A 115,343-nucleotide genomic window follows, 5' to 3' on the forward strand; every position below is an offset into this window, starting at 1 on the left:
GCTCGTCACCGTCCGCCTACCTTCCTCCGAAGGCCAGCCGGTTTCGGCGTGCGACGGGCACCGAAACCTCTGGGGTGGTGTGCAAACAGCACACCACCCCAGAGGCTTTCATGGAGGCTCATGGTCGCATCAGAAGTTTCGCTATGCGGGGCTGTGCGTTGATTCCGATCCATGCCGTCTGTTCGTCTTCGCCGATCCGGTAGAGGGCGGACTGGCGATCGGGGTTCTCGAACTCCAGACTGACCGGCGCGGCGGGGTGAAGTTCGCCTACGATCTGCACTTTCCGTCCGGCTATCTCGGTCCAGAAGTAGGGCAACGGCGCACGTTGCCGTTCGGCGTAGCAGAAATCTTCGGCCAGTTGCGCCCCGTGCTGGCGGGCCGCCGCCCAGCTTTCGGTGCGGCTGAGGGAACCGTCGGCGCTTCGGCGAGTGACGACATCACCGATAGCGAATACGTCAGCGGCTGGGCTCCCGGATTCGCTGACGACCCGTCCGCTGTCGTCGACGAGGAGAGCACCGTTGACGAGCAGTCCGCTGTCGGCCAGCCATGCCACGGCGGGCCGGGCTCCCACAGCGCTGACCAGCACATCTGCTTCGAGGGGTTGCTCGCCGGTCAATTCGACGCGCCACGTGTCGTTCATAGAGATTCGGGTGATGTCGACGCCCCAGTGGCATTCCACGCCCGCTTGCTCCAGCCACTGCGTCGCCTCGTGAGTGAGGTGGCCGGCGAGGAGTCGTTCCAGTGGCCCCTGGGCGCGGTCGAGCAGCACCACACGAGAGCCACGGGCTGTCAGGGATGAAGCGAGCTCGACTCCGATCGCGCCGGCTCCGATCACGATCACGGATTGACCGTCTTGGGTCTGCTCACGCAGCCGACGTGCATCCGCCGCACTGCGCAGGACGGTCGTTCCAGGTGGTTCGACAGGCAACCGGATGGGTACGGCACCGGTGGCGATCACCAGCGTGCCGTAGAGCACGTCGTGCAGCGCTTCGTCAGCCGTGCGCACGCGGAGGACATGCTCGGTGACGTCGACATCGGTTGCCGTCGCCGGCAGTAGCCGCACGTCCAGGTCGCTCCAGTCAACGGCGATATCCTCCTGCTGCCCCGCGGTCAGATAGTGCTTGGACAGCGGCGGCCGGTCGTAGGGCGCATCGAGGTCATCGTCGACGACGAGGATCGGTTCACTATTGCCCAGTTCACGTAAGCGCTCCACGAACGCCGTCGTCGCGACCGAGGCACCGACGACAACCAGTTGCTCGCTCATGAGGTGACGTCGGCTCCGATGACTTTGATCGCACGTTCCGGACAGTTGCGTATCGCTTTGCGGACGTTCTCCTCCTCGTAGGATCCCTCCCTGCCCTCAATGACGTGCCCGTAGCCCTCGTCGTCGATGAAGAACGTCTCTGGTGCGAGCATGAAGCAGCGGGCGTGTCCTTGGCATCGGGCGGGGTCTACCCAGACTTCGGCCATGTCACTGTGCTCCTGTCAGTCGAAGCCGCAACGGGCCCACTCCGTGCCAAGGCTCGTCGGCGGCGAGTTCGAATTCCGGGATGGTCTGCAGGAAGTGCTCGAGCGAGATCACGAGCTCTTTGCGCCCCAGGTTGGAGCCGAGGCAGCGGTGGATGCCGCCGCCGAACGCGAGGTGCCGGTTGTTTTCCCGGGTGATGTCGATCTCGTGTGGGTTCTCGTATACCTCGGGGTCACGGTTTCCGGCCCCGAAGACGAGGACGACGCGTTCGCCGGCTTTGATCTGCTCGCCACGCACGACGGTGTCCTTCTTGGCGGTGCGGGCCATTGCCTGCACCGGTGACAGGGTACGCAGGATCTCCTCGGCGGCGTCGGGGATGCGTTCCGGGTCATTGCGGAGCAGTGATTGCGCTTCCTTGTTACCGGCGAGATACCACAGCGAGGAACGGATCGCCCACGCGGTGGTGTCCAGCCCGGCCAAGAAAAGCAGGAACCCGTAGGAGATGAGCTCGTCGTCGGTGAGCGGTCTCCCGTCGACGGTGGCGGTGAGCAGATCGCCCATGATGCCGCCCTTGTTGATACCGGCCCGGCCGTCGGCGATCAGCCGCTTCACGTATTCGACCAGGTCGTCGCCGGCGCGGTGGGCGGTCTCCGGATACTTCGTCCGCTGATAGATGATGTCGTCCACCCACTGGTCGAACATCGGCCAGTCTTCCTCGGGGTATCCGGCAAGGCGGCTGAAGATGATCGTCGGGTAGGGTCTGGCGAACAGCGCCGCCGCGTCGACGACGTCATTGCTGGCGAACGCCTCGTTCACCTCGCGCGCCAGTTCCTGCGCGGTGGTGTGCATCCCGGGCTCGAGCTTGTTGATCGCCATCGGGGTGAACATCGGCAACAGGATCTTGCGGAATCCGGCATGGGTGGGCGGGTCGATGTCGATCGGGATGAGCGGCATGTCCGTTCCGAAGGAGGGCAACAGCATGGACGGCCCCACGGACCAGGTGTCTGGATCCTGTTCGGCGTCGAAGATGTCGTCGCTCTTGGCGATGTACCAGAAGCCGCCGTATCGGGAGCTGTGGCCGACTGGCTTGGACTCCAGCATGACCTGGTAGTCGTCGAAGATGGTGTCTAGCGCTTTGCCGTGAAAGTCGAAGTCCACGACCTCGTCACGTTCCGACATGAACGGGTTTCCCTTCCTTGTGTGCGCTGGCTCTTCGGACGAGATCCTCGAAGAGTGCGTGATTGTGGGGTGAGTTGCGGAACAGATGCTCGGGATGCCATTGCACGGCGATCAGATCGTGTACGGGATCTTCGAAGGCTTCGATGACAGGCCCGGCCCAGGCCACGACGTTCAGGTCCGCCCCCAGCTTGTCGATCGACTGGTGGTGGTAGCTGTTGACGCCCATGGCTGTGCCACCGATCGTCGCAGCGAGCCGTGACTCGGGGACGACGGTGATCTCATGGTCGAATTCGTTCGACGGTCTGGTCTGCCAGTGCCCGTCGACGTGCTGGATCAGGGTGCCGCCGCGGAGTACGTTGATCAGCTGCAGACCGCGGCAGATCGCCAGTACCGGCAATCCCCGCCGCTGCGCTTCGTGCACCAGAGCGGTTTCGAACCGGTCTCGGATCGGGCTGATGCCGTACACCCTGTCGTCTGGTTCCTGACCGTACATCTCGGGAGACAGGTCCCCTCCACCGGTTAGCAGCAGTCCCGAGAAGCCGTCCAGCAGATCACCGGGAATGGTCTCGGTGGCGGGAAGGATCGCGGGCCTTCCACCTGCGGAGACGACGGCCTCCGCGTACTCCAGAACTTGCAGCGTGGAGTCGCGGACGCCGAACGCTGAGTCGCGGGGCAGCCGTTCGGCGCTGACGGCGATCAATGGTGTCGGCATCAGTACACGGTCCATCCACCGTCGACGAAGAGCGTGGATCCGGTGATCCAGCTGGCTTCGTCGGAGGCGAGGAAGGCGACTCCGTTCGCAACGTCCTCCGGCTTGCCGATTCGTCCCAGCGGCGTCCGCTCGAGCAACCAGTCGCGGACCTCGTCCTTGGCCAGCGCTTCTGCCGTGAACGGGGTCTCGATGAATCCTGGTGCGACGGCGTTCACGCGGATGCCGGCAGCGGCTGCTTCGACCGCGAGAGCGCGGGTCAGCTGCAGCAGGGCACCCTTGGACGCGTTGTAGTGGATCTGCGGATGCCCGCTGCTGGAGATCACGATGTGGGCTTCGACGGAGGTGATGTTGACGATAGCGCGGGTGTGATCCGCGTCGCCTGCTCGCAGGAGGGGGTAAGCCGCCTGCGAGACGAGGAACGGTCCGGTCGAATTAACCGCGAACACCTGGTCCCACTCAGCCTGCGACAACTCCTCGAAGGTTCCGAATTTCACGATGCCGGCGTTGTTGACCAGGATGTCGAGTCGTCCGAATGCGTCGGCGATCTGCTCGAACCCCGCCTTCACGGATTGCTGGTCGGCGACGTCGGCCTGGACCTGGAGTATCTCGGGCCTGTCTCCGAAGACGCTTTCCAACGCGTCCGGATTCAGGTCGATGGCGGCGAGGGTAGCGCCGTCCGCGAGAAGCTTCTCGGCGATCGCTCGACCGTTGCCTGAGGCGGCTCCGGTGACGGCGGCGAAGCGTCCTTCGAATCGGTTGCTCATAGCGGTGTCCTTGTCTGCTGGTGTGGCTGCGATTAGATTGCTGACTGGAGGGTGTTGGGCAGCCGCAGCGAGGCGTCGGTGTCCTTCTCGTAGGCGTTGCCGACGACCGCTGGCGGTGCGCTCAGCTGCTGCTCGATGCCGTAGAGCCCAGAGGCGATGTTGGCGGCGATCGCCAGGTACGGATTCGCGTCGGCACCGGGGATGCGGTTCTCCACTCGCGCGCCTGGGCCGGTGGAGGGGATGCTGCGGATCGCGACGGTGCGGTTGTCCAGGCCCCAGGTGGAGCTGGAGCCCGCCCACTGGCCGCCTTCCACGCGCTTGTACGAGTTGACGGTGGGCAGATACAGCGCGGTCAGTTCGCGTGCTCCTGCAACCAGCCCGGCGAGGTACGACATGCCCAGTTCGCTCAGTTCTGTTGCGGAGTTCGAGAACAGGGCGGAGCCGTCTGAGGTGCTGCGCAGGCTCTGGTGCACGTGACCGGACGAGCCGGCCTGGTCTGCGTTGATCTTCGCCATGAACGACGCGGTCAGCCCGTGCTGGGCGGCGATCTCCTTGACGGTGTGCTTGAGGAGCAGGGCGCTGTCGGCTGCCGTCATCGCGTCCGAGTAGTGGATATTGACCTCGAACTGCCCGGCTCCGTGCTCGCTGTTGCTCGTCTCGATGAATACGCCGAGTTCGACAAGGCGGTCACGGATGAGACCGATCACATGGTCGGTGCCGCTGTCGCGATACACGCTGTAGGTGTGGTTGCCGGCGTTGATCGGCTCGAGGTCGCGCCAGTGGCGGCGGGCGAGCTCGCGCGGGCTGCCTTCGAAGAGGTAGAACTCGAACTCGTAGGCCGCGATCGGCTGATAACCGAGTCGTTCGGCACGCTCGATCACTCGTCGCAGCACGCCGCGAGGAGACATCTCCAACGGAGTGCCGTCGGGCTCATACATGTCGCAGAGAACCGTGGCTACTCCCGGCTCTCCCGCAGCGACCCGGAGAGTGCTCAGATCCGGCCGCAGGTTCACGTCCGGGTATCCGGTGTGCCATCCGGTGTAGGTGAGATCGGGGATCAGTTCGTCCTGCAGATCCCACCCGAAAAGAATGTTGCAGATGTTGGTTCCGGCCGCGTGGGCGGCGTCGCTGAAGTAGCGCGCTGAGATGCGCTTGCCCCGCCACAGCCCATCGATGTCGGCTCCGCCAATCTTGAAGACCTTGATGTCGTGTTCCTTGATGAACTCGTCGACGAACTGGTGCGGGTCTTCGATGGGAACCTCATTGTTCATTGGATGCGGACCTTTCTGTCAGCGTCATTGCTCCTGATGGTGTGGCGTTCAGCGAGGCTATGCTGTCCGCCGCGGCCGACCTGTGTGCAGGATGCATATGGTTGGTCGGTACTGCGTGCACTGCGCCACGGTGATGTGATCTGGTCGCCGAAACGGGAAGGGGTGCCCGGGAGCTAACGCTCCGTTACAGGCACCCCTCCTGGATTCTGCTCTCAGCTACGGGTGTCGGTTCCGCCCCCTTCCAGCGGGACGGCTAGCGCATCCGGGAGTTCTTCTTCGTCGTAGATCGTGCCGATCCTGGCGTATCGTTCGGGGCGCCGCTTGCGCAAGTAGAACGCGTAACCGGTGCCGCCGGCGGCGATGGCGAGCACATAGATCGGGATCAGATTGACCACGAGCACGCTGTCGCCGGCCAGGAATGGGATGTAGACGATCAGCAGGATCAGCACGACCGCTTGCGCCAGCGCACCCACCAGCGGTGCGACGAGCGTCTTCCACAGCTCGCCCGCACCGGAGCGTCCCACCCGGTTGAAGTAGGCGATCACCGCCAGCGAGACGAGGAACTGCACGAACACCACGCCTGCGGTGCAGAAGATCGGCAACCAGCTGCCGAGTTGCAGCAGCGGATCGGCGCCTGCGAGCGCGAACAGGGAGATCACCACGATCGCCACCAGCGCCTGCACGCCGTTCGCAACGTACGGGGATTTATGGGTGGGGTGGGTGCGACCGAGGCTGCGGGGGAGGATGTGGTCGCGCCCCATGGAGAACAAGTACCGGGAGGCGTTGTTGTGGAACGCGAATGCGCATGCGAAGAAGCTGGTGATGACGAGGAAGTCCAGGAGCACGCGCATGAAGTGCCAGGTGTACATGTCGGTGAGGGCGAAGAAGTAGTCGCCGACGAGGTTTTGCGCTTGCGTGACGGTGTCGTCGCCGAAACCGACGATCCCCGCGTAAGCGACATAGCTGTAGAACACACCGAGTGTGATCACAGCGATGTAGGTGGCGCGCGGCACGGCCTTCTTCGGGTCGGTGGTCTCTTCACCGTAGATCGCGGTCGTCTCGAAGCCGATCCATGACCAGAAGGCGAAGAAGAAGCCGATGCCGATCGCGGGGGCGGCGAGGAATCCGACCGGGTTGAACACCTGCGGCATCTGGCCCTGCGCACCTCCCTGGACGACGATCGAGGTGGCTACGACGAATACGACCAGAATCTCCAGCGTGAGAGCGATCCCGAGAACTCGTCCGGCGACGGTGACCTTGAAGTAGGAGATCAGCCACATGATGGCGACTCCGGCGATGCTGCACACCCACCAGGGGATACTCCATCCCAGGTAGTTCTGCAGCATGAGTGCGGTGAAGTACCCGAATCCTCCACTGATCGCCGGGACGATCATGCTGTACGCGGCCATGACCGTCCAGCCGGCGCCGAGACCGACGGGCTTGCCCAATCCTTGAGCGGTGAAGTTGTAGAACGCGCCTGCCGCGGTGATGCGCTTGGCCATCTGCGCGAAGCCGACGGAGAAGACCAGCAGGATCAGGGTTGCGGCCACATAGGTCAGGGATGTTGCAAACCCTGATCCGAATCCGTATGAGATGGGGATGTACGTGGAGACGACGACCAGCGGCGCCGCTGCTGCCGTGACCATGAGTACGATCGTCAGGAAGCGGATGGAACCTTTGAGGAGGTCGGTCGAGCCCTCCCGTGTTCCCGATGATGGGGTGGTATTCGTCGCCATTCGGGTGTGCCTCTCAGTCAGTGAACCGGGTGTTTTCTGTTCGGTCACCCCGAGGAAGCCGGCAACGGAGCATCGTCGACTCACGTTCGGGATGTCCGGAAACTAGCGACCGGACGCGACGCCGACTGTGTGAGCGGTGACCATCATCCCCGCTCTGCATGTGCATCACGCCCATGCGTCTGCGTGCGCGCATGTATCGGGTGCACTTGCAGGCACTCGGCGCTGCTGCGGATCGTCGCGCCGACCGGACGGTGTCAGCTAGCCCGGACGATATGGGCGAACCTGCGGGCTAGCTGCTGTGAGCCGGCCAGCACCTGATCGTCATTTCGCTCGAAGACGTCACTGTGGGCGTCGTACAAGTCCCGTGCTCCTTCTGGGGCGCCGTCGCGCCAAGAGCGGAATCGAGCCGGTGTGATCTCGGGGTGGAACTGCACACCCCACGCAGCCGAGCCCACCCGGAACATCTGATGAGGGTAAGCGTTGCCGGTGCCGAGGAGAACGGCTTCATCGGGGAGCCGGACGATGCCGTCGAAATGCATCGCCGGCATCGAGAAAGGGTCGCGGAGTTCATGGACCAGCGGGTCGTCGGCTGCTGCGGCCGCCCAGTGGATCGTCACCATCCCGCTCTCGAGCCCGGCATCACCCGGACGCACTTCTCCTCCCAGCGCGTCGGCGAGCAGCTGGGCGCCGAGACAGATTCCCAGCGTGGGCGTGGTGTCCGCAACTGTGCGCCGCAGGAGCGACTTGATATCCGAGAGGAACGGGTACGCGTCAACGTCATGCACCCCCATGCCGCCGCCGAGCACGATCAGTCCGTCTCCGTCGATCGTTGGTGGGACGGGATCGCCATCGAAAGGGCGGATGACGGTCAACTCGACGCTCTCCGCGTGCAACATGGCGGCGAATCGGTCTAGATCTCCTCGGGGGTCCGGCTGGATGGCGGTCACACGTGCACGTGGTTTGTGGTGTGCTGGATCCGGCATGGCCTAAGCCTCGTCTCCCTGTCGGCGTCTCGTTCCCGAGTCAATCAATGTGCGGCCGCGACCGCATGTGGCCCACGCACAGTCGGGCGAGCAACAGGGTGCATCCTGCACGCTCCGCACGGGTGGCGGCCGGGAATCATTCCGGTGATCGCCCGTCACGTCGAAGAGGACACCATGCCACGCATCCCTGTCTGCGCCGCGGTGCTCACAGCCGCCGGTCAGTCGTTGCGGATCGAGACGTTGCTTCTCGATGAACCCAGAACGGGTGAGGTGCTGGTGCGCACCGCTGCTGCCGGCCTGTGTCACAGCGATCTGCACTACCTGACCGGCGTCTTAGATATTCCGACCCCGGCTGTGCTCGGTCATGAAGTGGCGGGAGTCGTCGAGTCTGTCGGCGATGGAGTGCGACGGGTGAAAGCCGGTGACCGCGTGGTGGTGACGATCACCCCTAGTTGCGGTCAATGCGCGTCCTGCGTCAGCGGCTATGCGACGCGGTGCGAACGAGTGTCCGAGTTGCGGAAGCGCTCCGAGCCGCTTCTCACCGACACCGCCGGGAACGCCGTGACATCGCTTGGTGCTATCGGCGCATTCGCAGAGGCGGTCGTCGTCCCCGAATCGGCGCTGGCGGTGGTAGGCGATCTCGATCCGATCGGCGCATGCCTGCTGGGTTGCTGCATCAGCACCGGGGTCGGTGCCGTCATGCACGGCGCTGCTGTCAGTCCCGCCGACACGGTCGCCGTCATCGGCTGCGGCGGGGTGGGGATGGCGATCATTCAGGGCGCACGAATCAGCGGCGCCAGCCGGATCATCGCTCTGGACGTGTCGCCGGGCAAACTCGAACTGGCCCGTGTTCTCGGGGCATCGGATGTGTTGAACCCCACCGTGGACAACGCACGTGACGCAGTGCTCTCCATCGTCCCCGGCGGGGTTACCCGCAGCTTCGAGGCGGTGGGTCGGCCGGAGACGGCGGAACTGGCGTTCTCTCTTCTTGCTCCCGGTGGTGTCGCGACGGTGCTAGGACTGATGCCGCCTGGATCCCGCATCGGTCTCGATGCCGTCGCCCTGATCGAGGGTGATCGACGCATTCAGGGCGCTTACATGGGGTCGAACCGCTTTCTCGCCGACCTCGGCCCGCTGCTCGAGCACTGTCGGCGCGGCTCGTTCGATCTGGACGCCATGGTCACCAGCGTCATCGACCTGGAACGAATCAACGAGGGATTTGCTGCGATGCGCGGACCGTCTTCCATCCGCACTGTCGTCAGCTTCGCCGAAGGGATAGCCGCATGATCGACGTTCAGGTTGTCGCGCAGCGTTCCTTCATCGACGGAGCCTGGCGCATACCCCGTGAACGGCTGGGGGTGCTGTGCGATCCGAATACCGGCGCTGTCCGGGCGCCGCAGCTAGCGGCATCTCTCGCAGATGTCGACGACGTGATCCGTGCCGCCAACGATCTCTACACTTCCGACGGCCTCGACGGCATGGGAGCCGGGCGGCGTGCTTCCGTGCTCAGCGTATGGGCCGATCAACTCGATGCACACGCTGAACAGATCGCGCAACAGGATGCGATCTCGACGGGTAACCCGCTGCAGTCCACACGCACAGTGTCATCGTTCCTGGGGGACCGCGTGCGCTCGCTTGCGCAACACTCGGTTGGTCTGGGGCAAGACAGCACCCTGGAGGCGGGGGGCCGGATCGTGCGCCTGCTGAACCGACCCCTCGGCCCGACACTGGTGCTCGCGCCGTGGAACGCTCCGACATTCGTGGCCGTCGCAAAGGTTGCCGCCGCTATCGGCGCGGCCTCGCCCGTCATCCTCAAACCGTCCGAATGGGCGCCGTCCGGCCCGCAGCTCGCATTCGAGCTGCTGCAGGCGGTGCTCGAAGATGCGGGATTCCCGCCTGCCACCGCGCAGCTCGTCCACGGCGGGGCGGTGGTGGGGGCGGCTTTGACACAAGATCATCGCATTGGTGCCATCACCTTCACTGGTGGGCTGACAGCTGGACGCGCTGTCGCTCATGCCGCCGCAGAGACACTGGCAGTCATCCAACTCGAACTGGGATCCAACAATCCGGTGATCGTTCTGCCCGATGCGGATCTGCGGCACACTGCCCGCGAGTTGCTCGCGGGAGTGACCCGATTGAACGGGCAATGGTGCGAAGCGCCCGGGAAGGTCCTCGTCATGCAGCAGCAGCACGATGACCTCGTTGACGCGCTCCGCGCGGAGATCGTGCGTCTCCGTCTCGGTCACTGCCTGGAAGAGACAACACAGCTGGGTCCGCTCGCATACGAGAGACACCGCACACGTCTGGAATCACAACTGGCGAATTACGCGGCAGCCGGCGCTCAAATCCACAGAGAAGCGACTCTGCCAGCGCTCGACGGCTGGTTCTTCTCACCGGCGATCGTGACCGGTCTTGACGCCTCAGAAGCGGTCGATGAGATGTTCGGCCCAGCGCTCACAGTACATGGCGTCGACTCAGTCGACACAGCGATCGTCGCGGCCAACCAACCAGGCGTCGGACTTGACGGTTACGTCTTCGGACGCGACGAGAGCAACGCTGTGCAGGTCGGTTCCCGCATCCGGGCAGGCGAGATCCGCATCAACGGCACTCACATGGCCGATCTGGCCGATGGCTCCGCGCAGACGTTCTGGGGGACGACCGGAGTGGGCGGTCACGGCCCCGAGCACGGGGTGGCCTTCTCGCAGGGTCGCCGCATCGTGGGTGTCGACTCGGCCGCCCATCCGATCTGACGAGACTTCCGGGGGCGACCACCGCTGCCCCGGGCTGATAAGGAAGCAGGAAACATACATGATCATCGGGGTTCCGACCGAGGTGAAGAACAACGAGAGCCGCGTCGCAGCCACTCCCGCAGGAGTCGCGGAACTCAGCGCGCACGGGCATCGAGTGGTCGTTCAGGCCGGTGCAGGCCTAGGGAGCGCGTTCACCGACGACGAGTACGCGACCGCGGGGGCGTTCATCCTCCCGGATGCCGAGACAGTGTGGGCAGACGCGGACCTGATCCTGAAGGTCAAGGAGCCGATCCGCAGCGAATACCCGCTGATGCGTGAAGACCAGGTGCTGTTCACCTTCCTGCATCTGGCAGCCGACGCACCGCTGACCGAGGCGTTGCTGGCAAGGCGGACAACAGCGATCGCGTACGAGACGGTCCAGCTTGCCGACCGAAGCCTCCCGCTGCTGTCGCCCATGTCGGAGGTCGCGGGGAGACTGTCGGCACAGGTCGGCGCGAACCAGTTGATGAAGACTGCGGGCGGGCGAGGTCTACTGCTCGGCGGGGTTCCCGGCGCCCCCAAGGGCCGGGTCGTGGTGATCGGAGGCGGCGTCGCCGGTGAGCACGCAGCGACGATGGCGTTCGGACTCGGTGCCGAGGTAACGATCCTGGATGTCAACCTGCCGCGGCTGCGGACCCTGGAAGCGCGATTCGACGGGCGGGTAGCGACGCTGCGATCAAACCCGTACACCATTGCCGAGACCCTGCTGGACGCCGACCTCGTCATCGGCTCCGTGCTTATCCCAGGCGCGGCGGCCCCCAAGCTCGTCACGGATGAGATGGTCGCGCGGATGCGCCCGGGATCGGTGCTCGTCGACATCGCGATCGACCAAGGCGGATGCTTCGAGGGCTCGCACCCGACTACCCATGACGATCCGACCTTCCCCGTGCACAATGCGATCTACTACTGCGTCGCGAACATGCCGGGCGCCGTGCCCCGCACCTCGACGATCTCCCTCACCAATGCGACGCTGCCCTACGCGCTCGCCATTGCCGAGAAGGGATGGCAAGCTGCTCTCCGCAGCGACGCAGCGCTGGCGAAGGGCCTGAACGCACATGCCGGCGCGCTCACCAATGAACCGGTCGGTCACGCACATGGGATCACCAGTTCGACCGTGGAAGCCGTGCTGGCAGCATAAGTCAGTGTGCGGGTGGGATGTGATGAGCTTCCCACCCGCACACGGTCGAGTGAGAGTCGAGGAAAGCGACGTGGACGCCTCAGCATTCAGTGGACGTGCCGATCTCGGATTCGCCTGGAGCGTCAAGGACTCGTTTCTCCAGTACATCCGGTCGATGTCCGACGGTGCAATTCGGTGGCGTGGAGGGGTCGCGGTGACCAGCACGGGTGAGTTCTACTTCCCCCTGGCCTCTTTCGAGACCTCCGCCTCGGAACTCGCCATGGATTTTCGTGGTGAGTTGCGCTTCACCGCGCACCGCGGGTTGCTGTCGGTCTCGATTGCGCAGCCACGCATTCGGCTGCGTGAGGGGGTCGCGGAACTGTCCACCCGGTACGACCGTGACGAGGAGTCGATTGCGACGATCGAGCTTCCCCCACTCATCCGCGACGGCGATGTGATGATGTGGCTCAACTGCGCGGTGTCACTGGCGCCTGAAGGATCGGATCTGTTCGGCAGCACCTATCCCTCTGGTGAACTCATGGCTCCCCTCACCCTGCGAGTGCCGGGCACGATCGGCATGCCGGAAGGATGACGACCGGGTCGATGAACGCTCCTGCAGGCTCAAGCGCGCTGCTCAAGCAGAACGCTGATCGCGCCTATCCGATCGTAACACACGGCAAGGGCGTCTACCTTTACGACAGCACTGGAAAGCGATACCTCGATGGCTCAAGCGGTGCGATGACTGCGAGCATCGGCCATGGGTCGACCGACGTGGCCGACGCGATCGCCGCTCAGGCTCGGCAGATCGCCTTCGCGTATCGGACGCAGTTCACGAACGAGCCGGCGGAAGAGCTGGCACGGCGGCTCACACAGATCGCTCCGGGCGATCTCGACTACGCGTTCTTCGTCAACAGCGGCTCGGAAGCGACAGAGTTCGCGATCCGTGCCGCAGTCGGGCATTGGCGGAGCCTGGGTCGCCCCGCCAAGGCCAAGATCCTTGGGGGGCAGATCAGCTACCACGGAATGACGATGGGTGCGCTGTCGCTGTCAGGCCACTCCGCCAGACGCCCCGACTACGGCCCACTGCTTCACCCGTTCGCCATCACCCCACCCGTGTCGTTTCCCCGGTACGCTCGCCAAGGCGAGGCAGAGCAAGAGTATGCGGCCCGCGCTGCTGCAGAGCTCGAATCCGCGATCCTCGCGGAGGACCCTGAGACGGTCGCGGCCGTCATCGTCGAACCGATCGTGGGCGCAGCCGGCGGCGTGCTCGTGCCTCCACCCGGCTACCTCACGTTGCTGCGGAGCGTCTGCGACCGGTTGGACGTGTTGCTCATCGCCGACGAGGTGATCACCGGCGCAGGGCGCACTGGTGAGTGGTACGCCTGCACAACCGAAGGAGTCGTTCCCGATCTTCTCCTCGTCGGCAAAGGGATCAGCGGCGGATTCGCCCCCGTCGCAGGTGTGCTCCTCCGCACACACCTGGTCGACGCCGTTCATCGGAGCGGTGGTGTGGCACCCTTCGGCCATACCTTCTCCGCCAATCCGCTCGGCGCGGCCACGTGCCTTGCTGTGCTCGACGTTCTCGAGCGCGATGGCGTCTTGGAGAACGTTCGCGCGCGGGGCGTCCAGCTCGAGGCGGGTCTGCAGTCTCTCGCGGCCCGACACCGCCACATCGCCGAGATCCGTGGTCGCGGGCTGCTCTGGGGATTCGACCTCGTCGACCCTCTGACCAAGCGGCCTCCCGCTCCGCAGCATTCAGCCGCGACCACGTTCACCGACGAGTGCTTCGCCCAGGGTCTCATCGTCTACCCGGCCGGGATCTCCCCCCTCAACAACGCCGTCATGATCTGCCCGCCACTGGTGATCACCGAACCGGAGACGGCTGAGCTGCTGGACCGCCTCGATGCCGCACTGCAAGCCGCATCCGGCGGCAACCTGCACACGACCTCCGGCGCCTCGACAGCTGTGGTCACTCAGCCGCCGCGTTAGGCAGGTGCGGGTGGGGCAAGCGCCGCAAGAAAGTCGCCGAGCCGGTCGAGTCCTTCACGCAGCTCTTCGCGGGACGCGGCGTACGAGAGCCGCACATGCGTGTCTGCGGTGGCAACACCGAAATCACGGCCCGGGGTCAGGGATACGTGCGCGCTGTCGAGCGCCCGTTCACAGAACGTCCACGAGTCCAAACCGGTGCCGCTGACGTCGAAGTAGACGTAGAACGCCCCGTCCGGGACCACCGGAACGGGCAGCCCGATGCGCGTGAGCCCGTCGAGCACGATCTGACGTCGCGCGAGGAGTTCGATTCGGCGCTCCTCGAGAACCGCCAGCGACGCCGGCGTGAACGCAGCGAGCGCCGCAAGCTGTGCCGGCGCGGATGCGCACAGGAAGTAGTTCACCGCGAGTCGCTCGACAGCCGTTGCCAGCATCTCGGGGATCACGACCCAGCCGAGGCGCCAGCCGGTCATGCCGAAGTATTTCGAGAAGCTGCCGATGACGATCGCGTCCGGGTCGACAGCCAGAACGGTTTGGGCGGGCGCGTCATCTGGGCCATGGTCGGCCAGGTCCAGATAGATCTCATCCACAATCCGCCACGCACCGCGATCGCGGGCCAGTTCGCAGATGGAGGACAGCTCGTCGTAAGGGATCGACGCGCCGGTGGGGTTGGACGGGGTGGCGATCATGACCGTTCTGGTGCGGTCTGTCCATGCCGACACGATTGAGGACGTGTCCAGCTGGTAGCGGCTTCCAGGGCTCGTCGGAACGGAGACGACGATGCCGCCAAAGGATCTCACGAGCTCGCGGTTGCAGGGATAAGAAGGGTCGGCGATGATCACCTCGTCACCCGGATCGGTCGTCGCTGCGACGGCGAGCACGAGCGCAGCCGATGCGCCGGAAGTAATCACGATGCGCGCAGGATCGACGGCCACCTGGTGCTGGTGTGCGTAGAACCGCGCGATCTCCTCCTGCAGGGCAGGAAGGCCAGTGGCCGGGGTGTAGGGCAACGGGCGTCCGTCCATCACCTCTCGCATAGCTTCGCGCACCGCGTCCGGCGCACCGAAGTCTGGCTCGCCGAGCGACAGCTTCACGACGCGGTGACCCTGCGCCTCGAGCAGGCTCGCACGCTGCCCGTACGCCATGGCGTGGAAGGGTTCTGCCTCGAGAGCTCGCTGCGCGATCTTCATTCCACCTTCGATCTTCGTGATGATGTTCGACGATAAACCATATGCCGCAGGAGTTCTTTGCGATAATTGCCCTCGAGGTCCCGATCGCGGAAGGATCAGTTGTGTGGATGACATCGACCGCAAGATCCTTGCGCAACTGCAGGTGGAAGGCAGATTGACTGTGACCGAGCTGGCTGAGCGCGTGAGACTCAGCGTGTCCCGCTGCCATCGCCGGCTCAGGAGTCTGGAAGAAACAGGGGTCATCACGGGCTACCACGCACGCTTGGATCCCACGGCGCTCGGGCTGCACTTCTCGGCAATCGTGTTCGTCACCCTTCGAGAAGGGGATACTCGTGCCGTCGCAGCGATCGAGGAGGCGATCTTCGCGGTGCCGGAAGTCGTGGTCGCCCAGCGCCTCTTCGGCGACCCCGACTATCTCTTGCATGTCGTGTGCGCCGACCTTCCCTCCTTCCAACGCCTTTATGACGACAAGCTTTCGGCACTGCCAGGCGTTCAAAGACTCACATCGACGCTGGTCATGAAGAACGTGGTCGACGGCCGGCCACTGCCGCTCTGATCCGGTCAGCGCTCGTCTCGGGGAGCGAGTTGAAGAATGCGATGCGGGACCAGTTCGCGCATGACCAGCCCGGTCTCGGTGCGCTTCACACCATCGATCGCGAGGATGCTTCCCGCCGTCGCGTAGAGATCCTCAGCATCTCGTGCCACGGCGTGGACGAGCAGGTCGGTAGCGCCTGACAGTCCGTCGACCGCGATCACCTCCGGTATCGTCGCCAGCTTCTCCGCAACGTCGTCGAGGCGGCGCTGACGCACCGTTGTGAGGATCACTGCTCTCAACGGAAACCCCAGGAACGCAGGGTCCACCCGCGAATCGAACGGACGGAGCGCCCCGTTACCGGCGTACGCCCTGAGCCGAGCACGAATCGTGTTCCGGGACAGTCCGGTGCTTTCGGCGATCGCCATGATCGTCGAATCGGGTGAGACCTGAAGTGCCCCCAGGATCAGGAGGTCGATCCGGTCCGCCGTATTGGTCATCATCCCGACCTCCAGCTCCGCGAAGTGGCCCGTTCAGATGATCATAACGATCACCAAAGACTTGCTGTTTGCGCATCCAGAACGACTCTCAGCAGAATCGTGACCGAATGGGCACCTGGCAGAGGGCGCCCAAGGAATGGGGCAGGCTCATGACCGACACGCTTGATGAAGCAATCATGATCGATCGATCTGCTTCCTCCGACCTCGTCACGATCGAGCGCCGAGTCCTGTGGCTGGCCACCTCGATCGTCCATCACGCCAACCACGTCCGCCCCAACCCGACGGGGCTCAAGGTCGGCGGCCACCAGGCATCCAGCGCGTCGATGGTCACGCTTATGACCGACCTGTGGTTTCGGCGCCTCCGCGCTGAGGACCGCGTCTCGGTGAAGCCGCATGCGTCGCCCGTCCTGCACGCACTGAACTACCTGCTGGGGATGCTCGATGAGCGCTATCTCACGACGTTGCGGGAGCTCGGCGGACTCCAGAGCTACCCCAGCCGTACGAAGGATCCGGACCCGGTGGACTATTCGACGGGCTCGGTCGGAATCGGGGCGACCGCCACCATCTGGGGTGCGCTCGCCCGCCGCTACGCCCGCGGCCTCACACCCGACGCGGGCGAGGGCCGCCAGTACTGTCTGCTCGGCGATGCCGAACTGGACGAAGGAGCGATCTGGGAGGCGCTCCTCGATCCCATGGTCCCGTCGCTCGGGGAGCTCGTGTGGATCGTGGACGTCAACCGGCAATCCCTTGACCGGGTCGTGCCCCACAACGACACGGAACGATTCGCGAGCATGTTCGCCGCGGCGGGATGGCAAGTGCTATCGGTCAAGTTCGGGCGGCACCTCGACACCCTCTTCTCGGAACCCGGTGGTGACGCGCTCCAGCGACGCATCGTGTCCATGCAGAACGCCGAGTATCAGCGGCTGCTCCGCTGCGACGTCGCAGAGCTGCGTGACAGACTGCCGGGTGATGGGCCGGAAGCGGGCGCGATCGCGCGTCTCATCGCCCGGCTCGGCGACGATGCACTGATTCGCGTGATCCGCGATCTGGGAGGTCATGACTTCGACGCGATCGCGGCAGCGTTCGAAGCCATCGATGACGATAGGCCGACGGTCATCCTCGCTTACACCATCAAGGGCCGCGGCCTACCGGTGGAGGGTCACCCGCAGAACCACTCCTCGATGCTGACGAGAACTCAGTATGCGCAATTCGCCGACGAGCTGGGCGAATCGACCGACGATCCTTGGCGACGATTTCCTGTCGGCTCCGCGGAGCGAGCCCTGTGCGACGCAGCGACGCAACGATTGCGCCGACCCCTCTCCGCCGCAGCGAAGACCCCGCAGGTGCCTACGGACTTCGGGCGCACCCCGTCGGGCATCGCGACGACCCAGGCTGCACTGGGCCGAACGCTGATGGATCTCTCACGCGGGGCGCCCGACGTCTCGCGACGCGTTGTCACCGTGAGTCCCGATGTGAGCTCGAGCACGAACCTCGCAGGCTGGGTCAACAAGGTCGGTGTGTGGTCTCCCCGTGCCCGCGCCGACTGGTTCGCTGACGACAGGGAGACGTTGCTCCACTGGCGCGAGCAACCGACCGGACAGCATCTCGAACTGGGCATCGCCGAGGTGAACCTTGTCGGTCTGCTCGGCGAGCTCGGAGCTACCTGGAGCAGATGGTCGACACCGCTGTTCCCCATCGGGGTGCTCTACGACCCCTTCATCGAGCGCGCACTCGAACCCTGGTCGTTCGGCATCTATGCCGGTGCGCGCTCCATCCTGGTCGGCACGCCGTCGGGTGTCACGCTCGCCCCGGAGGGGGGCGCGCACCAATCGATCAAGACCCCGTCCATCGGCATCGAGCAGCCCGGCTGCATCGCCTACGAGCCGGCCTTCGCCGTCGAGGCCGAATGGGCGCTGCTCGCATCCATGGCGCAGCTCGGACACGAGAGCGGAAGATCCGCCTACCTTCGGCTCTCGACCCGACCGGTCGACCAGTCGCTCGCCCAGGTGCCCGCAGATCCTGCCGGCCGTGAACGGCGACGGCGTCACGTCGTCGCGGGTGGCTACATCCTCAGACGAGCCGAGCACCCAGCGGCCACGATCGCCACCATGGGCGCAATGGTTCCGGAATCCCTCAACGCCGCCGCCGCTCTCGCAGAGCTCGGGATCGACGTCGACGTCGTGTGCCTCACCAGCCCCGGGCTCATCTTCGAGGCCATGCGAGCACGCGACGGCCTCGCCGACTCACCGGCCTGGATAATCGACCAGCTCTTCCCCGCCGACCGAGCCCGCCCACTCGTCACCGTTCTGGACGGTCACCCCCACACCCTCGCCTTCCTGTCCGGCATACGTGACGTGCGAACTCGCCACCTCGGCGTGACGGGATTCGGCCAATCCGCCGACCTCGACGACACCTACAGGCACCACGGCATCGACGCTGAAGCCCAAACCCGAGCGGTCCTGGATCTCATTCACTGACCAGTTCGGCGTCGATCTCGACAAGATTTAGCAGAATCGGTTGCGACCCTGGCCGAAGCGCGGGACCGCGCCCGAGCGTGTTGAGGTCGAGATACACGGAGGCCGTAGGCGCACGCTGCTGCAGCGCATCCAGCGTGACCGGACTGCCACCCGACGACGCGAGCGACTGCACGGGCCCCGCCCTGGCGGCCAGGGTGACTACCGAGCGCCTCGGCCGTTTGACCGATCCCGCGGCGAGCTCTCGCCCCTAGGCTCGGGCCCTCGGCAGCGTCGGCATCCGCCGGAGGAGCCCGCAGAAGGAGGAGCCCATGAACGCAGACGACGGATCCCCGACCACGACGGAGTACTCCGTGCCGGGCCTCGAGGCGGAGGTCGAGATCGTCGTCGACCGGTGGGGAGTGCCGCACCTCTACGCGCAGAGCACCGACGACGTGTACCTCGCGCAGGGTTTCAACGCCGCGCGCGACCGGCTGTTCCAGATCGACGTGTGGCTGCGGCGCGGCAATGGCCGCCTGGCCGAGGCGCTTGGCAGCGGCTACCTGCAGCAGGATGCCGCGAGTCGCCTGCTGCGCTACCGGGGCGGCCTGGAGTCCGAGTGGGCGGCCTACGGGGTCGACACGCGGCGCATCGTCACGAGCTTCGTGACCGGATACAACGCTTACGTCGACCACGTGCTCGCGCATCCGGAGCTGCTGCCGCCCGAGTTCGAGATCAACGGTTTCCTGCCCCGTATGTGGGAGGCCGAGGACATCGTGCGCTTCCGCACCCACGGCCTGCTGTACAACGCCGAGTACGAGCTCGCCCGCGCGATCACGCTCACCCGTTTCGGGGCGGAGGCCGAGCGCATCGCCCGGGTGCGCGAGCCCGACGACGCGCTCGTGTTCCCGCGGGAGCTCGACCTCGGGGTGCTGAGCGACGAAGTTCTCGCGGTGTACCGGCGCGCCTTCGCTCCCGTCGACTTCGCGGCGGCCAGGTTCGCTCGGCAGCCGGATACGGCGAGAGCTGCAGGCACGGACGCCGCCGACACCGTGGGCGGCAGTAACAGCTGGGTGGTAGGGCCGGAACGCACCGCGACCGGCCGCCCGCTCCTAGCCAACGACCCGCACCGCGGCATCTCGCTGCCCGCCCTGCGATACCTCGCGCACCTGACCGCGCCGGGCCTGGACGTGATCGGCGCGGGCGAGCCGGGCCTGCCCGGCATCTCGATCGGCCACAACGAGAACGTGGGCTTCGGCCTCACGATCTGGGCGGCGGATGTGGAAGACCTCTACATCTACGAGCTCGACCCCGCCGATCCCGAGCGCTACCGAGGCGCCGAGGGCTGGGAACAGTTCCGCACGGTGCAGGAGCGCATCCCGGTGCGCGACGCCGAGGCCGGGCTGGTGGAGCTGAGATACTCCGGGCACGGTCCGGTGCTCTTCCACGACGAGGAGGCCGGAATCGCCGTGGCCCTGCGGGCCGCCTGGCTCGAGCCGGGCATGACGCCCTACCTCGGCAGCCTGCGCTACCTGACCGCGCAGAACGCCGAGGAGTTCTCGCGGGCGTTGCAGCACTGGGGCACACCCGCCGTGAACCAGGTCTTCGCCGATGTGGCGGGCGACTGGGGTTGGCAGGCGAGCGGCCGCATCCCGCACCGCGACGGCTGGGACGGCAGCCTTCCCGTCGCGGGGCACAGCGGCCGCGAGTGGGCAGGCCTCGTGGGCTCGGAGGCCCTGCCGTCGAGCCGCAGGCCGGCCGAGGGCTGGATCGCCACGGCCAACGAGATGAACCTGCCGCACTCCTGGGACAACGGTGCGCTCACCGCCACCTACGACTGGTACCCTGACGGGCGCTACCGCCGGCTACGTGGCTGGCTGAGCGGCGAGGAGCAGGTGTCGGTGGCCGGCAGCTTTGCACGGCAGCTCGACTTCACCAACGGGGTGGCCCTGCGCGCGCTCGACTCGCTCCGGGTGCTCGACCCCGAGGAGCTCGAGCACGGTGCCGAGCTCGCGCGCCTGTTCGCCTGGGACGGTGTGGAGTCCACCGATTCGCGCGAAGCGCTGGTGTTCCAGATATGGTGGCGTCGGCACCTGCGCCCTCGCCTGCTTGAGCGGCACCTTCGCTCGCTCGGGGTGGGGGAGGGGATGCTCGCCGAGGGCGTGCGGCGGCTCAGCCACGACGAGAGCGCGGTGGGCGATCTGCGTGGCGAGCTGCGCATCCTAGAGGCCCTCGATCCTCGCGACACCGAAGCGGTGAGCGCTCTTCGCGCCGACGTCGACGCCGCACTGGGCACTGCACTCGCCGAGATCCGCGCGCTCGTGGGTGACGACGAGTCGGGCTGGCGCTGGGGCGCCGTGCACCACGGCGCCTTCCTCAACACCGCGCTGCTCGGCACGGATGCTCCTGCAGGCTGGCAGCGCCTCGGCCCCGTGGAGCGCGGCGGCGGCCCCGACACGGTGGGACTCACGAGTTACGAGCCGGGCTTCCGTCAGGTTATGGGCTCGAGCTTCAGGATGGTGCTCGACGTGGGCAACTGGGATGCGAGCCTCGTGCTCAACGGTCCCGGTCAGGCCGGCGACCCCCGCTCGCCGCACTACTCCGACCACCTCGACGCCTGGGCAAGCGGCGAGGGCTTTCCCCTGGCCTATTCACGGGGGGCGGTCGAGGCGGCGGCGGAGCAGCGCATCCTGCTCCGCCCGGCCGGCTGAGCGGCTGGCGCACGCGGATGCCCCGCTCACCTCGCGTCATCGGTACGGCGGGTGGGCGGGGCATCCTGCCGTTCAGGCCGCCTTCTGGGCCGCGTCCCAGCGGCGAGCAGCGGCCTCGACGGTCGAAAACTCGGCGCCGTGCTCCTTCGCGCGGTGGATGATGCGGCGCAGGATGCGGATGCGGCTGCCGCGGCCGATCGACTGCGGGTGGAAGGTCTGGGTGAAGATACCGCCCGGCACCTCCTCCACCATGAAGTCGAGGTCGGAGATCCAGCGGTCGGCCAGCCCCGCGACATCTGTGGATCCCGGCAGCGAAACACTGGGGCTGAGCGCGAACTCAATGAAGGGGAAGTCGTCGAGCGTCCAGGTTACCGGCACCTCGATGAGCGAGAGCGGCCGCCCCCACTCGATCGGCTTGTCGGGATGGAACACGTCGCCGGTGCGGCAGCGATAGGGCTCGAAGTCCTGCGCCATCATGCTGCTGTCGTACAGGAAGCCGTACTCCTCGAGCAACCGGGTGGAATTGGGCGACAGGTCAAAGGCGGGCGAACGGTAGCCGACCGGGCGCACCCCGAGCGTGGAGTCGAGGGCCTCGATGCCGCGCTCCAGGATGGCGCGCTCGGCGGGCTCCTCGAGGCTCGTGGGGCCTTCGTGGGCGTAGCCGTGGTGGCCGATCTCGTGCCCCGAGTCGCGGATGCGCTTGCAGACGTCGGGGTAGGTCTCGGCGTCGAGGCCGGGGATGTACCAGGTGCTCGTCACGCCCTCCTGGTCGAGCAGATCCAGAATACGGGGGGCCGCGACGTTCGCCACGAACTCGCCGCGTGAGAGGTACGTCGGCGTGGAGGTGCCGAGCAGTCCGTACCAGACCGAGATCGCGTCGAAGTCGAAGGTGAGGCAGACGGTGGGTGTAGGCATGGGATGTCCCTTCCTCAGGTGGGTGATGGTTCCCTGCACCGTACGATCCGCCATGACCATACGGATCGGTCGAATGACCGAGAGCGCGGGGGCACCACACCGTGCCGTGCCGCACCGCCGCTCAGCCCGCGGCCGCCACGACCCGGTGCCGCCTGCCCTGCACTTGAAACACCAGCTGCGCCTGCGAGGTGGTGGGGTCGGGGACGTCGTCGGGGTAGCAGCGGTTCGTCTGGCCGGCTTGGCCGAAGTAGTAGTTGCCGTTCACCCCGCGGTGCACCACGCTGCGCAGCACCGCCGACACCGTGCTGCGCTCCGCCGGCGAGCCCGTGAACGACCAGGCCTTCGCGAGGAGCCCGACCATGTCGTAGTGGATGCCGGCACTGGACAGCCCGGCATCCATGTGAAAGCGCCGCTCGAAGTCGCGGGCGAAGCGTGCACCCAGCGCATCCGGGTACCGTCCCGTGACGGTGGCCCAGTAGAGCCCCTCAGCATCCGCCCCCGCCACGCCGAGGAAGGAGGGGACCGAGGGCGCGTACACGGCGTACAGAACGGCACCCGTCGGATCGCGGCGGTAAGCCGACACGAACGCCGCGAGTTCCCGGGGCGAGTAACAGCCGAGCAGCACGGCGAAGGGATCGGCCGCACGCACGGTGGCCGCGGCATCCGCCCACGCCACCTCCCCCGCCGCCACCGTGACGGCCTGCACTTCCCAGCCTGCGCGCTGCAGCCGGTTGCGCAGCGCCGGCGAGCAGGTCACGAGGTCGGGATCTGCGCTGTCGAGAAGCAGGAGGCGGCCTGCCCGGCGGCCAGCCGCGACGGGGGTGCGCAGCGACTGGACGGTGCGCAGGAAGCCCTCGCCGTAGCGGTCGGCCGGAGAGCAGGCCTGGAACACACTGCCGAAGCGCTCGGGCTCCTCAGCCACCAGGCGGGAGGCCTGCGCCGAGGTGGAGTGGTGCAGCAAGGGCACGCCCTGCGCCGCCGCCTCGCCGAACTGGATCTCGAAGGCGCCACGGCTGCGGTCGAAGAGGGCGCCGAGGGTGATGGCGTCCACGTCCTGGGCGAGCAGCCTCGCCACAGCCTCGGCCACCATGCCGGCCGAGCTCACGTCGACGTGCTCGGCGCACAATTCGAGCGGCCGGCCGTCGATGCCGCCGCCGTCGTTCAGCTGTTGTACGGCCAGCTCGGCGCCCGCGCGCATGAGCTTGGCGTCGGCCACCCACTCCTCGTTGCGCGGGTAGACCGCGCCGATGCGGATGGGGCGCAGGCGCGGCCGGCGACGTCGAGCGCGCTCGGCGTCAGCGGGTCCAGGCGCGCCGCGCGCCACCGCGGCGCCGAGCGCGAGCACCTCCAGCTCGAGGCCGATCGGGCCGAGGTCTATCCCGGGCACGGGCAGCACGAGCAGGTCGCGGTCGAGCGCGAGCGAGGCCGCGGCCGCCCGTGTGGTGACGCCGAGCTTCGCGAACACCAGCTCCACGTGGGTGGCGACCGTGCGGCGGGCGATCGACAATCGGTGCGCGATGTCGACGTTGCTCAGCCCGCAGGCCAGCAGGGTGAGCACCTCGAGCTCGCGATCGGTGAGCAGGAGGGCGTCGGCCCGGTCGACCCGCTCGAGCTCGGCCCGCCATCCTTCCCGTCCTGCCGCGACGAGCACCACTCGGAGCACCTCCCGGCGCCCGCCCGCACCGCCCGCCACCATGTTCTCGGTGGGCCCCAGCCAGAGGAAGGCCGTGCCGGAGAGGGGCCGCACGCGCGGCACTGCGGCGAGCAGCCGGGCGAGTGCTCCCTCCGGCGCTCCCACGGCCGGTGTCAGCATGCCTGCGGCGTCGATGCGCACTGTGCGGTGCGGTGCCGCCGCCGGGGTGGTCATCCCGCGGCCTGCGGGCGGTCACGGCAGCGCATTGATCCCGCACCGTTCCGCGAGGATTGCCACCTGCGTCCGGTTGCCGAGGCCGATCGCCATCATGCCGGGCAACCGGCGCATGAGCTCCGGCAGGCTCCGTGCGCGCTCCGTGGCCCGTACCGAGGGCACCCGGGTGAGCACATCGGAGACCTGCCCCGTTAGGGCGTCGTTACCCGTCATGCGGTGATCATAGTCCGCCTGCGAACACTGGCGTGTTAAAGGGTCATTACGAAGGGCGCGGGTCGTCAAAGCTCCGTATCTCTGCCGACGCGACCGCCGTCCCATGCTCCTAGCATTCTGACAGCACCCATGAGACGGGTACCCCAAGATGGCGGAGGCTCTTATGTCGAACATCCGCACCATCGTCGGGCTGGGGCGCAGCCCCGTTAGGCGTGTCATCCATGAGGTCGCGGGCAGATGTGCCTCACAGAGACTTGTAGGAGCCCGACGGTCAGCCTCCGATCCGCCGCTGCTGGTCGCGTGCTTGCCGAGCGCAGTGCGGGCAACCGTGACCCTTCGACCGGTTCCCGATCGTCGCGTGCCAGATGTGCCCCATCGCGCATCGCCACGCTGCCTTGTGCTGGGAATGCGCCGTCACGTGAAACGGTGTGATGTCGTTGCTGGGGCTCCACTCGGCGGCAAGGTCGGGCCGGACTTTGGCGAGGTCGGTCTCGCCGGGGACGACGCGTTGGCCCGCACAGCAGGGGCAGCCGGTGCCTGCCGTGCGGTGGGCGACTGGTGCATTCCACGTGTGGCCTCGGCGACACTTCCAACCGGCGCGGTAACCGGATCTTCGCGTGACGTCGGAGGGTGTCCGGTCGTTCGCGCCAGGGGTGGTGTCCCATTCGGCGGCGAGTGCGGGGTCGACCGTGGCGAGGTCGTTGAACCCGGCCAGGACGGCCGAGTTAGTGCAGTACGGGCATCCCGCGTTCCTGCTGGCACGGGTGCCGACAACGGACTGCCAGACGTGACCAGCGCGGCACTCCCAGGTGGCCCGATACGCGGACCCGGCCGTCACGTCTTGGGGTGACTTGGTGTTGCTGTGATTCCATTCGGCGGCAAGCTCGGGGTGGGTCGTCGCCAGGTCGTTGAACCCGACGAGGACAGCCCTGTTCGCGCAGAAGGGGCAACCGCACCCGGCGTCGCTCGTGCGGGTGACGATCGTCGCCTGCCAGCTATGACCGCAGGTCCCTGTCCACCATGCCCGCTTTCCCGAGCCGGGCGACACGGTACTCGGGGTGAGCTTCTCGCCGTTGCGTTCGGCGTCCCACTCGACGGCGAGGTCGGGCCGCAGGGTGGCCAGATCCGTTTCACCGGGTATCGCGAGGCGACCTGAGCAGTAGGGGCAGCCGGAGCCGTGCCGTGATCGGCCCGCGATCGACGCCTCCCAACGGTGGCCCCTACCGCATTTCCAGGCGACCTGACGGTCGGAGCTGGCGCCGACATGGTTAGGGTCGCCGGGGTTGGCTCCGGGTGTGTCGTCCCATTCGGCGGCGAGGTCGGAGTGGGTGGTGCCGAGGTCTGTGTGTCCGGGCCACGCGGCTTGGTTGACGCAGTAGGGGCAACTCGATTCGGCGCGGCCCCGCACCGCGGGGCTCGTCTCCCAGGAGTGTCCGTGGTCGCACACCCACCAGGCCTTCTGCGAGGATCGGCGCGCGTCCCAGGGGTCGCGGGCAGGGTCGTTGCGGCTCCAGTCCCATTCGGCGACGGCTCGCGGATGGCGCTGTATCCACGCCGGGTACGGCGCGGCGGTGTCGATGATCGCGGTCGCATCGACGATGTCGAGCGGTACATTCAACGGGTCGATGCGGGTCGGCCGGATATCGCGGCGCCGAGGCCGCAGCCACAGCACGATTCGCTCCACGAGCACATCGACGGGGCCAGGCATTGGTGGCAGATCATTCGCGATGTCGTCACGGAGTTCGTCGGGATGCCGTGTCCGCCATCGCTCGATGCGGGTTGGGTTGGATAGCAGATGCAGGATGGCGACGGTCATCGGGTACAGCGCAGCACGGCCGAGGATTTCGCGGTCGTCAGGGTGCTGTGCCAGGGCGGGTGTCCAGCCGTCGGGGCGGGTGAGCCAGGCGTTGTCGCGCACCACCTCCCACACCCGGGCGTGCAGCCGAACATCGACGCGACCTCCGGCGACGAGGTGGCGGAACCGACGCTCCGCCTTCACGTGGTCGCGATCGAGCGGGACGACAAATTGCGACTCAGGGGTGGTGCCGGGACCGACCCACACCAGCTGACCGGAATGGCGCAGGCACCAGTTCTCGCGGTCGTGCGGGATCTGCTCCACACGCTCGCCGCCGGCGCAGAGCCGGCACAGGAACCGCTCCGGGTAGGTCAGCGCGGGATCGGGTTGCGCGAGTCGTCGGAGGCGCTCATAGTGGCCTGCGGGGCGTCCGGCAGCAGCTTCCACCACACTTGCAGCGGCCCCTTCGTCGACCCACACGCGGTTGATATACGGCTGAGCGCGCGACGTCAGTCCCCGCTCGGCGAGGTCGAAAGGGATACCGGCGGCTTCGCACTGGCGCACGGTGTATGACCGAGGCGACTCGAATCGGTGCCACTTCGGCCGCTTGGCCCAAGAGAGGTTGCCGGTCACGCTGCCTCGACCAAATCGTCCAGCCTGAGCCGGTGCCGGATCGGAATGGTGTGCCGGAGGCCGTCAAGCACCGCGAACAGCCGCTGCCGGGTGACGTGCTCATCACCGCGCGCGGGATCGTCGAGGATCGTGGCGACCAGGCGCTCGACGATCATGGCGAGGACGGCGAGTTGGCCGTCGGCGGCCCTGTGGAGCACTGCCGCGTTGCGGGTGAGAAAGCCAGGAGTGTGACCGCACAGCGGGAGGTTGCGGTCGAAGATGGCCACCCACCGACGCCACAGGGCGAGCCCGTCGTCGGTGCGGATGTCGACCTTGGGCAGCTCGACCATGTCGCAACGCATCGTGACCTGACGACCGTCACCCGATCCGAACGCCTTGCCGCTTGCCAAGTTGATGCCTACGAGCATCATGGTGGCCGAGGACTCGTTCTGCAGCGCCTTGATGATGCTGGACGGCTCGGCACCACCCAGCTGGTGTGCCTCGTCGATCACCAGCAGCTTCGTGCGATGAGTGTGCAGCAGATCGACGGCGAGTTTCCGCAGCCTGTCGGTCGTGATCTGTTTCGGCAGAGCGACGGTCGGGGCGAGGAACTCGACGATCTGGGCCAGCAGCGCCTTGCCGGTGGAGTGCTCGGTCATCTCGAGCCACACCACGGGTACGTCGCCGTCGTCGAGATACCCGGGGTAGCGGGCGGCGTGCTCATGCTCGACCGAGCGGGACAGCAGCAACGCCAACTCCGTCTTGCCGTAGAACATCGGCGCGGAGATCATCAGGCCGCGGCGGGAATTTTTGCGGCGCGGATTCGAGGCGATCAGCCTGGCGAGGATCCGGGCGCACAGGTCCTGTTCGGGGGTCGGCACCCGCAACGTCAAACGGAGGAAATCGTCACGGGCCTGGTCGTAGGCGGCGCGATCGTGAGCAGGCAGGGCGACGTACTCGGCGAACGACAGCGCGGGAGGCTTGGGCGGGAGTGCGCTGAACGCCTCACGCAGACCAGGCAGGGTGGTCTTTCGATCATGGTGGAGGACGAGCCGTTCGACGATCACGACCGGATCTCCTTCACGGTCACGATGTCGTACTCCGGCGAGTCCCAGTCGATCTCCTCCACGGCACCCGGGTCTGCCCAGCGCCGTAAGTCGATCGGGGCAGGTGGGGTGAGCGGCGCGCCGGGGTCCGGTTCGCCGCTTGAAGTGGTCTTCTGCTGGCGGAGCTGGCGGTTGCGGGCACGCTTGTCGCTGCGGGCGCGCCGTTCGATGTCGTCTAGGAACTCGGCCGTCCTCGCGGCCTCTCCGGGTTCTCCGGTGCCGAAGCGCTCTGCCAGTCTCACCGCGGTCTCTGCAGCCATCCACGCCGCCTTGTCATCCAGCGCCGTGTCCCAGCACTCGATCCACTCCCCGGTCTCGGGGTGCCGTACCCACACCGCGTTGAGGTTGTAGGGGTCGAAGCTGATGCCGAACTTGCGGGCCAGCGTCGAGCCGGCTGCGGCGCCGGTGAGGGAACGGTTGCGCAGATCGGCAAGCAGCGGCGAGTCGTACTTGCGGTTGCGGAACTCGATGCCTTCGCCGCTGATGACGCGCTGCTCGGTAGGCAGCAGCGCGAAGAAGTCCTCCGCGCGGAACGGCAGCTGCACGCCAGGGCCGACCTCGAACAGGGCCGCGTACATCTGGTTCGGCGTCCACTCCCGTCCCGGGAACAGCGGCGACTTCAGGCCGCCGTGCTGCTTGTTCAGGTAGACGGTCGTGATCCACGCGTCGAACGCGACGCGCAGCGAGTCGACGGTGAGGGTCGGAGTGTCTTTCGCGCCGCGGTTGGCGACGGAGTTGCCGGTCGCGCCGGCCAGCCAGGTCGCGAAGTCTGTGGAGGTCGTGCCGAAGTTGCGCTCGACGTGCGGCTTGACGGTCGGGGTTCGGGGCGGGGCCAGGACCAGGGTGATGCCGAACGCTCGGCACGCGGCCTCGAAGGTGGCCGAGCGGTAATCGGCGCCGCCGTCGATGGTGATCGCGTGCGGGAAGATCCACGGCACGGCCAGAGAGTCGTCGTCCAGGTACGGGTTGATCTGTTTCATCAGCGAGACCGGGAGGGTGACCGACCCCGACAGCACCGCCGCGGCGGACCCGGGAATGGCTTTGCGGCCGACGATCGCGCGGGCAAGCAGCAGCGCATGGTCGTAGCCGTTCGGAGCGTCGGCGTGGATCGCCCACGCCAGCGGCACCCGGCTGGCGACATCGAACAGCACGGTCAGGGTGGGTCGGAACACGGCGCCCTTGTCATCCCACACCTGCACGTCCAGCTTGGTCGAGTCGATCTCGCAGACCGCGCCGAGCCGGGGGGAGTTGCCCGAGTAGAACTGGCGGTCGGGGCTGTTCGCGGCGGTGCGGCGGGTCGTGGCCTTGGCGAAGCTGTACCTGCCCGCGTCGCGCTCGTTGATGTACCCCTGAAGAGTGTTGTCCTTGACGGCGCAGACCGCATCGCCGGGATACATGCCCTCCAGCATCCGCCGCACCAGCACGGCACAATGACGGCGGGTACTGGTCGGCATCGTGACCCGGTCATCGAGCACCCGATCGATGACCGCGATCAGACGCGGATCCGCCCTCGCGATCACCAGCCGCTTGCCGACCCTGCGGTGCATCCGTGCGTCCAGCCCCGCCTGCCCGTCAGTCTGGTAGACCTTCCAGAGGTTGAACAGCGCCTTCCGTGACCGGGCCAGCGATGTTCCCGCCATCTCCGCGATCTTCGACGCGATCCGCTGCTCCTGTGTCGTCGCGGCGGGATCGTACTGCGGGCGTGGGCCGGTCGCCGTCGGATCCATGGGGATGCCCCGGAACGCCTCCAGGAGGTGCTTCTCCATGTCCTGCACGTCGGCGGGCCAGTCGCCGCCGGCGGGCCGCAACGGGACATCGGTGCCACGTCGGGCGGTGCCCGCGTGGGCGAGCAGCTCGGGCATCGACACCACCATCCAGTCATCGGCGGACCCCTCATGGCGCAGCTTGGCCTCGGTGCCGCGACGCACCCCCTCCCACACCCAGCTCTCGCCGTCGATCTCGACGACGTCGCCGAGTCTCAGCTTGTGTTCGTCGGACATCAGGCGGCCTCTTCTTGTCCCAGGACGCGCTCCACGGTCGAGTACACGGTGTCGCTGTTGAACGTCGCACCGAGATCGACGTGGAGGAGTCGACGCCAGGCGAGGTTGTCGACCCACGCGCACGCCACGGGCGGACACGCAGGGGACGCGATGCGGCACAACTCGCCGCGCGTCCTGCCGCCGCGGGCTGCGTCCAGGATCACCCTCTCCACCGCCGGAGCCGGCCGGCAGCGGTCGTGGCGGGATGCGGACAGGCAGTCGAGATTCTGCGTCGCCAGCGGGTCGTGGCCGGTGAGCACCTGATAGTGCCAGCCCAGCGTGTTGCAGACCTCCGCGGTCTCGTCGAACTGGACTCGGGCTCGGGCGTCGACCCGCTCTGCCGGCCGGACATCGAACAGCCCGTAGCTGCCGTCAGTGAACTGCGCCAGAAAGTCGGGAACATGCCCGCGCCCTGCCAGCGGCGATCGATGCCCGAACACGATCGCCATCGGCTGCGCCCACAGCCGCTCCACCTGGCCGCCGTAATCAAGCCACAGCACCTCCCAGCGCTCGGCCTGAGACTCGCACCAGACATGGCTGCGGGTGCCCTGCCAGAAATACATGGCGCCCGTGAAGTAGTGCCGGACGCCCTTGGAAGTGCGCACCTGCATCGGATCGATCGCAGCCCAGTCCCACTCGCCCAGGATCCTCCCGGCGATCGCGTACTCCTGGCGCCCCGACCGCCCATCGGCAATGCGCCCGCGGGTGCGCGGAATCCAATGCACCTCCGTATGCGGCGAACGGCGGCGTGCGGCGATCTGCCTGACCACATCGACTGGCTGCACGATGCTTCCCCTTCCGAAAACGCCTCCTATACCAGGTTCAAAGCCGGGACTTACATTTCCGACTCGGCACGCGGAAGATCTCATCGCGAGCTCAGACGGCGAAGAACGCACCGTTCGACGCGGTTGACACCTGGACAGGCGCACGGGGAACGACGTGAGATGTCCCGATGATGGCCTATGGCGGAGCGGGGGATGTCGCCGCCGGTCGATAAGTTGGGAGTCCCACCCGCCGGGAATCGGATGCCGAGGAGAGCTGTGCACTACAACCTCGAACAGCTCGGCCCCACCGGCTTCCAAGACCTCGCCGCGTCCCTCGCGGTCGCCGTGTTCGGTCCGAACGTGCAGGTCCTCGGGGCCGGGCGCGACGGCGGACGGGACATGACTCACACCGGGCGCACGGTCTGGGCCGCCGACGGTGACGAGGCGGCCGAGGTCTGGGATGGCTACACGGTGTTCCAGGTCAAGCACAAGCGGGAGCTTGCTGCCGCGCCCGCGGACAATGCGGCGTGGCTGCGCGCCGAGATCGGCAAGGAGCTGGAGCGCTGGGCAGACCCCACCAGTGATCGCAATCCCGTTCCCGACTACATCGTGATCGTGTCGAACGTGCCGCTGAGCCCCTACCCGGGAAGCGGCGGGTACGACGCGCTGCGCGCCGATATCGAGCAGTTCATCAGCCGCTTCGAAGACAGCTCCCGCGACCCGGACGCGACCGCGCACGACCTACGTGTCGAGAAGCTGGCCCGCCTGCGGAAGATCCGCGCGTGGCAGTTCTGGGACGGATATCAGTTACAGGCTCTCCTGGACGGTCACGCCACGGTGCGGCACGCGTTCCCCGCGTTCCTCACCGCAGCGGACGTGTTCGCGAACCTCGGCCAGTTCACGAACAACCTGCCCCTGGACAAGCTGGAACCCGCCCTCCGGTCGCACGCACGAGCGGCGTTGACCAGTGAGGGACTGATCTACTTCGACGAGGCGGGCGGGAGTGAAGGCACCGGCTTTCCCGTCTATGAGCTGGCCACCGACCTGCCGGTCACGGTCGCCGACGGCACGAAGCAGTCCAGCGCGATCACCTATGTCCTGGAGCGGGCCGAGCACATGCTGAAACCGCGTACAACACCGCACCCCCGACCCCGTCACCTCGTCATCACCGGTGCGCCCGGGAACGGCAAGACCACGCTGTCGAAGTTCCTGGTGCAGGTGTATCGGGCGGCGATGCTCGACGGTGCGAGCTCACTCAGTCTGGATCAGCAGACCGTGATCGATGGCACCAAGACCGCGTTGACACGGCTCGGCCGGGAGCTGCCCCGTCACCGGCGGTGGGCGATGCGCATCGATCTGGCCGAGTACGCGCAGGAGGGCGGCCTGGTCACCGACTCCACGCTGCTGCGGTGGATCGCACAGAAAGTCTCCGCCCGGTCCAACATGGGCGACGTGCAGCCTTCGCTGCTGAAGACCTGGATGACCCGCTGGCCCTGGCTGATCGTGCTCGACGGACTGGACGAAGTCACTGAGCCGCAGACCCGCAAGCGACTCATCCAGCAGGTCACGGAGTTCGTCGACGAATCCGAGGCGGACAACTGCGACACCCTCGTCGTGCTGACCACCCGGCCGGTCGGATACACCGAGCACATCGCACCGAACCACTTCGAACGCATCGACCTGGACTACCTGGCACTGACTGAGGCGGTCCGCTACGGGACGCTCGCGATCAAGGTACGGCTGCGCGGCGACACCGACCGCGCCGAGCGGGCGCTGCGCCGGCTCCGCGAAGCAGCAAACGACGAGGCGCTCCAGAACCTGCTGCGCACCCCGCTGCAAGTGCTGATCCTCACGATCATCGTCGAAGCCTCCGGGCAACTCGCCCCCGACCGGTTCAGTCTGTTCTGGAACTACTACGACACCGTGTTCAAGCGTGAACGCGACAAGGTCAGCGACTTCAGCCATCTGCTGCGTGAACACGCCCCCCAGATCCAGCAACTCCACGAACGCGTCGGATTCGAACTGCAGGTGCGCAGCGAGACAGCCGAAAACTCCTACGCGACCCTGTCGTTCGACGAACTCCGACAGCTGACCTGGTCCGTGCTGCATGCCGACGGATTCGATCCATCGGGCAAGCACTCCGAGCTGCTCACCCGCGTCCTCACCGCCGCCACACACCGCCTCATCCTGATCGCACCCCGCGGCGCCGAAGGATACGGATTCGATGTCCGCTCCCTCCAGGAGCTGATGGCAGCCATGCACCTCACCAACGCGGCGCCCGACGTCGTGCTGCAACGCCTCCGGAGGGCGGCTGCCAGTCCGCACTGGCGGAACACCTGGATCTTCGCCGCCGGCCGCCAGTTCGCCATCCCCCAAGCCCATCAACGGCAAGCCATCGTGGACCTCGTCGACACCGTCGACGACGACGCATCGGAACGTCTTGGCCGGATCGTCCGGCTCGCACCCCGGCTCGCCCTCGAGATCATCGACGACGGCATGGCTCGCGCCCTCCCGAAGTGGCGCAACGCGTTCATCAAGCAGGGGCTGCAGGTGCTGCTCGAACCCTCCCCGGCGGACCTTCCCGCGATCGCGCGCGTGCTCGTGCGGTATGCCGACATCAGCAGCGAACAGGCCACCGAAGTCGCCCACGGGATCCGGCGTGCCCTCGACGCCGACGCCACCGCACGCCACACCGCGCAGCAACTTCAGAAACTGATCCCCCAGATCACCGCAGAACTCGACACGGGACTGCACGCGAAATCTCTCGCCCGCGTCCTTCGCAGCCCGAACGCTTCCCCCCACGGTGCCGCCCCCACCACCGACTGGAACGCATTCGATGAAGAGATCCTCACGGCGCCCCTCCCCGCAGCATCCGATCAGGTGCTTCGCGATGCCGCTGACGCGCTCCACGAGATCAGCACTGCGACTCCAGACGACACCGCGGTCACCGCCGTACTGTCCTCGCTCGATTCACCCGACATCGCCCAGGTGCTGGAATCGGCGACAACACACGTCGCGCAGCACCGGACGACCTTCATGACTCTGCGAGATCTGATCCTCCCGATCGCGTACCGTCAACCCATCGGAGACGCACTCCGAGGCGACGACCCGGCGCAGGACTGACCTCTACATCAAGCGAGCCTGAGCGTCCAGCCGCCCACCTCAATCCGAACAAGTCGACATCAGCGCACGACCGTGGGGAACCAGGTACCGAGCGTCTGCAGTTCGGCCACCTCCATGAGGCCGGCGCCTCCGTCGAGACCTTCAGGCGACTCGGGCAAGACATATACCGCAATCGCAGGGACCAGACGAATTCCGACGGAGAGTCTCGTGACACTTGGTGTCACCACGATTCCCGCCAGTGTCATGTAAAGCCCGTTTGTGTCATCTCAAACCGTTCCCGACAGGGAAAGGCTTGACTTAGAGTCGCGAGAGGTCTAATGTACAACCAAATGGTTGTACAAAGTGATCTCGATGACGCGGCGGTGGACCGGATCTTCCGGGCTCTCGCCGACGCCACGCGGCGCGACATCGTCCGTCGCACCCTGATCGGCGAGCAGTCGGTGTCGGAGCTCGCCGCCGAGTACGCCATGAGCTTCGCGGCGGTCCAGAAGCACGTGAGCGTGCTCGAGGCCGCCGAGCTCGTGGTCAAGAGAGCCGAAGGGAGGGAGCGACTCGTGCGTGCCGATCCGGAGCGGATCGCGCGCGTGCGCGAGCTGCTCGCCCAGTACGAGCAGCTGTGGCGTTCGCGCGTCGATCGCCTCGACGACCTGCTGCGGGACGATCCCGCGACCTGAACGACCGGCCGGATGCTGCGGCATCCGAATTCGAAGGAGAAGCAATGCCCGTCACATCCGTCACCACCGACCCGGAGGCCCTCACCTTCACGATGGTCGCCGAGTTCGCCGCCACGCCCGAGCGGCTGTGGTCGGCGCTGACCGACCCCCGCCAGCTCGAGCGCTGGTGGGGCCCTCCCGGGTACCCCGCGAACTTCGGGCGGTTCGACCTGCAGCCCGGCGGCCTCGTCGACTACGCCATGACCGGTCCACGGGGCGAGGTCTTCCGCGGCCGCTGGGAGGTGCTGGGCGTCGAGGCGCCGCACACGCTGGAGGTGCTGGACTCGTTCGTCGGCGACGACGGCGAGGTCGCGGCCGACATGCCGACCTCTCGCGCCGTGTGGCGCGTCGAGGGCGGCCCGCAGGGCGCGCGGCTCACGAGCACGACGTATTTCCCCTCCGTCGAGGCGCTCGAGCAGATGACGGCCATGGGCATGGTCGAGGGCTCCACCCAGGCCGCCGACCAGCTCGACGTCGTGCTGCAGGACCTCCGCGAGTACGCCGCGGGCAAGGGCACGCGGGTCGAACTGCTCGATGACACGCATGTGCGCATCACGCGACTGATCGACGGTCCGCGCGAGCTCGTCTGGCGGGCGCATCACGAGCCCGAGCTGCTCCGGCAGTGGATGCTCGGCCCCGACGGGTGGACGATGCCGGTGGCGGACACCGGCGACACATACCGCTTCGAGTGGGAGCCCGCGCCGGGCGTCCAAGGGGAGCGCTTCGGCTTCGAGGGCGAGACGCTGTATTCCGAGCCGCCGCAGCGCGAGGTGTCGACCGAGCGCATGATCGGCATGCCGGGTGAGGGCACGGTGAACGACCTGTCGCTGTACGAGGAGGACGGCGTCACTCTGCTGACCCTCCTCATCACCTACCCCGACAAGGAGACGCGCGACATGATCCTGGCCACCGGCATGGCCGACGGCATGGAGGCGTCGTACGCCCGGCTGGAATCGCTCGTCCTGGCCTGACGACCCAGCCCTCGCCCGCGCCATCCGGCCCCTTCGCTCCGTGCGAGGGGGCCGAGTGGCGCGGGCGAAGCGTGAGGAATCGACGCGGCGGCGCACGGATGGCGTCAGGACGCCGGTGCGGGCGGATGCGGCGGCGTAGACCGGTGGCGTGACCCTGACGTCCCTTCTCCCCACGCTCCGCGAGAGCATCCCGACCCCCTTCGACGCCGCCGCGTGGCCCGCTCGCAGCGTGCCCTCGACCGACGACGTGACCGTCGCCGCCGTCTCCCTGCGCCGCTATGCCGAGCTGTGCGGCACGCCGTGCGTGTGCACCGGGCCGGCCATCATCCCGCTCTCGGGCGGCGCGGCCTCGCCGACCGACAGCACCACCGTCGTGCTCATGCGCGTGACGGCGGCGGATGCCGGCGGCATCCGCGTCGACGCGCGCCTGTCGGCGCTGCATCCGGTGTGGCGCGAGGCGCGCCTGCTCGGACGCGTCTCGCACGCGTACGACGAGCCGTTCGCCGTGTACGGCGGCGACTCCGAGGAGGCGACCGCGAGCGTCGTGCTGCCGGGCGATCCGCGCCCGGGTGATCTGATCGCGGTGCCATGCGCCGGGTGCCACTCCGTCGGAGAAGTGCGCTGCGCCCGCGCGGAGGCGTGAGCATGCTGTGATCAGCCCGCGGCCCGTGAGACTGCACCTTCGCCACGAGACAGCGCGCGACGGCTGCTGTCTCGTGGCGGAGATGCTGTCCCGCGCTCGGGCCGGTCAGCGGATACGGCGGGCGTAGAGCACGCTCGCGATGATCCACGCGACGACGAGGATGCCGACGCACCAGGCGAGCGCGATCCACAGCTCGACGCCCACCGGCTGGCCGGACAGCAGGGCGCGGATGCTGTTCACGATCGAGGTGACGGGCTGGTTCTCCGCGAACCAGCGCACCGGGCCGGGCATCGACTCCGTCGGCACGAACGCCGAGCTCAGGAACGGCAGGAAGATCAGCGGATACGAGAACGCGCTCGCCCCGTCGACCGAGCGCGCCGTGAGACCCGGGATGACCGCGAGCCACGTGAGGGCGAGCGTGAACAGCACCAGGATGCCCGCGACCGCGAGCCATCCGCCGATGCCCGCGCCGGTGCGGAAGCCCATGAGGAGCGCCACCCCGATCACGATCGCGAGCGACACGACGTTGGCCACGACCGACGTGAGCACGTGTGCCCACAGCACGCTCGATCGGGCGATCGGCATCGAGCGGAACCGCTCGACCATCCCGCCCCGCTGGTCGAGGAACAGCCGGTAGGCCGTGTACGAGATGCCCGACGCGACCGTGATCAGGAAGATCCCCGGCAGCAGGTAGTTCACGTACGGACCGTCGCCGCCCGTGGAGATCGCCCCGCCGAAGACGTAGACGAACAGCAGCAGGAACGCGATCGGCATGAGCGCGGTCGTGATGATCGTGTCGGGGCTGCGCAGGATGTGGCGCAGCGACCGGCCGGTGAGCACGGCGGTGTCGCCGAGGGCATGAGACATCACAGGTCTCCCTTCGGAATGCCGGCGTCGCCGGCGGTCGGGGGTGCGGCCGGAGCCGCGCCGGTGAGGGCGAGGAAGATCTCCTCGAGCGAGGGCTGCTTCTCGACGTACTCGACGCGCGCCGGCGGCAGCAGGCGCTTCAGCTCCGCGAGCGTGCCGTCGGCGATGATGCGCCCCTCGTGGAGCACCGCGATGCGGTCGGCGAGCTGCTCGGCCTCCTCGAGGTACTGCGTGGTCAGCAGCACGGTGGTGCCGGATGCGGCGAGCTCCCGCACGGCCGCCCAGACCTCGCGGCGCGCCTCGGGGTCCAGCCCCGTGGTCGGCTCGTCGAGGAACACCACGGCCGGCTCGCCGATGAGGCTCATCGCGATGTCGAGCCGTCGGCGCATGCCGCCCGAGTAGGTGCCGGCACGGCGGTCGGCGGCATCCGTCAGCCCGAACCGCTCGAGGAGGCGCGCGGCGACCCCGCGCGGATCGGCGACGTGGCGCAGCTGCGCGACGAGCACGAGGTTCTCGCGGCCGGTGAGCACGTCGTCGACGGCCGCGAACTGGCCCGTGAGGCTGATCGCCGCGCGCACGTCGGCCGGGCGGGCGGCCACGTCGATCCCGGCGACCGACGCCTCGCCGGCGTCGGCGCCGAGCAGCGTCGAGAGGATGCGGATGGTGGTGGTCTTGCCGGCGCCGTTGGAGCCGAGCAGCGCGAAGATGCTGCCGGCGGCGACGTCGAGGTCGACGCCGCGCAGCACGGGAGTGTCGCGGAAGGCCTTCTCGAGGCCCCGCACGCGGATGGCGGTGGACATGGTCTCTCCTTCGAAAGGGTGGTTTTCGGGCGCACTCGATCACCGCTGCGACCGGCGTGGTCGCGCGTTCGGGGTGCGGGGCGCGGATGCGGCGGGGCCGCCGCATCCGGAGTCAGCGGGGGATCAGCTCGGCTGCGGGCCCTCCGCGTCGGCGATCGTGGCGCGCAGGCGAGCGCGCTCCTTGTCGATCCACGTGCGGCTGGCGTACGCCGCAGCGAACTCCTCGGCGAAGCCCACGGGGTCGTCGCCGACGATCTCGTGCACGGGCGTGCCGTCGGCCGCCGCGCGCTCGAACAGGTCGGCGAGGCCCGTGATCATGCGTGTCGCGTCGTCGCCGTCGGTGATGCCGCCGGCATACATCAGGTACCGGTGGACGCCTCTCGCGGCGGTGCGCCACGGATCGGGCAGCGCGTCGATGCGCGCCATGTCCTGCTTGTACTGCTTCTTCTGCTCGAGCACTCCGGTGAGCTTCTCGTACCAGGCCATGATCAGTTCCTTTCGCTGCGGAGCTGCTCGAGCCGGTCGGCGAGCGAGCCCCAGGTGGTCCAGAATTCGGTGAGCTGCTCCCGCCCGGCGGCGTTGAGCGTGTAGACCTTGCGCGGCGGCCCCTTCTCGGACGGGACCTTCTCGACGTCGACGAGGCCGCGCTGCTCGACGCGGACGAGGAGCGCGTAGATCGTGCCCTCGGCGATGTCGGCGAATCCGCGCTCGCGCAGGTTCGCCGTGATCTCGTATCCGTAGGCGGCGCGCTGGTCGAGCACCGCGAGCACGATCCCCTCCAGGACGCCCTTGAGCATCTCGGTGTCGTTCTTGCCCATGTCGCGCCCTCCCATCTATTCAGTGTTGCTGAGTACCGGTACAAAGTAACACTGACTACCGCTACCTAGCAACACCGAATACCCGATTCCCGTCTACGTTCGCCGTATGGACCTGCCGCTCACGTACGCCGAGGTCGGCGCCACCGGCGGAACGATGCCCGACGGCTACCACCACGTCCGGGTGGAGCGTGTCATCGGGCACGGTCCGGAAATCTTCGCCCGTGCCGCCGACGCGCTCCTGGCGGGAGAGGTGCAGCGACGTGCGGGCGCCCGCATCCGAGGAGCGCTTCGCACTCGAGCTGACCGCATCCGGCGCCGTAGTGTTCCGGATCACCGCGTTCTCGAAGCCCGGGCGGTGGTTCACGCGCCTCGGCGCCCCCCTCGCGCGCCTCGTACAGACCCGCATGACGCGCCGCTACCTCGCCGCCCTCTGACCCCGTCCGCGCCGGCCGCGTCGGCACTGGACGGTGCGGCGCGATGCGGCGTTCGTGAGGAGAGCGTGAGGGGGCGGGCGGGGGCCGTATGGATTCCGTGAGGACGGCGGGACGCGGCATCCGGCCGGGGTTGCATCGGAGGCGTGACCGGGGCGTTCCCGGCATCCGCGCCACAGCAGCGCGCGGTCCCTCATCCGTCCAAGGAGCATCTCGTGCTCGATGTGATGTACATCGTCGCGACGATCGCGTTGTTCGCGCTCGTCGGCCTCGTCGCCAAGGGGGCCGAGAAGCTATGACGTTCTTCTCGATCCTCGCGGCCGTTCTGGCCATCGCCGCCGTCGTCTACCTCGTGATCGCGCTCGTGCGCCCGGAGAAGTTCTGACATGGGTGCCGGAGTGATCTGGTCCATCGTTCTCTCGAGCGCGACCCTCGTCCTCGCGCTGGGGCTGGCCTACCGGCCGCTCGGCGACTACATCGCCCACATCTACACGACGACGAAGCACTGGCGTGTCGAGCGTGCCACCTACCGTCTGATCGGCGTCGACGCGTCCGGCGAGCAGACGTGGCAGGCCTACGTGCGCTCGGTGCTGCTCTTCTCGTTCGTGAGCGTCATCTTCGTCTACGCGATCATGCGGCTCCAGCCGCTGCTTCCCGCGTCGCTCGGTCTCCCCGCGCCGGGCGAGGCGCTGTCGTTCAACACGGCCGTCTCGTTCGTCACGAACACCAACTGGCAGTCGTACTCGGGTGAGGTCACGCTCGGCTACACGGTGCAGTTCGCCGCGCTCGCGGTGCAGAACTTCGTCTCGGCCGCCGTCGGCATCGCCATCGCGATCGCCCTGGTGCGCGGCTTCGCGTTCCGTCGCAGCGGCGTCATCGGCAACTTCTGGGTCGACCTCGTGCGCGGCACCTACCGGCTGCTGCTGCCCCTGTCGATCATCGCCGCGGTGATCCTCCTCGCCGGCGGTGCGATCCAGAACCTGTCGGGGTTCACGGATGCGGCGACCGTCGCGGGCACGACGCAGTCGATCCCCGGCGGCCCTGTCGCCTCGCAGGAGGCGATCAAGCTCCTCGGCACCAACGGCGGCGGCATCTTCAACGTCAACGCCGCGCACCCGTTCGAGAACCCCACCCCGTGGACGAACCTGCTCGAGGTGTTCCTCCTGCTCGTGATCCCGTTCGCGATGCCGCGCGCCTTCGGCAAGATCGTCGGCGACAACCGTCAGGGATACGCGATCCTCGGCGTCATGGCCGGCATCTTCGTCGTATCGGCCACGCTCACGACCGTGTTCGAGGCCATCGGCGCGGGCACTGCCCCGCAGCTGGCCGGCGGCGCGATGGAGGGCAAGGAGGTGCGCTTCGGCATCTTCGGCTCGACGATCTACGCGACCGCCACGACACTGACCTCCACCGGCTCGGTGAACTCGATGCACGACAGCTACACGGCCCTGGGCGGCATGATGCCGATGATCAACATGATGCTCGGCGAGATCGCGCCGGGCGGTGTCGGTGCGGGCCTGTACGGCATGCTGATCCTCGCGGTCATCGCGGTGTTCGTCGGCGGGCTGCTCATCGGCCGCACGCCCGAGTACCTCGGCAAGAAGATCGGGCCGCGCGAGATCAAGCTCGCGAGCCTGTACATCCTCGTCACCCCCGCGCTCGTGCTGCTGGGCACCGCGCTCAGCTTCGCGATCCCGGGCATCCGTGACGACGTCGAGTCGACCTCGATCTGGAACCCCGGCGTGCACGGGCTGAGCGAGGTCGTCTACGCGTTCACGTCGGCGGCGAACAACAACGGCTCGGCGTTCGCGGGCCTCACCGCGAACACGCCGTGGATGAACACCGCGCTGGGCGTGGCGATGCTCCTCGGCCGCTTCGTGCCGATCGTGCTCGTGCTGGCGCTGGCGGGCTCGCTCGCCGCGCAGGACAAGGTGCCGGCGACCGTCGGCACGCTGCCCACGCACCGGCCGCAGTTCGCCGGCCTCCTCGCGGGCGTCGCGATCATCGTGACCGCCCTCACCTACTTCCCGGTCCTCACCCTCGGACCCCTCGCTGAAGGACTCGTCTGACCATGTCCACATCGACCACCCTCGACCCGGCGCACGACGCGGGGGAGCACGGCGACGCGGAGACGTCGCGCACCACGCGTGCGTTCAGCCCCGCGCAGATCGCGCAGGCGCTGCCCGGTGCCCTGCGCAAGCTCAATCCCGCCGCGCAGTGGCGCAACCCCGTCATGTTCCTCGTGTGGATCGGCGCGGCCCTCACGACCCTCATCGCGATCGCCGAGCCGTTCCTCGGCGGCCCGGAGAGCTCGGGAGGCACCGCGGTGCCCGCCGGATTCACGTGGGGCATCGCGATCTGGCTGTGGCTCACGGTGTTCTTCGCGAACATCGCCGAGGCCGTCGCAGAGGGCCGCGGCAAGGCGCAGGCGGCGACGCTGCGCAAGACCCGCACCACCACGACCGCGCGGCGTGTGGTCGACTACGACGCGGCGGGCGACCCTGCCGCGCAGTCCGCGCCCCTCGAGGACGTCGCGTCCGGCGACCTGCGCGTCGGCGATGTCGTGGTCGTCGAGGCGGGGCAGCTCATCCCCGGCGACGGCGACATCGTCCAGGGCATCGCCACGGTCGACGAGTCGGCCATCACGGGCGAGTCGGCCCCCGTCGTGCGCGAGTCGGGCGGTGACCGCAGCGCCGTCACGGGCGGCACGCGCGTGCTCTCCGACCGCATCGTCGTGGCCATCACCTCCAAGCCCGGTGAGACCTTCGTCGACCGGATGATCGCGCTCGTCGAGGGTGCGTCGCGTCAGCGCACGCCCAACGAGATCGCGCTGAACATCCTGCTGGCGAGCCTGTCGATCGTGTTCGTGGTGGTCGTGCTCGTCCTCAACCCGATCGCGTCGTACGCGGCGTCGCCGGTGTCGATCCCGGTGCTCGTGGCGCTGCTGGTCTGCCTCATCCCTACCACGATCGGCGCTCTGCTGAGCGCGATCGGCATCGCGGGCATGGACCGCCTGGTGCAGCGTAACGTCCTGGCGATGTCGGGCCGCGCCGTCGAGGCCGCGGGCGATGTCACCACTCTGCTGCTGGACAAGACCGGCACGATCACCTACGGCAACCGTCGGGCGACCGACTTCGTGCCCGCGCCCGGCATGGCCCAGCGCGGGCTCGCCGAAGCCGCCTCGCTGTCGTCACTGGCCGACCCCACGCCCGAGGGCACCTCGGTCGTGGAGCTGGCCGCCGCGCAGGGCGTCGTGGCCGAGATGCCCGCCGGCGCGGTCGCGGTGCCCTTCACGGCGCAGACCCGCATGAGCGGCGTCGACCTGCCCGACGGCACGCAGGTGCGCAAGGGCGCCGCATCCGCGGTGCTCGCGTGGCTCGAATCCGAGGGCGGCGGCGTGCCGACGCACGTGCGCGCGCAGATCACGAGCGACACCGACGCGATCGGCGCGTCCGGCGGCACGCCGCTGGTCGTGGCCACGGTGACGGCGGGTCAGGGCCGCGCGCTCGGCGTGATCCACCTCAAGGACGTCGTGAAGGACGGCCTGCGCGACCGCTTCGGCGAGCTGCGGGCGATGGGCATCCGCACCGTCATGATCACGGGCGACAACCCGCTCACGGCGAAGGCGATCGCCGCCGAGGCGGGCGTGGACGACTTCCTCGCGGAGGCGACGCCGGAAGACAAGCTCGCGCTCATCAAGCGCGAGCAGGAGGGCGGCAACCTCGTCGCGATGACCGGTGACGGCACGAACGACGCGCCCGCCCTCGCGCAGGCCGACGTCGGCGTGGCGATGAACACGGGCACGTCGGCGGCCAAAGAGGCCGGAAACATGGTCGACCTCGACTCCGACCCCACGAAGCTCATCGACATCGTCCGCATCGGCAAGCAGCTGCTCATCACGCGCGGTGCGCTCACCACGTTCTCGCTGGCCAACGACATCGCGAAGTACTTCGCGATCATCCCGGCCATGTTCATGGGCGTGTTCCCGGGGCTGGCGGCGCTGAACATCATGCAGCTGTCCTCGCCCGCGTCGGCGGTGACCAGCGCGATCGTCTTCAACGCGATCGTGATCGTCGTGCTCATCCCGCTCGCGCTGCGCGGTGTGAAGTACCGCGCCGCGAGCGCGTCCCAGATCCTCAGCCGCAACCTCGTGATCTACGGGATCGGCGGAGTGATCGTCCCCTTCATCGGCATCAAGCTCATCGACCTCCTCGTGAGCCTCATCCCCGGCTTCTGAAAGGCCCTGCCATGCGCACCACTCTGCGTACCACCGGTGTCGCCGCGCGAGCGATGGTGTTGTTCACCCTGCTCCTCGGCATCGGCTACATGCTCCTCATCACCGGCATCGGCCAGGCCGCCTTCCCCTTCCAGGCCAACGGCTCGCTCGTCCGCGACGCCGACGGCCAGGTCGTCGGCTCGCAGCTGATCGGGCAGTCGTGGACGGATGCCGACGGCAACGCGCTGCCGGAGTACTTCCAGTCGCGCCCCTCCGCCGCCGGCGACGGCTACGACTCCACGGCATCCAGCGGGTCGAACTGGGGCCCCGAGAACGAAGACCTGATCGCCGCGATCGAGGAGCGCAAGGCCGCGATCGCCGCGCTCGATGGCTCCGGCGCGATCCCCGCCGACGCCGTGACGGCATCCGGATCGGGTCTCGATCCCGACATCTCGGTCGCCAACGCGGAGCTGCAGGCCGCCCGGGTCGCAGAGGCCCGCGGCATCGGCGAGCAGGAGGTGCGCGACCTCGTCGCCCAGCACGTCCAGCCGCGCGACTGGGGCTACCTCGGCGAGCCGCGCGTGAACGTGCTCGAGGTCAACCTCGCGCTCGACGCGCTCGCGCCGGCCTCGCGCTGAGAGAATCCCCTCATGTCCCGCACGAGAACGCGCGTATGCACGCTCTGCAGTCCGCAGAACCGTGAATACGCGCGTTCTCGCGCGGCGGTTGACGGCGGGCGCGCGTGAAGCGGGGCAAGCTGCGCGTGCTCCTCGGGGCGGCGCCGGGCGTCGGCAAGACGTACGAGATGCTCGAGGAGGGGCGGCGACTGCGCGACGAAGGCCGCGACGTCGTCATCGCCATCGTCGAGACGCACGGCCGGGTCGCGACCGCCGCGCAGGCCGAGGGGCTCGAGGTCGTGCCGCGCCGCGTGATCGACCATCGCGGCGTCGTGCTCGACGAGATGGACCTCGACGCGGTGCTCGCCCGTCGCCCCAAGCTCGCCCTCGTCGACGAGCTGGCCCACACGAACGCCCCCGGTTCACGGCATCCGAAGCGCTGGCAGGACGTCGAGGAGCTGCTCGACGCCGGCATCGACGTCATCACGACCGTCAACGTGCAGCACATCGAGTCGCTGAACGACGTCGTCGAGAAGATCACGGGCATCGTGCAGCGTGAGACGGTGCCGGATGCCGTCGTGCGCGGCGCCGATCAAATCGAGGTCGTCGACCTCGCGCCCCAGTCGCTGCGCGACCGGCTCGCGGCGGGCTCGGTGTACCCGGCGGAGCGGATCGACGCCGCCCTGTCGAACTACTTCCGCCTCGGGAACCTCACGGCGCTGCGTGAGCTCGCCCTGCTGTGGCTCGCCGACGAGGTAGACAGCGCTCTGAAGTCGTACCGCACCGAGCACGGCATCGAGGGCGCGTGGCAGGCCCGCGAGCGTGTCGTGGTCGCCCTCACCGGCGGCTCGGAGGGCGAGACGCTGCTGCGCCGCGGCGCGCGGATCGCGGCGCGCTCGGCCGGCGGCGAGCTGCTCGCCCTGCACGTCACGAGCCAGGACGGGCTCCGCTCGGAGGCGCCCGGCGCACTCGCCGCCCAGCGGGCGCTCGTCGAGTCGCTCGGCGGCTCCTACCACCAGGTCGTCGGCGACGACATCGCGCGCTCCCTCGTCGAATTCGCCCGCTCGGTGAACGCGACGCAGCTCGTCATCGGCGTGAGCCGACGCAGCCGCCTCGCCGCCGCGCTCACCGGCCCCGGGATCGGCGCGACGGTCGTCCGCGAGTCCGGCGACATCGACGTGCACATGGTCACGCACGCGGCCGCCGGCGGACGGCTGACCCTGCCGAAGCTCACCGGCGCCGCGCTGAGCCTGCGCCGCCGCATCCTGGGCTTCGTGCTGGCCCTCCTCGGCGGGCCGCTGCTGTCGCTCCTGCTCATCGCGACGAACACCGACTCGTCGATCACCGCCGACGTGCTCGCGTATCAGCTGCTCGTCGTCGTGGTCGCCCTCGTCGGCGGCATCTGGCCGGCCGTGTTCGCGGCCGTGCTCTCGGGGCTCACGCTCGACTTCCTGTTCATCGAGCCGATCTACACGATCACGATCGACCAGTTCGACCACGCGCTCGCCCTCGTGCTCTACGTCATCATCGCGATGCTCGTGAGCTTCGTCGTCGATCAGGCCGCACGGCGCGCGCGAGCGGCGCGGCGCGCGATCGCCGACTCGGAGCTGCTCGCGACGGTTGCCGGCAGCGTCCTGCGCGGCGAGAGCGCATTGCCCGCGCTCGTCAGCCGCACGCGCGAAGCGTTCGGGTTGGCCGGGGTGCGCCTGGTCGCCTCGAACGGCGACGTGCTCGCCTCCGACGGCGAACCGCTGGGGGCAGACACCGGCGGGATCGTTGCCGCCCGGCGCGGCGGCAGCGACGGCGTGCTGCGCGTGAACGTGGGCGAGGGGGCCCACGCCGCCACGCTCGAGCTGCACGGACGTGATCTGGATGCGGCGGAGCGGCGGCTGCTCGATGTCATCGTCGCCCAGCTGTCGGCGGTGCTGGAGCGCACGACGCTCGCCGAGGCGGCCCGTGAGGCGACCCAGCTCGCCGAGACCGACCAGGTGCGCTCCGCCCTCCTCTCGGCGGTGAGCCACGATCTGCGCCGGCCACTGGCCGCCGCGGTGGCCGCGCTGGGCGGCCTGCGCGCCGCCGACGGGCACCTTTCGGAGGACGACCGTCACGAGCTCCTTGCGACCGCCGATGAGAGCCTCGCGACCCTGTCGGCCCTCGTCACCGACCTCCTCGACGTGAGCCGGGTCGAAGCCGGCGTCCTCGCCGTCTCGATCCAGCAGGTCGATGTCGCGGGCGTCGTGCTCGCGGCCGTCGACGAGCTGCACCTCGGGCCCGCCGACGTCGAGCTCGCCCTCGACCCGGATCTGCCGCCGCTCGCGGCCGACCCGGTGCTGCTGCAGCGCGTCGTGGTCAACGTCCTCGCCAATGCGCAGCGTTTCGCGCCGGTGGGCACCCGCGTGCGCGTGGCGACGAGCCGGCTGGGCGGCTGGGCCGAGATCCGCATCGTCGACCACGGCCCGGGGGTCGAGCCCGATCGGCGCGACGAGATGTTCGCGCCGTTCCAGCGCCGTGGCGACACCGACAACACCACGGGCCTGGGCCTGGGCCTCGCGCTCTCACGCGGCTTCGCGGAAGGGATGGGCGGCACGCTCACGCCCGAGGGCACCCCCGGCGGCGGGCTCACGATGGTGATCGGGCTGCCGATCGCCGCCGACGCCGTGACCGACCTCGTTGGCCGAGCGGGAGGAGAGCGGTGAAGATCCTGATCGCCGACGACGATCCGCAGCTGGTGCGGGCGCTGCGCATCACGCTGACGGCCCACGGCTACGAGGTGGTCGCGGCACCCGACGGCGCCGCGGCGATCGCGCTCGCGGCGCAGACCCACCCCGACGTCGTGCTCCTCGATCTGGGCATGCCGAAGCTCGACGGCGTGCAGGTCATCGAGGCCCTCCGCGGCTGGACCGCCGCGCCGATCCTCGTCGTGTCGGGGCGCACCGGATCGGCCGACAAGGTCGAGGCGCTCGACGCGGGCGCCGACGACTATGTGACGAAGCCGTTCCAGATCGACGAGCTGCTCGCGCGGCTGCGCGCGCTCGGGCGACGCAGCGCCGCTGCATCCGCGGAGCCCGTCGTGCGCTTCGGCGACGTGACGGTCGACCTGACGTCGAAGAGCGTCGAGCGCGCGGGTGCGCGCGTGCACCTGACGCCGACGGAGTGGCGGATGCTGGAGTTCCTCGCCCGCAACCCCGGCTCGCTCGTGACGCGGCAGACCCTGCTGAAGGAGATCTGGGGCAGCGAGCAGGTCGCCGACTCGGGCTACTTGCGGTTGTACATGTCGCAGTTGCGCAAGAAGCTCGAGGCCGACCCCGCGCACCCCGCGCACCTCCTCACCGAGCAGGGCATGGGCTACCGCCTCGTGGTGTAGCCCCCCCCACCTCGCTTCTGCTCCCCCGCACCGAACCGCCTCGTGGCGGCGCGGTGGGGCGGAACGGTGGGGGGGCGGGGGCAGGAGGCCGCGCGCCCGCGGGAGGGCGCTAGGAGTTGTCGGGCGGGCCGGAGGGGCGCGTCGCGCGGCGGGCGTGCGGCACGTGCCCGGGGAGCGGGGCCGGCTGGCCGCCGCGCTGCTGGCCGGGCAGCGGGCGCGAGCGACGGCCGTAGATGAGCTCGGAGGAGTCGAGCAGCCACGGCACGAGCGTGATCGACACCCCGTGCACGAGCATGAGCTGCTGCGCGAGGCGCCGCGACCTGCGGTTGTGCAGGATCGTCTCCCACCAGTGCCCCACGATGTACTGCGGCAGGTACACGGTGACCACGGCCGAGCCGTGCTTCTCGCGATACTTCTTGATGAAGCTCACGATCGGGCTCGTGTACGCGCGGTACGGCGACTCGATGATCACGAGCGGGACGGGCACGTTGTGCTCCTCCCACTGCTTCTGCAGCCGATCGGCATCCGCCTCGTCGATCGCGACGTGCACCGCGAGCGTCTTGTCGTGCCGCGCCGCCATCGCGTAGTCGATCGCCTTGACGACGGGCTTCTGCAGCCGGTTGACCAGGACGATCGCGACGTCGCCCTCGGAGCCGAAGTGCACGGTGTCGTCCATCCGGATCTCGTGCTCGACGTCGCGGTAGTACCGGTTCACGCCGATCATCAGGGTCGCGAGGATCGGGATCGCGAGGAACACGAGGTAGGCGCCGTGCGTGAACTTCGTGATCGTGACGATCAGGAGCACGAGCACCGTGAGCGACGCGCCGGCGGAGTTGATCCACAGGCCCGAGATCGCCGAGCGGCGCTCGTAGCGGGCCGCGCTCTGGCGCCGGGCCTCCTCCGGCAGGTCGCGCATGTTGCGCAGCACGCGGCGCCAGTGCCGCACCATGCCGATCTGCCCGAGCGAGAACGACACGAACACGCCGATGATATACAGCTGGATGAGGGTCGTGAGGTTCGCCTGGTAGACGATCAGCACGCCGATGGCGACGATGCCGAGGATGATCATGCCGTTCGAGTACACCAGGCGGTCGCCGCGGGTGTTCAGCGCCTTGGGTGCGTAGCCGTCGCGCGCGAGCACCGCGCCCAGCAGCGGGAAGCCGTTGAACGCGGTGTTGGCCGCCAGCAGCAGCACCGCGGCAGTGGCGGCCTGGATGATGAAGAACGGGATGCTGCCCATCCCGAAGGTCGCGGCGGCCACCTGCGCCATGAGGCTCGGCTGCGGCTGGTTGGCGCAGTCGAAGCCGATCAGGTGGCACGGGTTCTCGGCGTAGTGGACGCCGGCGACCAGCGCGAGGACGGTCAGACCCGAGAACAGCAGGATCGCGATGCCGCCCATGAGGGTGAGCGTCGTCTGCGCGTTGCGGATCTTCGGCTTGCGGAACGCGGGGACGCCGTTGCTCACCGCTTCGACACCGGTCAGGGCGGAGCATCCGCTCGAGAACGCGCGCAGGATGAGGAGGATGACCGCGATCTGCCCGAGGTCTTCGGCCCGCACGGCGTACTGGGCGCTCGAGGCGACGGGCGCGTCGCCGAGCACCGTGCGGCCGAGGCCCACGGCGATCATGACCGCGACCGAGCCGATGAAGAGGTAGGTCGGGACGGCGAACACGGTCGACGCCTCGCGGACGCCCCGCAGGTTGACGATGACGATGAGGATGACGAACCCGACGGCGATCTCGACGCGGAAGGGATTCAACGCCGGGATCGCGGAGATGATGTTGTCCACTCCCGATGCGACCGAGACCGCCACGGTCAGCACGTAGTCCACGAGCAGTGCCGCCGCGACCACGACGCCGGGCACCTCGCCGAGGTTCGTGCGGGCCACCTCGTAGTCGCCGCCGCCCGACGGGTACGCCTTGATGAGCTGCCGGTAGCTGAGCACCACCACGACCAGCAGCACGACGACCGCAGCCGCCACCCACGGGCTGAACGACAGGAACGCGAGTCCTCCGACCAGCAGGATCATGAGCAGTTCCTGCGGCGCGTACGCGACCGACGACAGCGCGTCGGACGCGAAGATCGGCAGCGCCATCTTCTTGGGGAGGAGCTGCTCGTCGAGCTTGCCGGAGGTCAGCGGTTCGCCCAGCAGGATGCGCTTGGCGGCGGGTACTTGAACCGGCTCGACGTCTTCGGCCGGTTCACGACTGGTGTCGGTCACGGCGCGCGACACTACGCCGAAGCGAACCGGTATGCAACGTGACGCACCCGCCGTTGTATTCCCGGTACTTTTCCGGTCACCGTCGGGCGCTTGCGGGGCCCGGCGCCCGGCCGTCGCCGCGGCGCTGGCTCAGCCGAGGAACTCGCGAGCGGCGACGACGAGGTTCTCGACCCCGCGGTCGATCGTCGGCTGGATCACCGGTGCGAAGAACGGGGAGTGGTTCGTCGGGATGTCGCGCTCGACGGTGCCGGCGACCACCGCGTCGGCGAAGGTCTGCGGGTCGATGCCGCCCCAGAACCAGTACACGAGCGGCGCGCCCGACTCCCGCGCGAACCACGACACGTCCTCGCTGCCGGTGAACATGCCCGGGTCGACGACGCTGCCCGCGCCGAACGCGTTCTCGAACGCGGCGACGAGGCGGGCCGTCGCATCCGCGTCGTTGATCGTGGGCGGCAGCGTGTGGTCGGTGGAGATCGTGGGCGGCGTTTCGGCCCCGGATGCGGCGGCCTCGGCCCGCACGATGCGCTCGACCTTCTCCAGCACGCGGTCGCGCGCGGCGTCGTCGGGGTAGCGCAGGCTGAGCTCGAGCTTCGCCTCGGCGGGGATGATGTTGTTCTTCAGCCCCGCGTGGATCGAGCCGACGGTGACGACGGCGACATCGCGCGGGTCGACCTCGCGCGACACGATCGTCTGCAGACGCATGACGGTGGCGGCGGCCATGACGACCGGGTCGATCGTCGAGTGCGGGCGGGAGCCGTGCCCGCCGCGGCCGTGCAGCACGACGGTGAGTCCGTCGGACGCGGCCATCTGCGTGCCGGGGCGCACGCCGATCGTGCCGGCCGGCAGCGGCGTGAGGTGCTGGCCCAGCACGATGTCGGGCGCGGGATAGCGGTCGAGCACGCCGTCGGCGATCATCGCCTGCGCGCCGGCGCCGTACTCCTCGGCGGGCTGGAACACGGCGACGATCGTGCCCGACCACGCGTCCTTCGTCGCGTTCAGGCGCTCGAGCGCGCCGAGCATCGCGGTGATGTGCATGTCGTGGCCGCACGCGTGCATGACGGGCACGTCGGTGCCCGCCGGGTCGACGCCGCGCGCGGTGCTGGCGTAGTCGAGCCCGGTGCGCTCCTCGACGGGGAGCGCGTCGGTGTCGGCGCGCAGCCATACGACCGGTCCGTCGCCGTTGCGGATCGTCGTGACGATGCCGGTGCGGCCCACGCCCTCCTCGAACTCGAGCCCGATGGCGCTCAGCTGCTGTGCGATGACCCCGGCGGTGCGCGTCTCCTGGAAGGAGAGCTCGGGGTGACGGTGCAGGTCGCGGTACAGGGTCTCCAGGTCGATGCTCATCCCCCGAGCCTACGCGCGGCCGGTCCGCGGGCGCTTTCTGCCGAAGCTCCTGAGAAACGAACGGCGGATGCGGCGCTCAGCCCGCCGGCGGGGCCGTCGTCTCGCGCACGACGAGCTCGAACGGCAGCACCCCGGCCCGCCCGCGTCCCGCTCCGCGCTCGCCGTGTCCCACTTCTTGCGACCACGACGCCTCCGAAGCCGCAGAAAGTGGGACATCGTCGGCGGGGGCGGCGGCGGATGCGGTGGGCTCGAGAGCGCGCAGGACCTCGGCCGCCGCGCGCTCGCCCTGGCCGTGCGGGCGCTGGTCGATCGTCGTGAGGTGGAAGAACTCGCCCAGCTCGTGCCCGTCGACACCGACCACCGACAGGTCCTCGGGCACGCGCACGCCCGCGTCGCGCGCGGCGAGCACCGCGCCGATCGCCATCTCGTCGGACGCCGCGAAGATCGCCGTCGGCCGGTCGCGTTCGCGCAGCAGCTGCGTCGCCGCGCGGGCGCCGCCTTCCAGGGTGAAGTCGGCCGGCGCGAACAGCGCGGTCGTGAGCGACACCCCCGCATCCGCGAGGGTCGCCTCGAACCCCTGCCGCCGCTGCGTCGGGATGCGGAACTCCCGGTCGAACTCCGGCGCGGCGCCGATGTGCGCGATGCGGCGGTGGCCGAGGTCGAGCAGGTGGCGCGCCGCGGTGCGCCCGACCGCATCGTCGTCGACCGCGAGCGTCGCCAGCCGCGGGTTCGGGCCGCCGATCGCGATGACGGGGAGGTCGAGCTCGAGGAGGCTCCGCGTCTCGTCGTCGTCGAGCTTGAGCGACACCGCGATCATCGCGTCTACCCGCCGGCGGCGCACCGCGGTCTCGAACACCGCCCGGCGGGCCTCCGCGTCCTCCGGCACCGCGTACAGCGTGATGTCGTAGCCGCGCGGCCCGAGGCCCGCGGCGACCCCGCCGAGCACGGTGCTGAAGAACCAGCGGTCGATGTGCGGCACGACGACGCCGACGTTGCGAGTGCGGCCGGTCGCGAGGCTCGACGCCGCGGCCGACACGACGTAGCCGAGCCGATCGGCGGCGCGCAGCACGCGCTCACGGGTGGCGGCCGAGACGGTGCCGCGGCCGCTGAGGGCACGCGACACGGTCGCGGTCGACACCTGCGCGAGGCGTGCGACGTCGTCGATGCTCACCATGACGGGTGCGGCGTGGTCGTCACGGGCGGATGCGGCGGCCGCCGCTCACTCTGCGGCGATCCACACGGTCGTGTCGGCGGGCAGCAGGTCGCCCTCCAGCGGCCCGCTCGCTGCGAGCAGCGCGCCGGCGGGGAGCGCGACGGGCGCGGCGGCCGAGACGTTCGCGATCACGAGCACGTCGCCGTTGCGGAACGCCACGACCTCCTCGCCGTAGCCCTCGAGCCACTCGAGCGACCCGGCGCCGAGCGCGCGGGCGCGGCGCTCCGCGAGCAGTGTGCGATACAGCTCGAGCGTCGAGTCGGGGTCGCCGACCTGCGCGTCGCGAGCGAGCAGCGCCCACTCCGCCGGCTGCGGCAGCCACGAGGCCCCGGTGGGGCTGAAGCCGTACCCGGGTGCGGCCGCCGTCCACGGCAGCGGGACGCGGCATCCGTCGCGGCCGTAGCGCTCGCCGTTCGTGCGGAACCACGTCGGGTCCTGCCGCGCCTCGTCGGGGAGGTCGATCGCCTCGGGGAGGCCGAGCTCCTCGCCCTGGTAGATGTACGCCGAGCCGGGGAGGCCGAGCATGAGCGTCGTCGCGGCGCGGCCGCGACGCAGCCCGAGGACCGGGTCGGGCTTACCCGGGGTCTTCGGGCCGATCCCGTAGCCCTGCGGGTTGTCGGCGGTGACGGCCAGGCGTGAGGCGTGGCGCACGACGTCGTGGTTCGACAGCACCCACGTGCTGCGCGCGCCGACCGCGGAGTAGGCCCGCAGCGACTCGTCGATCACGCGGCGCAGCTTCGCCGCATCCCACTCGGTCTCGAGGTACTCGAAGTTGAACGCCTGATGCATCTCGTCGGGGCGCACCCACAGGGCGGTCTTCTCGATCGTCGGCAGCCACGCCTCGGCGCACAGGGCGCGGTCGCCGTCGTACTCGGCGAGGAGCTCGTGCCAGTCGCGGTAGATCTCGTGCACGCCGGGCTGACCCCAGTAGGGCACCGACGCCTCATCGCCGCCCATCGACCCGGCGCTCGGGTCGGCCGTGTAGTCGGGGAGGCCGTCCTGCTTGACCAGACCGTGCGCGACGTCGACGCGGAAGCCGTCGACCCCGCGGTCGAGCCAGAAGCGCAGCACGCGACGGAACTCGGCGCGCACCTCCTCGTTCGACCAGTCGAAGTCGGGCTGCGACGCGTCGAACAGGTGCAGGTACCACTGGCCGGGCGTGCCGTCGGGCTCGGTCACGCGGGTCCACGCCGGGCCGCCGAAGACCGATTCCCAGTTGTTGGGCGGCAGCTCGCCGCTCGCGCCGCGGCCGTCGCGGAACATGTACCGGGCGCGCTCGGGGCTGCCGGGCGCCGCGCGCAGCGCCTCCTGGAACCATACGTGCTGGTCGGAGGAGTGGTTGGGCACGAGGTCGACGATGATCCGGATGCCGCGGGCGTGCGCGCCGGCGAGCATCGCGTCGAAGTCGGCGAGCGTGCCGAAGAGCGGGTCGACGTCGCAGTAGTCGGCGACGTCGTAGCCGGCGTCCTTCTGCGGCGAGCGCTGGAACGGGCTCAGCCACAGCGCGTCGACGCCGAGCTGCTGCAGGTCGTCGAGGTGCGCGGTGACGCCGGCGAGGTCGCCCATGCCGTCGCCGTCGCTGTCGGCGAACGAGCGCGGGTAGATCTGGTAGATGACGGCTGTGCGCCACCATTCGGAGCCGCGGCCCGCGGATGCGTCGACGCGGGCGTCCTCCTGCGTGAGAGTCATGGTGCCCACGATAGTGCAAGCGCTTGCACTCGCGGGCATCCGTTCGCGCACCGGTCGTTCCGGAGGAGATCGAGGTTCGGGAGGGCCGATGCGCCGCATCCACCCTCCCGAGGCCGGATCTCCTCCCGAGCCCACCGCGCCTCGCGGGTATCGTGGGCGGGTGCCCGACACCGCAGACCTCGACCGCGCCCTCGCGCTGATCGGCAGCATCCCCGACTACCCCGAGCCGGGTGTCATGTTCCGCGACATCACACCGCTGCTGGCGGATGCAGCGGCGCTGCGCACGACGATCGACGCGATGCTCGCGCCCTTCGCAGGGCAGTTCGACGTCGTGGCGGGCATCGAGGCCCGCGGCTTCCTCCTCGCGGGCGCCGCGGCGACGGCCGCGGGCGTCGGGCTCGTGCCGATCCGCAAGGCCGGGAAGCTCCCGCGGCCCGCCGCATCTGTGTCGTACGCCCTGGAGTACGGCACCGCGGCGATCGAGATGCACGACGACATGCCTGCCGGCACGCGCGTGCTGCTGCTGGACGACGTGCTCGCCACGGGCGGAACGCTCGCGGCCGGGCGCGAGCTCGTCGACCGCCTCGGCGGTCACGTGGTCGGCACCGCCGCGCTCCTGGAGATCGAGGCCCTCGGCGGCCGAGCGCTCCTCGGCGACGAGCCGCTGCACACGCTCTTCGTCGTCTGACGCCGCGCCGCCGCATCCGTCGTCCGTCGTCCGCCGGCCTGCACGAATTCAGGCTGAGCGCGGCCGACATCCGCGACACGCCGGCGCGCGGGCGCCGAGGCCGCCGCCGTGCCTGAGTACGTGCGGATCCGCGTCGGCACGCACGCGCGCCGCCGCATCCGTCATCCGTCGTCCGCCGGCCTGCACGAATTCAGGCTGAGCGGGGCCGACATCCGCGACACGCCGGTGCGCGGGCGCCGAGGCCGCCGCCGTGCCTGAGTACGTGCGGATCAGCGTCGGGCACGCACCCGTGCCGACCGCGTGCCCGCCCCGCGCGGGCGAGGACCCCCGGCGGGCGGCCTAGGTGAGGACGCCGCCGAATTCCACGGGGCTGCCCGCGATGTTGCCGAGGATGCCGCGGATGATGCCGCTGCCGTCCTCGCGGCGCAGGTCGTCGTACCACGCGGCCGTGACGGCCGGGTCGAACGCGTGCGTCTCCCACGCGCGCTTGCGCGCCCGCAGCACGAGGTCGGCCGCGCGCGGCGACCGCGCGTGCTGGTAGCGGCGCAGCGCGTCCTCGACGCCGAGCGTCGCGGTGGCGAACACGATCCCCAGCACGAAGCTGTCCTCGAGCGCCGAGCACGCGCCCTGCCCGATGTCGGGCGCCGTGTTGTGCGCGGCATCCCCGAGGATCGCGACGCGCCCGCGCACCCACGTATGGAACGGGTCGATGTCCCAGATCTCCACGCGGTTCAGCGACACCGTGGGGTCGATCGCGTCGAACAGCGCCCGCACGCCGGGCGCGCCCCACGACCCGAACGCCACCTCGAGGGGCCGGATGCCGTCGGCGTCGCGGTCGTACGGCAGGCCCGAGGGCTGCGGCACGTCGACGAAGAAGTAGAACCGGTCGCCCGCCACCGGCATGACGGCGCAGCGCTTTCCGTCGGCGACGTACGTCGTCCACTGGCCGAGCGGCCCGATCCGCGGATCGGCCGCGACGAGCCCGTTGTAGTTCGTGTAGCCGGAGTAGGTGCGCTCGGGCTGCGCCGCCGCATCCGCCGTCACGTAGTCGCGCGTGATCGAGCGCGCGCCGTCGGCCCCGAGCAGCAGATCGGCGGTGTCGCTCGTGCCGTCGGCGAACTGCGCGGTGACGGTCGTGCCGTCGTCCTCGATGCCCACGAGCTGCTTGCCGAGGCGGATGCGGTCGAGCCCCACCCGCTCCATCATGAGCGCCTGCAGCTCGGCGCGCGCGACGGGATAGGGGCGCTGGCCGGTGCGCTCGGTGACGGGGGCGAGGCTGAAGCGGCACATCTCCTCGCCGGTGAGGCCGTCGTAGTAGGCCATGTCGTCCATGCGGCCGCCGAGGGCGGCGACCTCGTCGCCGAGGCCCAGCCAGTTGAGCACCTTGACGCCGTTGGACCACAGCGACAGCGCGGCGCCGACCGGGCGGTTCTCCCGCATCCGGTCGTACACCACCACCTCGTGCCCGAGGCGCAGCAGCGCGATCGCCGCGCTCGTGCCGCCGATGCCGGCGCCGATGATGATGACCTTCATGAGCCGCGGTAGGTCGTGTAGGCGAACGGGCTCAGCAGCAGCGGCACGTGCAGGTGCGGCTCGTCGCCGACCGCGAACGCGACCGTCACGCGCGGATGGAACGACGTGACCGCCTGCGCGGCGAAGTACGCGCCGGTGTCGAAGGTCAGCGCGTACTCGCCGGGCTCGAGCCGGTCGGGACCGAGGGCGAGCCGGCCGTCGGCGTCGGTCTCGCCGGTCGCGACGATGCCGTCGGGACCGGTCAGCACGACCGCCACACCGCGCGCGGGCTGACCGGATGCGGCGTCGAGGACGTGTGTGGTGAGGTGGGTCATTCGCGATCCTCCGGAGGGACGGTGTCGTCGACGATGGTGTCGCCCAGGCGCAGCATCGCGATCTCGGCGAGCTGCGCGGTCGCCTCGCGCACCTCGGTGTCGGGGTCGTTCTCCAGGCGCCGGTGCAGCTCGGCGAGCATCTCGGCAGGCGCCCGGCCGGCCGCGCGGATGAGGAACACGCGGCCGAAGCGCTCCTCGTAGGCGGCGTTGCCGGCGGCCATCGCGGCCGTGACGTCGTCGCCCGCGGTCGCCATCGACGCCTGCTCGCGGCGGGATGCGGCGGCCTCCGCGTCCGCGCCCGTCACGCGCGCGCCGATCCGCGGGTGGTGGGCGAGGGCCTGCTCGAGCTCGGCGGGCGTCCACTGCGCCGCGAGGGCGCCGGCGTAGGCCGTGAGCGCGTCGACCGAGGCGTACGGACGTCCGGCGGCCACCGCATCCGCCCACGCCGGGACGTTCGCCCACACGCGCGCCGTCGCGGCCGCTTCGACCGCGGGCGCGGCGTTGAAATCGGCGAGCAGCATGCCGGTCACGCTAGCCCGGCCGCGTTTCCCGGATGTTGCCGTGGGTAACATCCGGGAAACGCACGGCCCGTACGGTGACGGCATGAGCAGTTCGCAGCCGGCGTCGATCGCGGCGCGCCGCGCGTGGGTCGATGGCGCGTTCGGCCCGGCGACCGTGCGCATCGAGGACGGCCGCATCGCGGCGGTCGACGCGTTCGATCCCGGCGCCGACGTGGTCCTGCCCGACGCCCACGTGCTGCTGCCCGGCCTGGTCGACTCGCACGTGCACCTCGACGAGCCCGGCCGCACCGAGTGGGAGGGGTTCGCCACCGGCACGGCCGCGGCCGCGGCGGGCGGCGTGACCACCGTGCTGGACATGCCGCTGAACAGCCTGCCGGTGACCACCACCCCCGACGCGCTCGCCGTCAAGCGCGCCGCCGCCGCCGGCAAGCTCGCCGTCGACGTCGGCTACTGGGGCGGCGCGGTGCCGGAGAACCTCGGGTCGCTCGGCGCGCTCGACGCGGCCGGCGTCGTGGGCTTCAAGTGCTTCCTGTCGCCGTCGGGCATCCCCGAGTTCGGCCACCTCGACGCCGCGCAGCTCGAGGCCGCACTCGCGGAGATCGCCGCGCTCGGCGGCATCCTGATCGTCCACGCCGAAGACCCCGCCCATCTGCACGGCGACGGCGCGCTCGGCGAGCACTACGCCGCGTTCCTCGCGTCGCGCCCGCCGCAGAGCGAGCGCGAGGCGATCCGCGCGGTGATCGACGCGTCCCGGCGCACGCGCGCCCGCGCCCACATCGTGCACGTGTCGGATGCCTCGTCGCTCGAGGACGTCCGCGCCGCGAAGGCCGAGGGCGTGCCGCTCACGATCGAGACGTGCCCGCACTACCTGACGCTCACCGCCGAGCAGGTGCCGGACGGCGACGGGTGGTTCAAGTGCTGCCCGCCGATCCGCGATGCCGCGAACCAGGACCTGCTGTGGCAGGGCGTGCTCGACGGCACGGTCGACGCGATCGTGAGCGACCATTCCCCGGCCACCGCCGAGCTCAAGGGCGCGAGCGACTTCGGCGAGGCGTGGGGCGGCATCGCGGGGCTGCAGACGGGCTTCGCCGCCGTGTGGACCGAGGCCCGCCGTCGCGGCGTGCCGCTCGAGCGGCTGCTGCCGCTGTTCACGACCGGACCGGCCCGCATCGGCGGACTCGGCGGCGGCGGGCGCCTCGCGGCGGGCGAGCCCGCGCACGTCGTCGCGTTCGACCCGGATGCGGCGTGGATCGTCGACGTCCGCGCGCTGCAGTACCGCAACAAGGTCTCGCCGTGGAACGGCCGTACCCTCCGCGGGCTCGTGCGGACCACGTGGGTGCACGGCGCGGTCGCGTGGGATGGCGAGCGCGTCGTCGCCCGCGTGGGCCGGGAGCTCCTCGCCGACACGGAGGTGCTGCGGTGAGCGCGATCCTCCAGCCGGGCGTCGGCGACATCCCCGGCGACCACTACCTGCCCGCGACACCCGACACCGTGCTGTGGGGGCGCTCGCCGTGCGAGGCGGATGCGGCGGTCCTCCGCGTCGCGGCGGGGGAGACCGTCACGATCGACACCGTGAGCCACGAGGGCCTCCTCCCCGACCAGGGGAGCGACCCGGCGGCGTTCTTCGCCGGCCACGGGGTCGCCGCAAGCGCCGTGCTCGACGACGCGCGCGAGATCGCGGCGCGCGTGCCGCGGGACGCCGCATCCGACGGTCCGCACGTGCTGACCGGCCCGATGCACGTCGAGGGCGCGCAGCCGGGCGACCTGCTGCGGATCACCGTCGAGCGCCTCGTGCCCCGCGTGCCGTACGGCGTGATCTCCAACCGTCACGGCAAAGGCGCGCTGTCGGGCGAGCTGCCGCGCGGCGAAGGCAACGTGAGCGTCTTCGCCGCGGTCGAGGAACGCGACGGCGCGCTGTACGGCACGCTGCCGGCCGTCGAGGGCGGAGCGCACACGGTGGCCTTCCCGCTCGCGCCGTTCCTCGGCACGATGGGGGTGGCGGTCGCCGGATCCGAGCGCCCGCACTCGGTGCCGCCCGGCGCCCACGGCGGCAACATCGACATCAACCTCCTCGTCGAGGGCGCCGTGCTGTACCTGCCGGTGCAGGTCGAGGGCGCGCTCGCGTACGTCGGCGACCCGCACTTCGCCCAGGGCGACGGCGAGGTCGCGCTCACGGCGCTCGAGGCGTCGCTGCGCGCGACGCTGCGGTTCGACGTGGTGCCGCGCGCCCAGGCGCTCGCCGAGTTCGGCGAGGTCGGCGGTCCGCTCGCCCGGGCCGGCGGGTACCTCGTGCCCACGGGCCTCGATCCCGACCTCGACGAGGCGATGCGCAACTGCGTGCGTGCGGCGCTGTCGCTCCTGCAGGCGCGCTACGGCATGGCCGAGCACCTCGCGTACGCGTACCTGTCGGCCGCGACCGACTTCGACATCTCGCAGGTCGTCGACATCGTGTGCGGCGTGCACGCCCGCATCCGCGAGGCCGACTTCGAGGGGATCGAGCCGTGAGCGATGTAACGGGCGTGATCCCGGATGCGGCGCTGCGGGCCGCGTTCGAGGCCTACGAGGCGGCCGTGATCGCGAACGACCTCGACGCGCTCGACGCGTTCTTCGCGCCCGGCGCCGACACGCTCCGCGGCGACGCGGCGGGCCTCCTCGTCGGGCACGACGCGATCTCGGCGTTCCGCGCGACGCGCGGCGGCGTGTCGCCGCGCGTCATCGAGAGCGTGCAGCACCGCGAGCTCGCCCCGGGCACGGCGCTGATCGTGTCGGTCTCGCGCTTCCTCGCCGGCGGCCGCGGCCTCCAGACGCAGGTGTGGCAGCGCGGGGACGACGCCGCGTGGCGCATCACCGCCGCGCACGTGACGCCGCGTCCGCAGGCCCTCGACCGCACGGTGTGGCGGAGCGTGGGCGACCCGTTCTTCCAGGGGGCGTGGGACGGCCCCCTGGCGGGCCTCACAGTCGCCGTGAAGGACCTCTTCGCGATCAAGGGCTTCCGCATCGGCGCCGGCAACCCCGCCTACCTCGAGGGTGCGCGTCCCGAGACGACGACCGCCCCGGCTGTCGCCGACCTGCTGCGCGCGGGCGCGTCGCTGCGCGGCATCGCGCGCACCGACGAGTTCGCGTACTCGCTCGCGGGCGACAACGCGCACTACGGCACGCCCCCGAACGGCGCCCTCCCGGGAGCGCTGCCCGGCGGCTCGTCGAGCGGTCCCGCCACGGCGGTCGCGACCGCGCAGGCGGAGATCGGGCTCGCCACCGACACAGCGGGGTCGATCCGGGTGCCCGCCTCGTACCAGGGCCTGTGGGGTCTCCGCACGACGCACGGACTCGTGCCGCGTCAGGGCCTGGTGCCCCTCGCCCAGTCGTTCGACACGGTCGGCTGGCTCACGCGCGACGGCGACACGCTCCAGCGCGTGGCCGACTGGTGCCTGAGCTACGACGGCTCGGCGACGACCGAGAACGTCTATGGCGCCTCGGGTGACGACCTGCCGTGGCGCTTCGCGGTGCCCGACGAGATCCTCGGATGCCTCGACCCCGGCACACGCGCCGCGTTCGACGCGTTCACGACCGATCTCGACGCGCCGATCGGGCACGTGTCGATCGGCGACCTCGACGCGTACGTCGACGCGTTCCGGACCGTGCAGGGCGCCGAGGCGTGGCGCAACAACGGCGACTGGGTGCGCGAGCATCCGGGCGCCCTCGGGGCGGCCGTCGCCGAGCGGTTCCGCGCCGCCGCCGGCGTCACCGCGGCGCAGGAGGCCGCCGCGCGCCGCGCGATCCTCGAGCTGCGGGCGCGCCTGACCGCCGCGGTCGACGACGCCGTGCTGCTCTTCCCCGCCGTGCCGGGCGCCGCGCCGCTGCGCACGGCGCCGGCGTCGGCGATCGACGCCACCCGGACCGCGACGCTGCGCATGACCGCCCCCGCCGCGATCGCGGCCCTCCCCTCCCTGTCCGTGCCGCTGCTGACCGTAGCCTCGCCCGCCGGGCCCGCGCCCGTCGGGCTGTGCCTCGTCGCCGCATCCGGCACGGACATCGCCCTTGTGCGCCTCGGCCGACGCCTGGCGCAGCTCTCGCAGGAGAACGCATGACCGTCCCCGGACAGATCGACCCGCCGCCGCGACTGCTCATGGGGCCCGGCCCCATCTCGGCGTACCCGAGCGTGCTGCGCGCGATGTCGGCGCCGCTCGTCGGCCAGTACGACCCCTTCATGACCGCGACGATGTCGGAGACGCAGGAGCTCTACCGGCAGGTGTGGGGCACGCGCAACGACGCGACCCTCCTCGTCGACGGCACGTCGCGCGCGGGCATCGAGGCGGCGCTCGTCTCGCTCATCCGCCCCGGCGACCGCGTGCTCGTGCCCGTCTTCGGCCGGTTCGGGCACCTGCTCGCCGAGATCGCCGAGCGCGCGCTCGCCGAGGTGCACACGATCGAGGTCGAGTGGGGGCAGGTGTTCCCGGTGTCGGTCGTACGCGCGGCGATCGAGCGCGTGAAGCCGCACGTCGTGGCGCTCGTGCAGGGCGACACGTCCACCACGATGCTCCAGCCGTTGGACGAGATCGGCGAGATCTGCCGCGCGCACGGCGCGCTCTTCTACACCGACGCCACCGCGAGCCTGGGCGGCAACCCGTTCGAGATGGACGCGTGGGGACTGGATGCGGCGACCGCCGGCCTGCAGAAGTGCCTCGGCGGGCCGTCGGGCTCCGCGCCGCTCAGCCTCTCCGAGCGCGCCGTCGAGGTCGTGCGCTCGCGGGCGCGCATCGAGGCCGGCATCCGCGAGGACGGCGACCCGGATGCGGCGGACTTCATCCGCTCGAACTACTTCGACCTCGGCATGATCCTCGACTACTGGGGCCCGCGGCGCCTGAACCACCACACCGAGGCGACCTCGATGCTCTACGGCGCCCGCGAGTGCGCGCGACTGCTCCTCGAGGAGGGGCGCGACGCGGTCATCGCGCGCCACCGGCTGCACGGCGACGCGATGCTCGCGGGCGTGCGCGGACTCGGTCTCACCGTCTTCGGCGACGTCGCGCACAAGATGACGAACGTCGTGGCCGTCGAGATCCCCGCGGCCGTGCCCGGCGACGCCGCGCGCACGGCGATGCTCGAGCGCTTCGGCATCGAGATCGGCACGTCGTTCGGGCCGCTGCACGGCCGCGTGTGGCGCATCGGCACGATGGGCTACAACGCCCGCGCCGATGCGGTGCTCCAGACGCTCGCAGCGCTCGAGCAGGTGCTGCGCCGGTTCGGCGCATCCGTGCCCGTCGGCGGCGGCGTCGACGCGGCCGAAGACGTCTACGCGGCGGCGACCCGGGCCGCGTCGCAGCCAGCAGAGGACGCGACGGCCGGATGACCGCCGCCACGCGCCTGCACGTCGCGCCCGACCGCATCGCGGCCGCGGCGCGACGCGTCATGGCGCGCTGCGACGAGCTCGCGCGCGTGAGCGCGGCCGACGACGCGATCGAGCGCGTGTACCTCTCGCCCGAGCACGCGCGCGTGAACCGCCTCGCCGCGGAGTGGATGCGCGAGGCCGGCATGGCGACGCGCCAGGACGCAGCCGGCAACCAGATCGGGCGCCTGGACCCTTCGACGAGCTCAGGGTCCGCGGCGGCCGACGCCCCCGCGCTCGTGCTCGGGTCGCACCTCGACACCGTGCCCGACGCGGGCCGCTTCGACGGGATCGTCGGGGTGCTCATGGCGATCGAGGTCGTGCGCCTCCTCGCCGAGACGCCCGACGGCGGTCGTGCGCGTTCGCCCTTCCCGTTCGCGCTGGAGACGATCGCCTTCTGGGACGAGGAGGGCACCCGATTCGGGCGGGCCCTCCTGGGCTCCTCCGCGGTCGCGGGGCGCTGGGAGGCGGCGTGGTGGGGCCTCGCGGACGCCGACGGCGTGACCCTGCGGCAGGCGTTCCTCGAGTTCGGCCTGGACCCGGGCCGCATCGGCGAGGCCGCGCGCCGGCCCGACGAACTCGTCGGGTACCTCGAGGCGCACATCGAGCAGGGTCCCGAGCTGCACCGGCGCGGGCAGGCGCTCGCCGCGGTGTCGTCGATCGCGAGCGCGCGGCGGTTCCAGCTCGTCGTGGAGGGCGAGGCCCGTCACGCCGGCGGCACCCCGTACGACATGCGCCGCGACGCCCTCCTCGGCGCGAGCGAGGCCGCGCTCGCCGTCGAGCGGATCTGCCGCGCCGAGCACCACATCATCGGCACCGTCGGGCAGCTCGAGGCCTACCCGGGCGCCGTCAACGTCGTGCCCGGCGAGGCGCGGTTCTCGCTCGACCTGCGCGGCGAGTTCGACGACGCCCGCGATCGGGTGTGGGACGCGCTGTCGCTCGAGCTCGACGAGATCATGGGTCGCCGGGGCCTGCGGTGGCGCGCGCGGGAGACGCACGCCGCGCCCGCGGTGTTCTGCGCGCCGCTCCTGCAGGATGTCGTGCGCGCGGGGATCGCGTCCGTCGGCGCCCTCGAACCCACCCCGACCCTGTTCAGCCGCGCCGGCCACGACGCGATGTCGATCGGGGCGATCACCGACGTCGGGATGCTGTTCCTCCGCAACCCCGACGGCATCAGCCACCACCCCGACGAGGCGGTGTCGGCGGCCGACGTGGGTGCCGGCATCCGCGCGCTCGCCGAGGCCGTGCTCCACCTGGCCGCCGAACCCCGGCCCTGACGACGCCCCGCCCGACCCCGCCTACCCGAGGAGCCCCATGTCCCTGCTCGTCATCAACGCGCGCCTGATCACGGTCCCGGCCGGCACCGACGACCCCGGCTACATCGAGCGCGGCTGGATGCTCGTCGAAGACGGGCGCATCGCCGCGATCGGCGCGGGCGATCCGGATGCGTCGGCGGACGACACGCTCGACGTCGGCGGCGCGTTCGTCGCGCCCGGGTTCGTCTCGTCGCACTCGCACCTGTTCACGTCGGGCCTGCGCGGGCTCGGCGTGAGCGAGACGCTCTACGGCTGGTGCGACTCGATGCTCGGCACGACCGCGCACTTCAGGCCCGAGGACATGTACTGGTCGACGCTGCACGGGGCGCTCGACTTCCTCGGCAACGGCGTGACGACCGCGTACAACTTCACCGACCCGCAGCAGGCGTGGGAGCCGATGATCGCCGGGAGCCGGGCGGGCCGGGCGCCGCTGCGCGAGCTGGCGTACCACACGCGTCAGGCGGACGCGTGCCGGGACGCCGGCATCCGGTTCGTCGACGCGATCGCGATGGATGTCACCGCGGGCACCGACGACGAGATCTTCGAGCGCTTCGGCGCCGCCGTCGCCCACACGCGCAGCCTCGACGCCGATCTGGCGCTCGGCGCGTCGATCATGGGCCAGGTGCAGTGGTCGCCGCGACCGGAGGCGGCCGAGATGGAGGTCGCCGCGATGCGCCGGTTCGGCGTGACGAACCAGGCGCATTTCCTGGAGTCGCCCGAGCAGATCGCCGAGCAGCGCGCGAAGTTCGCGCTCTACCGGGATGCAGGGGCGCTGGGCCCGGGCATGATGTTCGGCCACTTCATCCAGACCACGCCCGAGATCATCGAGGAGACGGTCGCGGGCGGGGCGGCGATGTCGTGGCAGCCGGCGTCGAACGGGCGGCTCGCCTCCGGCGTCGCGCTCGTGCCCGAGATGCTCGCGATGGGCATGAAGGTCGGCATCGGCCTCGACGACCAGGCGTGCACCGATGTGTCGGACCCGTGGCAGAACATGCGCATGGGCATCGCGATGCAGCGGGCGCGTACGAAGGATCCGCTGTCGATGATGCCCGAGCTCGTGCTGCGCCTGCACACGCTCGGCGGCGCGGAGATCCTCGGCGTCGACGACCGCGTCGGCAGCCTCGAGGTCGGCAAGTTCGCCGACTTCGTCGTGGTCGACCCGCGCCGCCCCGACGTGGGGCCGCTGTGGCACCCGGTGCGCTCGTACGTGCTGTCGATGACGCCGCGGAACCTGAAGGGCGTCTACGTCGGCGGCCGGCTCGTGCACGACGGCGCCGCGTCGACGAACCCGCTCGCCGCCGAGGCATCCGCCCGCGTCCACGAAGACCTGCCCGCGCTCGCCGCGCGCATCGGCCACCCCCGCTGACCTCGGCCGCGCTCTCGCGCTCTCGCCCGCCCTCGGCTGCCGCCGTGGGCGGGCGTAGGGTCGGCGCATGGTGGAGGTGCCGCGCGCGTTCCGCGACATGCCGCGATGGTGGACGGATGCGGCGGGCCGTGCCTGGGTCGATGAGCTGCCGCAGCTCGTCGCCGCCCAGTGCGCGCGCTGGCGGCTCGAGTCGGACGGCGCGGCGATGCACGGCTCGAACGCGCTCGTGGTGCCTGTGCGCCGCGGCGGGCAGCGGTTCGCGCTGCGCCTCGCCCCGCCGGGCGACGACGTCGAGGCCGTCGCGGAGGCGCTGCGCGTGTGGCGCGGCCACGGCGTCGTCGACCTGATCGACGTCGACCTCGCAACCCGCGCGCTGCTGCTCGATCGCCTCGATCGCCTCGACCGCCGCCGCAGCCTCGCCGCCCTGCCGCCGGTCGACGCCGTGGCCGAGCTCGCGGAGATCGCGCGGCGCCTCGCCGTGCCGGTGCCGACCTCGGTGCGCACGACGGCGGCGATCGCGAGTGAGGAGGCGGAGCGGTTCCGGCGCGAGCGCGCCACGGGGGCGGGGCGCTCGCCGCACCTCGACGCCGCGATCGCGTGCGCGCAGGATCTCGCGTCCGGCGGCGACGGGCCGCTCGGGGTGAACGGCGATCTGCACGCCGATCAGGTGCTCGCCGGCCCGGCCGGCTGGACCGTCGTCGACCCGGTTCTCCTGCGCGGCGACCTCGAGTACGACCTCGGCCGCGTGCTGTGGACGCGCGGCGACGAGGCATCCGACGACGACACCGTCACGCGGCTGTTCGACGTGTTCGTCGAGCGCGCGGGGGTGCCGCGCGAGCGCGCCCGTCGCTGGGTGGTGACGCGCAGCATGTCGTACCTGCTGTGGGGCCTCGACCACGGCCTCACCGAAGACCCCGTCCGCTGCCGCCGTCTCCTCGACGTCTTCGCCTGACCGCTCGTACTCCCGTCCGCGCCGCGCCTACTCCCGTCCGCGCCGCGCGTACTCCCGTGGGCGCCGAGCGCGGGCGAATCGGCCGGATGCAGTACTTTCCCCCCGAGAACGTGGTGCATTCGACCGATTCGCCCTCTGCCGGCGCGGGTGAGGCCCGGGAGGCCGGCCGAGCGCGGTGGGCGCGGATGCATCGAAAGGTGTAACGGCGGCGAAACATCCCGGCCAGTGTTCGTGAAATCTACATCTCGTAGCGTCGAGCCCACGCGAGGGCATCGAGTGTCTGGGTGCCCGCGCCTCACCCGACCGGCACCACAGCCTTCTGGAGACACAGCACATGACCTTCCTTTCCTCTCGGCGCGCCCAGCGCGCCGTCGCGGCCCTCGCCGGGGTCGCCCTCTCGGCCTTCGCCCTCAGCGCCTGCGCGAGCGGCGCAGCCTCCTCGGGCGGCGGCGACGCCTCCGCCGACAGCGAGGGCTTCGGCGAGCTCAACCTGCAGCTCAGCTGGATCCTCAACGAGGAGTTCGCCGGCGAGTACTTCGCCGACACCCAGGGCTACTTCGAAGAGGCCGGCTTCTCGGGCGTGAACCTCGTCCCCGGCCCCTCCACGGGTGTCGCCGAGCTCCTCTCCGGCAGTGCGGATGCAGCGCTCAGCGACGCCGTGTCGGTCGGCTCCGCCGTCGCGTCCGAGGGTGCGCCGGTCAAGATCATCGGCACGACCTTCCAGCGCAACCCCTTCACGATCCTCTCGCTCAAGGACGGCGGCGACATCGCCACGGTCGACGACCTCAAGGGCAAGAAGATCGGCATCCAGGACTCGAACACGTCGCTGTTCAACGCGTTCCTCAAGGCCAACGACATCGACCCGAGCGAGCTGACGATCGTGCCGGTGCAGTACGACCCGGCGCCGCTGGTCAACGGCGAGGTCGACGGCTTCATGGCCTACCTGACCAACGAGGCCATCACGGTCGCGTCGCAGGGCCTGGAGACGAGCAACCTGCCGTTCGCCGACAACGGCCTGCCGTTCGTGGCGGAGACCTTCACGGCGACCGACGACTCGATCGCGAACGACCGCGAGAAGCTCAAGGCGTTCCTCGCCGCTGAGATCCGCGGCTGGACCGACGCGCTGAAGGACCCGGAGGAGGGCTCGCGGCTGGCCGTCGAGGTCTACGGCAAGGACCTCGACCTGAACCCGGAGAACTCCCTCGCCGGCGCCAAGGCGCAGAACGAGCTCGTGGTCTCGGACGAGACGAAGGAGAACGGCCTGTTCACGATCAGCGACGACCTGCAGGAGGCGACGCTCAAGAGCCTCGCCGACGCGGGCATCACGCTCGAGAAGGATCAGCTGTTCGACCTCAGCCTCCTCACGGAGGTCTACGACGAGAACCCCGACCTGAAGAACTACGCGGGCTGACACTCCGCGGGAAGAAGCCATCGTGACCGATACGGCTCTCCAGACCGGTGCCCAGGCGGACAGCCTGGGCACCGGCCTCCAGATCACCGGCCTGAACAAGGTCTTCAGCGTCGGCCGCACGTCGGTCGTCGCGCTGCAGGACGCCAACCTCCACACCGACCAGGGCACGTTCCTGGCGCTGCTGGGGCCCTCCGGATGCGGCAAGTCGACGATCCTGCGGATCCTCGCCGGCCTGGAAGACCCGACGAGCGGGACGACGCGGGTCGACGGCAAGAGCCCGAAGGAGCTGCGCCGCGGCAACGAGCTGGGGATCGCCTTCCAGGACTCGGCCCTGCTGCCGTGGCGCAGCGTCCAGTCGAACATCCAGCTGCCGTTCGAGGTGGCGGGCAAGCCCGTCGACAAGGCGTACGTCGCCGAGATGATCGAGCTCGTCGGCCTGAAGGGGTTCGAGAAGGCCAAGCCTGCGCAGCTGTCGGGCGGCATGCGCCAGCGCGTGTCGATCGCGCGCTCGCTCATCATGAAGCCGTCGGTGCTGCTGTTCGACGAGCCGTTCGGCGCGCTCGACGACATGACGCGGCAGAAGCTCAACCTGGAGCTGCTGCGCATCTGGACCGAGAAGCCCGCCACGACCCTGCTCGTGACGCACGGCATCTCGGAGGCGATCTTCCTCTCCGACCAGGTCGCGGTCATGAGCCCGCGCCCCGGGCGCATCAAGGAGGTCATGACGATCGACCTGCCGCGCCCGCGCACGCCGGAGATGATGCGCACGCCCGAGTTCCACGCGTACGTCGACCAGGCCTCCGAGCTGCTCTTCGGCGCGGGAGGCGCCGCCGCCGATGACCACTGAGACGGCGCCGCCGTCGGTGCAGCCGCCCGTGGGCGGCGGCCGCGCGATCCAGTGGGAGGACATCCGCCTGCCCGCGTGGGTCACGGGCCTCATCGGCGGCCTCGGCATCATCGCGCTGTGGTGGATCCTCGCCGCGACCGTGTTCTCGAACGTCGGCCCCGGCGGGGTGCAGGCGATCCCGACGCCGCTGCAGGTGGTCGTCGAGTTCGCGAACACGGGCTGGGACTTCTACGCGCGCAACTTCGGCGTGACCCTCGCCGAGGCCGGCATCGGCTACGTGTGGGGCAACGGCCTCGCGCTCGTGCTCTCGGCGCTCGTGCTGATCGTGCCGCGCCTGGAGGGCGTCGTCATGCAGATCGCGATCATCACGTACTGCATCCCGATCGTCGCCCTCGGGCTCCTCCTCATCGTCATCGTGACGCCCCCGCAGCCCGGGCAGCCGTCCACCGCGGCGGTGTTCCTCGCCGCGCTCAGCTGCTTCTTCACGACGGTCGTCGGGGCACTCCTCGGGCTCAAGGCCGCCGACAAGGCGAGCCTCGACCTCATCACCGTCTACGGGGGCACGCGGCTCACGCAGCTGCGCAAGGTGCGGCTCATCGCGGCGCTGCCCGCGATCCTCAACGCCCTGCAGATCGCCGTGCCCGCCGCGTTCCTCGGCGCCGTGCTCGGCGAGTTCTTCGGCAAGATCACCGTCGGGGTGGGCCCCGCGATGATCGCCGCGCAGCAGGCCCTGAACGCCCCGCGCGTATGGGACATCGCGCTCGTCTCGGGCGCGGTCGCCCTCGCCGGCTACGGCCTGCTCGGTCTCCTCACGCGCGCCGTCGCCCCCTGGTCGAAGGGAACCAGCCGATGACCGAAGCGACCCTCGCCTCCCTCGGCAGTGCGAAGTCGGCCGAGCAGCTCTCGGCCTCGGGCCGCGGCGAGCCGACGGCTCCGCCGACCCCGGATGCGCCGCGCTCCGACCTCTCCGCCGACATCCGCCGCGAGGCCCGCCGGGCGACGCTGCGCGCGCTCGGGCGGAGCCTGCTGACCTTCGTCCTCACGATCGTCGCGGTGGTCGTCATCTGGGTCGGTGTGCTCGTGGTGTTCCGCATCCCCACGTACGTCGGCAAGGGCCCGATCGACGTGTGGAACTTCCTCTTCGCGGTTCCCGTCGCCGAGGCGAACCGCGCGCAGCTGTTCGGTCAGCTCGGAGTGACGCTCGGGCACTCGGTCGTCGGCTTCGCGGCGGGTCTCGTCGTCGCGCTCGTCGTGGCGACGGCCTTCCAGCTCAACAAGGGCATCGAGCACGCGCTCATGCCGCTCGCGATGCTCCTGCGCTCGGTGCCCCTGGTCGCGATGGCGCCCGTCATCATCCTGATCTTCGGGCGCGACTTCGCCTCGGTTGCCGTGATCGGCGGCATCGTCGTGCTCTTCCCCGCTCTCGTGAACATCGTCTTCGGCCTGAAGTCGGCCTCGCCGCAGATGAACGACCTCGTGAGCGTGTACGGCGGCGGCGCCTGGACGCGGCTGCGCAAGGTCGCCCTGCCGAGCTCGCTGCCGGAGTTCTTCGCGGCCGTGCGCATCTCGGTACCCGGCGCCATCACCGGCGCGCTGCTGGCCGAGTGGCTCGCGGTCGGCGGCGGCATCGGCGGCGCCGTGGGCGGCTACATCGCCGGCGCGCAGTTCTCGGCCGTGTGGACCGCGGTCGTGCTCGTCACCGGCACCGCCCTCGTCCTCTACAACCTCGTGCAGATCCTCGAGTCCGTCGTGCTCACCCGCATGGGGATGGCCTCGCGCATCTGATCCGCGGATGCGGCGGTCCGCCGCATCCGCACACCCGCTCCTGCCCGCACGCCCTCGAAGGGACCCCATGACCGACCTCGCCGCCTTCGCCTTCGGCCTCCCCAAGGCCGAGCTGCACCTGCACCTCGAGGGCACGCTCGAGCCCGAGCTGAAGTTCGCGCTCGCGGCGCGCAACGGCATCGAGCTCCCCGAGAAGACGGTCGACGAGGTGAAGGCGACGTACGACTTCACCGACCTCACGAGCTTCCTCGCGGTGTACTACCCCGCGATGCGCGTGCTGCAGACCGCCGACGACTTCCACGACCTGGCGTGGGCGTACCTGCAGAAGGCGAAGGAACAGGGCGTCGTGCACGCCGAGATGTTCTTCGACCCGCAGGCGCACACGAGCCGCGGCGTGCCGTTCGAGAACGTCATCACCGGCTACCGCCGCGCGGCGGTGCGCGCGCGGGACGAACTGGGCATCTCCGCCGAGCTCATCCTGTGCTTCCTGCGCGACCTCGGCGCCGACTACGCGATGGCGACGCTCATGGAGGCGCTGCCGTACAGGCAGTGGATCCTCGGCGTCGGCCTCGACTCCGACGAGCGCGACAACCCGCCGACGAAGTTCACCGCCGTGTTCGCCCGCGCGAAGGCCGAGGGCTTCTTCCTCACGATGCACTGCGACATCGACCAGGTCGGCTCGATCGAGAACATCCGCGCCGTGATCGAGGAGATCGGGGTCGACCGGATCGACCACGGCACGAACATCGTGGAGGACCCGTCGCTCGTCGCGCTGGCGAAGGAGCGCGGGCTCGGCTTCACGACGTGCCCGGTGTCGAACTCGTTCGTGACCGAGCAGATGAAGTCCGACGAGATCGTGGGGCTCCTGCGCGAGGGCGTCCGCGTGACCGTGAACTCCGACGACCCCGCCTACTTCGGCGCGTACGTCGCGGAGAACTACGTCGCACTCGCCGAGCAGGCCGGGCTCGGGCCCGCCGATCTCGCGCAGCTCGCGGTCAACTCGTTCGAGGTGTCATGGCTGACCCCGTCGCGGAAGGACGCGTACATCGCCGCCGTGCGCGACTACGCCGCAGCCCAGGGCGTGGCGCTCGCGAACTGACGACCATGACGCCCGCCACCTCCACCCCCGGCGCCGCGGCTGCCGACGCGGCGGCGGGCGACGAGGTCGCCGCGAACCAGCGGCTCGGCGCCTACATCCGGCGCGTCCGCCACGCGCGTGGCCTCACGCTCGTGCAGCTCGCCGAGGCGACGGCGCTGTCGCACCCGTTTCTCAGTCAGCTCGAGCGCGGGCTCGCGCAGCCGAGCCTTTCGTCGCTGCGGCGCATCGCCGTGGCGCTGCAGACGAGCCCGATCGAGCTCATCGGAGCCTCGGATGCGCCGGCCGCCGACGCCGTGCCGGTCGAGGTGCACCGCCGCGGCGAGCGGCCGCTGGACGCGACGTTCGCGTCGGGCGCGGCCCGGATGCTCGTGCACGGCGAGCGGCCGCTGCATCCGCTCGAGATGGAGGGGACGAACACCGAGCCCGGCGAGACGTTCGTGCACGGCGAGGACGAGTTCGCGTACGTGCTCGAGGGCGAGGTCGTGTTCGAGCTCGACGGCGCGTGCGAGCAGCTGCGCGCGGGCGATTCGGCGTACTACGCCGGCGGCGTGGCGCACCGCTGGTGGTCGGCGACGGGCGCGCCGTACCGTCTCGTCGTCGTGAAGCAGGGCACACCGATGCGCCTGGGCGAGGAGGACGCATGATCACGCTGCCCGACTACCTGCAGCTGCTGCCGAAGACCGAGCTGCACTGCCACCTCACCTCGACGATGCGGGCGACGACCCTGCAGGAGCTCGCCGGGCGCTACGGCGTCGAGCTGTGGACCGACGACGCCGAGCGGCTGTTCGACTTCGCCGATCTCGTCGACTTCCTGCGGGGCTGGCGCGTCGCGCACGAAGTGCTGCGCACCCCCGACGACATCGCGCGCGTGGCGTGGGAGGGCGTCGAGGACGCGGTGCGCGACGGCAACCTGCGCTACCGCGAGTACTACGTCAACCCGCAGTACTTCGCGCATCACGCGGTCCCGCTGTCGTACACCGACGTCATCGACGCCGTGATCGCGGGGTTGGCGCGGGCTGAGCGCGACTTCGGGGTCGGCTTCCGCGTGGTCGTGGCGATCAACCGGCGCGAGTCGCCGGAGTCGGCCGTCGCGCTCGTGCGCGAGATGATCGCGCACCCGCGGCCCGAGGTCGTCGGCATCGGCCAGGACGACCTGACGCCGGAGAACACCGAGGACCCGCTGCGCTTCGCCGAGGCGTACGCTCTGGCTGGCGAGCACGGACTGATGCGGACCGCGCACGTGGGGGAGACGCCGTCGGCGAGCCCCGAGAACGTCCGGGCGGCGATCGAAGTGCTCGGCTGCGACCGCATCGACCACGGCTACCGCGTCGTCGACGACCCCGCCGTGCTCGCCCTCGCGCAGGAGCGCGGCATCGGCTTCGCGACCACGCCGTGGTCGACCACGATCTGCTCGGGATGGACGCTCGACGAAGGCCACCGCATCCGGGCCATGGTCGACGCGGGGCTTCCGATCTCGGTCTCGACGGACGACGCGCTGTTCTTCCGCACCGACCTCGGCCGCGAGTACCGCGAGGGCCTCCCGGCGCTCGGTCTCGACGCGGAGGCGGCGAAGCGCATCGCCCTCGCCGGCATCGACATGGCGTTCTGCTCCGACGCCGAGAAGGCACGCCTGCGTGCGGAGTTCCGCGCCGCGTTCCTCGCCCTGGGCGCGCTGCTGGAGGCCTGACGCCGCGCGGTGCGCCGTGCGCGGGGTGCGCCAAGCGCGCGGGCTCCGGAGGGGATCCCGCTTCGGGAGGGGCGATCCGCCGCGTCCGCCCTCCCGGGGCCGGATCTCCTCCCGAGGCGCGCCGGAGCCCGACGGGGTCAGACGCTGCGGGCCGGCGCGTGGGCGCGCGTGCGCCGCACGACCATGCGGAGGATCGAGCCGACGACCGCGACCGCGACGGCCACGGCGAGCGGCGGGAGCACGAACTCGGGCACGAACAGCGCCTGACGCATGACGCCGAACCCGTAGTCGAGCATCGCGGCGGGGTCGTTCGCGAGCACGCGCGTGCCCACGGCGTTCACGACACCTGTGACGACCCCGGGCACGAGCCACAGCATCAGCAGCGCGAACACGGCGGCCGCAGCCCGGCCGGCGGATGCGACGCCCCACCACGCGATCGCCGCCCCGATCGCGACCGGCGCGACCCATCGCAGCAGCGGTAGCACCCAGTCCGGCGCGGACCACACGCCGAGGACGCCGAACAGCGACGACACCCACCACGACAGCGCGATGCCCGCGAAGGCGGAGGCCGCGATCGCGCCGGCGGCCGGCGCCTTGGCGTACAGCGCGGCGCACGCCGCGCCGACCGCGATCGCGAGCACGCACACCGCCACGAGACCGGCGACGTACAGCCGTACCCGGCCGTCCGCGCGGAGTCCGCCCGAGACGACCGCGGCCGTCTGCGCGACCGCGACCACCTGCAGCACGACGATCACGGCGAGGGCGAGCAGCAGCCCGAATCGGGGCGCGCGTGGAGGCAGCATCCGCAGTGCCAGGCCGGCGGGCACCGCCGACATGACGAGGATGCCCGCGATCGCCGTCAGCGCGTACTGGCTGAAGGGCAGCAGCGCGACCGGCATCGCGTCGGGCGGCGTGCCCTCGGCCCACAGGTTCTGCAACGGCAGCCGCATGCCCGTGACGAGCCACGGCAGGAAGCCGACGAGCACGCTGCCGGCGCCGATCGCGAGCGCGACGGCGGGGTGTACGAGGGTATTGGTCGGGGTGTCCACACGCGCACGCTACCCGATGCCGCGCGGCCTTGCCGGGCCGGCCGGCCCCGTGCGGTTCGGGAGGGGATCCCGCCTCGGGAGGGGCGATCCGCCGCATCCGCCCTCCCGACGCCGGATCTCCTCCCGAGCCCGACCACAACGGCGGGGCGCCGCGCGGTCAGGCGCGGAGCAGCTCGGCGGCGCGTTCGGCGATCGCGATCGTGGGGGCCTGCGTGTTGCTCGTGGGGATCGCGGGCATGACGGATGCATCGGCCACCCAGAGGCCGTCGAGGCCGCGCACGCGCAGCGCCGGGTCGACCACCGCGAGCTCGTCGGTGCCGATGCGGGCGGTGCCCGAGCAGTGGAAGAACGTGCCGACGTTCTCGCGGACGAACCGCTCCTTCTGGGCGCGCGACAGCCCCGCCGCCGGGGTGATCGGCCCCTCGGCGAGGTCGGCGTACGCGGATACGTCGACCAGAGCCTGTACGGCGTCGACGGCGTCGACCAACGCGGCCAGATCCGCCGGATCGGCGAGATAGTTCGGCTGGATCTCGGGCGCCGCATCCGGATCCGCCGACCGCACGCGCACCCACCCGACGCTGCGCGAGTGGTACAGGCCGGGCACGATCGCGAAGACGCGCTCGCCGGAGAGGTCGTGCGCGGCGTGGAGTACGTCGTCGCCCCGCGAGCCGTGCGCGATGACGGCGTGCAGGTCGGGGCGGCCTCGGGCGTGCGAGCTGCGCCAGTTCACCATCGTGCCCCCGCCGTTGCCGATCACGGGCCCGAGGTCGGCGCGGGCGCGGAAGTTCATGCCGAGGATCAGCGGGTGGTCCTGGAAGTTCTCGCCGACGCCCGGCAGGTCGTGCCGGACCCGGATGCCGGCGGCCGACAGGCGCGCCCGGTCGCCGATGCCCGACAGCTGCAGCAGCCGGGGCGTGTCGATCGCGCCCGCGCACAGGATCGTCCTGGTCGCCCGCGTCTCGACGAGCGCGCCGTCGACGACGTGCCGGATGCCGCGGACCGCCGTGCCCTCGAGCACGACGCCGTGCACACGGCTGCCGACGAGCACGTCGAGGTTCGCGCGCGCGAGCGCCGGCTCGAGGTACGCGCGCACGACCGACCACCGCTCGAAGCCGGCGGGAGTCTCGACGGTGTTGTAGTCGGCGTAGACGGCGCCCTCGTTCGCGCCGGCGTTGGCGTCGTCGAGCACGGGGAGGCCGCGCTCGGCCGCCGCATCCAGCAGCGCGTGCGCGATCGGGTGCACGCGCGCGAGCGGCGCCACGCGCATCGGCCCGTCCGCGCCGCGGTGCTCGGGGTCGCCCCCGGCGCGCGCCTCCGACCGGCGGAAGAACGGGAGCAGGTCGGCATAGCCCCAGCCGGTGGCGCCCGCATCCGCCCACGCGTCGTAGTCGGCCGGATGCCCGCGATACCAGAGCATCGCGTTCGTCGACGACGAGCCGCCGAGCACGCGCCCGCGCGGCATGGCGAGCGAGCGGCCGAGCACGGCGTCGGCGGGTTCGGACCGGTAGGCATAGTCGTACGCGCCGCCGAGGAGGCGGTCCCAGTGCGCGGCATCGTCGATCGCCGGATCGGCGCGCCCGTCGGGTCCGGCTTCGACGAGGAGCACGCGCATCGCGGGGTCTTCCGAGAGGCGCGCGGCCACGACGCATCCGGCCGCTCCCGCGCCGACGACGATCGCGTCGTACTCGGGCGCCAGGCCCTTCGACAGGCTCAGGGACCGGATCGGCGGCATCAGTTGTGCTCGCTCGGGCCCATGATCGTGATGCCCTCGGTCTCCTCGACGTGGCGCACGAAGATGTACTTGTCCTCGCGCCCGTCGGAGTGCTTGCGCGTGATCCCCGGCTCGAGGATGCCGTCCGTCTTCGCGACCACGAGGTAGGGCTCGGATGCGGCGAGCCCGGCCGCGCAGTGGGCGTCGAACTCGTCGAGCGTCTCGGCCGTGAACGCCTTGTCCACGCCCGCGCCGCGGGCGATCGCGGCGAGATCGACGCGGCCCTTCGCCGTGTGCGTGGCGGGGCCGCCGATCGACTGGTACTGCTCGTTGTCCCACACCACGACGAAGAGGTTCTCCGGCCGTTCGTTGCCGAGGGTCGCGAGGATGCCGAGGTTGAACAGCAGTCCGCCGTCGGTGTCGAGCGACACGATGCGCCGGTGGGGGAGGCCGACGGCGAGGCCGAACGCCTCCGGCGTGACGCACCCGAGCTGCTGCTGGAACAGCGACGCGTCGCGCATGTGGGGGGCAGCGTTGTACCACTCGTCGACGGCGCCGCCGAGGGAGAGGATGACGAGCTCGTCGCGCAGGCGCGCGCCGAGCAGCTTCATGGCTTCGAATCGGGAGTAGCTCATCGGACCAGATCTCCTCCGAGGACGATCGCGGCGTGGTAGTACGACGCATAGGCGGTCTCGTAGGCGCGGACGATCGCGGTCTCGATCTCGTCGACGTCGCGCACGATCGTGTACGGCGTGCGCAGGGCCTGCAGGAGCGGCTCCATCGTGATGCCGTGGGGGATCGCCCACCAGTTGTTCTCGCCCATCTCGCCCCGGTAGCTCATGATCATCACGACCGGGATGCCGGCGCCGAGGCCCATCCGTGCGAGGTGCTCCGTCGCGGCGCGCAGACCTGAATTCTCCATCACGAGCACGGCGCGCTTGCCGGAGAGGAACACGCCGCCCGCGATCGCGGCGCCCTCGCCCTCGTTCGTCACCGGGATGGTGCGGATGTCGTCGTCCGCGTCGAGCGCCGGGTACAGTTCCTTCAGCAGCGAGTCGGGCAGGTAGGTCGCGACGCTCACACCGGCCCGCTTCAGCCCGCGCAGCACCGCCTCGACGGCATCGGCTCTCATGTGGATGGTCTCCTTCGGGTGGTGGGTGACCCCGCCGCATCCGGTCCGGGGCGCGGGATGCGCGGTCGGGGCGTCACGTGTGCGCCCCGCGTGCGTGCATCGCGCCCCGGACCCGGGGCGAGCGACCGGGGGGTCAGGCGGATGCGGCGGCCGCCGCGGGCTCGGATGCGCGCAGCGCGTGCGCACGGTGGGTGGGGGCGAGCCGGGGCGTGCCGGTGAGGTGCTCGCGCAGCGTCGTGCCGCCGGGCGCCGCGGCCCGGCCACGCGCGACGAGGATCGGCAGCACGAGCTCGACGAACGCGCGGTACGCGTCGGGCCCGCCGAAGGTGGGCTCGAGCATGACGCCGTCGATGCCGGAGCCGTCGACGATCGCCTCGATCTCGTCGGCGACCTCCTCGGGTGCGCCGGTGATCTGGAAGCCGCGGATCGCCTTCGTGCGGAACTGATCGAGGATCTCGCCGACCTTCATGTCGGGGTTCTGCCGTGCGTAGCGCTGCACGAGCGTCTGCCCGAGGTCGGTGTGCAGGTCGACGACGCGCGTATCGGGGTCGAGCCCCGTGAGGTCGAGCCCCGTGATGCCCGCGAACATGACGGCGGCGTCGGCCCGCGCGAGCAGCGCCTCGTACTCCGCGCGCAGGGCGAGCGCCTCCGCGCGCGTCGGGGCGACCGTCACGGTCATGCCCGTGATGACCTTGACGTCCTCGGGGCGGCGACCGTGCCGGACCGCCTGCTCGCGGATGTCGGCGACGTGCGCGGCGGCCGAGGCGATCGACTGCCCCTGGATGAACACGGCCTCGGCGTTGCGGGCGGCGTACGCCCGGCCGCGATCGGACGTGCCGGCCTGGAACAGCATCGGCGTCCGCTGCGGCGTCGGCGGCACGGCGAAGATCCCGCGCGAGCGCTGATACGTCCCGTCCACCTCGACGCGGTGCAGCTTCGCGGGGTCGGCGTACACGCCCCGACCGCGGTCGCGCACCTCGGCGTCGTCCTCCCAGCTGTGCTCCCAGTGCCGGAGGCACGTGTCGAGGAAGTCATCGGCGGCGTCGTAGCGCTGGTCGTGCGTGAGCTGCGCCGTGACGCCGAACAGCTCGTCGGTGGTCGCCTGCGAGCTGCCGGTCACGACGTTCCAGCCGATGCGGCCGCCCGTCAGGCGGTCGAGCGTCGCGAACCGACGCGCGGTGCCGTACGGCTTCTCCACGGTGGTCGGCGAGGTGACGACGAAGCCGAGTCGCGCGGTCTCCCGCGCGAGCGCGGCGATCGCGAGCATCGGGTCGAGCGCGGGGAATTGGATGCCGTGGGCCGCGACCTCCTCGGGCATCGCGCCGTCGAGCGTCGCGTACCCGTAGGTGTCGGCGAAGAAGAGGAAGTCGAACCCGGCGGAATCCAGCGTCCGCGCGAGGTCCACCCAGTAATCGAGCCGATCCCAGTCGTCGCCTCGGCCGCGCGGGTCGGTCCACGTCGGCATGCCGTTGCTGGGGTTCATCATCTCGAACACGCCCAGCGCGATGCGCTTCGCCATCAGATCACCATCACCACGGTCTTGGTCTCCAGGTAGTTCTCCAGGCCCTGCGGCCCGTTCTCGTAGCCCCAGCCCGACTCCTTGTGGCCGCCCTTGGGCAGCTCGGGGCCGAGGAAGGAGTGGCAGTTCACCCACACCGTGCCGGCCTGCAGGCGCGCCGCGATGCGGTGCGCGTCGCTGAGGCCTTCGGTCCACACGCTCGCCGCGAGGCCGTAGGGGGAGTCGTTCGCCCACCCGACCACCTCGTCGACGTCGTCGAACGGGGTGACGACCGCGACGGGTCCGAAGATCTCCTCGCGCATGAGCCGCATGTCGGCGCGCACGTCGGTGACGACGGTCGGGGTGTAGAACGTGCCCGCGGGTCCGCCGCGCTCGCCGCCGGTGACGACCGTCGCGCCCTCCGCGCGCCCCTCGTCGATGTACCCCGCGACGCGCTGCGCCTGCACCTCGCTCACGAGCGGACCCAGATCGGATGCGGCGTCGAGGCCGTGCCCGAGCCGCAGCCGCTCCCCGAACGCGGCCATGCCGTCGACGACGTGGTGGTACACGTCGCGGTGCGCGTAGACCCGCGCGCTCGCGACGCACACCTGGCCGCCGTTGTCGAAGATGCCGCGCGAGATGCCCTCGATCGTCGCGTCGAGGTCGGCGTCGGGCATGACGAGCGCGGGCGACTTCCCGCCGAGCTCGAGCGTGAGGCGCTTGAGGCTGCCGGATGCGGCGGCCACGAGCCGCTTGCCGACCGCGGTGGAGCCGGTGAACGCGAGCTTGTCGACGCCCGCAGCATCCGCCAGCGCCTGGCCGGCCTCGCCGCCGTAGCCCGTGACGACGTTGACGACGCCGTCGGGCACGCCCGCCTCCTGCAGCAGCCGCGCGAGGTAGAGCGCGGTGAGCGGGGTGTTCTCGGCCGGCTTCAGCACGATCGTGCAGCCCGCGGCGAGGGCGGGCGCGAGCTTCATCGCGGTCATGATGAGCGGCGAGTTCCATGGCACGATCGCGGCGACCACGCCCACCGGCTCGCGCCGCGTGTAGGCGAACACCTCCTTGCCGGGAGGCGTACGGCTGAGGGAGGTCGGGATGGTCTCGCCGAGGATCTTCGTCGGCCAGCCCGCGTAGTAGCGGAACTGGTTGATGGCGGCCGGCACCTCGCCGAACCGGGACGTGCGCAGGCTCTTCCCCTGGTCGAGGGTCTCGAGCTCGGCGAGGTCGTCGAGGTGCTCCTGCATGAGGTCGGCGATACGCCACAGCAGCGCGCCACGGTCGGCGGGCCGCATCCGGCCCCACTCGCCTGCGAGCGCGGTGCGCGCGGCGGCGACGGCCGCCGCGACGTCCTCTGCGCGACCGCGGGCGACCTCGGCGAGCGGTCGGCCGGTCGCGGGGTCGAGCGTCACGAACCGCTCGCCGCCCGCCGCATCCGTCCACCGTCCGCCGATGAGGAGGCGGCCGGGGTCGTCGGCGAGGAACGCCCGCACCCGGTCGCGCAGCGGGTGCTCGGAGATCGTGATCACGCAGCCGATGCTACGAAGCAATCATTGATTGCTCGTGGCTATCACATGTCGATCGCGTTACAGCCCTTGCCGCCGTCGCGTCCCACCTTCGCTCATCCGGTGCGGCGGCTCATCCGCTCGTTCCTCAGGAGATGCGGATGCGGCGGTCCGCCGCATCCGCGCAATCCCGCGGGCTGCGCCCCGGTCACCGCCGAACTCTGCGGAGAAACGAACGGCGCGGGGTGGCAGGGGGCGGCCGCAGACGATCAGCCGTGGAAGAGGCCGGCCGGATCGTCCTGGCGGGCGAGCCACGCGCTGCGGCGCTCGAACAGGCCCGGCACGAGCGAGCGGACGCGGTCGATCAGCTCGGCGAGGTCGGCATTGACGAGCCGGCCGTCGCGCACGACAACGTCGCCGTCGACCATGGTCAGGTCGACGTCGGAGCCGCGTACCGCGTGCACGAGGTTGTGGTGGATGTTCGCGTAGTCGCCCGCCGGCAGCAGCGGCGTCATGCGCGGGGTGTCGGTGCGCACCGCGACGAGGTCGGCCTTGCGTCCCGCCGTGATGGCGCCGAGCTCGTCGCCGCGCCCGATCGCGGCGGCACCGCCGCGGGTCGCCATGCGCAGCACGTCCCACGAGTCCATCGCGGCCGCGTCCATCTTGCGCAGCTTGCCCAGGAGCGACGCGACCTTCATCTCCTCGAACATGTCGAGGTTGTTGTTCTCCTTCTCGCCGTCGGTGCCGAGGCCGACGTTCACGCCGGCGGCGAGCATCTCGGCCACGGGCGCCATGCCGCTCGCGAGCTTCATGTTCGACACCGGGTTGTGCGACACCCCCACCCCGCGCGCGGCGATGAGGTCGACCTCGGCCTGGTCGAGCCACACGGCGTGCGCGATCATCGCGCGCGGCGCGTCGAAGAACCCCAGCGCCTCGAGGGCGAACATGGGGCGCGCGCCGTGACGCTCGGCGAAGTCGGCGAGCTCGATCTCCGACTCGCTGCAGTGCGTGTACAGCCCGGTGTCGTACGCGCGCGCCATCGCGATGGCGCGCTTCTGCCCGGCCGCGTCGGCGTAGAACGGGTGCTCGAGCCCCACCCACGGCATCACGCGGCCGTTCGCGGCGCCGGTGTGCTGCCGCAGCATCCGCTCGTTGTCGTCGAGGGTGTCGAAGTAGTCGAAGTCGGGGTGCGCGCCGACGTAGTTGACGGTGACGACGCGATTGCCGAGGGCGGATGCGGCGCGCACGGCGCCGTCCATGTACCGCCACATGTCGACCACCGTCGTCGTGCCCGACAGGAGCCCTTCCGCGTAGCAGAGCCACGCGGCCGCCTCCGCCTCGTCGGGGCGCAGCACGCGGTGCATCGGGTCGATGTGCAGGCGCAGCCACTCCCACACCGGCAGGTGCTCGGCGGTGCCGCGCAGCATGCCGGAGTGGTGGTGCGCGTTGATGAGGCCGGGCATGAGGAGCCGGTCGGGGAGGTCGACACGCTCCGCGTCGGGGTGGGCGGCGGCGAGCTTCGCGGCGCGGCCGACCGCGGCGATCGTGTCGCCTGTGACGAGCACCGCCGCATCCGGCAGCACGGACAGGGCGTCGTCCATCGTGACGACGAGGTCGGGCACGAGCAGCGTGGAGCGGGTCACGCCCCGATCGTACGGAGTGAACTTCGATAGCCCGTGGCTATCGGGTTACGGCTCTGTTTCGCGGGGAACGTCACTCGGAGGCGTACACGAGCAGCACCGTCGCCGTGCCGTCGTCACGGATCTCCCACCGGTTGCGCAGCGCGCCGGGGTGCCACAGCGCGTCGCCCGGACCGAGCTCCCACTCGCCGCGACCCTCGATCGTCGCGATGATCGAGCCCTCGACGACGTACGACGTGATCTCGCCGTCGGACTCGAACCAGTCGCCCGTGTACGGGCCCACGAGCCGGTACTCCTGCACGTTCGCACCGCGCGCGCTGCCGGAGGACAGCACGCGGCTGGTCGCCCGGTCGTCGGTCTCCATGACGCGCACGCGCTGCGCGTCGGCCGCGCGGGTGAGGTAGACCGGCTCGGGCTCGGCGACGGAGGGGAGCAGTTCCGACGGCGAGATGCCGAGGCCTTTCGCCAGGCGGAACAGCGTCACGACCGACGGCATCGTCTGCCCCGACTCGATCTGGCTGAGGAACGGCTGGCTGATCTCCGCGGCAGCGGCGAGGGCGCGCATCGACAGGCCGCGGTCGGTGCGCGCGGCACGGACCGCCTTGCCGAGGGCGGCCCCGATCATCGCATCCGACACGCCCCCACCCTACGGCCCGCGCCGCGCGCGTCCGGGGTGTTCACCCCCGGTCGGGAGGAGATCGGGCGCCGGGAGGGCCGGTTCGCCGCATCCGCCCTCCCGAGCGTGGATCTCCTCCCGACGCGCGGCAGGTGCTGCAAGGGCGGGGCCGCGCGCCGGGTCTCAGTCGCGGAGCGGGGCGGCGAGGCGCCACACGCGGTCGCGCGAGAACGGCTGCTCGTAGCCGCGGATGCCGAGGGCCCGGGCGATCGCGTTGCCGATCGCCGGGGCGACGGGGTTGTACGGCGACTCGCTCATCGACTTCGCGCCGAAGGGCCCGACCGTGTCGGATGTGTCGGCGAAGTACACCTCCGTGTCGGGCACGTCGGCGAACTGCGGCACGCGGTACAGCCGGAACACGGGGTTCTGCACGCGCCCGTCCTCGAGGTAGATCTCCTCGTACAGCGCGCTGCCGATGCCCTGGGCGACACCGCCTTCGACCTGGCCGCGCGCCTGCGCCGGGTTCATGACGAAGCCGGCATCGGCCGACTGCACCGACTGCAGCACCGCGACCTCGCCCGTCTCGGGGTCCACCGCGACCCGCACGGCGTGCACGTTGAACGCGAGCGAGCGCTTGTCGCCGTACTCGGCGCCATCCGCGGTGAGCGCGTCGCCCTCGCCCGCGGCCCGCACGATGTCGGCGAACGGCACGAGACGCCCGGCGACGACCACGCCCTCGCGCGTGAGCTCCGCCGCGGGCGGGCCCGCCGCATCCGCCGAGGCACCATCTCCCCGCCCGGACACCACGGTCTCCGCGCCAGCAGCGTGGGCGCTCGGCGAGGGGATGGTGTCTCGGCGGTCGGCGGATGCGGCGAGCTCGAGGGCGGTCGACAGCATCCGCGCGCGCAGGGCCAGGCACGCGGCGTGCAGCGCCTTGCCCGCGACCGTGATCCCGGTCGACGCGAAGGCGCCGGTGTCGTGTGCGACCGCATCGGTGTCGGCGGTGCGCAGCTCGAGGCGGTCGAAGTCGGCGGCGAGGTCGGATGCGGCGATCTGGCGAAGCACGGTGGACGTGCCGTTGCCGAACTCGGCGGTGCCGGTGCGGAGGAGATACGTGCCGTCGGGGCGCAGCGTCGCCGACGCGTGCGACACGTGCCCGCGGGGGGCGATCGTCGCGATCATGCCGAGCGCCATGCCCTCGCCCACGCGCCAGCCGGCGGGCGCCTCGACCCCGTTGCCGCGGCGGAGCGCCTGCTGTGCGAGATCGAGGCACTGGTCGAGGCCGTACGACCCCCACACGAGGTCCTGCTCGTGCGGATCGTCGTCGCCCGGATGCAGCGGATCGCCGTCGCGCACGACGTTGCGCCGGCGCAGCTCGAACGGATCGATGCCGAGCTTCTCGGCGAGGAGGTCCATCGCCGACTCGATGCCGAGCAGCACCTGCCCGAGGCCGTAGCCGCGGAAGGCGCCCGACGGCGGGTTGTTCGTGTACACGACCTCGGCGTCGATCCGGCGCACCGGGGTGCGGTAGACGAGCGTCGTCTCGGAGACGCCGTGGAACATCACGCCGATCGAGTGGTTGCCGTACGCGCCGGTGTCGCTCAGCACGTCGACGTGCATCGCCGTGAGGCGCCCGTCGGGCTCGGCCCCGAGGGCCACCTTGACGCGCATCGGGTGGCGGAACGACGTGCGCGTGAACTCGTCGGTGCGCGAGAACTCGTACGCGACCGGGCGGCCCGTCCGCAGCACCGCGAGCGCGACGAGGTCTTCGGCGAAGATCTCCTGCTTGCCGCCGAACCCGCCGCCCACGCGCGCGGCGTGCACGCGCACGCGATCGGGGTCGAGGTCCAGGATGCGGGCGAGCTCGTCGCGCGTGAGGAAGGGCACCTGCGTGCTCGCGCGGATCACGAGCCGGCCGTCGGCGTCGAGCCAGCCGAGCGCGCCGTGCGTCTCGAGCTGCGCGTGGGACACGCGGTTCGTGCGCCATTCGCCCGACACGGTCACGGCGCTCGCGGCCAGGGCGGCCGCCGCATCCCCGCCGACCTCCTCGTGCAGCGACGCGATGACGTTGCGGTGAGCTTCGGCGACGCGGTCCTGCGGCGTCCGATCGGGATGCAGCAGCGGTGCGCCGGGCGTGCGGGCCTCCTCCGGGTCGAACACGGCCGGCAGGGGCTCATACTCGACCGCGATCGCGCGGCACGCCGCCTCGGCCGCGGCGGGAGTCTCGGCGACGACCGCCGCGACGCGCTGACCGACGAAGCGCACGACGTCGTCGAGCATGCGCGTGTCGTCGGGGTCGTCGGTGCGGTGGTGGTGCCGCCCGGTCGAGTAGCGGATGTCGGGCGCATCGGCGTGCGTGAACACCGCCACCACGCCCGCGATCGCCTCGGCCGCTGCCGTGTCGATCGACACGATGCGCGCGTGCGGATGCGGCGAGCCGAGCACACGGAGGGTCAGCGTGCCCGCGGCCGCGCCCGCCGCATCCGCCGGCGCCGGCTCGTCGAAGGTGTAGGGCTCGAGGCCCTGCACGATCCGTCGCGCCGCCGGCGGCACGACCGAGCGGCCGACTCCCGCGTCCGTGCCCTCATCGACCGCGTCCCGCTCTCGGTCGGTTTCCGCCCCGCATCCCGGCGCGGACGGGGACGCGGTCGCGGATGCGGCGGGGCCGGTCTCGCGCACCGGCCCGAGCACCGAGGCGCGGATGGCCTCGCGGATCGGACGGTAGCCGGTGCAGCGACACAGGTTGCCCCGCATCTCGCGGCCGAGGTGCGGCATGTCGTCGCCGCCGAGCTGCTCGGGGGTGAGGGTCGACGCCGTCACGGCCATGCCGGCCGTGCAGAACCCGCACTGGAAGCCGAACCCCTCGGCGATCGCCTCCTGCACCGGATGCAGCGCCTCGGCGGGCGCGAGCCCGGCGGCCGTCGTCACGGCGCGTCCGTCCACGCGCATGGCGGGGATGAGGCACGAGTGGACGGGCTCGCCGTCGAGCAGCACCGCGCACGCGCCGCAGTCGCCCGCGTCGCAGCCCTTCTTCACCTCGGTGTGTCCGTGTTCGCGCAGGAGGGTCCGCAGCACCTGCCCCGCGCGCGGCTCGGCCGTCACGGGCTCCCCGTTCACGGCGAACGTGACGTTCTGTTCGTTGCTCAGGAGATCTTGACCGGCGCCGGCGGTCGACGGGCGTTTCTCCCCGGTCGCGCCCGCGGGCGTCGTCCGATTGTCCTGAGAAACGAACGGATCGGGCGCCCCACCCGCCGCCGGGGCGGTCGCCGCGGGGTCGGCCGGGGCCGCGGGCGGCTCGGCGAGGGCCGCGCGGATGCGCTCGGCGAGCACGCCGGTCGCTCCGCGGCGCCAGTCGGCCGGTCCGAGCGGGTCGGTGTAATAGCCGTCGGCCGCGTCGACGGCCGCGCGCAGCGCCGCCGCATCCGGCAGCCGCGGAAAGCGCAGCACGGTCGGCGCCCACGTCGCGGCGGTGATCCCGAAGACGGCCCCGCCGTCCGCGTCGACCCTCCCGGTGACGGCCGATCCCGACCGTCCGAACGTCGCGAGCGCGAGCTTGCGCAGCAGGAACCTCGAGCGCAGCGCGTGGTCGGGCACCTCGATCGCGCGCAGCACGTCGCCGCGCTCGAGCACGTTCCGCTGGTTGCCCGTGACGAATTCCGAAACCGGAATACGACGCTCGCCGCCGTCGGCGGTCCACACCACGGCGACCGCGTCGAGGCCCGTGAAGTACGCCACGAGACCTGCCGCCGCGAACGACTGGCACACGTTGCCACCGACGGTCGCCGTGTTCCAGATCTTGAAGCTCGCGAGGAGGGCGTTCGCCGCATCCGGGATCGCCGCCGCCGCCGGCCACTCGGCCGGGGCCTCCGCGCGCGCCCACGCGACGAACCGCGCGATCGTGCACGTCGCGCCCACGCGGAGTCCGTCGGTCGTGATCTCGAGGTCGGGCCAGTCCATCGCCGTCAGGTCGACGAAGCCGGTCGTGCCCGGCTGCGGCTCGCTCATGAGCCATGTGCCGCCGCCGAGGAACACCTCCCCGGGCGCGAGGGCGAGGTCGGCGCGCGTGCGCGCGACGCGGAAGCTCGTGACGGTATGGATGTCCACGCGGCCCCCTCTCGGTCCGATCGGCGACGTCAGTCAAACACCCGCGGATTACCCGGATGTTTCCACGGTCAACATTCGCGGCGGGCTCGCGGCATCCGGCTCAGAGCTCGAGCTCGACCGCGGTCTCCAGCGCGGCCTCGATCGACCGCATCCAGCCGTCCTTGAGCGCCGCATTCTTCTCGGAGTACAGCGACGCGCCGTCGACGAGGTTGCTCGAGCACGCGCAGATCATGCCCGCCCGCATGCCTCGCAGGCGCGCGACGACGTACATCGCCGACGCCTCCATCTCGACGTTGAGCACGCCCATGCCGCTCAGCTGCGCGATCCACGCGGGCGTCTCGGCGTAGAACGCGTCGTCGCTCGCGCTGATGCCGGTGTGCGCGCGGGTGCCGGATGCGGCGGCGAGGCGTTCCGCGTGCCGCGACAGCGCGAGCGTCAGGCCGAGATCGGGCACGGCGGGGAACCCCTTGGGTACGTATGCGTCCGTCGTGCCGTCGTTGCGGAAGCTGCCCTCGCTGACGAGCAGGTCACCCGGCGCGATTCCCGGCTGCAGGCCGGCGGAGCTGCCGACGCGGATGACGCTCGTCACGCCGACGCGGTACAGCTCCTCGACGGCGATGGCGGTCGAGGGGCAGCCCATGCCGGTCGAGGTCGCGGTGATGTGGCGGCCCTTGTACCAGCCGGTCATCGTGCGGTGCTCGCGGTTGTGGGCGACCTCGCGCACATCGGTGAGGAACTCGGCGACGAACGGGACGCGGAACGGGTCGCCGGGCAGCAGTGCGACCGAGGAGACCTCTCCCGGCGCGATGCCGATGTGGTACTGCCGCTCGGTGAGGCCGACCTGGGACTTGTCGACGGTGGACATGGGGGTGCTCCTTCGGATGCTGTGACGAGAGGTGTCGCCGCAGTCCCCGCCCTGTACCGCTCACCGACTCGGGCGTCGGTCATGGTTGATAGGTCCGCAGTGCCGCCACGCTACCCCGCACGTGTTTCGCGCGCGTCACGCGGCCGGGGCGCTGCGCGGGGTTCGCGAAGGGCCGCGCAGGCGCGGGACGGGTCAGCGCGCGACGGGCGCGCACGAGGGCGCGGCGGCGCGCGCGTGCACGGGGCCGGTGCGGGTGCGCAGCGGCTCGCCCGTGCCGCCGCGGCGCGCGGCGATCATCTCGGCGAGCACCGACAACGCCGTCTCCTCGGGCGACGATCCGCCGAGGTCGAGGCCGAGCGGCGAGTGGATGCGGGCGATGTCGGCCTCCGCGAGCCCCGCCTCGGCGAGCAGCCGCGCGCGGTGGGCGACCGTCGAGCGCGCACCCATCGCGCCGACGAAGTCCGCGCCGGCGCGGAGGGCCGCCGCGAGCGCGGGAACGTCGACGCGCTCGTCGTGGCTCAGCACGCACACGGCCGTCCACGCGCCGCCGAGCAGGGCGGGCAGCGCGTCGGCCGGCACCCCGACGACGAGCCGATCGGCTGTCGGAAAGCGCTCGGGCGTGACGAGCCGCTCCCACACGTCCATCACGGTCACGGTGAAGCCGGCGGCGGATGCCACGCGCGCGAGCGCGATCGCGTGCTCGCCCGCGCCCGCCACGACGAGGTGCGGACGCGGCTCGCGCGTGACGACGAACGTCCGCGCGCCGTCGTGCTCCACGAACGGCCCCTCCTCGGCGAGCGCGTCCCCGGGGACGATCTCACCGGCGCGGTCGCCCTCGAGGACGATCCCGACGCGCACGGATCGATCGGCGGGCGCCTCGAGCGCGGCGACGGCCGCCGCATCCGCGGGGCCGATCCGGTGCACCACGACATCGACGCTGCCGCCGCACGCCAGCCCGGCGGCATGGGCGGCGTCATCGCTGAAGCCGAGGGTCGCCGTGACCGCACGCCCCGACGCGAGCACGCCCGTCGCGAGCAGCACGGCGTCGCCTTCGACGCAGCCGCCGGAGATCGAGCCGAGCACCGTGCCGTCGTCGAGCACGGCCATCGCGGCGCCCGGGCCGCGCGGAGCGCTGCGGGCGACGCGCGTGACGGTGACGACCGCGGCCGCCTGCCCGGCGCGCAGCGCGGGGAGGAGGGTGTCGGCCAGCTCGAGCATCCCCACACGGTAACCCCGCGATGTTTCCGGCGCGAGACGTGGACGGCCGCCTCCATCCCGGACGCGGGTGAGGCTCGTCGGCGCCGCGGGCGCGCGTCGCCGCCGCCCGTGGAGGAGTTCGGTACGCTGGCGCGATGCCCGAGCCCGCCGCGCCCCGCGTGACGGGCGTCGTGCTGGCGGCGGGCGCGGGCACGCGCTACGGCGGCCCGAAGGCCCTCGCGGCGGACGCGGCCGGTGTGTCGTGGTTGCGTCGCGTGTGCGACGCGCTGCGCGACGGCGGATGCGGCGAGGCCGTCGTCGTCCTCGGCGCGGCCGCCGACCGCGCGCTGCCGCTCGTGCCGCCCGAGGCGCGGATCGCGATCGCGACCGATTGGGAGGCAGGGATGTCGCGCTCGGTCGATGCCGGGCTGGTGGCGGCGGCGGGGGCCGATGCGGTCGTCGTCGCACCCGTCGATGTACCGGGGCTGCCCGCGGCCGCGGTCGCGCGACTGATCGCGGCGGGCGGCGCCGAACCCCGGGCCGCGCTCGCGCGCGCGACGTACGACGGACGCCCCGGCCATCCCGCGTTGATCGGTGCCGACCACATCGCTGCGATCCGCGCCGAGCTGCGCGGCGATGTCGGCGCCGGCTCCGCCCTCGCGCGGCGCGGAGCCCGCACCATCGAGTGCGGCGACCTGTGGGACGGTCACGACATCGACGAGCGACCCTGATCGTGGCTGAGCCCGTTCTCGTCGTGTTCGCGGGCCTGCCCGGAACGGGCAAGTCGACGATCGCCCACGAGGTGGGCCGGATGCTGGCCGCTCCGGTGCTCTCGGTCGACCGGATCGAGGCGGCGATGCATCGCGCCGGCGTCGACCGCGCGCAGCCGAGCGGTCTCGCCGCGTACGTCGTCGCAGACGCCCTCGCGCGCGAGCACGCCCGCACCGGCCTGAGCGCGATCATCGACGCGGTCAACGACGCCGAGGAGGCGCGCGAGCAGTGGCGCCGGCTCGGCCGCGACGAGCGCGTCGACCTCGTCTTCGTCGAGGTGGTGCTCACCGACGAAAGCGTGCACCGCGCACGGCTCGAGGGCCGTCAGCGCGATCTCGGAGACTTCCCCGAGCCGTCGTGGTCGTCGGTCGTGGCGCGGCGTGCCGGCTTCGAGGGGTGGACCGACGCACGGCTCCAGCTGGACGCGACCCGGCCGGCAGCCGAGAACGCCCGAACCGTGGTCGCCCGCTTGGGCCGGTGACAGCCCGGCTCGCACCGGACGTTCATTCTCGGCCGGTAGCGTGCGTGCGATGGGCAGGCGACGGGTGCGCACGCGCGGGGGCACGTGGTGGCCGCTCGTGTTCGTCGCCGCGGTGCTGGCCGTGATCGCGACGCTCATCGTCGTGTCGGTGCAGCTCGCAGCGGCGCGTGAGTCCGTCGTGCGCGCGTTCGAGGAGCCGCTGGATCCCGTCGCCGCCCCGGATGCTGCGGCCGCCCCCGCGAGCGCCTCCGGCGTGGCCGCCGCATCCGGCGTCGTCGCCGATCCCGCGTGGGTGCAGCGCACCGCCGCGGTCACCGGCATCCCCGCGCGGGCCCTGAGCGCGTACGCCACGGCGGCGCTCGTCGTGGCGGCGGAGGACCCGGCGTGCGGTCTCGCGTGGAACACGCTCGCCGGCATCGGCGCGATCGAGTCGGGGCACGGCTCGCACGCCGGCGCGGTGCTGCGCGACGACGGGTATCCCGACCCGGCGATCCGCGGCATCCCGCTCGACGGGACGGCCTCGGCCGTCATCCGCGACACCGACGGCGGCGCGTGGGACGGCGACACCGAGTGGGATCGCGCGGTGGGCCCGATGCAGTTCATCCCGACGACGTGGGAGCAGTGGGGCGCGGATGCGAACGGCGACGGCCGCGCGGATCCGAACCAGATCGACGACGCCGCGCTCGCGGCCGGGCGCTACCTGTGCGCGGGCGGCGAGATGGCGAGCGTCGACGGCTGGCGCCGCGCGATCCTCTCGTACAACAACCTTCAGGCGTACGTCGACGACGTCGCGGCGACCGCCGACCGGTATGCCGACCTCGCCGGCCGCTGATCTGCCGCTGCGCGTGCGCAGAATTCAGGAAGAATCGCCGTTGTGACACCGCCGCGGGGTCCCGAGGCCGGATTCTCCTGAGTTCTGCGCGCTGACCCGCACCCGGCGGCTCCGCGCCGCCCGCGTCCGGCGGCTCCGCGCCGCCCGCACCCGGCGGCTGCGCGCCGGGCGCGTCCACCCCTGCGCTCAGCCCCCGAGGACGACGTTGAGAGGCTCCTCGCCGGCCGCGAGACGCTCGATCTGCGTGCGGACGAGCTTCGCGATCCGCGCGCGCATCGCGCTCGTGGCGCCGCCGACGTGCGGTGCGATGAGCACGCCGTCGAGCGTCCACAGCGGGTGGTCGGCGGGCAGCGGCTCCGGATCGGTCACGTCGAGCGCGGCGCGGAGGCGACCGCGGCGGACGTGCTGAACGAGCGCGTCGGTGTCGATGAGCGTGCCGCGGCCGACGTTGACCACGAGTGCCCCGTCCGGGAGGGCCGCGAGCATCGCGTCGTCGATGAGTCCCGCGGTCGCGTCGCCGCCGGGCAGCGCTGCGATCAGCACATCGGTCTCGGCGAGCACCGCGGGGAGGTCGTCGAGCGCCGCGACGTCGACGCCGTCCTCGGTGCGCGCGTGCGTCGCGACGGCGCGCAGGTGCACCTCGAAGCCGGCGAGACGGGCCGCGATCGCCTTGCCGACGCCGCCGTAGCCGAGGAGCGTCACGCGCTGGTCGGCGAGGCTGTCGGCGAAGATCGGCGCCCACCGCCTCTCCTCCTGCGCGCGCACGAAGCTCGGGATGCCGCGCTGCGCAGCCAGGGCGAGGCCGACGGCCAGCTCGGCGGTCGACGTCTCGTGCACCGACGTCGCGTTGGCGAACCGCTGGCCCGCGGGCAGCTCGTCGGCGACCCCCTCATAGCCGATCGACTGGCTCTGGATGAGGCCGACGGGGATGCCCTCGAGGGCGGAGAGCACCTTCGCCAGGCCCATGTACGGCGGCACGACGAGGTCGAAGCGGTCGCGCGGCGCGGGGGAGGCGAGGTCCCACACGACGAGGTCGACGCCGTCGGGGAGCGGTCGGATGTCTGCGGCGAGCTGATCGGTCGGAACCGACACGACGAGGGGGGTCACCGTTCCACGCTAGCGGCGTGCCGCGGCGGTGAGGGCCGCAGGCCCGGTGCCCGCGCTACGCTCGCCGCATCCGGGGGAGGGAGAGACCGTGGTACCCGAGATCAATTACTGGGCCGTGCTGCTGGCGACCGTGTCGACGATGGTGATCGGCTCGATCTGGTACGCGCCGCCGGTCTTCGGCAACCGCTGGATGCGGCTGGCGAAGATCGAGGCGAGCGGGTCGGCGGCGACCGCCATCGGGCCGATCATCGTGACCGTGATCGTGAGCTTCGTGACGGCGTGGGTGCTCGCCGGCGCGACGGCGATCGCGTGGCACTTCTACGGCGGCGGCTACGTCGGCAACGCGGTCGTGACCGGCCTCGTGCTGTGGGCGGGCTTCACCGCGGCGCGCTTCATCACGCACGACGCGTTCGAGGGGCGCCCGGTGGGCCTCACCGTCCTGAACGTTGCGCACGAGCTCGTCACGGTGCTCGTGATGGCGCTCATCATCGGCATCTGGCCGCCGGCCGGCACCGTCTGATCGCCGTCGAAAGACTGCTCCATCGGTCGACACGCCGAGGGTCGATCGGCTCGGCCCGGCGTGTCCGGCCGCCGGACAGTCTTTCGGGCGGGGGCGACGTGGCGCCCGGCCGCGAGCCGCCGAACGACGGATGCGGCGGCGTCAGGCCGCGGCGCCGACGACGGCCGCGATCGCCGAGGAGAAGAATCCGAGCCCGTCGACGCCCGAGCGCATCGCCGCGGGCGTGCCGGGGCCGAAGCCCGGCTCGACGGCGTGCTCGGGGTGCGGCATGAGTCCCACGACATTGCCGCGCTCGTTCGTGAGGCCGGCGATGTCGTCGAGCGAGCCGTTGGGGTTGACGCCCAGATAGCGGAAGGCGACGAGACCCTCGCCCTCGACGCGCTTGAGCGTCTCGGCGTCGGCGATGTAGCCGCCGTCGGCGTTCTTCAGCGGGATCACGATCTCGTCGCCCTCGGCGAACTCGCTCGTCCACGCGGTCGACGCGTTCTCGACCCGCAGCCGCTGGTCGCGGCGGATGAACTGCTGGTTGGCGTTGCGGATGAGTCCGCCCGGGAGCAGGTGCGCCTCGACGAGCATCTGGAAGCCGTTGCAGATGCCGAGGATCGGCATGCCGCGGCCCGCCGCATCCTTGACCTCGGCCATGATCGGCGCGAGGGCGGCGATGGCGCCGGCGCGGAGGTAGTCGCCGTAGCTGAAGCCCCCCGGCAGCACGAGCGCGTCGACGCCCTGGAGGTCGTGGTCGCCGTGCCACAGCGCGACCGGCTCGGCACCGGCGAGGGCGATCGCGCGCTGCGCGTCGCGGTCGTCGAGCGAGCCGGGGAAGGTGATGACCCCGATGCGGACGGTCACTCCACCACCTCGATGCCCACGACGTCCTCGATGACGGAGTTCGAGAGGATCTCGTCGGCGATCTGACGGGCCTTGGCGAGCACGTCTTCGTCGACGGCGCCGTCGACGGTCAGCTCGAAGCGCTTGCCGATCCGCACCCCGCTGAACTGCTCGACGCCCAGGCGCGCGAGGGCTCCCGAGACCGCCTTGCCCTGGGGGTCCAGGAGTTCGGCTTTGGGCATGACGTCGACGACGATGGTGGGCATTCGAGCTCCAGGAGTCGCGGGGAAGCAGGCGCCTCCATCCTACGGCGACCGGCTCCGCCGCATCCGCCCGTCGCCGGATCGGCTGCGTCCGCCCGCCGTCCCGACCACCCTCGATCTGCGCCGACGGATTCATGGGAGCGCTCCCTTGACACCCGTGGGAGCGCTCCCGTACTGTGAGGCGCGATCGGTGGAAGCGCTCCCACGAGAGCGCTGACACCGACTCAGCACACCCAGCACAAAGGAGTGATCCGTGTCATCACGCATTCTGCGTCGCGCCGCCGTGACGGCGGTCGCGGTGTCCACCACAGCTCTCGTCCTCGCCGGATGCTCCGGCGGCGGGTCGACCGGAGGCGACGCCGGCGGCGACGTGACCCTGACGGTCACGACGTTCGGCACCTTCGGGTACGACGACCTGTACGCCGAGTACGAGAAGCTCAACCCCGGCGTCACGATCGAGGCGACCAACATCGACACCGGCGGCAACGCCCGCACCGACGCCTTCACGAAGATCGCCGCCGGCTCGGGCCTGTCCGACGTCGTCGCGATCGAGGAGGGCTGGCTCGGCGCGATCATGGAGGTGTCCGACCAGTTCGCCGACCTCCGCGACTACGGCATCGAGGACCGCAAGTCCGACTGGGTCGACTGGAAGTACGCGCAGGCGACCGACCCCTCCGGCCGTGTCATCGGCTACGGCACCGACATCGGCCCCGAGGGCATCTGCTACAACGCGCCGGCCTTCGCCGCCGCGGGCCTCCCCACCGACCGCGACGAGGTCGCGAGCCTGCTCTCGGGCGACTGGGACACCTACTTCGAGGTCGGCCGTCAGTACCACGAGGCCACCGGCAAGGCGTGGTACGACCACTCCGGCTTCGTGTGGAACGCCATGGTCAACCAGCTCCCCGAGGGCTACTACACCCAGGACGGCGAGCTGAACGTCGAGGGCAACGCCGAGCTCAAGGAGCGCTTCGAGCAGCTCGGCGCCGCCACCGAGGAGGGCCTGTCGGCCGCGCAGACCGCGTGGGACTGGAACGGCGGCAAGTCGTTCGTCGACGGCACCTTCGCCACCTTCGTGTGCCCCGGCTGGATGCTCGGCGTCGTGCAGGGCCAGGTCGAGGCCGGCGGCGGCGACGCCACCACCGGCTGGGACTTCGCGCCGGTCTTCCCCGGCGGTGCGGCCAACTGGGGCGGCGCGTTCCTCTCGGTGCCCGAGACCTCGCAGCACAAGAAGGAGGCCGCGGCCCTCGCCGACTGGCTGACCCAGCCCGAGCAGCAGGTGAAGCAGTCCGCCGCCGCGGGCAACTTCCCCAGCACGCTCAAGGCGCAGGAGTCGCTCGCCGCCGACGCGACCCCGAACGAGTTCTTCAACGGCGCACCGACGGGCGCGATCCTCGCGAAGCAGGCCGAGGGCGTCGTCGCGCAGTTCAAGGGCCCGGATGACTCCGTCATCCAGGAGAACGTCTTCGGCCCGGCGCTCACGTCCCTCGACGCGGGCGAGGTCGACACGCAGGGCGCGTGGGACAAGGCCCTGTCGCTGCTGAACGAGCTCGTCGGCTGACGCGCACCGATGCGGGGTCCCCGGTCGCACCCGGGGACCCCGCATCCCGCTCCGAGAGGACTCCCATGACCGCCATCGCGCCGTCCCCCGCGCCGCAGGTCGTCGAGCCGGCACCCGTGCCGCCGCGCCGCTCCCCGTTCCGTCAGCGCCTGTCCAAGGCCGACCACGCCGCGTCGCCCTACGTCTACATCGCGCCGTTCTTCCTCCTGTTCGGCCTCGTCGGGCTCTTCCCGCTGCTCTACACGCTCGTCGTGTCGCTGTTCGACTGGGATCTGCTCAAGGGCCAGGGCGACTTCGTCGGCCTCGGCAACTTCGTCGAAGTGCTCGGCGACGCGATGTTCTGGAACTCCGTCGGCAACACGATCGGCATCTTCCTGCTCTCGGCGATCCCGCAGCTCGCCGTCGCCCTCGTCGTCGCGTACCTGCTCGACCGAGGACTGCGAGCGCCGACCTTCTGGCGCATGAGCGTGCTGCTCCCCTTCGTCGTGACCCCGGTCGCCACGGCGCTCATCTTCTCGAGCATCTTCAACGAGGCGGACGGCCTCGCCAACAACCTGCTCAACCTCATCGGCATCGCCGACCAGCCGTGGAAGAGCGATCCGTTCCTCAGCCACCTCGCGATCGCGATCATGGTCAACTTCCGCTGGACCGGGTACAACGCGCTGATCCTGCTCGCCGCGATGCAGGCCGTGCCGCGCGACCTCTACGAGTCGGCGGCGCTCGACGGCGCGGGCGCCGTGCGCCGGTTCTTCTCGATCACGATCCCGACCATCCGCCCGACGCTGATCTTCGTGATCATCACCGCCACGATCGGCGGGCTCCAGATCTTCGCCGAGCCCCGGCTGTTCGACGTGTCGACGGCCGGCGGCATCGGCGGCAGCGACCGGCAGTTCCAGACCACCGTGCTCTTCCTCTGGGAGCTGGCGTTCTTCCGGCGGAACCTCGGCGAGGCCTCGGCCGTCGCGTGGCTGCTGTTCCTCCTCATCGTCGGATTCGGCATCGTCAACTTCCTCATCGCGCGCCGGATCTCCTCCGGCGACGGCCGCCCCTCCCGCCGGGCCCGCCGCGCTGCCGCGCGCGCCGCACAGAACGGAGTCGGCGCATGAGCGTCACGATCCCCGATCCGCTCCCCGTCGTGCAGGTCGACACGGTCGCACCCGACGCGCCCCGCCGGCCCGCGCGCACCCGTCGCGCGCGCGACGCCGGCCCGGCCGGCATCGGCAGCCGCCCCGGCTTTCTCACGTACGGCCTGCTCGCGGCGTTCGTCGTCGGCAGCGCCTACCCGCTGTGGTGGTCGGTCGTCGTCGGGTCGGGCACCAACGCCACGCGCGGCGAGACGCTGCCGCTCATCCCCGGCGGCAACTTCTTCGCCAACGCCGCGACCGTGCTCGACGCGATCCCGTTCTGGCTCGCGCTCGGCAACTCGGTGCTCATCTCGAGCATCATCACGCTGTCGGTCGTGAGCTTCTCGACGATCGCCGGCTACGCGTTCGCGAAGCTGCGATTCCGCGGACGCGGCGGCCTCATGGTCTTCGTCATCGCCACGATGGCGATCCCGACGCAGCTGGGCATCATCCCGCTGTTCATGGTCATGCGCCAGCTCGGCTGGACCGGCTCGATCGGCGCGGTGATCGTGCCGACGCTCGTGACGGCGTTCGGCGTGTTCTTCATGCGCCAGTACCTCGTCGATGTCATCCCCGACGAGCTCATCGAAGCCGCTCGCGTCGACGGCGCGAGCCAGTTCCGCACGTTCCTCACGGTGGGCGTGCCCGCGGCGCGCCCCGCGATGGCGATCCTCGGGCTCTTCACCTTCATGACCGCGTGGACCGACTACCTGTGGCCGCTCATCGTGCTGAGCCCGCAGAACCCCACCCTGCAGACGGCGCTCAGCCAGCTGCAGTCGGGCTACTACGTCGACTACTCGATCGTGCTCACCGGGGCCGTCATGGCCACGATCCCGCTCCTGATCCTGTTCGTCGTCGCCGGCAAGCAGCTGATCAGCGGCATCATGGCCGGAGCCGTGAAGGGCTGACCGGGCGTCCGCGCCCGCCCCACCCCGCCCGCGCCGTCCCCGCGGGCCCCCGTCGACATCGACCCCCATCGAGAGGATGCTGCATCCATGACCACGTCCGTGCTGCCCGCCCCCGCCGCCACCCGCGCCTTCCCGCCGCACTTCCAGTTCGGAGCGGCGACGGCCGCGTACCAGATCGAGGGCGCGGCCTTCGAGGACGGTCGCCGCGCGTCGATCTGGGACGCGTTCTGCCGCGAGCCCGGCGCGGTGCTCGGCGGCCACGACGGCGATGTGGCGTGCGACCACTACCACCGGTATCCCGGCGACGTCGCGATCATGAAGGACCTCGGCATCCAGACGTACCGCTTCTCGACGTCGTGGGCGCGCGTGCGCCCCGACGGCGGGGCAGTCAACCAGGCGGGGCTGGACTTCTATCGCCGCCTCGTCGACGAGCTGCTGGACGCCGGGATCCGCCCGTGGCTGACGCTGTATCACTGGGATCTCCCGCAGGCGCTGCAGGAGCGCGGCGGGTGGGTCGTGCGCGAGACGAGCGAGCGCTTCACCGAGTACGCCCTCGACGTCTACGACGCGCTCGGCGACCGCGTGCAGGACTGGGCGACCCTGAACGAGCCGTGGTGCTCGTCGTTCCTCAGTTACACCGGCGGCATCCACGCACCCGGGCACACCTCGATCGCCGAGGGGCTCCTCGCCTCCCACCACCTGCTCCTCGCGCACGGCGACACCGTCGCGGCGCTGCGCGAGCGCGACGCGACGCTCAACCTCGGCATCACGCTCAACCTCACCGTCGCCGATCCGGTCGACCCTGCGGATGCCGGCGACCGCGACGCCGCCCGTCGCATCGACGGCCAGTTCAACCGCTGGTTCCTGAACCCGCTGTTCCGCGCGGCGTACCCCGCCGACATCGTCGAGGACATCCGGGCCGTCGACGCCGACGCGGTCGCCGCCTTCGAGGAGGCCGTCCGCCCGGGAGACCTCGAGCGCATCGCGACGCCCTTCAACACGCTGGGCGTGAACTACTACCACGGCGAGTTCGTCGGGGCGACGCCGCCGGCCGACGCCCCCGGCGGCGGCGACGCGCCCACCGAGCGGCCCACGCGCTCGCCGTTCCCGTCGTCGGAGCGCATCTTCTGGCACGACCGCGGCCTGCCGCGCACGGCGATGAACTGGGAGGTGCAGCCCGAGGGGCTCACGCGCCTGCTACGCCGCGTCCACGACGACTACACCGGCGCACGCGGCGTCGCGCTCGTCGTGACGGAGAACGGCGCGGCGTACGACGACGAGCCGGTGCGCGTCGACGGCGCGCTCGAGGTGCGCGACGACGACCGTGCCGACTTCGTCGAGGTGCACCTCTCCGCGATCGCCGATGCGATCGAGGACGGCGTGGATGTCCGCGGCTACTTCTACTGGTCGCTGCTGGACAACTTCGAGTGGGCGTGGGGCTACTCCCAGCGCTTCGGGATCGTCCGGGTGGACTACGACACGCAGGAGCGGACGATCAAGGAGTCCGGCCGACGGTACAGTCGGTTCATCGCCGATCGCGCGGTGGGGCCGGCCACCCGAGGCTGAGCGCACCTCCCGCTCGGCGTGGAGGCGGGGCATGAACATCACGAGCACGCGGGGCGCCGCGACGATCGAGGAGGTCGCGGCGCTCGCCGGTGTGTCGCGCTCGACGGTGTCGCGCGTCGTCAACGGGTCGACGGCCGTCTCGCCCGCCGCGCTCGAGGCCGTCAACGACGCGATCGCGCAGCTGAACTACGTGCCCAACCGCGCGGCCCGCTCGCTCGCGCGGCGGCAGACCCACGCCGTCGCGTTCGTGATCCCCGAGGACACCGATCGGTTCTTCGGCGACCCGTTCTTCGCCTCGATCGTCGCGGGGGTGCACGAGCGCTTCGCGGCGTCGGACTACGTGCTGAACCTCATCATCGCGAGCAACGATCCTCGCGACAAGGCGACGAGCTATCTGCGCAGCGGCAGCGTCGACGGCGTGATCGTCGCGTCGCATCACACCGGCGACACCTTCGTCGACCGCATCGCGGCCGACCTCCCCGTCGTCTACGGCGGGCGACCCGCGGGGCTGTCGTCCGCGCCGGCGTACCTCGTCGACGTCGACAACGTCGGCGGCGGCGCGGCGGCCGCGCGCTACCTCGCCGAGCGCGGGCACCGGCGGGTCGCGACCATCACGGGACCGGCGACCATGGTGCCCGCGACCGACCGGCTGAGCGGCTTCCGCGAGGCGGCCGCCGAGACGGGGCTCGAGATCGTCGCGGTCGAGGACGGCGACTTCTCCGAGGCCGGCGCCGCCGCGGCGATGCGCCGCATCCTGGACGGCGGGGACGTGCCGGAGGCGCTGTTCGTCGCGAGCGACCTCATGGCCCGCGGCGCGCTCGAGGTGCTGCGCGAGGCGGGTCTGTCGGTGCCCGGCGACGTCGCGATCATCGGCTTCGACGACTCGCCGGTCGCGACCGCGGTGACCCCCGCGCTCACGACGATCCGCCAGCCCTCGCGCGCGCAGGGCGTGGCGATGGCCGATGCGCTCCTCGGCCTCCTCGCCGGCCGCCCGGTGCCGCCCGCGACGATCCTCCCCACCGAGCTCGTGGTCCGCGACTCCGCCTGAGTCGTCCCGCCCGCCCCCTCCCGGCCGAGGTTCCGTCGCGGAAACACCGCTGAGCGGGTGACACGCCCGGGCGCCGCATCCGGATGCCGGCGGGTCGGCCGTCTTCCCGGCGGCGTGGGTCGGCGACGGGCGGCCCGGGTGGGCTACCGGGGATCGCCGCCGAGCGGGCCGACCGCGGGGATCGGGCCGCCGTCGTCGGCGCCGGTCTTGCGGGCCCGGGCGATCGCGTTGCCGAGGTGGTAGATCAGCAGCGCGGCGGCGGCGCCGATCACGATCGCCCCGAGCTGGAAGTCGCCCCACACGATCGTGAAGCCCGCGATCGCGATGACGAGCGACACCGCGGCGGTGTACTGGTTGACCGGCCGCGAGAAGTCGACACGGTTGTCGACCCAGATCTTGATGCCGATGATGCCGATGAGGCCGTACAGGGCGGTCGTCACGCCGCCGAGCACGCCCGCCGGGATCGTGTTGAAGACGGCGCCGACCTTCGGCGACAGGCTCAGCAGGATCGCGACCGTACCGGCCACCCAGTACGCGGCGGTCGAGTACACGCGGGTCGCGGCCATGACGCCGATGTTCTCGCCGTACGTCGTCGTGCCCGAGCCGCCGAACGTGCCCGCGAGCGTCGTCGCCGCGCCGTCGGCGATGAGCGCCCGACCCGTCGAGCGGTTCACCGACGGGTCGGTCATCGTCGCCACACCGCGTACGTGTCCGACGTTCTCGGCGATGAGGACGAGCACGACCGGCAGGAACATCGCGATCACCGACCACGTGCCGGGGCTCGCGAAGTCGGCGATGTGGAACTCGGGCAGGCCCAGCCACGCCGCATCCGACACCGCCTGGAAGTCGATGAGCTGCTCGCCTGTCGACAGCTGCACGATGACGGCGAACACGTAACCCACGACGACGCCGAGCACGATCGAGATGCGGCCGAGGAAGCCGCGGAAGAGCACCGCGAACAGCACGACCGCGACGAGCGTGACGGTGCCGACGAGCGGCTGCACCTGGAAGTTCTGCCACGCCACGGGCGCGAGGTTGAACCCGATGAGCGCGACGATCGCCCCCGCGACGACCGGCGGCATGAGCGTGTCGATCCAGCCGAGACCGGCGAACTGCACGATCACGCCCACCGCGGCGAGCAGGACGCCGACCGCGACGATGCCCGCGAGGGCCGAGCCCATGCCCTGCGTCGCCGTCGCGGCGGTCACCGGCGCGATGAACGCGAACGACGACCCGAGGTAGCTGGGGAGCTTGTTCCGCGTGATGAGGAGGAACAGCAGCGTGCCCACGCCCGAGAACAGCAGCGTCGTCGACACCGGGAAACCGGTCAGCACCGGCACGAGGAACGTCGCGCCGAACATCGCGATGACGTGCTGGACGCCGACCGCGATCGTCGCGGGCCAGCTCAGCCGCTCGTCCGGGCGCACGACCGCGCCCGGCTCGACGGTGCGACCGTTTCCGTGCAGCTTCCACAGCGCCATGGGTCCTCCTCGAAAACGCCTCGCGTCACTGTAGCGACGATCGTCGTTTCGCCGCGGTTACGCCGCGACGGGCGTCGGCGCCGTCACCCGCCGGTGAGGCGCTGGAGCAGCTCGGCGTAGCGGGCGCGGGTGCGCTCGGCGATGTCGTCGGGGATCGCGGGCGGCTCGCCGGTGCGGTCCCAGGATGCGGCGAGCCAGTCGCGCACGATCTGCTTGTCGAAGCTCGCCATGCGCTCGGCGGGCGTGGATCCTTCGCGCCATGCCGCCGCATCCCAGTACCGCGACGAGTCGGGCGTGAGCACCTCGTCGGCGAGCACGAGGCGCCCCTCGTCGTCACGGCCGAACTCGAACTTCGTGTCGGCGAGGATGAGGCCCCGCGCCTCGGCCGTCGCGGCGGCGCGGGCGTACACCTCGAGTGAGAGCGCGCGCAGCTCCTCGGCCGTCTCCGCTCCCACGATCTCGACGGTGCGCTCGAACGAGATGTTCTCGTCGTGCTCGCCCATCGGCGCCTTGAACGCGGGCGTGAACAGCGGCTCGGGCAGGCGGTCGCCGTTTCGCAGGCCGGCGGGGAGCGGGATGCCGCACACCGTGCCGGCGTCGGCGTACTCCGCCCAGCCGCTGCCGGTGAGGTAGCCCCGCACGACGCACTCGATCGGCTGCATGTCGAGCGAGGCGACGACCATCGCGCGGCCCGCGACAGCGGGCGGGATGAGCTCGACGGCGTCGTCCCCGATCAGCACGTGGTCGGGCACGAGGTGATTGCGGATGCGGCGGCCGCCGTCGCCGCCGTCGAGGCGGTCGAACCACCACAGGCTCAGCGTCGTGAGGATCTCGCCCTTGCCCGGGATGCCGGGGGAGAGCACGTGGTCGAACGCGCTGACGCGGTCGCTCGCCACGACGAGGAGGCGCTCGGGCCGTGCTCCCTCGGCGGTGTCGCCCGGCACATAGAGGTCGCGGACCTTGCCGGAGTACACATGCCGCCAGCCGGGGAGCTCGAGGGTTCGCGTCACCCGCTCATTATCCCGGCCCGCCGCGCCTCGCGAGAACGCGCCCGTGCACCGTTTCCGCGCCGGGAAGCGTGCATCCGGGCGCTCTCGCGAGCCGCGGCGCCGCGCGAGGCGTCAGGGCGTGATGCGGTCGACGAATGCGCGCGCCTCGTCCACGAGATCCGCCCACCGCTGCGCGCCCGCCGCGGTACCGACCGTCACCCACTCGCGCAGCTCGCGCTCGCGCATCACCAGGGGCGACGCGGCGCCGGATGCGGTGAGCTCGACCACCCGCTCGGCCGGCACCTTCACGATGAGGTCGCCGTCGTGCCCGACGAACGCGTACACCTTGCCCCGCACGCGCAGCCCCTCGGTGCCGAACATGCGCCCCATGTCGATGCCGTCGTCCGCGAGATGGCGCTGGGCTATCGGGTCGAACACGTCGTGCGCCGCCGCCATCCGCTCGCGATCCACCATGCGCACACGGTAGCGGCCGCCGCGGAAACGGCGTATAGTCCACGTGGACTAGTCGACACGGACCATGAAGGGGACGCGCATGCCGGATGCTCCGGGCCTCACGCCGCTCGCGGTCATGATCCTCGCCCTGCTGCGCGAGGGCGACATGCACCCGTACGAGATGATGCGGCTGTTCCGGCTCCGCCGCGACGACCGCCTCGTCCGTCTGCAGAAGGGCACGCTGTACCACACGGTCGGACGCCTCGTCCGTGACGGGCTGCTCGCCGAGGTCGGCGTCGACCGCGACGGCAACCGCCCCGAGCGGACCACGTACGCCCTGACCGAGGCCGGCGGTCGCACCGTCGACACGTGGGTGCGCGCCGAGCTGCCGCGCATCGACCGCGCCTCCGAGTTCCGCGTCGCGCTCGCCGAGGCGCACAACCTCGACCGCGCCGAGGTGCGCGCGCTGCTGGACGAGCGCCGCCGGCTCCTCGCCGCCTCGCGGGACGACCTCCGTTCCGGACTCGCCGAGGCGTCGCGCCGCGCCGTGTCCCCGCAGTTCCTCGTCGAGGTCGAGCGCGAGCTCGCGCTCGTCACCGCCGAACTCGCCTGGCAGGACGCGCTGACCGCGCGCCTGGCCGATCCCGCCTACCCGTGGGGGGTCGCCGACCTCCCCGCCGAGCACGCGAAGACCCCATCCCCGAGAGAGAAGACCCCCGCATGACCGATTCCCGCGCCGCGGCGACCCCGCCGCATCCGAAGGACGCCTGGCCCGCCCTGTGGGCGCTCGTCATCGGCTTCTTCATGATCCTCGTCGACACGACGATCGTCTCGGTGGCCAACCCCGCGATCAAGGCCGCGCTCGACCCTGCCACGAACAACCTCGACAACGTGGTGTGGGTGACGAGCGCGTATCTGCTGACGTACTCCGTGCCGCTGCTGATCACCGGGCGTCTCGGCGACCGGTTCGGGCCGAAGAACATCTATCTCGTCGGTCTGGCGATCTTCACGGCCGCCTCGCTCGCGTGCGGCCTGTCGACCTCGCTCGGCATGCTCATCGCCGCGCGCGCGGTGCAGGGCCTGGGCGCAGCGATGATGACCCCGCAGACCATGGCCGTCATCACGCGCACGTTTCCGGCGGATCGCCGGGGGGCGGCGATGGGCCTGTGGGGCGCCACCGCGGGCGTTGCCACGCTCGTCGGTCCGCTCGCGGGCGGCCTGCTCGTCGACGGCTTCGGCTGGGAGTGGATCTTCTACATCAACGTGCCGGTCGGCATCGTCGCGTTCGTGCTCGCGTGGCGTCTCGTCCCGAAGCTGCCGACCAGCCCCCACCGCTTCGACATCCCGGGCGTCGTCCTGAGCGCGCTGGCGCTCTTCCTCATCGTCTTCGGGCTGCAGGAGGGCGAGCACTTCGACTGGGCGCCGTGGGTGTGGGGCATGGTCGTCACGGGCGTCGTCGTGCTCGCGGTGTTCGTGTGGACGCAGCGACGCACGACGCGCGAGCCGCTCGTGCCGCTCGACCTGTTCCGCGAGCGCAACTTCTCGGTCGCGAACGTCGCGATCGCCGCCGTCGGGTTCACCGTCACGAGCATGGCCCTGCCGCAGATGTTCTACCTGCAGCTCGCGCGGGGCCTCACGCCGACCGAGTCGGCGCTGCTGCTCATCCCGCTCGCGATCCTCTCGGGCGTGCTCGCGCCGTTCGCCGGCCGGCTGCTCGACCGCACCGACCCGCGCGTGCTGCTCGTGCCCGGGCTGCTGCTGGTGGCCGGCTCGCTCGTCCTGTACTCCGCGCTCATCTTCGCGGATGCGGCGATCTGGGCCTTCCTCGTCCCCGCGGCGCTCATGGGCATCGGCAATGCCGGAATGTGGGGACCGCTGGCGACGACCGCGACCCGCAATCTGCCGCCGCGTCAGGCCGGCGCGGGCGCGGGCATCTACAACACCACCCGTACGGTCGGATCGGTGATCGGCTCGGCATCGATCGCCGCGTTCATGCAGGCGCGCCTCGAGGCGAACCTGCCGGGCGCGGGGGATGCGACCTCGGGCTTCGGCTCGGAGGGCCTGCCCGCACAGATCGTCGGCGGCTTCTCGACCGCGATGGGGCAGGCGCTGATCCTCCCGATCCTCGTGAGCCTCGTCGGCCTCGTCGCCGTGCTGTTCATGCGCCGACCTTCGGTGATCCCGCGCCGCGGCGACCGCGCGGCCGACGCCCCCGCCGCCGCATCCGCCCCCGCCGCCGCGGGGGAGTGAGCTTCGGCCACGGCGCGTTCCACACAGGCGAATCGGTCGGATGCAGCACGAATTCACGCGGATCGTGCTGCATCCGGCCGATTCTCCCGTAGCGGGCGCGAGCGGGAGCGTCAGTGCTCGACGACGCGCGCGGCGATGTCGGTGCGGTGCTGCCCGCCCTCGAGGCGGATGCGGTCGATCGCGTCGTACGCGCGCTCGCGCGCCTCGCGGAACGTCGTGCCGAGCGCGACGACATTGAGCACGCGGCCGCCCGTGGCGATCAGCCCGTCGTCGGTGCGAGCGGTCGCGGCGTGCGCGAGATGCACGCCGTCGACCTCGGCCGCCGCATCCAGGCCCTCGAGCGGCCGCCCCGTGACGGGCGCGTCGGGATAGCCCTCGCTCGCGAGCACGACCGTGACCGCGGTGACCTCCGCGAAGACCGGGCGCGGGCGCTCCTCGAGACGGCCGGATGCGGCGGCCAGCAGCAGCTCCGACAGGGGGTCGAGCAGGCGCGGCAGCACCACCTGTGTCTCGGGGTCGCCGAAGCGCGCGTTGAACTCGATGACCTTGATGCCGGCGTCGGTGAGGATGAGCCCCGCGTACAGGAGGCCGATGAAGGGCGTCCCCTCGGCATCGAGCTGCCGCACGACGGGCAGCGCGATGTCGCGCGTGACGGCGTCGACGAACGCGTCCTCGTCGCCGAAGCGCCCCGACAGCCACGGCAGCGGCGAGTAGGCGCCCATGCCGCCCGTGTTGGGGCCCTCGTCGCCGTCGCGCAGACGCTTGTAGTCCTGCGCAGGGCTCAGCGGCAGGACGGAGTCGCCGTCACTCAGGAAGAACAGCGACACCTCGGGCCCGGCGAGGAACTCCTCGACGAGCACGGGCGCGGCGGCGAGGAACGTCTCGGCATGGGCGAGCGCGGCCGCGCGGTCGTCCGTGACGATGACGCCCTTGCCGGCGGCGAGCCCATCGGCCTTCACGACGTGCGGGGCGCCGAACTCGGCGAGCGCCGCGGTCACCTCGGCCAGGTTGTGCGCGCGCACGGCGCGGCCGGTGGGCACGCCCGCTGCATCCATGACCCGCTTCGCGAAGGTCTTCGAGCCCTCCAGCTGCGCGGCCGCCTTGCCCGGACCGAACACGGGGATGCCCCGCGTTCGCAGCGCGTCGGCGACGCCGGCGACCAGCGGCGCCTCGGGGCCGATCACGACGAGCTGGATGCTCTCGCGGCCCGCGAACTCGACGACCGCAACGGGGTCGACCGGGTCGAGGTCGACGATGTGTGCGTCTTCGGCGATGCCGGCGTTGCCGGGGGCGGCGAAGATCGCGTGCTCGGCGTCTTCCGCCCGCAGCGCGAGGATGATGGCGTGCTCGCGAGCACCGGAACCGAGGACGAGGATGCGCACGCGCTCAGCCTACCGAGCGCCTCCGGCCCGGCCCGGGGCGCCCCGGGCGCAGACGGCGCGGGGGCCCCGGTCGGCTGCTGCCTCGCCGCGGGCGCAGAATTCAGGCTCTGCGGTCGTGTGGATGCTGCGGGGCGGGCCCCGGCGACGGCTGAGCCTGAATTCTGCGCGGCTTCGGCGGCGTAGCGTGGGACGCATGGTGCGCAGGATCGAGACGGGCGACGGCCGCGCGGCGCTCGCCGCCGTCGCCGCGGCTCAGGACTCGGGCGCCGCGCCGGCCCGCACCGCCCTCGCCACGGCCGTGCGCTACCTGCTGCAGCTGCTGAGCGAGAAGGCGCCCGGGCACACGGTCGAGGTGCGCGTGCCGCCGTTCGGCGCGGTGCAGGTCGTCGAAGGGCCGCGGCACACGCGCGGCACGCCGCCGAACGTCGTCGAGACCGACCCGCTCACGTGGGTCGCGCTGGCCACCGGCGCGGTGCACTGGGCGGATGCAGCGGCCGCGGGCCGCATCGCCGCATCGGGCACCCGGTCCGACCTCTCCGACCTGCTGCCCCTGCGCCCCTGACCCGCACCGGCGGCGGTGGCGCTGGCCGGCGCCGCTGAGCTCGGACAGCCGCCCCGCCTCGGCCGCCGCCCCGCCCCGACCACAGCGGCCGAGACCGACGGCGCCGCGCCGCGGGCGGGGTGAGACAATGGAGGCGTGTCCGACCCCGACCGCACCCCCTCCGTCCGCGTGGACGTCGAGACCGTGCGCGTGCGGCGCGCGCCGAAGTACGGCGTGTTCCTCATCGCGGGTGCCGTCCTCGGGCTCATCGTGGCGGCGATCCTCACGACCGCCTTCCAGGGCACCGCACAGCCCAGCCCCACGACCGGAACGGTCTACACGCCGCTGCAGGTGTTCGGGTTCGTGGCGCTCATCTGCGTGCCGATCGGGCTCGCGCTCGGCGGCGCTGTCGCGGTGATCCTCGACCTCACGGTCGGCCGCCGCACGCGCGATCTCCGCGCCGGCCACCAGTCGGTGCACGGCGCCGACTGAGCGCCACGACGGCGCCGAGCGGGCGCTACGCCAGCTCGGCGATGATCGGATGGATGGCGGCGTCGAACGCGACGACGTCGCCGCGCAGGCCGTCGGTGACGGCCACCGTGAGCGAGCCGATCCACCACACGCCCCGCTGCGCGAGCGGCAGCACGTGCACGTTGAGCTCGAACGAGTGCGCGCGCCGCCCGACCTGCCGTTCGTGCTCGGCGATCGCGCTCGCGTACGCACGGTAGGAGACGCCGGGCTTGGCGGCCGTGTCGGCGCGGTACCGCTCGTGCGCGCGCTGCGCGTATGCGCACGCGTCGGCGGCGTGGGGGGCGATCTCGCGCCGCAGCTCGACCGCCGACTCGGGGAGCGCGACGAGCGTGTCGAAGCCGTCGACGAGGTCGAGCGGCTCGGGAGAGGGATGCGCCTGCGGCTCGACGGTCATGGCCCAATACGCCAGCCACTGCCGCTCCAGGAGCGCCTGCTCGGCCTCCGACCGCTCGGGTGCCGAGCGCGGCGGAAGACCGCGGAGCGTGGGCAGCTCGTCGGGGGAGCGCACGCCGATCGCGTGCCGCAGGAAGAGCGCGACGAGCACCGGCTGACCCGCGTCTTCGCGGATCACCCATTCCGGACCGCTGCCGCCCTGCATGCCGCCATTGTAGGAGTGCGCGCGCCCGCCCGGTCCGCCCCCTTGCGCCGGGCCGAAGCGCTTGTCCCGCGGCGCCTCCCGCGGCCTCCGACCCGGACGCCGCGCGTGCTCCCGCCGCCGGTAGGCTGAGCGGGTGGCGTCCCCCAACCCCTACAGTGCTGCCGGCGTCGACACCGCAGCGGGCGACCTCGCCGTCGAACTCATGAAGTCGGCGGTGCGCCGCACCCACGGACCGGAGGTGCTCGGCGGGGTCGGCGGATTCGCCGGCATGTTCGACGCGAGCGCCCTGCTGTCGTACACGAAGCCGCTGCTGGCGACGAGCACCGACGGCGTCGGCACGAAGGTCGCGATCGCGCAGGCGCTCGACAAGCACGACACGATCGGGCAGGACCTGGTCGGCATGGTCGTCGACGACATCGTCGTGGTGGGCGCCAAGCCGCTGTTCATGACCGACTACATCGCGTGCGGCAAGGTGCATCCCGAGCGCATCGCGGCGATCGTCTCGGGCATCGCGGCCGGATGCGCCGCCACGGGCACCGCCCTCGTCGGCGGCGAGACGGCGGAGCACCCGGGGCTCCTCGGCCCGGCCGACTACGACGTCGCGGGCGCCGCGACCGGCGTGGTCGAGGCCGACGCCGTGCTCGGCGCCGACCGCGTGCGCGACGGCGACGTCGTGCTCGCCCTGGCTTCGAGCGGGCTGCACTCCAACGGCTTCTCGCTCGTGCGTCACATCGTGGCGCGCCGCGGCATCGGCTACGGCGACCACGCCGCCGACTTCGGCACGACATGGGGCGAGGCCCTGCTCGAGCCGACGCGCCTGTACACGTCGCCGCTCCTGCGCCTCATCGACGCCGTCCCCGGCGTGCACGCCCTCAGCCACGTCACGGGAGGCGGCATCGCCGCCAACCTCGCGCGCGTGCTGCCGCGCGGCATGTGGACCGAGATCGATCGCTCGACGTGGTCGCCCGCGCCGGTGTTCCGTGTGCTGGCCGACCTCGGCGACCTCGACCTCGCCGACACCGAGGGCACGTGGAACCTCGGCATCGGCTTCCTCGCCGTCGTCTCGGCGGATGCGGCGGACGCCGCCGTCGCGGCCCTCGAGGCCGACGGCATCCCTACGTGGCAGGTGGGCGTCGTACGCGACGCCGGCCGTCCGGAGGGCGAGTGGGAGCAGGGCGCGAAGGGCGTCGACGGCGGCGCGGTGCGCCTCGTCGGAGAGTACGCGACCTCGCAGAGCGGAGCGAAGTAACACCCCATGTGCGGCATCGTCGGGATGGCCGGTCGCGGCCCGGTCAACCAGGAGATCTACGACGCCCTCCTCCTCCTCCAGCATCGCGGCCAGGACTCCACCGGCATCGCGACGGCCGAGGCGAACGGCGTCTTCCACATCAACAAGCAGCGCGGCATGGTGCGCGAGGCGTTCCGCACGCGCGACATGCGCTCGCTGCTCGGCGAGATCGGGCTCGGGCACGTCCGGTACGCCACGCGCGGCACCGCCTCGAGCGAGGAGGAGGCGCAGCCCTTCTACGTCAACGCGCCGTACGGCATCGTGCTGGTACACAACGGCAACCTGACGAACACGCGCGAGCTCACCGACGACCTGTTCCATAAAGACCGCCGCCACTTGAACACGAGCTCCGACACCGAGCTGCTCGTGAACATCCTCGGCTCCGAGCTGCAGTCCGAGATCTCCGGGCCCGACCTCGACCCCGACCAGGTGTTCCGCGCGGTCTCGCGCGTGCACGAGCGCGTCGAGGGCTCGTACGCGGCGATCGCGCTCATCGCGGGCTACGGGCTGCTGGCGTTCCGCGACCCCTTCGGCATCCGCCCGCTGATCCTCGGCACGCGCGCGGCCGACCCGGCCGTCGGCGGCTACGAGTGGGTCGTGGCATCGGAGTCGCTCGTGCTGGAGAACGCGGGCTTCGAGGTGGTCCGCGACATCCTGCCCGGCGAGGCGGTCTTCATCGGCCTCGACGGCACGCTCCACACGCGCCAGTGCGCGACCGACCCCGTGCTGAAGCCGTGCTCCTTCGAGTACGTGTACCTCGCGCGGCCCGACTCCGTCATGAACGGGATCTCGGTCTACGAGGCGCGCCTGCGCATGGGCGAGCGCCTCGCCGACACGATCGCGAAGTACACGCCTCCCGGATCCATCGACGTCGTCATGCCCATCCCCGACTCGGCACGACCCGCGGCGATGCAGGTCGCCCGCAAGCTCGGCCTGGAGTACCGGGAGGGCTTCTACAAGAACCGCTACGTCGGCCGCACGTTCATCATGCCCGGGCAGGCGGTGCGCAAGAAGAGCGTCCGCCAGAAGCTCAACGCGATGTCGACGGAGTTCAAGGGCAAGAACGTGCTCCTCATCGACGACTCGATCGTGCGCGGCACCACGAGCAAGCAGATCATCCAGATGGCGCGCGACGCCGGCGCCGCGTCGGTGACGTTCGCGTCGGCCGCGCCGCCGGTGCGCTTTCCGCACGTGTATGGCATCAACATGCCCTCCCGGCACGAGCTCGTCGCGCACGGCCGCACGATCCCCGAGATCGCGGCAGAGCTGGGCTGCGACTACCTCGTGTACCAGGAGGTCGAAGACCTGCGCGCCGCGATCATCGAGGGGTCCGACCTCGACGACCTCGACATGAGCTGCTTCGACGGACGCTACGTCACGGGCACCGTCACGGAGGAGTACCTCGCGTGGGTGGAGGGCAGCCAGCAGTCGTGACCGTCGCGGGCGGCGGGCGGATGCTGTGGGACCAGCACACGTGCGTCGCGCTGCGGCCCGACGCCGATGTGTCCGAACTCCGCCGATATGCCGGCGCGGCTGGCGCGTTCGTGTCGCTGAACGCCGGATACGCGCCGCATCCGTTCGCGGTGACGAGCGCGCTGCTCGACGCCTTCCGCCGTCAGGTCGAGGAGACCCCCGGGCTCGAGCTCGCCGACACGCTCGCTGAGGTCGACGCGATCCGGGCGGGCGGGGCGATCGCGGTCGCCTTCGACCTCGAGGACTGCCGCCCGCTCGACGGCGACCTCGGCAACGTCGCCGTGCTGTACGGCAAGGGCGTGCGCACCCTCGCGCCGACGTACAACCACGCCAACGCGGCCGGATGCGGCTGCCTCGACGTCGACGACAGCGGGCTCACCGCGTGGGGCCGGCGCCTGGTCGCCGAGATGAACGCGGTCGGGATGGTGCCCGACGGCTCGCACGGCAGCGCGCAGACCGGACTGGATCTGTGCCGCGTGTCGACGACGCCCGTCGTCTACTCGCACTCGTGCATGAGGGCCGTGTGGGAGCATCCGCGCAACATCACCGACGACCAGGCGCGTGCGTGCGCCGACAGCGGCGGGGTGGTCGGGATCACGGGCGTCGGCATCTTCCTCGGGCCGAACACCCCGACGCTCGAGGCGATGACGCGCCACCTCGAGCACGCCGTCGAACTCGTCGGCATCGATCATGTCGGGGTGAGCTCGGACTTCTCCTTCGACTGGCGCGAGTTCCGCGACGAGATCGCGGCGAACACCGACCTCTACGACGACAGCTACACCCGCTGGGGTCCGATGGAGTGGATGCCGCCCGAGACGCTCGTCGGGCTCGGCGCGCACCTGGCGTCCCGCGGCTGGGCCGGCGAGGACATCGACGCGGTGCTCGGCGGCAACTTCCGTCGCGTCGCTGCGCAGACGTGGGGCTGACCGGGAGAGCGTTCCCGTGGGGTTCACCTCGCGCTCGCCGCGCGTTCGCGCGGCAGGAGTTGGCTGGGGCGCGCGGCGTCGACCGACGCCGCGTCGAACAGAAGGAACCCCTCCATGACTCCTGTGACACACCATCGCGCCCGCGCGGCGCTCTCGGTGCTGGCCCTGGGTGCGCTGCTCGCCGGCGGCGCGCTCACGGCGCTGCCCGCCTCGGCCGCCGACATCCCCCTGACCGAGAACGGCGGGGCCGCCCGGCACGACGGCGACCGCACCGCCGCGATCCGCAGTTCGCTCGTCGGCGGACCGGCCAAGAACGTCATCCTGCTCATCGGCGACGGCATGGGCGACTCCGAGATCACGGTCGCCCGCAACTACGCCGAGGGCGCCGCCGGCACGTTCGCCGGCATCGACGCGCTGCCCCTCACCGGGCAGTACGTGCACTGGGCCGTCGACAAGAACGGCAAGCCGAACTACGCGTCCGAGTCGGCATCGACGGCGTCGGCGTGGTCGACGGGCACCAAGACGCAGAACGGGCGCCTCAGCGTCGACTACTCGGGGCTGCAGGGCGTACCGCAGCCCACGCTCCTCGAGCTCGCGAAGGCCAACGGCATGAAGACCGGCAACGTCTCCACCGCCGAGATCCAGGATGCGACGCCCGGAGCCGAGATCGCGCACGTCTCGGCGCGCAGCTGCTACGGCCCCGACACGATGTCGGCGTGCCAACCGGACGAGGCGCTCGAGAACGGCGGTCTCGGCTCGATCAGCGAGCAGCTCCTGAACGTCCGCCCCGACGTCACGCTCGGCGGCGGCTGGAAGAGCTTCACGCAGACGGCCAAGGCCGGGCCGTGGCAGGGGGAGACGCTCGAGGCGCAGGCGAAGGACCGCGGCTACCAGGTCGTCCGCGACGCCGCCGGCCTCGCCGCGGTGACCGAGGCGGACGCCGACCGCCCGCTGCTGGGGCTGTTCACCGACGGGAACTTCCCGACCCGCTGGACCGGGCCGAACGCGACCGTGGGCGGCGGCAACGGTCCCGCCGTGACCTGCCAGGAGAACCCCGAACGCCTCGGCACGGGGCTAGAGCTCGCCGACCTCACGCAGAAGGCGATCGACCTGCTCGACAACAAGGACGGGTTCTTCCTCCAGGTCGAGGGCGCGAGCATCGACAAGCAGGACCACGCCGCCAATGCGTGCGGGCAGATCGGCGAGACCGTCGACCTCGACGAAGCGGTGCAGGTCGCCCTGGCGTACGCGCAGCAGCGCGACGACACGCTCGTCGTCGTGACCGCCGATCACGCGCACACGAGCCAGATCCTCGGCTCGACGCCTCCCGGGCTCAGCATCAAGCTCACGACCGTCGAGGGCCAGGACATGATCGTCGGCTACGGCACCGCGAACGCGGGGGAGTCGCAGCAGCACACCGGTGCGCAGGTGCGGATCGCCGCGTACGGCCCGGGAGCCGCGAACGTCGTCGGCCTGAGCGACCAGACAGACCTGTTCTTCACGGCCGTCGACGCGCTGCGACTGAAGCGCGACCTCGCCTCCCTCAGCGCCGACGCGAAGGTCACGACCGACAAGCGCGAGTACGCGCCCGGCGAGCCGATCACGGTGACCGTCACGGGGCTCGACGCCGACTGGCAGGCGACCGGCACGCTGGCCTCCGACCCCGTCGACCTCGGGCAGCGCGACGTCCTGCGCGGCACCGCCACGTTCACGGCGACGGCGCCGCAGGAGGTCGGCCCGCACACCGTGACGATCGCCGGCGTGCAGACGGGGACGTCCACGGCCGCGGCCATCACGGTGTCGACCACGCCCGCACCCGGCGGCGGGCAGGTGCCCGACCCCGGCGCATCCGGGCAGCCCGCGGCCGTCGGATCGGGCATCGGCGCGGGCCCGCTCGCCGTCACCGGCGGAACCGTGCCGTGGCTCGCGATCGGCTTCGGGGCCGCCTTCGTCGCGGTCGGCACGATCGTGGTCATCCGCCGACGGCGCCGCGCCGCCTGACATCGCGCGCAACGAAACGGCCGGCGGCAGTCCGCGGACTGTCGCCGGCCGTCGTCGCAGTCTCCGGGCGGATCGCCGCGGGCGGGCGACCACATCGCCCGGAAGGCTCAGGCCTTCTCGTCCTCGTACGTCTCCTCGTACTCGTCCGCCCACTTGTCGACGTACTCGTCGCCACCGTTCTCGGGGTGGCCGAGTTCGCGCTCGAGGGCCGCGTAGTTGACGGAGTACGTGTCGTACTTCAGTTCACGGGCGATCTTGGTGTTCTTCGCCTTTTGACGGCCACGCCCCATGCGAGACCCCCTCTGATCGACATCGCGGGCAGTGCTCGCGCCCGACGCATTCACGGATCCGGATCGAACCGGTAAGAGTAGCATTCAGGATATCACGGTGGATCCCGCGCCCTGCCCGCGCGGGCCGGATGCGCGCGGCGGACGGAGGAGGCGCAGGATGGCGACGGAGCCGATCGAAGGTCCCGAGGAGCGCACCGCGCAAGCCGCCGACGTGCCGCAGGGCGCGGTGCTGGCCGGTGTCGTCCCCGGCCAGTCCTCCCGCGTCATGCTCGAGGCCGCCCGCTACGCGAAGCTCCTGGGCGCCCCGCTCGCGATCATCCACGTGGACGTGACCCGCTTCGTGACCTTCGAAGACCCCGACGGCTACGTGCACACGGCGCCGGTCGACCTCGACGTGAGCGACGGCGCGCCGCAGCTGGAGACGGTGCGTCGCCAGGCGGAGGAGGCGCTCGTCTCGTGCCCGGTTCCGTGGAGCGTGCACCAGCTCGTCGGCGACCCGGCCCTCGCCCTGAAGCATCTCGCCGACAAGGTCGACGCGAAGCTCCTCGTCGTCGGCACGCGCAAGCGCGGCCTCGGCGAGTCCATTCGCGAGTTCTTCACCGGGTCGGTGGCGGCGCGGCTGTCGCACCGCCAGCACAGGCCGGTCCTCGTCGTGCCGCTGGGCGACCCGGTGCCCGACGACGAGGAGATCGCCTGGACCTGACCGGCGACCTCCTCGACGTGGTGCTCAGCCCCGCAGCCGCCGCGTGAGCTCGCGCGACGCCTCGTCGAGCGTCCGCTCGAGGGTGTCGACGATGTCGGCGGCCAGCGCGCCCCCGCGGGCGACGTGGGTGCGCAGGTCGCTGCGCACGCGGGCGCGGAAGTCGTTCACGATCGCGTCGGCTCGCTGCAGCTGAGCGCGCGCGGCGACGCGGGCGTCGTCTGCGGCGGCGCTCGGCGCCGAGGCGCGGTCGCTCTTGGCCGCCGCGGCGAGATCGGCCCGGAGGCTCCGCATCGCGTCGCGGACGCTGCCGCGGACCTCGTCGGCGATGAGACGGATGCTGTCGGCGAGCCCCTGCTCGATGCCCTCGAGCTCGCCCGTTCGCGCCGCCACTTCCGCGCGCCCGGCATCGGTGATCTCGTAGACGGTCTTGCGGCCGTCGACCGTCTTGGTCACCAGGCCCTCCTCCTCGAGCTTCGCCAGCCGTGGATACACCGTGCCGGCTGAGGGGGTGTAGGTGCCGCCGGTGCGGTCGGAGAGGGCCTGCATGAGGTCGTAGCCGTGGCGCGGCGACTCGTCGAGCAGGCTCAGGAGGTACAGGCGCAGGTCGCCGTGGGAGAAGACGGGGCTCATCACCACTCCTCCTCGGCCTCGAGATCGCCCTGGCGCACGCCCGAGGCGCCGCGCCGGAGCACCGTGACGTCGCCCGACACCGTGTTGGCGCGGATGTCGACGAAGGAGCCGCTGAGCTCGCCCACCGCATCGGCGTAGTTCGTCGGGCCCGAGCCCGATCGCTTGACGCCGTCGATGAGCACGCGCCCGCTCACCGAGCGCACGACGAAGTTGGCGGGGTACGCGTCGTCGAGCCGCACGGTGCCGTTGCCGGAGACCGAGTTGAGGTTCACGCCCTGCACCGGCCCGTGGGCATCCACGAGCATCGCACCCGAGACGGTGTCGATCGAGGCCTTCCGGATGCGCCCGGTGGCGGCGACGTCGCCCGAGACGGAATTCGCGCTCAGCGCGCCGTCGATGCGGCGCACCTGCACGTCGCCCGACACGGCGTTGACGTTGAGATCGCCGACGAGTCCGTCGACGATGATGTCGCCCGACACCGTGTTCAGGCGCGTGTCGTGCTGGAGGCCGGTGACGAGGGCGCTCGCGCTCACGACGCCGAGGGTGAGCGCGATGTCGCGCGGTACGGCGATGCTGATCTCGGCCTTCGGTCCGCCCGCGCCGAAATTGCGGAACACCTCGAGGAAGTTGTCCCAGCGCAGCTGCGGGTGGTCGATCTCGAGGCTGTCCTCGTCGACCTCGATGCGCAGATCCTTCACGCTGACCGCGTGAACCTCGATGCGCACGCCGGGCTCGTCGTGGGCGACGACGTCGAGCTGACCGCCGACGAGGCCGACCTTGAGCTTGCGGACCATGTCGATGTCGATGACCCGCGTCTCTCCCGGGTGCACCAACCACTTCTCCGTCGTCA

General features: G+C 70.9%; 104 protein-coding genes (1 of these 104 only partly in view). 53 read left to right on the forward strand and 51 right to left on the reverse strand.

What is annotated here, in order from left to right; translation table 11 throughout:
- Positions 1 to 118: 118 nt before the first annotated feature.
- The 8 genes from EI169_RS00540 to EI169_RS00575 all read right to left on the reverse strand — a co-directional run bounded on the left by EI169_RS00540 (position 119) and on the right by EI169_RS00575 (position 8,077).
- Positions 119 to 1,264, reverse strand: a complete 1,146-nt coding sequence (locus EI169_RS00540) for an NAD(P)/FAD-dependent oxidoreductase (protein ID WP_125130007.1) — start codon at positions 1,262 to 1,264, stop codon at positions 119 to 121.
- The gene (locus EI169_RS00545) at positions 1,261 to 1,470 is read right to left on the reverse strand and encodes a ferredoxin (protein ID WP_125130009.1); all 210 of its coding nucleotides are present in this window, start codon (positions 1,468 to 1,470) and stop codon (positions 1,261 to 1,263) included. Before EI169_RS00545 ends, EI169_RS00540 begins: the two co-directional genes overlap by 4 nt.
- Position 1,471: 1 nt before the next feature.
- Positions 1,472 to 2,647 carry a cytochrome P450 gene (locus EI169_RS00550; protein ID WP_125130011.1) on the reverse strand — a complete coding sequence of 392 codons (1,176 nt, stop codon included), beginning with the start codon at positions 2,645 to 2,647 and terminating at the stop codon, positions 1,472 to 1,474.
- Complete coding sequence (locus EI169_RS00555) at positions 2,634 to 3,374, reverse strand: gamma-glutamyl-gamma-aminobutyrate hydrolase family protein (RefSeq protein ID WP_240640514.1); 741 nt, start codon at positions 3,372 to 3,374, stop codon at positions 2,634 to 2,636. The genes EI169_RS00550 and EI169_RS00555 overlap by 14 nt, the downstream gene beginning before the upstream one ends.
- Positions 3,359 to 4,123, reverse strand: a complete 765-nt coding sequence (locus EI169_RS00560) for an SDR family oxidoreductase (RefSeq protein ID WP_125130013.1) — start codon at positions 4,121 to 4,123, stop codon at positions 3,359 to 3,361. Before EI169_RS00560 ends, EI169_RS00555 begins: the two co-directional genes overlap by 16 nt.
- Positions 4,124 to 4,155: 32 nt before the next feature.
- Complete coding sequence (locus EI169_RS00565) at positions 4,156 to 5,394, reverse strand: glutamine synthetase family protein (RefSeq protein ID WP_125130015.1); 1,239 nt, start codon at positions 5,392 to 5,394, stop codon at positions 4,156 to 4,158.
- Positions 5,395 to 5,606: 212 nt separating this feature from the next.
- Complete coding sequence (locus tag EI169_RS00570) at positions 5,607 to 7,130, reverse strand: APC family permease (RefSeq protein WP_125130017.1); 1,524 nt, start codon at positions 7,128 to 7,130, stop codon at positions 5,607 to 5,609.
- A gap of 254 nt (positions 7,131 to 7,384) precedes the next feature.
- Positions 7,385 to 8,077: a type 1 glutamine amidotransferase gene (locus tag EI169_RS00575; RefSeq protein ID WP_164515392.1), complete on the reverse strand. Its 693-nt coding sequence runs from the start codon at positions 8,075 to 8,077 to the stop codon at positions 7,385 to 7,387.
- A gap of 180 nt (positions 8,078 to 8,257) precedes the next feature.
- Here EI169_RS00575 and EI169_RS00580 point away from each other — a divergent pair, with 180 nt between their 5' ends.
- From EI169_RS00580 to EI169_RS00600, 5 genes are all read left to right on the forward strand, one after another.
- Entirely contained in the window at positions 8,258 to 9,400 is a 1,143-nt protein-coding gene (locus tag EI169_RS00580; RefSeq protein WP_240640515.1) for an alcohol dehydrogenase catalytic domain-containing protein, read from the forward strand.
- The gene (locus tag EI169_RS00585) at positions 9,397 to 10,863 is read left to right on the forward strand and encodes an aldehyde dehydrogenase (protein ID WP_125130021.1); all 1,467 of its coding nucleotides are present in this window, start codon (positions 9,397 to 9,399) and stop codon (positions 10,861 to 10,863) included. Before EI169_RS00580 ends, EI169_RS00585 begins: the two co-directional genes overlap by 4 nt.
- A 58-nt stretch (positions 10,864 to 10,921) precedes the next feature.
- On the forward strand, positions 10,922 to 12,040 hold the full coding sequence (ald, locus tag EI169_RS00590) for an alanine dehydrogenase (protein WP_125130023.1): 1,119 nt from the start codon (positions 10,922 to 10,924) through the stop codon (positions 12,038 to 12,040).
- Positions 12,041 to 12,110: 70 nt separating this feature from the next.
- Positions 12,111 to 12,611 carry an HtaA domain-containing protein gene (locus tag EI169_RS00595; protein WP_164515393.1) on the forward strand — a complete coding sequence of 167 codons (501 nt, stop codon included), beginning with the start codon at positions 12,111 to 12,113 and terminating at the stop codon, positions 12,609 to 12,611.
- An 11-nt stretch (positions 12,612 to 12,622) separates the two neighbouring features.
- Positions 12,623 to 14,008: an aminotransferase class III-fold pyridoxal phosphate-dependent enzyme gene (locus tag EI169_RS00600; protein ID WP_125130027.1), complete on the forward strand. Its 1,386-nt coding sequence runs from the start codon at positions 12,623 to 12,625 to the stop codon at positions 14,006 to 14,008.
- Here EI169_RS00600 and EI169_RS00605 read toward each other — a convergent pair.
- Positions 14,005 to 15,195 (reverse strand): aminotransferase class I/II-fold pyridoxal phosphate-dependent enzyme, encoded by a 1,191-nt coding sequence (locus EI169_RS00605; protein ID WP_125130029.1) that lies wholly within the window; start codon positions 15,193 to 15,195, stop codon positions 14,005 to 14,007. The genes EI169_RS00600 and EI169_RS00605 overlap by 4 nt on opposite strands.
- Positions 15,196 to 15,298: 103 nt before the next feature.
- On the opposite strand from EI169_RS00605, the gene EI169_RS00610 reads away from it, so the two are divergent.
- The gene (locus EI169_RS00610) at positions 15,299 to 15,751 is read left to right on the forward strand and encodes an Lrp/AsnC family transcriptional regulator (RefSeq protein ID WP_125130031.1); all 453 of its coding nucleotides are present in this window, start codon (positions 15,299 to 15,301) and stop codon (positions 15,749 to 15,751) included.
- Positions 15,752 to 15,756: 5 nt separating this feature from the next.
- On the opposite strand, the gene EI169_RS00615 is transcribed toward EI169_RS00610, so the two are convergent.
- Positions 15,757 to 16,230, reverse strand: coding sequence for an Lrp/AsnC family transcriptional regulator (locus EI169_RS00615; RefSeq protein ID WP_125130033.1), 474 nt, complete (start codon positions 16,228 to 16,230; stop codon positions 15,757 to 15,759).
- 146 nt (positions 16,231 to 16,376) lie between these two features.
- On the opposite strand from EI169_RS00615, the gene EI169_RS00620 reads away from it, so the two are divergent.
- Positions 16,377 to 18,704, forward strand: coding sequence for a pyruvate dehydrogenase (locus EI169_RS00620; RefSeq protein ID WP_205783850.1), 2,328 nt, complete (start codon positions 16,377 to 16,379; stop codon positions 18,702 to 18,704).
- Here EI169_RS00620 and EI169_RS00625 read toward each other — a convergent pair.
- The gene (locus tag EI169_RS00625; protein WP_125130035.1) at positions 18,694 to 18,876 is read right to left on the reverse strand and encodes a hypothetical protein; all 183 of its coding nucleotides are present in this window, start codon (positions 18,874 to 18,876) and stop codon (positions 18,694 to 18,696) included. The genes EI169_RS00620 and EI169_RS00625 overlap by 11 nt on opposite strands.
- A 136-nt stretch (positions 18,877 to 19,012) precedes the next feature.
- On the opposite strand from EI169_RS00625, the gene EI169_RS00630 reads away from it, so the two are divergent.
- The gene (locus EI169_RS00630; RefSeq protein ID WP_125130037.1) at positions 19,013 to 21,391 is read left to right on the forward strand and encodes a penicillin acylase family protein; all 2,379 of its coding nucleotides are present in this window, start codon (positions 19,013 to 19,015) and stop codon (positions 21,389 to 21,391) included.
- 72 nt (positions 21,392 to 21,463) lie between these two features.
- On the opposite strand, the gene EI169_RS00635 is transcribed toward EI169_RS00630, so the two are convergent.
- From EI169_RS00635 to EI169_RS00665, 7 genes are all read right to left on the reverse strand, one after another.
- Positions 21,464 to 22,306 carry a polysaccharide deacetylase gene (locus EI169_RS00635; RefSeq protein WP_125130039.1) on the reverse strand — a complete coding sequence of 281 codons (843 nt, stop codon included), beginning with the start codon at positions 22,304 to 22,306 and terminating at the stop codon, positions 21,464 to 21,466.
- 121 nt (positions 22,307 to 22,427) lie between these two features.
- On the reverse strand, positions 22,428 to 24,173 hold the full coding sequence (locus tag EI169_RS00640) for an ABC transporter substrate-binding protein (protein ID WP_125130041.1): 1,746 nt from the start codon (positions 24,171 to 24,173) through the stop codon (positions 22,428 to 22,430).
- Positions 24,174 to 24,191: 18 nt separating this feature from the next.
- A complete protein-coding gene (locus EI169_RS00645; RefSeq protein WP_125130042.1) occupies positions 24,192 to 24,386 on the reverse strand; it encodes a hypothetical protein in 195 nt (64 codons plus the stop codon).
- Positions 24,387 to 24,657: 271 nt separating this feature from the next.
- Positions 24,658 to 26,814: a zinc-ribbon domain-containing protein gene (locus EI169_RS00650; protein WP_125130044.1), complete on the reverse strand. Its 2,157-nt coding sequence runs from the start codon at positions 26,812 to 26,814 to the stop codon at positions 24,658 to 24,660.
- Positions 26,811 to 27,860: a TniB family NTP-binding protein gene (locus EI169_RS00655; protein WP_164515394.1), complete on the reverse strand. Its 1,050-nt coding sequence runs from the start codon at positions 27,858 to 27,860 to the stop codon at positions 26,811 to 26,813. The genes EI169_RS00650 and EI169_RS00655 overlap by 4 nt, the downstream gene beginning before the upstream one ends.
- Entirely contained in the window at positions 27,857 to 29,899 is a 2,043-nt protein-coding gene (locus tag EI169_RS00660) for a Mu transposase C-terminal domain-containing protein (protein WP_125130048.1), read from the reverse strand. The genes EI169_RS00655 and EI169_RS00660 overlap by 4 nt, the downstream gene beginning before the upstream one ends.
- Positions 29,899 to 30,723 carry a TnsA-like heteromeric transposase endonuclease subunit gene (locus tag EI169_RS00665; RefSeq protein WP_164515395.1) on the reverse strand — a complete coding sequence of 275 codons (825 nt, stop codon included), beginning with the start codon at positions 30,721 to 30,723 and terminating at the stop codon, positions 29,899 to 29,901. Before EI169_RS00665 ends, EI169_RS00660 begins: the two co-directional genes overlap by 1 nt.
- Before the next feature lie 255 nt (positions 30,724 to 30,978).
- On the opposite strand from EI169_RS00665, the gene EI169_RS00670 reads away from it, so the two are divergent.
- From EI169_RS00670 to EI169_RS00685, 4 genes are all read left to right on the forward strand, one after another.
- The gene (locus EI169_RS00670; RefSeq protein ID WP_125130052.1) at positions 30,979 to 33,825 is read left to right on the forward strand and encodes a hypothetical protein; all 2,847 of its coding nucleotides are present in this window, start codon (positions 30,979 to 30,981) and stop codon (positions 33,823 to 33,825) included.
- Between the two features lie 329 nt (positions 33,826 to 34,154).
- A complete protein-coding gene (locus EI169_RS00675; protein WP_125130054.1) occupies positions 34,155 to 34,499 on the forward strand; it encodes a metalloregulator ArsR/SmtB family transcription factor in 345 nt (114 codons plus the stop codon).
- Between the two features lie 44 nt (positions 34,500 to 34,543).
- Complete coding sequence (locus EI169_RS00680; RefSeq protein WP_125130055.1) at positions 34,544 to 35,509, forward strand: SRPBCC family protein; 966 nt, start codon at positions 34,544 to 34,546, stop codon at positions 35,507 to 35,509.
- Between the two features lie 148 nt (positions 35,510 to 35,657).
- Positions 35,658 to 36,152, forward strand: coding sequence for a hypothetical protein (locus tag EI169_RS00685; RefSeq protein ID WP_125130057.1), 495 nt, complete (start codon positions 35,658 to 35,660; stop codon positions 36,150 to 36,152).
- A 105-nt stretch (positions 36,153 to 36,257) separates the two neighbouring features.
- Here the strand turns inward: EI169_RS00685 and EI169_RS00690 are convergent, their stop codons facing one another.
- From EI169_RS00690 to EI169_RS00705, 4 genes are all read right to left on the reverse strand, one after another.
- Positions 36,258 to 37,022, reverse strand: coding sequence for an ABC transporter permease (locus tag EI169_RS00690; protein ID WP_125130059.1), 765 nt, complete (start codon positions 37,020 to 37,022; stop codon positions 36,258 to 36,260).
- Positions 37,019 to 37,819, reverse strand: a complete 801-nt coding sequence (locus EI169_RS00695; protein WP_125130061.1) for an ATP-binding cassette domain-containing protein — start codon at positions 37,817 to 37,819, stop codon at positions 37,019 to 37,021. The genes EI169_RS00690 and EI169_RS00695 overlap by 4 nt, the downstream gene beginning before the upstream one ends.
- 123 nt (positions 37,820 to 37,942) lie before the next feature.
- A complete protein-coding gene (locus EI169_RS00700) occupies positions 37,943 to 38,311 on the reverse strand; it encodes a DUF1048 domain-containing protein (RefSeq protein WP_125130063.1) in 369 nt (122 codons plus the stop codon).
- Positions 38,308 to 38,637 carry a PadR family transcriptional regulator gene (locus EI169_RS00705; protein WP_125133258.1) on the reverse strand — a complete coding sequence of 110 codons (330 nt, stop codon included), beginning with the start codon at positions 38,635 to 38,637 and terminating at the stop codon, positions 38,308 to 38,310. Before EI169_RS00705 ends, EI169_RS00700 begins: the two co-directional genes overlap by 4 nt.
- 260 nt (positions 38,638 to 38,897) lie before the next feature.
- Between EI169_RS00705 and EI169_RS16735 the strand changes: the two genes are divergently transcribed.
- From EI169_RS16735 to EI169_RS00740, 8 genes are all read left to right on the forward strand, one after another.
- The gene (locus EI169_RS16735; protein WP_240640516.1) at positions 38,898 to 39,071 is read left to right on the forward strand and encodes a DUF1990 family protein; all 174 of its coding nucleotides are present in this window, start codon (positions 38,898 to 38,900) and stop codon (positions 39,069 to 39,071) included.
- Between the two features lie 143 nt (positions 39,072 to 39,214).
- On the forward strand, positions 39,215 to 39,367 hold the full coding sequence (locus tag EI169_RS16475; RefSeq protein WP_164515396.1) for a hypothetical protein: 153 nt from the start codon (positions 39,215 to 39,217) through the stop codon (positions 39,365 to 39,367).
- Positions 39,364 to 39,453, forward strand: a complete 90-nt coding sequence (locus EI169_RS00715; RefSeq protein ID WP_125130065.1) for a potassium-transporting ATPase subunit F — start codon at positions 39,364 to 39,366, stop codon at positions 39,451 to 39,453. Before EI169_RS16475 ends, EI169_RS00715 begins: the two co-directional genes overlap by 4 nt.
- A gap of 1 nt (position 39,454) precedes the next feature.
- Entirely contained in the window at positions 39,455 to 41,137 is a 1,683-nt protein-coding gene (kdpA, locus tag EI169_RS00720; RefSeq protein ID WP_125130067.1) for a potassium-transporting ATPase subunit KdpA, read from the forward strand.
- 2 nt (positions 41,138 to 41,139) lie between these two features.
- Complete coding sequence (kdpB, locus tag EI169_RS00725) at positions 41,140 to 43,305, forward strand: potassium-transporting ATPase subunit KdpB (RefSeq protein ID WP_125130069.1); 2,166 nt, start codon at positions 41,140 to 41,142, stop codon at positions 43,303 to 43,305.
- Between the two features lie 11 nt (positions 43,306 to 43,316).
- The gene (gene kdpC, locus EI169_RS00730) at positions 43,317 to 43,922 is read left to right on the forward strand and encodes a K(+)-transporting ATPase subunit C (RefSeq protein ID WP_125130071.1); all 606 of its coding nucleotides are present in this window, start codon (positions 43,317 to 43,319) and stop codon (positions 43,920 to 43,922) included.
- Between the two features lie 104 nt (positions 43,923 to 44,026).
- The gene (locus EI169_RS00735) at positions 44,027 to 46,597 is read left to right on the forward strand and encodes a DUF4118 domain-containing protein (RefSeq protein WP_125130073.1); all 2,571 of its coding nucleotides are present in this window, start codon (positions 44,027 to 44,029) and stop codon (positions 46,595 to 46,597) included.
- Complete coding sequence (locus tag EI169_RS00740) at positions 46,594 to 47,265, forward strand: response regulator (RefSeq protein ID WP_125130075.1); 672 nt, start codon at positions 46,594 to 46,596, stop codon at positions 47,263 to 47,265. Before EI169_RS00735 ends, EI169_RS00740 begins: the two co-directional genes overlap by 4 nt.
- Before the next feature lie 109 nt (positions 47,266 to 47,374).
- Here the strand turns inward: EI169_RS00740 and EI169_RS00745 are convergent, their stop codons facing one another.
- The 4 genes from EI169_RS00745 to EI169_RS00760 all read right to left on the reverse strand — a co-directional run bounded on the left by EI169_RS00745 (position 47,375) and on the right by EI169_RS00760 (position 53,732).
- Positions 47,375 to 49,360 (reverse strand): APC family permease, encoded by a 1,986-nt coding sequence (locus EI169_RS00745; RefSeq protein WP_240640748.1) that lies wholly within the window; start codon positions 49,358 to 49,360, stop codon positions 47,375 to 47,377.
- A 255-nt stretch (positions 49,361 to 49,615) separates the two neighbouring features.
- Entirely contained in the window at positions 49,616 to 50,830 is a 1,215-nt protein-coding gene (locus tag EI169_RS00750) for an amidohydrolase (protein ID WP_125130077.1), read from the reverse strand.
- Positions 50,831 to 50,906: 76 nt separating this feature from the next.
- Positions 50,907 to 52,004: a LacI family DNA-binding transcriptional regulator gene (locus EI169_RS00755; RefSeq protein WP_125130079.1), complete on the reverse strand. Its 1,098-nt coding sequence runs from the start codon at positions 52,002 to 52,004 to the stop codon at positions 50,907 to 50,909.
- 45 nt (positions 52,005 to 52,049) lie between these two features.
- A complete protein-coding gene (locus tag EI169_RS00760; protein ID WP_125130081.1) occupies positions 52,050 to 53,732 on the reverse strand; it encodes a glycoside hydrolase family 13 protein in 1,683 nt (560 codons plus the stop codon).
- 160 nt (positions 53,733 to 53,892) lie between these two features.
- Here EI169_RS00760 and EI169_RS00765 point away from each other — a divergent pair, with 160 nt between their 5' ends.
- Positions 53,893 to 54,420, forward strand: a complete 528-nt coding sequence (locus EI169_RS00765; RefSeq protein WP_240640517.1) for an adenine phosphoribosyltransferase — start codon at positions 53,893 to 53,895, stop codon at positions 54,418 to 54,420.
- A 339-nt stretch (positions 54,421 to 54,759) separates the two neighbouring features.
- On the opposite strand, the gene hpxO is transcribed toward EI169_RS00765, so the two are convergent.
- The 3 genes from hpxO to uraD are packed head-to-tail and all read right to left on the reverse strand — an operon-like array spanning position 54,760 to position 56,788.
- Positions 54,760 to 55,953, reverse strand: a complete 1,194-nt coding sequence (hpxO, locus tag EI169_RS00770) for an FAD-dependent urate hydroxylase HpxO (protein ID WP_125130085.1) — start codon at positions 55,951 to 55,953, stop codon at positions 54,760 to 54,762.
- Entirely contained in the window at positions 55,950 to 56,267 is a 318-nt protein-coding gene (uraH, locus tag EI169_RS00775) for a hydroxyisourate hydrolase (protein ID WP_125130087.1), read from the reverse strand. Before uraH ends, hpxO begins: the two co-directional genes overlap by 4 nt.
- Positions 56,264 to 56,788: a 2-oxo-4-hydroxy-4-carboxy-5-ureidoimidazoline decarboxylase gene (gene uraD / locus EI169_RS00780; RefSeq protein WP_125130089.1), complete on the reverse strand. Its 525-nt coding sequence runs from the start codon at positions 56,786 to 56,788 to the stop codon at positions 56,264 to 56,266. Before uraD ends, uraH begins: the two co-directional genes overlap by 4 nt.
- Before the next feature lie 82 nt (positions 56,789 to 56,870).
- Between uraD and allB the strand changes: the two genes are divergently transcribed.
- The 14 genes from allB (at position 56,871) to add (EI169_RS00850) (ending at position 72,637) form a co-directional block, all read left to right on the forward strand.
- Complete coding sequence (allB, locus tag EI169_RS00785; protein ID WP_125130091.1) at positions 56,871 to 58,211, forward strand: allantoinase AllB; 1,341 nt, start codon at positions 56,871 to 56,873, stop codon at positions 58,209 to 58,211.
- Positions 58,208 to 59,293 carry an acetamidase/formamidase family protein gene (locus tag EI169_RS00790; protein WP_125130093.1) on the forward strand — a complete coding sequence of 362 codons (1,086 nt, stop codon included), beginning with the start codon at positions 58,208 to 58,210 and terminating at the stop codon, positions 59,291 to 59,293. Before allB ends, EI169_RS00790 begins: the two co-directional genes overlap by 4 nt.
- Complete coding sequence (locus EI169_RS00795; RefSeq protein WP_240640518.1) at positions 59,290 to 60,876, forward strand: AtzH-like domain-containing protein; 1,587 nt, start codon at positions 59,290 to 59,292, stop codon at positions 60,874 to 60,876. Before EI169_RS00790 ends, EI169_RS00795 begins: the two co-directional genes overlap by 4 nt.
- Complete coding sequence (locus EI169_RS00800; protein WP_125130095.1) at positions 60,873 to 62,138, forward strand: alanine--glyoxylate aminotransferase family protein; 1,266 nt, start codon at positions 60,873 to 60,875, stop codon at positions 62,136 to 62,138. The genes EI169_RS00795 and EI169_RS00800 overlap by 4 nt, the downstream gene beginning before the upstream one ends.
- Complete coding sequence (locus EI169_RS00805; protein WP_125130097.1) at positions 62,135 to 63,451, forward strand: allantoate amidohydrolase; 1,317 nt, start codon at positions 62,135 to 62,137, stop codon at positions 63,449 to 63,451. Before EI169_RS00800 ends, EI169_RS00805 begins: the two co-directional genes overlap by 4 nt.
- Before the next feature lie 37 nt (positions 63,452 to 63,488).
- Complete coding sequence (locus tag EI169_RS00810; RefSeq protein WP_125130099.1) at positions 63,489 to 64,856, forward strand: amidohydrolase family protein; 1,368 nt, start codon at positions 63,489 to 63,491, stop codon at positions 64,854 to 64,856.
- A 67-nt stretch (positions 64,857 to 64,923) separates the two neighbouring features.
- Positions 64,924 to 65,808: an aminoglycoside phosphotransferase family protein gene (locus EI169_RS00815; protein ID WP_125130101.1), complete on the forward strand. Its 885-nt coding sequence runs from the start codon at positions 64,924 to 64,926 to the stop codon at positions 65,806 to 65,808.
- Positions 65,809 to 66,142: 334 nt separating this feature from the next.
- A complete protein-coding gene (locus EI169_RS00820) occupies positions 66,143 to 67,219 on the forward strand; it encodes an ABC transporter substrate-binding protein (RefSeq protein ID WP_125130103.1) in 1,077 nt (358 codons plus the stop codon).
- A 22-nt stretch (positions 67,220 to 67,241) separates the two neighbouring features.
- Positions 67,242 to 68,066, forward strand: coding sequence for an ABC transporter ATP-binding protein (locus tag EI169_RS00825; protein ID WP_125130105.1), 825 nt, complete (start codon positions 67,242 to 67,244; stop codon positions 68,064 to 68,066).
- On the forward strand, positions 68,056 to 68,919 hold the full coding sequence (locus tag EI169_RS00830) for an ABC transporter permease subunit (RefSeq protein ID WP_125130107.1): 864 nt from the start codon (positions 68,056 to 68,058) through the stop codon (positions 68,917 to 68,919). The genes EI169_RS00825 and EI169_RS00830 overlap by 11 nt, the downstream gene beginning before the upstream one ends.
- Positions 68,916 to 69,851, forward strand: coding sequence for an ABC transporter permease subunit (locus EI169_RS00835; protein WP_125130109.1), 936 nt, complete (start codon positions 68,916 to 68,918; stop codon positions 69,849 to 69,851). The genes EI169_RS00830 and EI169_RS00835 overlap by 4 nt, the downstream gene beginning before the upstream one ends.
- A 67-nt stretch (positions 69,852 to 69,918) precedes the next feature.
- A complete protein-coding gene (add, locus tag EI169_RS00840) occupies positions 69,919 to 70,950 on the forward strand; it encodes an adenosine deaminase (RefSeq protein WP_125130111.1) in 1,032 nt (343 codons plus the stop codon).
- A gap of 5 nt (positions 70,951 to 70,955) precedes the next feature.
- A complete protein-coding gene (locus tag EI169_RS00845; protein WP_125130113.1) occupies positions 70,956 to 71,594 on the forward strand; it encodes an XRE family transcriptional regulator in 639 nt (212 codons plus the stop codon).
- Positions 71,591 to 72,637 (forward strand): adenosine deaminase, encoded by a 1,047-nt coding sequence (gene add / locus EI169_RS00850; protein WP_125130115.1) that lies wholly within the window; start codon positions 71,591 to 71,593, stop codon positions 72,635 to 72,637. The genes EI169_RS00845 and add (EI169_RS00850) overlap by 4 nt, the downstream gene beginning before the upstream one ends.
- A 137-nt stretch (positions 72,638 to 72,774) precedes the next feature.
- On the opposite strand, the gene EI169_RS00855 is transcribed toward add (EI169_RS00850), so the two are convergent.
- The 11 genes from EI169_RS00855 to EI169_RS00905 form a co-directional block, all read right to left on the reverse strand.
- Entirely contained in the window at positions 72,775 to 73,686 is a 912-nt protein-coding gene (locus EI169_RS00855) for a hypothetical protein (RefSeq protein ID WP_125130117.1), read from the reverse strand.
- Between the two features lie 157 nt (positions 73,687 to 73,843).
- Entirely contained in the window at positions 73,844 to 75,418 is a 1,575-nt protein-coding gene (locus EI169_RS00860) for a GMC family oxidoreductase N-terminal domain-containing protein (protein ID WP_125130119.1), read from the reverse strand.
- Positions 75,418 to 76,032: a thiamine pyrophosphate-dependent enzyme gene (locus tag EI169_RS00865; RefSeq protein ID WP_125130121.1), complete on the reverse strand. Its 615-nt coding sequence runs from the start codon at positions 76,030 to 76,032 to the stop codon at positions 75,418 to 75,420. Before EI169_RS00865 ends, EI169_RS00860 begins: the two co-directional genes overlap by 1 nt.
- The gene (locus EI169_RS00870) at positions 76,029 to 76,529 is read right to left on the reverse strand and encodes a thiamine pyrophosphate-binding protein (protein WP_125130123.1); all 501 of its coding nucleotides are present in this window, start codon (positions 76,527 to 76,529) and stop codon (positions 76,029 to 76,031) included. Before EI169_RS00870 ends, EI169_RS00865 begins: the two co-directional genes overlap by 4 nt.
- Before the next feature lie 133 nt (positions 76,530 to 76,662).
- Positions 76,663 to 78,048 (reverse strand): NtaA/DmoA family FMN-dependent monooxygenase, encoded by a 1,386-nt coding sequence (locus tag EI169_RS00875; RefSeq protein WP_125130125.1) that lies wholly within the window; start codon positions 78,046 to 78,048, stop codon positions 76,663 to 76,665.
- Positions 78,048 to 79,553: an aldehyde dehydrogenase family protein gene (locus tag EI169_RS00880; protein WP_276312904.1), complete on the reverse strand. Its 1,506-nt coding sequence runs from the start codon at positions 79,551 to 79,553 to the stop codon at positions 78,048 to 78,050. The genes EI169_RS00875 and EI169_RS00880 overlap by 1 nt, the downstream gene beginning before the upstream one ends.
- Positions 79,554 to 79,798: 245 nt before the next feature.
- Complete coding sequence (locus EI169_RS00885) at positions 79,799 to 81,172, reverse strand: amidohydrolase (RefSeq protein ID WP_125130127.1); 1,374 nt, start codon at positions 81,170 to 81,172, stop codon at positions 79,799 to 79,801.
- 70 nt (positions 81,173 to 81,242) lie between these two features.
- Positions 81,243 to 81,806: a helix-turn-helix domain-containing protein gene (locus EI169_RS00890; protein ID WP_125130128.1), complete on the reverse strand. Its 564-nt coding sequence runs from the start codon at positions 81,804 to 81,806 to the stop codon at positions 81,243 to 81,245.
- Positions 81,807 to 81,968: 162 nt separating this feature from the next.
- On the reverse strand, positions 81,969 to 85,889 hold the full coding sequence (locus tag EI169_RS00895) for a molybdopterin cofactor-binding domain-containing protein (protein WP_125130130.1): 3,921 nt from the start codon (positions 85,887 to 85,889) through the stop codon (positions 81,969 to 81,971).
- 100 nt (positions 85,890 to 85,989) lie between these two features.
- Positions 85,990 to 86,754: a nucleoside phosphorylase gene (locus EI169_RS00900; RefSeq protein WP_125130132.1), complete on the reverse strand. Its 765-nt coding sequence runs from the start codon at positions 86,752 to 86,754 to the stop codon at positions 85,990 to 85,992.
- Positions 86,755 to 86,946: 192 nt separating this feature from the next.
- Positions 86,947 to 87,972 carry an XdhC family protein gene (locus EI169_RS00905; protein ID WP_125130134.1) on the reverse strand — a complete coding sequence of 342 codons (1,026 nt, stop codon included), beginning with the start codon at positions 87,970 to 87,972 and terminating at the stop codon, positions 86,947 to 86,949.
- 134 nt (positions 87,973 to 88,106) lie between these two features.
- Here EI169_RS00905 and EI169_RS00910 point away from each other — a divergent pair, with 134 nt between their 5' ends.
- Genes EI169_RS00910 through EI169_RS00920 form a run of 3 tightly spaced genes read left to right on the forward strand, consistent with a single transcriptional unit; the run spans position 88,107 to position 90,035 of the window.
- A complete protein-coding gene (locus tag EI169_RS00910) occupies positions 88,107 to 88,682 on the forward strand; it encodes an NTP transferase domain-containing protein (protein ID WP_125130136.1) in 576 nt (191 codons plus the stop codon).
- A 2-nt stretch (positions 88,683 to 88,684) separates the two neighbouring features.
- Complete coding sequence (locus EI169_RS00915) at positions 88,685 to 89,203, forward strand: AAA family ATPase (RefSeq protein ID WP_164515397.1); 519 nt, start codon at positions 88,685 to 88,687, stop codon at positions 89,201 to 89,203.
- Between the two features lie 49 nt (positions 89,204 to 89,252).
- On the forward strand, positions 89,253 to 90,035 hold the full coding sequence (locus EI169_RS00920) for a lytic murein transglycosylase (RefSeq protein WP_125130140.1): 783 nt from the start codon (positions 89,253 to 89,255) through the stop codon (positions 90,033 to 90,035).
- 186 nt (positions 90,036 to 90,221) lie between these two features.
- Here EI169_RS00920 and EI169_RS00925 read toward each other — a convergent pair whose 3' ends face one another.
- Positions 90,222 to 91,142 carry a 2-hydroxyacid dehydrogenase gene (locus EI169_RS00925; RefSeq protein WP_125130142.1) on the reverse strand — a complete coding sequence of 307 codons (921 nt, stop codon included), beginning with the start codon at positions 91,140 to 91,142 and terminating at the stop codon, positions 90,222 to 90,224.
- Between the two features lie 88 nt (positions 91,143 to 91,230).
- Between EI169_RS00925 and EI169_RS00930 the strand changes: the two genes are divergently transcribed.
- Positions 91,231 to 91,662: a DUF1761 domain-containing protein gene (locus EI169_RS00930; RefSeq protein ID WP_125130144.1), complete on the forward strand. Its 432-nt coding sequence runs from the start codon at positions 91,231 to 91,233 to the stop codon at positions 91,660 to 91,662.
- A gap of 141 nt (positions 91,663 to 91,803) precedes the next feature.
- Here EI169_RS00930 and purQ read toward each other — a convergent pair whose 3' ends face one another.
- The gene (purQ, locus tag EI169_RS00935) at positions 91,804 to 92,511 is read right to left on the reverse strand and encodes a phosphoribosylformylglycinamidine synthase subunit PurQ (protein WP_125130146.1); all 708 of its coding nucleotides are present in this window, start codon (positions 92,509 to 92,511) and stop codon (positions 91,804 to 91,806) included.
- On the reverse strand, positions 92,508 to 92,756 hold the full coding sequence (gene purS, locus EI169_RS00940; protein ID WP_125130148.1) for a phosphoribosylformylglycinamidine synthase subunit PurS: 249 nt from the start codon (positions 92,754 to 92,756) through the stop codon (positions 92,508 to 92,510). The genes purQ and purS overlap by 4 nt, the downstream gene beginning before the upstream one ends.
- A 250-nt stretch (positions 92,757 to 93,006) precedes the next feature.
- Here purS and EI169_RS00945 point away from each other — a divergent pair, with 250 nt between their 5' ends.
- The 5 genes from EI169_RS00945 to EI169_RS00965 all read left to right on the forward strand — a co-directional run bounded on the left by EI169_RS00945 (position 93,007) and on the right by EI169_RS00965 (position 98,957).
- Positions 93,007 to 94,311, forward strand: coding sequence for an ABC transporter substrate-binding protein (locus EI169_RS00945; protein ID WP_125130150.1), 1,305 nt, complete (start codon positions 93,007 to 93,009; stop codon positions 94,309 to 94,311).
- 65 nt (positions 94,312 to 94,376) lie between these two features.
- Positions 94,377 to 95,417: a sugar ABC transporter permease gene (locus EI169_RS00950; protein ID WP_125130152.1), complete on the forward strand. Its 1,041-nt coding sequence runs from the start codon at positions 94,377 to 94,379 to the stop codon at positions 95,415 to 95,417.
- A complete protein-coding gene (locus EI169_RS00955) occupies positions 95,414 to 96,343 on the forward strand; it encodes a carbohydrate ABC transporter permease (RefSeq protein WP_125130154.1) in 930 nt (309 codons plus the stop codon). The genes EI169_RS00950 and EI169_RS00955 overlap by 4 nt, the downstream gene beginning before the upstream one ends.
- A gap of 87 nt (positions 96,344 to 96,430) precedes the next feature.
- Positions 96,431 to 97,909 (forward strand): GH1 family beta-glucosidase, encoded by a 1,479-nt coding sequence (locus EI169_RS00960; protein WP_125130156.1) that lies wholly within the window; start codon positions 96,431 to 96,433, stop codon positions 97,907 to 97,909.
- 31 nt (positions 97,910 to 97,940) lie between these two features.
- Positions 97,941 to 98,957, forward strand: coding sequence for a LacI family DNA-binding transcriptional regulator (locus EI169_RS00965; RefSeq protein WP_125130158.1), 1,017 nt, complete (start codon positions 97,941 to 97,943; stop codon positions 98,955 to 98,957).
- A 143-nt stretch (positions 98,958 to 99,100) separates the two neighbouring features.
- Here EI169_RS00965 and EI169_RS00970 read toward each other — a convergent pair whose 3' ends face one another.
- From EI169_RS00970 to EI169_RS00980, 3 genes are all read right to left on the reverse strand, one after another.
- Complete coding sequence (locus EI169_RS00970; RefSeq protein ID WP_125130160.1) at positions 99,101 to 100,438, reverse strand: solute carrier family 23 protein; 1,338 nt, start codon at positions 100,436 to 100,438, stop codon at positions 99,101 to 99,103.
- 83 nt (positions 100,439 to 100,521) lie between these two features.
- Positions 100,522 to 101,448, reverse strand: coding sequence for a phosphoribosylaminoimidazolesuccinocarboxamide synthase (locus EI169_RS00975; RefSeq protein ID WP_125130162.1), 927 nt, complete (start codon positions 101,446 to 101,448; stop codon positions 100,522 to 100,524).
- Between the two features lie 111 nt (positions 101,449 to 101,559).
- Positions 101,560 to 101,901: a hypothetical protein gene (locus EI169_RS00980; protein ID WP_240640519.1), complete on the reverse strand. Its 342-nt coding sequence runs from the start codon at positions 101,899 to 101,901 to the stop codon at positions 101,560 to 101,562.
- A 79-nt stretch (positions 101,902 to 101,980) separates the two neighbouring features.
- Between EI169_RS00980 and EI169_RS00985 the strand changes: the two genes are divergently transcribed.
- Together EI169_RS00985 and EI169_RS00990 are read left to right on the forward strand one after the other, a co-directional pair.
- On the forward strand, positions 101,981 to 102,604 hold the full coding sequence (locus EI169_RS00985; RefSeq protein ID WP_125130164.1) for a PadR family transcriptional regulator: 624 nt from the start codon (positions 101,981 to 101,983) through the stop codon (positions 102,602 to 102,604).
- Positions 102,601 to 104,130 (forward strand): MFS transporter, encoded by a 1,530-nt coding sequence (locus EI169_RS00990; protein ID WP_125130166.1) that lies wholly within the window; start codon positions 102,601 to 102,603, stop codon positions 104,128 to 104,130. Before EI169_RS00985 ends, EI169_RS00990 begins: the two co-directional genes overlap by 4 nt.
- A 110-nt stretch (positions 104,131 to 104,240) precedes the next feature.
- On the opposite strand, the gene purD is transcribed toward EI169_RS00990, so the two are convergent.
- The gene (gene purD, locus EI169_RS00995) at positions 104,241 to 105,512 is read right to left on the reverse strand and encodes a phosphoribosylamine--glycine ligase (RefSeq protein WP_125130168.1); all 1,272 of its coding nucleotides are present in this window, start codon (positions 105,510 to 105,512) and stop codon (positions 104,241 to 104,243) included.
- Between the two features lie 193 nt (positions 105,513 to 105,705).
- On the opposite strand from purD, the gene EI169_RS01000 reads away from it, so the two are divergent.
- Together EI169_RS01000 and EI169_RS01005 are read left to right on the forward strand one after the other, a co-directional pair.
- Complete coding sequence (locus EI169_RS01000) at positions 105,706 to 106,074, forward strand: sterol carrier family protein (RefSeq protein ID WP_125130170.1); 369 nt, start codon at positions 105,706 to 105,708, stop codon at positions 106,072 to 106,074.
- A gap of 135 nt (positions 106,075 to 106,209) precedes the next feature.
- Complete coding sequence (locus tag EI169_RS01005; RefSeq protein ID WP_125130172.1) at positions 106,210 to 106,545, forward strand: potassium transporter Trk; 336 nt, start codon at positions 106,210 to 106,212, stop codon at positions 106,543 to 106,545.
- A gap of 25 nt (positions 106,546 to 106,570) precedes the next feature.
- On the opposite strand, the gene EI169_RS01010 is transcribed toward EI169_RS01005, so the two are convergent.
- Positions 106,571 to 107,182 (reverse strand): zinc-binding alcohol dehydrogenase, encoded by a 612-nt coding sequence (locus EI169_RS01010; protein WP_125130173.1) that lies wholly within the window; start codon positions 107,180 to 107,182, stop codon positions 106,571 to 106,573.
- Between the two features lie 133 nt (positions 107,183 to 107,315).
- Between EI169_RS01010 and purM the strand changes: the two genes are divergently transcribed.
- The 4 genes from purM to phoA all read left to right on the forward strand — a co-directional run bounded on the left by purM (position 107,316) and on the right by phoA (position 112,870).
- The gene (purM, locus tag EI169_RS01015; protein ID WP_125130175.1) at positions 107,316 to 108,431 is read left to right on the forward strand and encodes a phosphoribosylformylglycinamidine cyclo-ligase; all 1,116 of its coding nucleotides are present in this window, start codon (positions 107,316 to 107,318) and stop codon (positions 108,429 to 108,431) included.
- Positions 108,432 to 108,437: 6 nt separating this feature from the next.
- Positions 108,438 to 109,904, forward strand: coding sequence for an amidophosphoribosyltransferase (gene purF, locus EI169_RS01020; RefSeq protein WP_125130177.1), 1,467 nt, complete (start codon positions 108,438 to 108,440; stop codon positions 109,902 to 109,904).
- Positions 109,901 to 110,869: a membrane dipeptidase gene (locus tag EI169_RS01025; RefSeq protein ID WP_240640520.1), complete on the forward strand. Its 969-nt coding sequence runs from the start codon at positions 109,901 to 109,903 to the stop codon at positions 110,867 to 110,869. The genes purF and EI169_RS01025 overlap by 4 nt, the downstream gene beginning before the upstream one ends.
- Positions 110,870 to 110,983: 114 nt before the next feature.
- A complete protein-coding gene (phoA, locus tag EI169_RS01030; protein WP_205783856.1) occupies positions 110,984 to 112,870 on the forward strand; it encodes an alkaline phosphatase in 1,887 nt (628 codons plus the stop codon).
- 107 nt (positions 112,871 to 112,977) lie between these two features.
- On the opposite strand, the gene EI169_RS01035 is transcribed toward phoA, so the two are convergent.
- The gene (locus tag EI169_RS01035; RefSeq protein WP_125130179.1) at positions 112,978 to 113,160 is read right to left on the reverse strand and encodes a DUF3073 domain-containing protein; all 183 of its coding nucleotides are present in this window, start codon (positions 113,158 to 113,160) and stop codon (positions 112,978 to 112,980) included.
- 157 nt (positions 113,161 to 113,317) lie between these two features.
- Here EI169_RS01035 and EI169_RS01040 point away from each other — a divergent pair, with 157 nt between their 5' ends.
- A complete protein-coding gene (locus EI169_RS01040; protein WP_125130181.1) occupies positions 113,318 to 113,863 on the forward strand; it encodes a universal stress protein in 546 nt (181 codons plus the stop codon).
- A 24-nt stretch (positions 113,864 to 113,887) separates the two neighbouring features.
- Here EI169_RS01040 and EI169_RS01045 read toward each other — a convergent pair whose 3' ends face one another.
- On the reverse strand, positions 113,888 to 114,493 hold the full coding sequence (locus EI169_RS01045) for a PadR family transcriptional regulator (RefSeq protein ID WP_125130183.1): 606 nt from the start codon (positions 114,491 to 114,493) through the stop codon (positions 113,888 to 113,890).
- A protein-coding gene (locus EI169_RS01050) for a DUF4097 family beta strand repeat-containing protein (RefSeq protein ID WP_125130185.1) crosses the window boundary here: on the reverse strand, positions 114,493 to 115,343 show its 3' portion. It continues 1 nt past the right edge of the window; the window shows 851 of its 852 coding nt (coding positions 2-852); the start codon is cut by the window's right edge — 2 of its three bases fall inside, at positions 115,342 to 115,343; it ends in the stop codon at positions 114,493 to 114,495. The genes EI169_RS01045 and EI169_RS01050 overlap by 1 nt, the downstream gene beginning before the upstream one ends.

This window comes from Microbacterium sp. 10M-3C3 (assembly GCF_003931875.1).
Lineage (GTDB): Bacteria > Actinomycetota > Actinomycetes > Actinomycetales > Microbacteriaceae > Microbacterium.

Coding starts and splice junctions, on each gene's coding strand:
- EI169_RS00540 (WP_125130007.1), bottom strand. CDS start 1,264: ATGAGCGAGCAACTGGTTGTCGTCGGTGCCTCGGTCGCGACGACGGCG.
- EI169_RS00545 (WP_125130009.1), bottom strand. CDS start 1,470: ATGGCCGAAGTCTGGGTAGACCCCGCCCGATGCCAAGGACACGCCCGC.
- EI169_RS00550 (WP_125130011.1), bottom strand. CDS start 2,647: ATGTCGGAACGTGACGAGGTCGTGGACTTCGACTTTCACGGCAAAGCG.
- EI169_RS00555 (WP_240640514.1), bottom strand. CDS start 3,374: ATGGACCGTGTACTGATGCCGACACCATTGATCGCCGTCAGCGCCGAA.
- EI169_RS00560 (WP_125130013.1), bottom strand. CDS start 4,123: ATGAGCAACCGATTCGAAGGACGCTTCGCCGCCGTCACCGGAGCCGCC.
- EI169_RS00565 (WP_125130015.1), bottom strand. CDS start 5,394: ATGAACAATGAGGTTCCCATCGAAGACCCGCACCAGTTCGTCGACGAG.
- EI169_RS00570 (WP_125130017.1), bottom strand. CDS start 7,130: ATGGCGACGAATACCACCCCATCATCGGGAACACGGGAGGGCTCGACC.
- EI169_RS00585 (WP_125130021.1), top strand. CDS start 9,397: ATGATCGACGTTCAGGTTGTCGCGCAGCGTTCCTTCATCGACGGAGCC.
- ald (WP_125130023.1), top strand. CDS start 10,922: ATGATCATCGGGGTTCCGACCGAGGTGAAGAACAACGAGAGCCGCGTC.
- EI169_RS00600 (WP_125130027.1), top strand. CDS start 12,623: ATGAACGCTCCTGCAGGCTCAAGCGCGCTGCTCAAGCAGAACGCTGAT.
- EI169_RS00605 (WP_125130029.1), bottom strand. CDS start 15,195: ATGAAGATCGCGCAGCGAGCTCTCGAGGCAGAACCCTTCCACGCCATG.
- EI169_RS00615 (WP_125130033.1), bottom strand. CDS start 16,230: ATGATGACCAATACGGCGGACCGGATCGACCTCCTGATCCTGGGGGCA.
- EI169_RS00620 (WP_205783850.1), top strand. CDS start 16,377: ATGACCGACACGCTTGATGAAGCAATCATGATCGATCGATCTGCTTCC.
- EI169_RS00630 (WP_125130037.1), top strand. CDS start 19,013: ATGAACGCAGACGACGGATCCCCGACCACGACGGAGTACTCCGTGCCG.
- EI169_RS00635 (WP_125130039.1), bottom strand. CDS start 22,306: ATGCCTACACCCACCGTCTGCCTCACCTTCGACTTCGACGCGATCTCG.
- EI169_RS00640 (WP_125130041.1), bottom strand. CDS start 24,173: ATGACCACCCCGGCGGCGGCACCGCACCGCACAGTGCGCATCGACGCC.
- EI169_RS00645 (WP_125130042.1), bottom strand. CDS start 24,386: ATGACGGGTAACGACGCCCTAACGGGGCAGGTCTCCGATGTGCTCACC.
- EI169_RS00660 (WP_125130048.1), bottom strand. CDS start 29,899: ATGTCCGACGAACACAAGCTGAGACTCGGCGACGTCGTCGAGATCGAC.
- EI169_RS00675 (WP_125130054.1), top strand. CDS start 34,155: ATGGTTGTACAAAGTGATCTCGATGACGCGGCGGTGGACCGGATCTTC.
- EI169_RS00680 (WP_125130055.1), top strand. CDS start 34,544: ATGCCCGTCACATCCGTCACCACCGACCCGGAGGCCCTCACCTTCACG.
- EI169_RS00695 (WP_125130061.1), bottom strand. CDS start 37,819: ATGTCCACCGCCATCCGCGTGCGGGGCCTCGAGAAGGCCTTCCGCGAC.
- EI169_RS00705 (WP_125133258.1), bottom strand. CDS start 38,637: ATGGGCAAGAACGACACCGAGATGCTCAAGGGCGTCCTGGAGGGGATC.
- EI169_RS00715 (WP_125130065.1), top strand. CDS start 39,364: ATGACGTTCTTCTCGATCCTCGCGGCCGTTCTGGCCATCGCCGCCGTC.
- kdpA (WP_125130067.1), top strand. CDS start 39,455: ATGGGTGCCGGAGTGATCTGGTCCATCGTTCTCTCGAGCGCGACCCTC.
- kdpB (WP_125130069.1), top strand. CDS start 41,140: ATGTCCACATCGACCACCCTCGACCCGGCGCACGACGCGGGGGAGCAC.
- kdpC (WP_125130071.1), top strand. CDS start 43,317: ATGCGCACCACTCTGCGTACCACCGGTGTCGCCGCGCGAGCGATGGTG.
- EI169_RS00745 (WP_240640748.1), bottom strand. CDS start 49,360: ATGGCGCTGCCGATCTTCGCGTCCGACGCGCTGTCGTCGGTCGCGTAC.
- EI169_RS00750 (WP_125130077.1), bottom strand. CDS start 50,830: ATGAGCATCGACCTGGAGACCCTGTACCGCGACCTGCACCGTCACCCC.
- EI169_RS00755 (WP_125130079.1), bottom strand. CDS start 52,004: ATGGTGAGCATCGACGACGTCGCACGCCTCGCGCAGGTGTCGACCGCG.
- EI169_RS00760 (WP_125130081.1), bottom strand. CDS start 53,732: ATGACTCTCACGCAGGAGGACGCCCGCGTCGACGCATCCGCGGGCCGC.
- hpxO (WP_125130085.1), bottom strand. CDS start 55,953: ATGAAGGTCATCATCATCGGCGCCGGCATCGGCGGCACGAGCGCGGCG.
- uraH (WP_125130087.1), bottom strand. CDS start 56,267: ATGACCCACCTCACCACACACGTCCTCGACGCCGCATCCGGTCAGCCC.
- uraD (WP_125130089.1), bottom strand. CDS start 56,788: ATGCTGCTCGCCGATTTCAACGCCGCGCCCGCGGTCGAAGCGGCCGCG.
- allB (WP_125130091.1), top strand. CDS start 56,871: ATGAGCAGTTCGCAGCCGGCGTCGATCGCGGCGCGCCGCGCGTGGGTC.
- EI169_RS00800 (WP_125130095.1), top strand. CDS start 60,873: ATGACCGTCCCCGGACAGATCGACCCGCCGCCGCGACTGCTCATGGGG.
- EI169_RS00805 (WP_125130097.1), top strand. CDS start 62,135: ATGACCGCCGCCACGCGCCTGCACGTCGCGCCCGACCGCATCGCGGCC.
- EI169_RS00810 (WP_125130099.1), top strand. CDS start 63,489: ATGTCCCTGCTCGTCATCAACGCGCGCCTGATCACGGTCCCGGCCGGC.
- EI169_RS00815 (WP_125130101.1), top strand. CDS start 64,924: ATGGTGGAGGTGCCGCGCGCGTTCCGCGACATGCCGCGATGGTGGACG.
- EI169_RS00820 (WP_125130103.1), top strand. CDS start 66,143: ATGACCTTCCTTTCCTCTCGGCGCGCCCAGCGCGCCGTCGCGGCCCTC.
- EI169_RS00830 (WP_125130107.1), top strand. CDS start 68,056: ATGACCACTGAGACGGCGCCGCCGTCGGTGCAGCCGCCCGTGGGCGGC.
- EI169_RS00835 (WP_125130109.1), top strand. CDS start 68,916: ATGACCGAAGCGACCCTCGCCTCCCTCGGCAGTGCGAAGTCGGCCGAG.
- add (WP_125130111.1), top strand. CDS start 69,919: ATGACCGACCTCGCCGCCTTCGCCTTCGGCCTCCCCAAGGCCGAGCTG.
- EI169_RS00845 (WP_125130113.1), top strand. CDS start 70,956: ATGACGCCCGCCACCTCCACCCCCGGCGCCGCGGCTGCCGACGCGGCG.
- add (WP_125130115.1), top strand. CDS start 71,591: ATGATCACGCTGCCCGACTACCTGCAGCTGCTGCCGAAGACCGAGCTG.
- EI169_RS00860 (WP_125130119.1), bottom strand. CDS start 75,418: ATGCCGCCGATCCGGTCCCTGAGCCTGTCGAAGGGCCTGGCGCCCGAG.
- EI169_RS00865 (WP_125130121.1), bottom strand. CDS start 76,032: ATGAGCTACTCCCGATTCGAAGCCATGAAGCTGCTCGGCGCGCGCCTG.
- EI169_RS00870 (WP_125130123.1), bottom strand. CDS start 76,529: ATGAGAGCCGATGCCGTCGAGGCGGTGCTGCGCGGGCTGAAGCGGGCC.
- EI169_RS00875 (WP_125130125.1), bottom strand. CDS start 78,048: ATGGCGAAGCGCATCGCGCTGGGCGTGTTCGAGATGATGAACCCCAGC.
- EI169_RS00900 (WP_125130132.1), bottom strand. CDS start 86,754: ATGTCCACCGTCGACAAGTCCCAGGTCGGCCTCACCGAGCGGCAGTAC.
- EI169_RS00905 (WP_125130134.1), bottom strand. CDS start 87,972: ATGCTCGAGCTGGCCGACACCCTCCTCCCCGCGCTGCGCGCCGGGCAG.
- EI169_RS00910 (WP_125130136.1), top strand. CDS start 88,107: ATGCCCGAGCCCGCCGCGCCCCGCGTGACGGGCGTCGTGCTGGCGGCG.
- EI169_RS00920 (WP_125130140.1), top strand. CDS start 89,253: ATGGGCAGGCGACGGGTGCGCACGCGCGGGGGCACGTGGTGGCCGCTC.
- purS (WP_125130148.1), bottom strand. CDS start 92,756: ATGCCCACCATCGTCGTCGACGTCATGCCCAAAGCCGAACTCCTGGAC.
- EI169_RS00950 (WP_125130152.1), top strand. CDS start 94,377: ATGACCGCCATCGCGCCGTCCCCCGCGCCGCAGGTCGTCGAGCCGGCA.
- EI169_RS00955 (WP_125130154.1), top strand. CDS start 95,414: ATGAGCGTCACGATCCCCGATCCGCTCCCCGTCGTGCAGGTCGACACG.
- EI169_RS00960 (WP_125130156.1), top strand. CDS start 96,431: ATGACCACGTCCGTGCTGCCCGCCCCCGCCGCCACCCGCGCCTTCCCG.
- EI169_RS00965 (WP_125130158.1), top strand. CDS start 97,941: ATGAACATCACGAGCACGCGGGGCGCCGCGACGATCGAGGAGGTCGCG.
- EI169_RS00970 (WP_125130160.1), bottom strand. CDS start 100,438: ATGGCGCTGTGGAAGCTGCACGGAAACGGTCGCACCGTCGAGCCGGGC.
- EI169_RS00980 (WP_240640519.1), bottom strand. CDS start 101,901: ATGGTGGATCGCGAGCGGATGGCGGCGGCGCACGACGTGTTCGACCCG.
- EI169_RS00985 (WP_125130164.1), top strand. CDS start 101,981: ATGCCGGATGCTCCGGGCCTCACGCCGCTCGCGGTCATGATCCTCGCC.
- EI169_RS00990 (WP_125130166.1), top strand. CDS start 102,601: ATGACCGATTCCCGCGCCGCGGCGACCCCGCCGCATCCGAAGGACGCC.
- EI169_RS01000 (WP_125130170.1), top strand. CDS start 105,706: ATGGTGCGCAGGATCGAGACGGGCGACGGCCGCGCGGCGCTCGCCGCC.
- EI169_RS01010 (WP_125130173.1), bottom strand. CDS start 107,182: ATGCAGGGCGGCAGCGGTCCGGAATGGGTGATCCGCGAAGACGCGGGT.
- purF (WP_125130177.1), top strand. CDS start 108,438: ATGTGCGGCATCGTCGGGATGGCCGGTCGCGGCCCGGTCAACCAGGAG.
- phoA (WP_205783856.1), top strand. CDS start 110,984: ATGACTCCTGTGACACACCATCGCGCCCGCGCGGCGCTCTCGGTGCTG.
- EI169_RS01035 (WP_125130179.1), bottom strand. CDS start 113,160: ATGGGGCGTGGCCGTCAAAAGGCGAAGAACACCAAGATCGCCCGTGAA.
- EI169_RS01040 (WP_125130181.1), top strand. CDS start 113,318: ATGGCGACGGAGCCGATCGAAGGTCCCGAGGAGCGCACCGCGCAAGCC.
- EI169_RS01045 (WP_125130183.1), bottom strand. CDS start 114,493: ATGAGCCCCGTCTTCTCCCACGGCGACCTGCGCCTGTACCTCCTGAGC.